The organism is Actinoplanes sp. NPDC051861, assembly GCF_040681145.1.
In the GTDB taxonomy this organism is placed as follows: domain Bacteria; phylum Actinomycetota; class Actinomycetes; order Mycobacteriales; family Micromonosporaceae; genus Actinoplanes.
In genome coordinates, this window is the sequence record NZ_JBFAYE010000003.1 from 1 (window position 1) to 115,343 (window position 115,343).

The following is a 115,343-nucleotide window of genomic DNA, read 5'->3' on the forward strand; positions in this document are numbered from 1 at the left end:
CCGCGGCCGGCGGACACACCGCACGAACCACCCGGCACTCCAACGCTCGACAGAACACTTGCCGAACGCAACGCCACACACCACAGAAAGGTTACTAAGACGACAAACTACCGCTAGATGTCGTTCGGGGAGAGCAGACGTTCGGCCCGCAGGTGGTCCGGCTCGGGCAGGGCGAACACGCTCTTCGGGTTGCGGGGGGCGAGGTCGGAGTCCGGTACGCCGTTCTCCCAGGTGATGTGCCCCCAGAAGTCGACCTCGTCGGAGGCCAGCGCCGCCGCGGCCCGGCCGACGTCGCCGGTGGCGCCGAGCGTGCGCATCGCCTCGGTGATCAGGGCGACCGCCTCCGGGGTGCCGGCCGCCGCGTCACCGAAGGCCGGGGCGAGCAGCAGCAGCGCCCGCGCCCGCCGGACCGGGTCGTCCTGCCGGGCGGCCACGCCGGCCAGCTCGGGCCAGGACAGGCCGGGACCGCTCTGGTGCCCGTCGACCGACGCGATCAGGATCGCCGGCGCGCCGCCGCCGGGCAGGATCAGATAGTCCACGCCGCTGTCCTCGTCGAGGTTGCGGAACACCACCGCGAGCTCGGCGCCGTCGCGCAGCGGCACGCGCAGCACCTCCCAGCGGTCCGGGTCGACGTAGTCGTACAGGTCGTCGTCGGCGGAGGCGTTCCACACCGTGGCCAGCAGGTCGTCCGCGTCCGAGACCATGAGGGTGCGCAGGTAGCAGGCCCAGAAGCCGGGCATGCCGAGGAGCCGGCGGCCGTCGGTGAGCAGCGCCGCGACGTCACGGTCGGGGTCGCCGTCGTCGAAGAGATTCTGATAGCCGCCGAGATCCATGGCGGCAGCCTAGCGCCGTGAAAACCGGGTGGCGCGGGAGCGTGTGCCGCGCCACGATCGAGGGGTGCTGATGATTCTCACGCCGCCGCTCCGGGAGTACCGCCGGCCCGGTCCCGTGCTCTTCCGGGGTGGACCGCCGCCGCGTTACGAGCCGCCCCGGCAGCCCGAGCCGTTGCGGCGCCGCCGCCGGGTCCAGCGCTACCTGCCCGGCCAGTCCCGCTTCACCCGGGCGGCGCACCGCGTCCGCCGGCCGCTGCGCCGCCGCGTCTGAGACCCGCGACCGGAAATTCGGTCGCGGTCAGAACGGTTACGCCCTACCGTGCTGTTCATGTTCTTCGCGCCCGGTCTGCGGCTGCCCCTCGTGGCGGCTCCCGCGTGCGCGGATCTTCTGAAGAACGGCGCTGATACCCGACTCTGACCCTTCCCCACCAGCAGCAGAACCCAGGGGAAGGGTGGCTGCTCCGTGCGCGGTTCTGGCGCGTCCCGGCTGGCATCGGGACTGCGTGACACCCCACGCCTCGCATCCAGTGAGGAAGTCAGAAGAGAAATGGCCAAGAGCCAGTTCATCCGCAACAAGCCGCACGTCAACATCGGCACGATGGGTCACGTCGACCACGGCAAGACGACCCTGACCGCCGCCATCACCAAGGTTCTCGCCGACCGCGACCCGGCCTCCAACCGGTATGTCGCGTTCGAGGGGATCGACAAGGCCCCGGAGGAGGCCGCGCGCGGGATCACCATCACCATCGCCCACGTCGAGTACGAGACGCCGCAGCGCCACTACGCGCACGTCGACATGCCCGGCCACGCCGACTACGTGAAGAACATGATCACGGGGGCGGCGCAGGTGGACGGTGCGATCCTGGTCGTGTCCGCCCAGGACGGGTCGATGCCGCAGACGCGTGAGCACGTGTTGCTGGCGCAGCGGGTCGGCGTGCCGTACCTGGTGGTGGCTCTGAACAAGAGCGACATGGTGGACGACCCGGAGCTGCTCGACCTGGTGGAGCTGGAGGTCCGCGAGCTGCTCAGCGCGTACGGTTTCCCCGGCGACGAGGTGCCGGTCGTGCGCGTCAGCGCGCTCAAGGCGCTCGAGGGCGACCCGGGCTGGACCACGAGCATCGTGGACCTGCTCGACGCGGTCGACGCCTACGTGCCGGTTCCGCCGCGTGAGCTGGGCGAGCCGTTCCTGATGCCGATCGAGAACGTGCTGTCGATCAGCGGGCGCGGCACGGTGGTCACCGGCAAGGTGGAGCGTGGCGAGCTGCGCGCCGGCGAGCCGGTGGAGGTGGTCGGTCTCGGGCCGACCGTCGCCAGCGTCGCGACCGGGCTGGAGATGTTCGGCAAGGTGCTCGAGTCGGCGCAGGCCGGCGACAACGCCGCCGTCCTGCTGCGCGGGATCAAGCGCGAGCAGGTGCAGCGGGGCCAGGTGGTTGCCGCGCCCGGCAGCGTGCGTCCGCACCGGGTCTTCAAGGCGAGGATGTACGCGCTGACGAAGGAGGAGGGCGGACGGCACACGCCGTTCGAGGCGAACTACCGGCCGCAGTTCTACTTCCACACCACCGACGTCCCGGGTGGGATGGACCTCGGCGACCGCGACCTGGTCATGCCGGGTGACACTCTCGAGGAGGTGACCGTGACCCTGGGTAAGGAGATCGCCCTGGAGGTGGGTCTCGGCTTCGCCGTCCGCGAGGGCAACCGCACGGTGGCCGCCGGTACGGTGACCGCACTGCTGGACTGAGACCTCCGAGCTCTGGTCTTCCCGGTCGAGTCTCTCGGCCGGGAAGACATCGGATGTCGGCGCGGTAGCATCGGGAGCGTGGCGCTGACCGACGATGCGATCGGCAAGATCAAGAACATGATCATGTCGGGTGAGCTCGGCCCGGGTGACCGGCTGCCCCGGGAGGCCGACCTCGCCGCGCACCTCGGCCTGTCGCGCAACTCGCTGCGTGAGGCGGTCCGCGCGCTGTCGATGATCCGGGTGCTGGACGTGCGCCAGGGCGACGGGACGTATGTGACGAGCCTCGACCCCGGCGTGCTGCTGGACGCGCTGAGTTTCGTCGTGGACTTCCACCGTGACGACACCGTCCTGCAGTTCCTCGAGGTCCGCCGCATCCTCGAGCCGGCCGCCACCGCCCTCGCGGCGGAGCGGATGAGCGACTCCGACATCGAGAAGCTGCAGGCACTGCTCGACGAGCTCGGCCCGGAGCCGACCGTCGACGCGCTGGTCGCCAACGACCTGGAGTTCCACCGGCTGATCGCGGCCGGGGCCGGCAACGGCGTGCTCTGCTCGCTGATCGAGGGCCTGTCCGCACCGACCACCCGCGCCCGGGTGTGGCGGGGGCTGACCCAGGAGGGCGCGGTGACCCGCACCCGCGAGCAGCACCAGGCCATCCACGACGCGCTGGCGGCCCGGCGGCCGGACCTGGCCCGGTCGTGGGCCACGGTGCACATCGCCGGTGTCGAGGATTGGCTGCGCCAGGCCCTCTGACGGGATTCATCCCATGTCTTGATGCACTGCAGGCGTGAAAACAATGACGCCTGCCGATTGACCGTGCCAAACATCGGATGTTAAATCCTTGTCACGCCTCGATTTCGGAGCGCCTCCTCCGGCGAAGGACTCCCCGATGAAGCTGCGCACCCCCCTCGTCGCCCTGCTTGTCCTAGGCGCCACCCTGGCCGTGCCGACGACGGCACGGGCGTCCACCACCGACCACGCGTTCAACTCCGGCACCGGTGCCCTGAACGTCGACCGCGCCGCCTATCTGTCCCGGCACGACGTCGTCTACAACTCCCCGAACACCGACCCGGTCAAGGGCCTCACCGTCGGCAACGGCCGCACCGGCGCGATGGCGTGGCAGCAGAACGGCCTGACCATGCAGGTCTCCGGCGTCGACCTGGCGCAGCAGTCCACGTACGCGGCCGGCCTCGTGAACCTGGCACTCAACCCCGGCTTCACGACGTACCAGCAGCGGCTGTCGCTCTACGACGGGACCCTGACCACCCGGTACGACAACACCCGCACGGTGACCGTGATGGGCTCGCCGAACTCCGAGGTGATGGGCATCAACGTCCAGGACGCCCAGCCGGGCAGCAGCGTCGCCCTGGACCTGAGCCTGTGGGACCTGAGCACCGTGCAGAACATCGCCGACGTGCCCAACCTGGACACCTGGCGGCAGGCCAGCACGTTCGCCGACTCCACCGGGGTGGGCCTGAGCCGGGGCCAGACCGACGCGAACGGCTTCGGATACACCCTGGCGGCCACCGTCGAGGGCGCCTCCTACAGCTCACAGGTGGTCAACGGCACCCGGGTGCGGCTCAACATCACCCCGGACAGCGACTACACGATCTGGTTCACCGCGGCCAGCCGGATCAACGCGCCCAACCGCAACTCGGTCCAGCAGGCGCGCGACCAGCTGGCCGCGGTCAAACAGACGGGGTACGCCACCACGCTCACCAACTACAAGAACTGGTGGCACGCGTTCTGGGCGAAGTCGTTCGTGCAGTACAACACCGGCGGCTCCGACGGCGACTACCTGGAGAACGTCTACTACCTGGCCACGTACATGATCGCCGCCGGTGGGTACGGCAACTACCCGGTGCACTTCATCAACGGCGTCTTCCGGGCCACCCAGGACAACTCCAAGTGGAGCAACGGGTACTGGTACTGGAACCAGCGCGACGTCTACAACTCGTTCTACAGCTCCAACCACCCGGAGCTGATGCGCACGTTCAACAACCTCTACTCACGCAACTACGGCGCGCTGCGGTCGTACACCCAGACCCGGTACGGCACCGACTCGCTGTGGGTGCCCGAGACGATGGGCTGGGACGGCAACGCCCGCGGGACGATCAACAGTGACTACGTCAACGACCTGTACTCCACCGGGTTCGAGGCCGCGTACAACATGTACCTGTACTACCGGTACACCAATGACGCGGCGTACCTGCGCGACGTCGCGTACCCGTTCATCAAGGAGTCGGCCCGCTTCTACCAGAACCGGCTGTCGCGCAACGGCGCGCAGTACTACATGGCCAGCTCGAACGTGCACGAGACGTACTGGGACCAGCGCAACGCGATCACCGACCTGGGCGCGATCCGCAAGCTGTTCCCGCTCGCGATCGACGTGTCCACGCAGCTCGGACTGGACTCGGGCCTGCGCTCGGGCTGGCAGGACGTGCTCAACAACCTGGCGCCGTACCAGGTCTCCAACGGCGCCTACCTGCCGCACGACCCGCCGATCTCGCAGACCCGCAACAACGAGAACCCGGTCCTGGAGTTGGTCTGGCCGTACGACCTGAGCGGCATCGGATACCCGGACACCCAGACGCTGATCAACTCCTGGAACGTGCGGCCGCACCCGTACGGCAACGTCTGGTCCAACGACCACGTGCACGCCGCGCGGCTCGGCCTGGGTCAGCAGGCGCTGCAGGGCATGCGGACGATGCTGCAGAAGTACCAGAACCACCCGAACGGCATGACCACCAACACCAACGGCGTCCTCGAGTACCTCGGCATCCACCTGGCCGCGATGAACGAGTCGCTGATGCAGTCGTACAACGACAAGATCCGGGTGTTCCCGGCGGTGCCGGGCGACTCCTCGTTCGTCGGCAAGTTCACCCTTGCCGCCAAGGACGGCTTCCTGGTCAGCGCCGAGCGCGAGGGCGGCGAGACCAAGTACGTCGGCCTGCGCAGCCTGCACGGCAAGCAGGCCCGGGTGGTCAACCCGTGGGGCAACCAGGAGATCCGCGTCCGCCGCGCCTCCGACAACGCGATCCTGACCACCAGCACCTCCGGTGAGGTCGCGTTCGCCACCGCCGCCAACACCACGTACGTGGTCGAGCGGACCGCCAAGCCGCTGAGCAACTACTCGGCCACCACGCTGACAGCCTCGGCCAACAACGGCGTCAAAGCGCTCAGCGGCACCGCCTCGACGCTGGGCACCGGCGGCGGGTCACAGCCGTCGCAGGGGCTCGCGCTGCGGGCCGTGGCCAACAACAACTACGTGCGTGCCGGCTCCTCCCCGCTGATCGCGAGCGCGACGTCGATCGGGGCCTCGGAACGCTTCGACGTGATCGACCTCGGCAGCGGCAACGTGGCGCTGCGGTCGCGGGTCAACAACCAGTACGTCGCCGCCGAGAACGCGGGCGCCAACCCGCTGATCGCCAACCGGGCCGCGGTCGGGCCGTGGGAGACGTTCGCCCGGGTCAACAACAGCGACGGCACGATCAGCCTCCGGGCGACGGTCAACAACAAGTACGTGGTGGCCGAGAACGGCGGCGCGGCGGCACTGATCGCCAACCGCGACGCGATCGGCCCCTGGGAGAAGTTCTACCTGGTCAGCGGATGAGAGCGAGGAGCATCATGCGTACACGTCTGATGGCGGGCCTGCTCGGCGCGGCCCTGGCGATCGTGGCGGCACCGCCGGCCGCCGCCGTCGCGGCGCCGGTGACCAAGGTCCTGGTGTTCTCGAAGACGGCCGGGTTCCGGCACTCGGCGATCCCGAACGGCATCGCCGCGATCCGGCAGCTGGGCACGGCCAACGGGTTCTCGGTCACCGCCACCGAGGACGCCGCCCAGTTCACGACGGCGAACCTGGCCCAGTACCAGGCGGTCGTCTGGCTCTCCACGACCGGCGACGTGCTCAACAGCGCCCAGCAGACGGCGTTCCAGTCGTACATCGGCGCGGGCGGCGGTTACGTGGGAGTGCACGCCGCCGCCGACACCGAGTACGACTGGGCCTGGTACGGCGGACTGGTCGGCGCGTACTTCCAGTCGCACCCGGCCACCCAGCAGGCGGCCGTACGGGTCGAGGACACCGGCAACGTCGCCACGGCTCATCTGCCGCAGCGCTGGATCCGCACCGACGAGTGGTACAACTACCGGGCCAACCCGCGGGCCCGGGTCCGGGTGCTGATGAACCTGGACGAGACCAGCTACTCCGGCGGGTCGATGGGCGACCATCCGATCACCTGGTGCCACAACTACGGCGGCGGCCGGTCGTTCTACACCGGACTCGGGCACACCGAGGAGTCGTACACCGACCCGAACTTCACCCGCGTCCTGCTCGGCGGCATCCAGTTCGCCGGCGGCGCGGTGGCGTCCGACTGCACCCCGCGGACCACCCCGGTCCCGGCCGGTACGGCACTGCGCGCCCGCGCCAACAACAGGTTCGTCACCGCCGGCACCACGAACCTGATCGCGAGCGCCACGACCGCGGGCACCGCCGCCGAGCGGTTCGACATCGTCACCCTCTCGCCGGGCACCGTCGCCCTGCGCTCACGTGCCAACAACCTGTACGTCTGCGCCGAGAACAGCGGCACCGCGCCGCTCGTGGCCAACCGCGCGTCGGCCGGGCCGTGGGAGACGTTCAGCCTGATCACCAACGGCGACGGCACCGTGAGCCTGCGTGCCCAGGTCAACGGCCGGTACGTGTCCGCCGAGAACGCCGGCGCCGCGCCCCTGATCGCCAACCGCACCGCCATCGGCACCTGGGAGAAGTTCGATCTCGTCACCGGCTGAAGGGAAATGTCCATGCGTCTTCCCCGGCTTCTCGCCGCCGGTCTGCTGCTCGGTGCCGCCGCCCTGGTGGCGGCACCGGCGGCCGCCGACCCCGTACCGCCCGCCGACTATCAGCAGGTCGCCCTCGCCACCGGCTCGGCCGAGCTCGGCGAGGCCATGTCATTGGCCGTCCTGCCGAACCGCTCGGTCATCCACACCGCCCGCAACGGGACCGTCCGCGTCACCGACGTGGCCGGCAACACCAAGGTGGCCGGCACCATCCCCGTCTACACCCACGACGAGGAGGGCATGCAGGGCGTCGCCGTCGACCCGAACTTCGCCACCAACCGGTGGATCTACCTCTACTACTCGCCGCCGCTGAGCACACCGGCCGGCGACGCGCCCACCACCGGCACCGCGGCGGACTTCAACGCCTGGAAGGGACACCTCAACCTGTCCCGGTTCACGCTCAACGCCGACGACACCATCAATCTTGCCAGCCAGGTGGTCGTGATGACCGTCGACAACGACCGTGGGCAGTGCTGCCACGTCGGCGGCGACCTGGACTTCGACGCCGCCGGCAACCTGTACCTGACCACCGGCGACGACACCAACCCGTTCGAGTCCGACGCGTACACGCCGATCGACGAGCGGACCAACCGCAACCCGCAGTTCGACGCCCAGCGGTCCTCGGCCAACACCAACGACCTGCGCGGCAAGGTGCTGCGGATCAGGCCGCAGGCCAACGGCACGTACACGATCCCGGCGGGCAACATGTTCGCGCCCGGTACGCCGAACACCCGCCCGGAGATCTACGCGATGGGCTTCCGCAACCCGTTCCGGATGAGCGTCGACAAGCCGACCGGCATCGTCTACCTCGGCGACTACGGGCCGGACGCCGGTGCCGCGAACGCGAACCGGGGGCCGGGCGGGCAGGTCGAGTTCAACCGGGTCACGAGTCCCGGCTTCTACGGCTGGCCGTACTGCACCGGCAACAACACGACGGCCGAGACCTACAACGAGTACACGTTCCCGTCCGGGCCGTCGCAGGCGAAGTACAACTGTGCCGGGGGACCGGTGAACAACTCGTTCCGCAACACCGGCCAGCAGACCCTGCCGGCCGCCAGACCGGCCTGGATCCGGTACGGCTTCGACTTCACCCCGCCGGAGTTCGGCGGCGGCTCGGAGTCACCCATGGGCGGGCCGGTCTACCGCTACGACGCCGCGCTGAACTCCTCGATCAAGTTCCCGCAGTCGCTGGACGGCCGGTACTTCGCCGGTGAGTACGGCCGCCGCTGGATCAAGGCGATCACGGTCAACAGCAACGGGACGTACGGCGAGATCTCCGCCTTCCCGTGGACCGGCACCCAGGTGATGGACATGGCGTTCGGGCCGGACGGCGCCCTGTACGTGCTCGACTACGGCACCGGGTCGAACAACCAGGCCCTGTTCCGGATCGAGTACATCGGTGGCGGCAACCGCAGCCCGATCGCCGTGGCCGCCGCGAACCGGACGTCCGGGCCGGCGCCGCTGACCGTCACGTTCTCCTCGGCCGGCAGCTCGGACCCGGAGGGCGGTGCGCTGTCGTACCTCTGGACGTTCGGCGACGGCACCACGTCGACGGCGGCGAACCCGACCAAGACGTACACCACGAACGGCCGGTACACCCCGACGCTGCGGGTGACCGACCCGGCCGGCCTGTCCGCCACCGCCAACGTGGTGATCAACGTCGGGAACTCGGCACCCACGGTCAATCTGACCTCGCCCGCCGACGGCGCGCTGTTCTCCTTCGGCGACACCGTCCCGTTCACGGTGAGCGTCAGCGACCCGGAGGACGGCACGATCGACTGCTCCCGGGTGACGGTGGCGTACTTCCTCGGCCACGACAGCCACCAGCACCAGATCACCTCGAAGACCGGGTGCACCGGGACGCTCACCGTGCCGGCCGACGGCGAGCACGACAACGCGGCCAACATCTACGGGGTCTTCGTCGCCTCCTACACCGACAACGGCGGCCTGACCTCGACGAACCAGAAGATCCTGCAGCCGCGGCACCGCCAGGGTGAGCACTTCGGCACGCAGTCCGGCGGGGTGCAGATCGCCCAGCACGCCGCGGCCGAGGGCGGCGCCACCGCCGGATTCATCGACAACAACGACTGGATCTCGTTCCGGCCGTACCACCTGGCGACGGCGACCCAGTTCGTGGCCCGGGTGGCGTCGGCCGGTGCCGGCGGAACCATCGAGGTGCGCAGCGGCTCGGCCACCGGCCCGCTGCACGGCACGGCGACCGTCGCCAACACCGGCGGCTGGGAGAACTACACGACCGTCACCGCCGCCCTGACCGGGCTCCCGTCCGGCACCACCCAGCTCTACCTGGTCTTCAAGGGTGGCGCCGGCAGCCTGTTCGACCTCGACGCGTTCACCCTCAACAGCGGCCCGGCCGCCGGCGGCTCGACGCTGCGGGCGCTGGCGAACAACCAGTTCGTCAGCGCCGCGAACTCCACGACCGCGCTGATCGCCAACAGGACGACGGCCGGGGCGACCGAGCGCTTCGACGTGGTCGACCTGGGCGGCGGCAACGTGGCGCTGCGGTCGCGGGCCAGCAACCTGTACGTCACCGCGGAGAACGCCGGCGCCAACCCGCTGATCGCCAACCGGGCGGCGGCCGGGCCGTGGGAGACCTTCGCGCTGATCCGCAACGCCGACGGCACCGAGAGCCTGCGGGCCGCGGTCAACTCCCGGTACGTCACCGCGGAGGGCGCCGGCGCCCAGCCGCTCATCGCCAACCGCACCGCCATCGGACCGTGGGAGAAGTTCGATCTCCAACCCTGACCCTGGATAACGTTATCTCAGCTCGGCCGGTGCGATCTCGCCGGAGCCGCGGGCGATCAGGCCCGTCGGCACGGTCACCGTCTGCACCGGCCGGGTGGGGTCGGCGGTTCGCTTGACCAGCAGGTCGATCGCGATCGAGCCGATGCGCCGGCTGTCCTGCGCGACGACGGTCAGAGCCGGGCGGAGGATGTCGGCGAGGGGGAAGTCGTCGAAGGCGACCATCGCCAGCCGCCCGGCACCGGCGCCGAGCTGGCGCAGCACCTCGATGGTCGTCTCGGCGTTCCCGGTGATCAGCGCGGTGGCGCCGGTCCGGTCCAGGCCGTCCAGGACCGCCGCGACGCGGGCCGGCGAGACCGGGCCGGGGTGCACCATGCCGTCCAGCGGGCCGCCGCCGGCCGCCACACACGCCCGGAACGCGGCGGCGCGCTCGCGGCCGGTGAAGATGCGCTCGTCGTCGCCGACGTAGCAGATCCGCCGGTGGCCGTGCGTGGCCAGTTGCCGGTAGGCCATCCCTATCCCGGAGGCGTTGTCGGAGATCACCGCGTCGACCGCCACCCCGCCGGCCGGGCGGTCCACCGCCACCACCGGCATCCCGGCCTCGATCTCGGCCGTCAGATAGTCGTGGCGCGGCCCGATCGGCTCGATGACCAGGCCGTCCACCCGGCGCCGGCACATCGACAGCACGGCCTCGCGCTCGCGGTCCTCGTCGTCGTCGGTGGAGACCGCCAGCAGGGCCAGCTGCTGCTCGCGGGCCGCGTGGTCGACCGCGTCGAGCACCGGATGGGCGTCGGCCAGGTTGCGCACCGCGGCGCCGATCGTGCCGCTGCGCCCGCGCCGCAGCTGCTGCGCGCGCTCGTCGGGGACGTAGTCGAGCTCGGCGATCGCGGCGCGGACCCGGCTGACCAGGTGCGGCCCGACCGTCGGATCGGCGTTGACCACGCGCGACACGGTGCGCAGCCCGACACCGGCCGCCGCCGCGACGTCGAGCATCGTGGGTCGCTTGCGCGGTCCGCGCTGCTCCGAAACCTCGACCATCGGCTCATCCTTCCTGCCGCAACGCCCTTGACACCACTCCGAAACTTCGTAAGCTCCGGGATAACGTTATCTCAAGCGATCTTCCTCTCCCCACCAGCCCTTCTCGGCAGGAGTAGAACCGTGATACGGAAACCGCTGCTCGCCGCGGGTCTGGCCGGTCTCCTCGCCTTCACCGCCGCCTGTGCCGGCGGCGAGGATTCAGGCGACAAAGACGGTCAAACCACGCTGACATACCTTGTCTTCGAGACTCCCAGCCTCACCGCGAAATTCTGGGACGAGTCGATCGCCGCGGCGGTCGCCGAGACCCCGGGCGTCACCATCGAGAAGATCGTCGCGCCGAGCACGGACCGCGACGCGTACGCCAAGCAGCTCCAGCAGTCCGGCCAGTTCCCCGACCTGCTGCAGTCGATCACACCGTCCAACTTCGCCGGCGCCGGGCTGCTCAAGGCGTACGACAAGGCGTGGATCGACGCCAACTTCCTGCTGCCGTCGGCCAACACGCTCAAGGGCGAGGTCTACATCCCGCCGACCAACTCGCAGATCGTGCCGCAGGTCTACTACCGCAAGAGCCTGTTCGCCAAGGCCGGAGTCGCCGCCGCCCCGAAGAACTGGGCCGAGTTCCTGGCCGCCTGTGACCGGCTCAAGGCCGCCGGGATCACCCCGATCGAGCTGGGCGGCGCCGACCCGTTCGCGGCCGGCATGCCGCTGGTCGGCATCGTCAGCGCCGACATCCTCGGCAAGAACCCGAACTGGCTGCAGGACCGGTACGCGGGCAAGGTCAGCTTCAGCGACCCGGACATGGTCACCGCGGTCGGCAAGTACCGCACGCTCGTCGCGGGCGGCTACTTCGACAAGGGCGCGCTCGGTGTGAAGTACGCCGACTCGATCACCCGCTTCACCGGCGGCAAGTCGGCGATGTACCCGATGGGCAGCTGGTTCCTCGGCTCGGTGCCCAAGGAGAACGCCGGCGACTTCGGCTCCTTCCCGTGGCCGACCGACGACGGCTCGGTCGTGGTGCCGTTCGTCGGCGGCGGCTCGATGGCGATCAGCGCCAAGGCCGAGAGCACGAAGCTCGCCGAGGACTTCGGCCGCGCCTGGTCGCTCAACCCGGCCAACCTCAAGGCGCTGATCGAGACCGACGGCGCGTTCCCGATGATCAAGGGCAAGGCGCTCGACGACTACCAGGTCACCGTCAGCCAGGTGTTCAAGGACTCCTACGCCTATGTGACCGAGGAGAACAACAAGGTCTCGGCGATCGCCTGGGCGACCAACGACGACGCGCTGCCCCCGGGCGTCAACGACGCGTTCTACGCCGCCGGGCAGGCCCTGTTCACCGGCGACGACGTGGCCGGGGAGCTGAAGAAGCTCGACGAGGCCTGGACGACCGCCACCCGATGACCGGCCGGCCGGGGACACAACCCCCTTGGTCCCCGGCCGGTCCCTAGGAGTTGTGAATGCGCACGACCCGGCACACCGATCGCGGGCTGACCCTGGCGGCCGGCCTGGCGATCGGCCTCTACCTCGTCTTCCTCGTCCTGCCGCTGCTGCTGAGCCTGCGCAGCAGCCTCACCAATGAGAACCCGCTGCGCGGCACCTCCGACTTCATCGGCCTGCGCAACTACACCGAACTCGCCGGCGACGAGAGGCTGCGCGCCAGTGTGACGTTCACGCTGGTGCTCGCGGCCGGCGTCACCGTCGCGGCCAACGCGCTCGGCGTCGGATTCGCGCTCCTGCTCAACCGCACCAGCCTCAGCTACCGCGTCATGCGTACCCTCGCCTTTCTGCCCCAAGTGCTCAGCGGCGTGATCGTGGCCTTCGTCTGGCAGACCGTCCTGACGCAGAACGGCCTGCTCAACAACGTCCTGGTGAGGGTGGGACTGCTCGACGAGCCGTTCCCGTGGCTGGGCAGCCCGAACGCCGCACTGATCTCGATCGGCGTGGTGGTCACCTGGGTGCTCAGCGGTTTCACCACGGTGGTCTACCTGGCCGCGCTGCAGAACATCCCGCTCGAGCTGCACGACATGGCCTCGATCGACGGGGTACGCGGCACCCAGCGCTTCCGCAAGGTCACCTGGCCGATGATCGCCCCCGGCACCACGATCAGCGTCACCATCTCGCTGATCACCGTCCTCAAGCTGTACGACATCATCGCCGTGCTCACCGGCGGCGGCCCGGCCGAGTCGACCCAGTCGACCGCGCTCTACATCGTCAAGCTCGCCTTCACCAGCGACCGGGTCGGGTACGCCAGCGCCGCCGCGATGATCCTGCTCGCCCTCTCCGCGCTGATCGCGCTGACCGTCACCGGCTTCCTGCGCCGCCGCGAGGTGACGCTGTGACGCTGCTGCAGAACCGGCCGGCCGCCGCCGCACACCCGGACCCGGCACCATCACGGCCACGGCGGCGCGAACCGTTCCGCGTGCTGATCGCCGCCGCGGTCACCCTGCTGTTCGTCGCGCCTATCTACCTGATGCTGGTCAACGCGTTCAAGTCGCAGGAGGAGATCCTGCGCAACCCGGTGTCGCTGCCGCTGCCGCCGACCACCGGGAACCTCGTCCAGGCGCTGACCCGCCCCGACCACCTGATCCTGATCGGCCTGCGCAACTCGCTGATCGTCGTGGTCTGCTCGGTCGCACTGCTCGTCCCGCTCGGCTCCGCGCTCAGCTTCTGGCTCTCCCGGCGCGGCGGGCGGCTCAAGGCGCTGATCCTGTTCGTGCTCGCCGCCGGGCTGATGATCCCGCCGCAGGTCACGCTGCTGCCGACGATCCGCATCCTGACCTGGCTCGGCCTCGACCACAGCTATCCCGGGCTGATCCTGTCCAACCTCGGCGGCGGTTACCTGTCGTTCGCGGTCTTCGTGTACGTCGGCTTCCTGCGCTCGGTGCCCGACGACATCGTCCAGGCCGCCCGCCTCGACGGCGCGAGCGGCCTGCGCATCTGGTGGCAGATCGTGATGCCGCTGGTCCGCCCGGCGACCGCCACCGTGGTCATCTTCCTGTCCCTGTGGATCTGGAACGACTTCCTCAACCCGCTGTTCATCCTCGGCCCGCTGCAGGGCCAGACCATCACCACCGGGCTCTACCTGACGATCGGACAGTACTCAGTGGATTACGGCCAGCTCTTCGGCATCATGTTCCTGGCGGGCGTCCTGCCGGTCATCGGCTACCTGACCGTGCAGAAGCAGTTCGTCGCCGGTCTCACCGCGGGCTCGGCGAAGTGAGCGCGGTTCCGGACCTCGACGAGGTCGCGGGGGAGTGGGTGACGGCCGGCGATCTCGGCCACCTGCCGTCGCTGCGCAACCAGCGCGGCCAGGCACACGTCAACCACGACCTCACCTCGGTCTCCTGGCTGGCCGCCCCGCCCTTCACCGGCGGTTACCACACCGGTGTGCTCAGCGTCGACGATGTGCCGCTCACCGCTCAGCGGTTCCTCTGGAAGCCGTGGGGGGTCAGCCGCGAGCACCGCGACGATCGCATCCTCGTGCGGAGCGACACCGCGATGGCGTTCGAGGCCGACCGCCTGCTGTGGCGGATCACGGTCACCAACACCGGGCCGTCACCCACCAAGATCAAGATCAAGCAGCAACTGTACGGGACGATCGCGCACTCGCCGCAGGGTTGGGGCTGGCTGCACACGGTGCCGTGGAACGCGCACGCCGAGCACGACTACCACGCCCTCGAGCGCATCCGTGCGACCACGTTCGCCGACGTGCCGTACCTTCTCGGCGCCGGTCCTCGGCGGATGCGCCTGGGCCGGCCCCGCCTGCCCGGCATCCAGCGCGACGAGGAGACCGCGCCGATGCTCCTGGAGTACGAGCTGCCCCGGCACGTCAGCGCCGACACCGTCTACCCGCACCGGTCGTCGGTGCGAGGCGCGGTCCGCGGCCTGCCCGGCCAGACCGGCACGGCCGAGCTCACCGACGACACCGAGGTCGTGCTGGACTCCTTCGCCCTCGAACCCGGGCTGCTGATCAGCGGCGAGTTCCGCCTCGACGACCCCGGGCACGACGGGGTGCTGTTCACCCACGGCAACACACCCGACTCGCTGCAGGTCGGCGTCGAGGGTGGCCGTCTCTGGGTGGCGATCAGCGGGGAACGAGAGATCGCCGCCGAGCCGCTCGTACCGGGGCGGTGGCACCGGATCGCGGTCGGCGTGGCGGAGCGGGACGTGACGTGCAAGGTGGACGGCACCGAGGTGGCGCGCACCGGGCACTGGACGCGGGCGGTGCGATGGCGGCCCACCGTGGTGGACGGGATGGTGACCGTCAACGACACACGATCGCCGGCTGTTGCCGCGTACGCTTTCTCCGTACCCCCGGATGATCTTGCGCCGCGGGGAGCCGGCGCCCTGGCGACGTGGCTGCTGGATCTCCCACCCGGTCAGTCGGCGGAGATCGGTTTCGTGTGTGCCTATGGCACCGGCGACGTGACTCACGCGGCGCAAGCGGGCGCGGCAGGTCTTGACGCCGCGTTCGCAGCCACCGAGACCGGATGGCGCGACCTGTGGCGATCGGCCTTCACCCCGGGTAACCAGACCTTCAGCGGGCACCTGCCGGTGCTGAGCACGCCGGACGCCGGGCTGTCCCGGGCCTACTACATGGCCGCGCTGCTCGCGCTCTACCTGCGCAGCACGACAGCCGGCCGGACCACGCCGATGTTCCTGACCGGCGGACCGAGGCTCGGCGCCACCACCACCTACTTCTGGGACCACACCGAGTGGAGCCGGATGTACGCGATGCTCGACCCGGCCGGCCTGCGCGAGTGGCTGACACGCGCGCTGTCCGGCCCCTACGAGGAGTCGTTCGGCTTCGACCTGTGGGGCGGCGGCCCGCTCGGGAACTACTACGTGGCCAACGACTACGCGCTGTTCCGCCTCGTGGAGCACTATGTCGGCGTCACCGGCGACGTCGCGTTCCTCTCCGTGACAGCGGGCAGTCGCACGGTGCGTGAGCATGTCGAGCGGCTCGCCTACGGTTTCGCCGACCGGCGCACCGCGGCCACCGGCGGGGTGCTCGCCGACTTCGGGCCGGACGCGTGGACGGTCCTGGAGTGCGTGCCCGGCTACGTCAACGCGATGGCCTCGTTCAACGCGGCCTACGTGAAGATGCTGCGCTCCTACGCCGCGCTGCTGCGACACCTCGGCGAGGACGCCGACGCGGTCGTGGCCGACGGGCACGCGAACACCATCGCGGCAGCCGTCCTCGACCTGTACGCCGGCGGCGGGCGCTGGCAGATCGCCCACCCGTCCGGCCGCTCGGCCATCGGCCACGTCCTCGACTTCGGGCTGGTAGCCGCCTCGATGCACGACGACCTGCCGGCGGCCTACCGCGACGAGATGGTCTCGTTCGTCCAGGAGTCGCTGCTGGCCGGGCCGTGGATGCGGGCGCTGGCGGCGGACGACCCGATGGCACCGTTCTCCGACCGCCCCGACCACGGCGCGGGCGGCGCGTTCGGCGCCTGGCCCGGCGTCACGGCGTACGGACTGGCCAAGCTCGGCCGGCCCGGTCTCGCGGCCGCCGTGCTCGGCAGAACTCCCCTTGCGGCCTCCGGCGGCCTCTGGGGGCAGGCGATGGAGCTCGTCCCCGGCCCGCCCGCCGGCCCGGCCGCGGTTTTCGGCCCGGCTGCGTCCTCTGGCTTGGCTGCGTCCTCTGGCCCGGCTGCGGTTCGTGCTCGGGTCGCGGGTCGTGGCGTGGCCAACCGGGACTCCATCGCGGGGGCGGCGATCGCGGAGGCGGTCATCGCCGGCCTCTTCGGCGTCGAGCCCGGCTACTCCACCCTCGGTTCCTCCCGACCCGGCACCACCGTCTCCGTCCTCGGTCTCGGCTCGCTGTCGAACCTGAACCTCCGTCCCGCACCGCAGTGGGCCGGCACGAGCTGAGTCCGCCCTCTCGAAAGGGCTCCTCATGTCCAGACGCGTCCTCGCAGCGGCGCTCGCCGCCGCGGTCGTCGTGGCCGGCCCGGCGGTCGCCGCCCGGCCCGCCGCGGCCGCCACACCCACCCCCGACCAGCAGTGGGCGGCGGTCCAGTCGCTGCTCGCACCGATCACCGCTCGATGGACCAGCGAGAACTATCCGGACGCGGTCGTGCAGGGCATGCCCAGCACGGCCCTGCTCGGCAACGGCGACATCGGCGTCACCTCGGCCGGCAGCCCCGGAGTCAAGACGTTCCTCATCGCCAAGGGTGACTTCTGGCGCGGCAACCCCGGGCCGGCGATCGTGCCGGTCGGCGGGGTCAGCCTGGCCGCGGCCTCCGGCGGGCCGTCCGGCGGCAACCTCGCGCTCGGTGCCACCGCGACCGCGACCAGCTCGCATCCCTCGTTCCCGCCGTCGCGCGCGGTCAGCGGCGCGTGGGGTGCGGGCTACGAGGGCTGGGTCTCCGAAGTGGGCAAACCGCAGACGCTCACGATCGACCTCGGCACGGCGAAGACGTTCAGCCGCTATGTCGTGCGGCACGACAGCGCGGCACGGCCGGCCGAGACGGCGAACAACACCCGGAACTTCCAGCTGCAGACCTCCACCGACAACAGCACCTGGACGACGGCCGACACGGTCACGGGGAACACGGTTGGCCAGAACGAACGTTCTTTCTCGCCGCGCACAGCGCGGTGGGTGCGGTTGGTGGTCAGCGAACCGACTCAGGGCACGACACCGGACTCGCAGCAGAATCCACGGGCGCGGATCGGTCAGCTCGAGCTTTACGCCGGCCCCGGGTCCTCGGCTCCCACGACCTTCGCTGAGGAGCAGAACATCCTGCGTGCTGAGGTGGACACGACGATGAGCCTCGGCGGCCAGCCGGTGGTGCTCAAGACGTGGCTGGCGGCCGGCACCAACGTACTGGTCACCCAGATCCGGTCCGCCGGGTCGGCACCGGTGCGCCTGGAAGCGCGGACGTTCGCCGGGGCGGTCAGCCCGGCCGGCGGATACACCCAGACCAGCGGGGTCTCGGGCAGCACCCTGTGGGCGTCGCGGACGACGCCGTCCGGTTCCAGCTTCGTGTCCCGCGCCGCCCTGGCCACCCGAGTGCTCGGCGCGACCGCCGGGACAGCGTCGTCGTCCGGCAGCACCGCGCGGTTCCAGTTCGACCTGGCGGCCGGCCAGGCCGTCCGCCTCGTCACCGCTGTCGCCGGTGGCGGCGTCAACCCGGCGGAGCCGGCCCCGTCCGCGCGCGGGCTGGCCGACGCGCAGACCGCCGCCGGGCTGGACACCGCCTACAACCAGCACCTGGACTGGTGGCGGCAGTACTGGCTGCGCTCCTACGTCGACCTCGGTGACGACGTGCTGGAGCGCTTCTACTACGCGGCTCAGTACTTCCTGGGCTCGGCGAGCCGCAACGGCAGGACGGCGCCGGGGCTCTACGGGTTGTGGATCACCCGGGACGACCCGTTCTTCAGCGGCGACATGCATCTGAACTACAACTTCATGGCGAACTTCTACGGGGCGTACTCGTCGAACCGGGCCGAGTGGGCGCTGCCGCACATGGACCTGATCTCGGCGTACCTCCCGGAGGCCCGCCGCCGCTCCACCCAGGACCTGCAGCGGGTCAACTCCGGCTACGTCACGCCGCGCTTCGGCACCGGCGGCATCCCCGGTGGAGTGCTGTTCCCGGTCGGTATCGGCCCGTTCGGCAGCACCCCGGACAACAACTACTGGCAGCAGGTGAGCAACTCGCTGTTCGCGGTCACGCAGTTCATCGCGTACTGGGACTACACCCGCGACCAGAACTATCTGCGCAACCGGGCGTACCCGTTCATGAAGGAGGTGGCCACGTTCTTCAGCCGATGGATGGAGTACGACCCGGCCACCCGCCGCTACACCACCTGGGGCGGCCCGCACGAGGGCACCTGGGCCCGCAATCCCAGCCCCGACGTCGGCATGCTGCGCTACCTGCTCACCAGCCTGCTGGCCGCCAGCAGTGAGCTGGGCGCCGACGCCGGGTCCCGCCCGCAGTGGCAGCAGATGCTCGACGGCCTGCCGCCGATCCCCACCACCACCTCGGGCGGCCGCACCGTCTACGCCCTGGGCGACCCAGGAACGGTCAGCGACGGCCGCGCGATCCGGCCCGGCGACAACACGGTCAACCTGGAGTTCATCCATCCCGGTGAGGGGCTCGGCCTGAACTCGTCGGCAGCGGACCGGCAGCGGGCGATCGACACGCTCGACGTGATGAACTCGTGGGGCCAGGAGAACAGCTTCCCGAAGGTGTTCACCCAGGCCGCCCGGGTGGGTTATCCCGCGGCGTCGCTGATCGACCGCCTGAAGCAGCAGGTCACCGCGAAGACCGACGCCAACCTGCGGATCCGCGACATCCATCACGGCCTGGAGAAGTCCGGTGCCACCGAGGCGGTCAACAACCTGCTGCTGCAGAGCGACGACGGCGTCATGCGCGTCTTCCCGGTGTGGCCGTCCGGGCGGGACGCGAGCTTCGTGCGGCTCCGCGAGAAGGACGCGTTCCTGGTCTCCAGCCGGGTGGTGTCCGGGCGGGTCGACTACGTGGACGTGACGAGCGAGCAGGGACGGCAGCTCCGGCTGCGCAACCCGTGGCCGGGCCGCACGGTCCGGGTCGCCGAGGCCGGCGGCGGCACGATCACGCCGACGGTCAGCGGCGACGTGATCTCGTTCCCGACGCGGGCCGGGGCGACCTACTCGATCTCGTCGCCCTAGGTGGGCTGTCGCCGGCGGTGGCACTGTCCGGGGTGACCTACTCGATCACCTCGCCCTAGGCGGGCTGTCGCCGGCGGCGGTTCTGTGCCGCCGCCGGCGTCGCTCAGGCGACCGGGGCCTGCTGCAGCGCCTGGGCGAGGGCCTCGGCGTCCTTCTTCTCCGAACGCGGGAAGGTCAGCGCGACGCCGGCGCCCTCGGTGCCGAACGCGATGCGCACCAGGCTCACGAAGCCCATCTTGACCTCGGCCAGCGCCACCATGTCGCGGGAGATCGCGCCGAGGACCGTCTTGCCGGGGCCACCGAGAAGGGTCTGCGGCAGGAAGATGAGCCGGTGGCTGGTGACGACGAGGAACTGCTTCTTCGACTGGGCCAGCTTGTGCGCGGTCACCGAGCCGACGCCCTCCTGCAGGACTGCCTGCGTGGCGACCGCGCCGAACCGTCCGGAGGAGAACGAGCCGACCAGGGCCCGCGCCGCGACGACGGGCGTCTCGCCGGGCTGCAAAATGGGGGCGACCAGCGCAAACGCGCGGTTCTTCAACTTGTCCTGCACGATGTCCCCGCTCCTGATGATCTTGATGTGCAGCGGGGATGTTAGCGCCGTCGAGCCAGCCGAAGATCATCCGAATGGTCGGACAAATGACGGCGGTCCAGTTTGCGGAAGGCCTGGAAGAGGAACCAGGCGGTGGTGGCGGTCAGGGCCATGCGCACCAGGTTGAGCCCGTTCCACGACCATGCCGCGGGGAGCAGGTGCTCCGGGTGGGCGAGTGCCTCCGGGCCGAACAGGCGCGGGATGATCAGGCCGACGATGGCCGCGTTGAGAGCGGTCAGCAGCAGCGAGGCCACGCCGGCCCGGCGGTAGTCGGCGCGCAGGGTGTCGTCGCGGTTGCGCCACCACAGCAGCCAGACGAGGGCGACGGCGAGTGGGGTGAGCGGCACGAAGTACAGCGTGGGGCTGGTGTTGGTGAAGAACTGATTGAGCCGGGTGAGCTGGGCCGGGCTGTCCTCGATCCAGTTCGGGGAGATGACGACGGTCTCGTAGAGGTTGCCGAAGAACCAGTACGCCAGCCCGAGCACTGCCGACAGCGTCAACAGTCGCTGCGTTCGAGTGGTCATGCCGTACCATAAGGCTCCCTGATACTCTAGTGCAAGGGTGCCTTATACTTTGGTCGAGCAGGAGTCCTCCGCCGGCTGGACGATCGTGCGTCTGGCTCACGTGCTGAGCCGGCGGTTTGAGGCGGCGATGCGCCCGCACGGGCTGACGCCCACGCAGTTCGGTGTGCTGACCACGATCGCCGCCGAGCCGGGCATCGGCTCGGGGGAGCTGGCCCGGCGGGTGCTGGTCACCGCGCAGAGTGTCGGCGAGTCGGTCGCGTCGCTGGAGGCCGCCGGGCTGGTGGCGCGTGACCGCAGCGCCGGGCGTGGCCGCCGGGCCGCGATCACCCTCACCGCGCGGGGGCGCTCGGTCCTGGCCGCCGCCACGCTGGCCGCCGCCACGCTGGACGACCCGGAGGTATTCGGCCTGAGCGCGCCCGAGCTGGCGACTCTCAACGCCCTGCTCGGCCGGGCGCTGCGCGCCCAGCACGAGACCCCGCCCGCCTGACCAGCCACGGGGGCGGGTGCTCAGTCCTCGAAGGCGACGAGGTGGCGCTCGCGGGCGCGGATGAGATGGCGGCGCATCGCGGCCTCGGCCCGGTCCGGGTCGTGGGCGCGGATGGCGGCGGCCAGGTCGCGGTGTTCGTCGTTGGTGATGGCGGTCTGCACGTACGGGAAGTAGCGGCGATGCAGGTGCAGGTGTGCATGCAGCCGGTTTATCGACTCCCGGAGCAGCGGGCTCGCCGACAGCTGCGCGACCATGTCGTGCAGGCGGGCGTCGAGCGCCGTGAAAGCCGCGTGCCAGCTGTGCTCGTCACCGCTGTCGACGGTGCGGGCGGCCTCCTCCACGAGGCTGTCGCACTGGGTGTCGGTGGCGCGCTCGGCGGCCCAGCGGGCGGCCGTGCACTCCAGCAGCAGGCGCATGTCGAACATGTCGTTGAACTCCGCGACCGTGAGCAGCGGACTGACCGTGTAGCCGGCGCGCGGCCGTTTGCGCAGCAGGCCCTCGGACTCCAGACGGGCGAGCGCCTCGCGGACCGGGGTGGGTGAGACGTCCAGCTCGCGCGCGAGCGCGTCGATGTTGACCCGGTCGCCGGGCGCGAGGATGTGCTCCAGGACCGCTGACCGCAGGGTCTCGTAGACGTCGTCGCCGAGGGTGGGCCGGTGCAGGCGGACCAGCGGCAGGAGTCTGGTCATGTTCACCATCCTTGTTTCGCCCGGGTTTCCGAATTGCATCTTGACGCCGTTCAGTGTGAGCGAGTACACATCCAGGAAAGATCCTATAGGATCTACGACATGGAAAGGAAGCCGCATGAAGCGGTCCCCGTTCCTCCGCCTCGGCCTGGGTGCGGCTCTGATCGGCCTGGTCACCACGGCCGGGTGCACCAGGAAATCCGACAACGACGAGGCCGCCGCCACCGGCAAGGGCCCCGAACAGGTCAAGGTCGCCCTCATCCCGGGCGGCGCTCATCCCTACTTCCAGCCGTGGAAGACAGCGGCTGCCGACGCCAAGACCGAGTTCAAGCTCGGTGACGCCACCTTCAACGAGACCTCCGGCTGGGACCAGACCAAGCAGAACGACGTGGTCAAGTCCCTCGCGGCGCAGGGATACAACGCCTTCGGCATCTTCGGCGTGGCACCGGAGAACATCAACTCCACGTTCGAGGACCTCAAGCGGCAGGGTTTCCCGGTCGGCTCGCTGGCGTCGTGCCCGGCGGGTGACGTCAACAAGGCCGACTTCTGCCTCTCCACCGACGTCGAGGAGGCCGCGTACAAGGCCACCAAGGCGGCGGTCGAGGCGATCGGCGGCAAGGGCAACCTGGTCCACCTGACCGGCAACAAGGTCGACTCCAACACGCAGCGCCGGATCGCCGGCGTGGAGAAGGCGGTCGGGGAGACCGGCGGCCAGGTCAAGATCCTCCAGGTCGTCACCGACATCGACACCGACCTGCAGACCGCGCAGAAGGCCGTCGCCGACCTGCTGGCGGCCAAGGGCGACCAGATCACCGCGATCGTCACCACCGCCTACAACCCGGCGGTCGCCGCGGCCGAGGGTGTCAAGCAGGCGAAGCTGCCGACCAAGGTGATCGCGATCGACGACGACAAGGCGATCCTCGACGGGATCAAGGACGGCTCGGTGGCCGGCACCGTGCTGCAGAACCCGGTGGGCCAGGCGATGGTCGGGTCGTACGTGCTGATGCGCCTCGCCGGCGGCTGCACCATGAACCAGCCCGGTGTGGTGGTCGACTCCGGATCGTTCGCGGTCACCAAGGCCAACGTCGACAACTACGAGACCGACCGGGAGGCCAAGACGACCGAGTTGCGCCAGGCCTTCGACAGCCAGTACCTCAACTGTCAGTAGGGGAGCACCAGTGCCCGTCGTCACCCACGCCGAGGCGTACCTGATCGATCTGGACGTCGAGACAGTGCGCACCGATGCCCTGCAGACCTTCGTCAAACAGGAGACCGTGTTCGTCGAGATCCGCACGGACGACGGCGGCGCGGGCACCGGGTACAGCTACACGATCGGCACCGGGGGCACCGCGGTGCTCGCGCTGCTCCGCGACAACCTGCTGCCGCTGTTGCCGGGCCGTGACCCGCAACGGGTGGAGGCGGTCTGGCGTGACCTGTTCCTGAGCACCAAGGCGACCACGGTCGGCGCCATCACCTCCCTGGCGCTGGCCGCGATCGACACCGCGCTGTGGGACTGGCGCTGCCGCGCCGCCGGCCTGCCCCTCTGGGTGCTGGCCGGCGGCGCGAAGGACCGGATCCCGCTCTACGACACCGAGGGCGGCTGGCTGCACCTGAGCACCGACGAGCTGATCGCCGGGGCGAAGGCCAGCCAGGCCGCGGGCTGGCCCGGCATCAAGATGAAGCTGGGCCGCTCGCCGGCCGCGGACGCGGAGCGGCTCGGTGCCGTCCGCGCCGCGGTGGGCGACGAGTTCGACGTCATGCTCGACGCCAACCAGTCGCTGACCGCGGCGGACGCGATCCGGCGCGCCCGGCTGCTGGAGCCCTTCGACCCGTTCTGGTTCGAGGAGCCGCTGCCGGCCGAGGACGTGGCCGGTCACGAGTCGCTGGCCGCCGCCACCTCGATCCCGATCGCGGTCGGCGAGTCCCTGTACGCGCCCGGCCAGTTCACCGAGTACCTGCGGCGCGGCGCGGCCGGGGTGGTCCAGGTGGACGTGGCCCGGATCGGCGGCATCACGCCGTGGCTCAAGGTCGCCCACCTGGCCGAGACCGCGAACGTGACCGTCTGCCCGCACTTCCTGATGGAACTGCACGTCAGCCTCTGCTGCGCGGTGCCGAACAGCCGGTACCTCGAGCACATCCCACAACTGCGCGCGATCACCACCGGCGAGATCGGGATCGACGGCGGCAACGCGCTCGCCCCGTCCGCCCCCGGTCTGGGCATCGCCTGGAATCGCGACGCGATCGACGACCGGAGAACCAGTTGACCGCCCAAGTCGAGACACCGGCACCGCCCACCGAGCCGCCACGCAGACCACGCCGGATACCGCTGTGGGCCAACCCCCGGGTCGGCCTCGTGGTGCTCCTGATCCTGCTGGTGACCCTCTTCAGCGTCATCCGCCCGGCCTTCCTGGACACCCGGCTGACCCTGACCCCGCTGCAGTCCGACATCAGCGTCTACCTGGTGATCGGCCTGTCGCAGATGAGCGTGCTCTCGCTCGGCCACATGAACATGGCGGTCGGGCGGATGGCGGCGACCAGCGCGTTCGCGATGGGCCTGGTGCACCACACGCTCGGCGCCGGGCTGCTCGTCAGCCTCGCCGCCGGTCTCGTGGTGGGCGCGCTGCTCGGTGCCCTGGCCGGGCTGATCATCTCGCGGACCGGGGTGAACTCGTTCGTGGTCACCCTGGCCATGGACTTCGCGCTGGTCGGCCTGATCACGATCCTGTACACGGGTGTCGTCGACGGGGTGGCCTTCCCGACCATGCCGGCCGGGATGGAGGCGCTGCGCTTCGACACGTTCGCCGACTACTGCGTTGGCGACGTCTGCGGGCCGCGCATCCCGCTGGTGGTCCCGTTCGCGATCGCCGCGGCGCTGCTGACCGGCCTGCTCTTCCGCTGGTCACGGGTGGGCCGGGAGATCCTGATGACCGGCGCCAACTCCCGAGCGGCCGAGCTCTCCGGCATTCCCACCCGCAGCCGGGTGGTGCAGGCCCACGCGCTCAGCGGCCTGCTCGCCGCGCTGGCCGGCTTCCTGCTGGCCGCCAACAACGGCGCGTTCTCGGCCAGTCTCGGCGACGGGTTCCTGCTGCCGTCGTTCCTCGCGCCGGTGCTCGGCGGCACGCTGCTCGCCGGCGGTGCGGTGAGCGTGCTCGGCACGGTGCTCGGCGCGGCGCTCACCCAGGTCATCTACAAGGGGCTCAACCTGCTGCAGTTCCAGCTGGACCAGCTCCAGCTCTACATCGGGCTGGTGCTGCTGGCGGCGCTCTCCCTGGACCGGGCGCGGCATGTGCTCGCCGAGCGGCGGGGGACCACATCATGACGCTGACCGCGACCTCCCGGGCCACCGCCTCGGGCCGGGTGTGGCGCACGCCCGAGTTCACCCTGGGCGTCATCGTGGCCACCGGCTTCGTGGCGCTGGCGTTCGCCACCGGCGGCAACCTGCTCTCGGCCGGCACCCTGGAAGCCTTCTTCCGGTTCCTGGCCGTGCCGATCGTCATCGGGCTCTCCCAGATGGTGGTGCTCGCCGTCGGGCAGATGAACCTGTCGGTGGGCGCGCTCACCGGATTCTGCGCGATGGCCGCCGCCTGGCTCATGCTCGAGGCCGGTCTGCCGGCTCCGATCGCCGTGCTGGCCGCGCTCGCACTCGGGCTCGCGGTCGGTGTCGCGAACGGCGCTCTCGTGGTGCTGACCCGCATCAACGGCTTCATCGTCACGCTCGCCACGATGACGATCATTCAAGGGCTACGGTACGGAGTGAACGGCCCCGACACCTTCCAGGGCTACTCCGAGGGCCTGCGCGCGTTCGGCCGCGCCTCGATCCTCGGCCTGCCCGCGGTGTTCCTGGTCGCGATCGCCGTCGCCGTCCTGGTCGCGCTCTTCTTCAGCCGCACCGTCACCGGCCGCCAGCTGCTCGCCAGCGGTGGCAGCCCGTTCGCCGCCCGGCTCTCCGGCATCTCCAACGACCGGTCGCTGATCATCGCGCACGCCCTCTCCGGCCTGCTCGCCGGCGTTGCCGCGGTGATCACCGTGTCGGCCTCCGGGTCGGTGAACGCCACCATCGGCGACGACCTGCTGCTGCCCAGTTTCGCCGCACCGATCATCGGCGGGGTGGCGCTGACCGGTGGCATGGTGAGCGTGGTGGGCACGGTGCTGGCCGCGTTCCTGGTACGCCTGGTCGACGTGATGCAGGCGCAGTTCGGCATCAACCCCCGCTGGGTGGATCTGATCATCGGTGCCGTCGTGCTGGGCGCGGTGCTGCTCGGCACCGTCCGGCAGAGGATGCGGGAGAGGGCGACCTGATGCTCGTCGCGGAGAACCTGGTCAAGGTGTTCCCGGGCGTTCGCGCGCTGGACGGCGCCACGCTCACCCTGCGGCCGGGCAGCGTGCACGCCCTGCTCGGCGAGAACGGCGCGGGCAAGAGCACGCTGGTCAAACTGCTCACCGGTGTGTACCGGCCGGACGGCGGCCGGATCACCCTCGACGGCTCCGAGCTGCACCTCGGCGGCCCGCTGGACGCGCAGCGGGCCGGCATCGGCGTGGTGCACCAGGAGCGCAACCTGATCCCGGCGTTCTCGGTGGCCGAGAACGTCGTGCTGCACCACCTGCCCCGCCGGGCCGGGTGGCTGGACCGGTCCCGGATGCGCGCCGAGGCCCGGCGCTGCCTGGAACTGCTCGAGGTGGACCTCGACCCGGACACCCCGGTGGCCCGGCTGTCGGTGGCGCAGGGCCAGCTCGTCGAGATCGCCAAGGCGCTCAGCCTGGACAACAAGGTGCTGCTGCTGGACGAGCCGACCGCGTCGCTGACCGGTGACGAGGCCGACCGGCTCTACACCGTGGTGCGCCGGCTGCGCGACTCCGGGCACGCCGTGGTGCTGGTCAGCCACAAGCTGGAGGAGGTGTTCGCGGTCGCCGACACGGTCACCGTGCTGCGCGACGGGCGCAGCGTGGCCGAGGCCGAGCCGCTCGCCGGCTTCACCCAGGGGCAGATCGTCGACCTGATGGTGGGCCGCGCGTTCGCCTCGATCGAGCTGCCCGAGCGTACGAGCGACACCAAGGCGCCCCCCGCCCTGCGCCTGAACGGGGTGAGCACCGCGCTGGGGCACCGCGACGTCTCGCTCGCGGTCCGGCCCGGCGAGATCCTCGGCCTGTACGGGCTGGTCGGCGCCGGCCGCAGCGAGCTCGCCAAGGCCGTCCTCGGACTGGAGCGGATCACCGCCGGAACGGTCGAGGTGCACGGCGCCACGGCCCGGATCCGCGACGTCGGCGAGGCCCTGCGCCGGTACCGCATCGGCTACGTCACCGAGGACCGCAAGGACGAGGGCCTCTTCCTGGAGCAGCCGGTGACCCGCAACATCGCGGTCACCGTGTGGCGCCGGCTGGCCCGCGCCGGCCTGATCCCCGACCGCCGGGAACGCGCGCTCGCCGAGACGTACGTGGAGCGCCTCGGCATCCGGATCTCCTCGCCGCAGCAGCTCGCCGGGCAGCTGTCCGGTGGCAACCAGCAGAAGGTGAGCCTGGCCAAGTGGCTGGCGGCGGACTGCGACATCCTCATCGTCGACGAGCCGACGGTCGGCATCGACGTGCGTACCAAGGCGGCGTTCCACGAGCTGATCGCGGGGCTGGCCGCGCAGGGCCTGGCGCTGCTGCTGATCTCGTCGGACCTGCCCGAGGTCGTGGTGCTGGCCGACCGGATCGCGGTGATGAGCGACCTGAGCGTCGCCGGCGAGCTGGACAACGACCACGACTACCCGCGGATGAGTCAGCAGATCATCCGGATGATCCACGCCGAGACGCACGCCGAGGGCGAGGTGGCGGCGACATGAACCCTTTCGAGCGCGTCCGGCTCGGCCGCACCGGGGTGCGTGTGACCCGGCTCGGCCTGGGTCTCGCCCCGCTCGGCGGGCTGTTCGCCCCGGTCGGTGCCGGCACCGCCCGGGACACCGTCGAGCACGCCTGGAAGCTCGGCATCCGGTACTTCGACGTCGCGCCCCTGTACGGCAACGGGCTGGCCGAGCGGCGGGCCGGACCGGTGCTCAGCCGCAAGCCGCGCGGCGAGTTCGCGCTCTCCACCAAGGTCGGCCGGCTGCTGCGGCCCGGGGGAGCGGACGTTCAGGACATCTGGGCCGAGCCCTCGGGCGAGACCCCGGTCTTCGACTTCAGTGGAGCCGGCGCGCTCACCTCGTACGATGAAAGCCTTGATCGTCTTGGTCTCGACCGTGCCGAAATCCTGCACCTGCACGATCCGGACCGGCACTTCGACCAGGCGGTGAAGGAAGCGCTCCCGGCGCTGGTGGAGCTGCGCGACCGGGGCCGGATCGACGCGGTGTCGGCGGGCATGAACCAGGCGCCGATGCTCGCCGATCTCGTGCGCACCGGTGAGCTGGACGCGGTGCTGCTGGCCGGCCGGTTCACCCTGCTGGACCAGTCGGGCGCGGACGAGCTGCTCCCGCTCTGCGCGGACCGCGACGTCTCGGTGATCGCCGCCGGGGTGTTCAACTCGGGGCTGCTCGCCGACCCACGGCCGGGCGCGCGCTTCGACTACGCACCCGCCGAGCCGCACCTGGTCGACCGGGCGCTGGCACTGCGGGCGGTGTGCCGGCGGCACGGGGTTCCGCTGCGCGCCGCCGCCATCCAGTTCCCGCTGACCCACCCGGCGGTGACCTGCGTGCTCGTGGGTGCGCGCACGCCCGCCGAGGTGGAGGACGCCGCCATGATGGCGGCGGTGGACATACCCGGCGCGCTCTGGGCCGATCTCCGCTCGGAAGGACTGATCAGATGATCATCGACGCGCATCAGCACCTGTGGACCTCCGACTACCCGTGGCTGCAGGACCCCACGCTGACCCGGATCCGGCGCGACTACACGGTCGCCGACCTGCGCGCGGCGATCGGCGCCGCGGGTGTCGACAAGACCGTGCTGGTCGAGGCGGGCCGCTGCGACGCCGAGGAGACCCGGCTGTTCCTCAAGATCGCGCAGGACACCCCGGAGATCGCCGGTGTGGTCGGCTGGGCCGATCTGACCGATCCGGCGCTGGCCGAGACGATCGCCGGATACCGGGCCGGGCCCGGCGGTCACCTGCTCGCCGGCATCCGCGACCAGGTGCAGGCCGAGCCCGACGACTTCCTCGACCGGCCGCGGGTGCGTGCCGGGCTGGCCGCGGTGGCCGCGGCCGGTCTGGTGAACGAACTGGTGGTCCGCAGCCCGCAACTGCCGTCGGTGGCCCGGGCCGCCGCCGCGCTGCCCGAGTCCACGTTCGTCCTCGACCACCTCGGCAAACCGGAGATCGCGGCCGGTGCGGTCCGGCGCTGGCGTGACCTGATCGCGCCGGTCGCCGCCCGGCCGAACGTGATCGCCAAGCTGTCCGGGCTGGTCGCCGAGGCGGACTGGGCGACCTGGACCCCGGCGGACTTCAAGCCGTACGTCGACACCGCGGTCGACCTCTTCGGCACGAGCCGGCTCATGTTCGGCTCGGACTGGCCCGTGCTCGAGGTGGCGGCCACCTACACCGAGGTGAAGGACGCCATGACCGGGCTGCTCGGCGGCACACCGGCCGACGTCTTCGGCGGCACCGCCATCCGGACCTACCACTTGGAGATCATGTGAGATACCTGCGAGTCGGACCCGCCGGCGCGGAACGGCCGGTTGCCGCGGTGGACGGCCGGTACTACGACCTGTCCTCGGTGACCGGGGACATCACCGGCGCTTTCCTGGCGGCCGGCGGCGTGACGTCGGTGGCGGGACTGCCTGATGTGGACATCGCCGGCGAGCGACTCGGCGCGCCTGTCGCGCGGCCGGGCGTGGTGCTGTGCATCGGGCAGAACTACGCGGCACACGCGGCCGAGTCCGGAGCCGCGCCGCCGGAGGTGCCGATCATGTTCTACAAGGCGCCGAACACTGTGGTCGGCGCGTACGACGACGTGCTGATCCCGCGCGGTGCGGTCCGGGTGGACTGGGAGGTGGAGCTCGGCGTGGTGATCGGGCGTACCGCGCGGTACCTGGACTCCCCGGCCGACGCGGCGGCGCACATCGCCGGATACGTGGTCTCCAACGACGTCTCCGAGCGCGACTTCCAGATCGAGCGGTCCGGCGGCCAGTGGTCGAAGGGCAAGTCCTGCGAGACGTTCAACCCGCTCGGGCCGTGGCTGGTCACTCCGGACGAGGTGGGCGATCCCGGCAAGCTGCGGCTGCGCAGCCGGGTCAACGGCGAGCCGCGGCAGGACTCCAGCACCGCCGACATGATCTTCGGGGTGGACCACCTGATCTGGCACCTGTCGCAGTACACGGTCCTGGAGCCGGGTGACCTGATCAACACGGGTACGCCGGAGGGCGTGGCGCTGTCCGGGCGGTTCCCGTACCTGGCCGACGGCGACGTCGTCGAGGTGGAGATCGACGGGCTGGGCAGCCAGCGCAGCGTGGTCCGGAACGCCGCATGAAGATCACCGGGATCGACACGTACGACGTCCGGTTCCCCACCTCCCGCGAGCTCGACGGCTCCGACGCGATGAACCCCGACCCGGACTACTCGGCGGCGTACGTCGTGCTGTGCACCGACTCCGGTCTGGAGGGGTACGGGTTCACATTCACCATCGGCCGCGGGAACGAGGTATGCCGCGCCGCCGTCGAAGCGCTTGCGCCCCTGGTCATGGGCCAGACCGTGGACGACCTCGGCGAGTTCGCCCGGCGGCTCACGCACGACTCCCAGATCCGCTGGCTCGGCCCGGAGAAGGGCGTCATGCACCTGGCCGCCGCCGCGCTGATCAACGCCGCCTGGGACCTGGCCGCGCGGGCCGCCGGCAAGCCGCTCTGGCGGTTCCTCGCCGACCTCACCCCGGACCAGGTCGTCGGCCTGGTGGACTGGCGCTACCTCACCGACGCGCTCGGCCCGGCCGAGGCGCTCGACCTCCTGGAGGCCGCCCGACCCGGCCGCGAGGAGCGGATCGCGCAGCTGGCCCGCGACGGCTACCCGGCCTACACCACCTCGCCGGGCTGGCTCGGCTACTCCGACGACAAGCTCGTGCGGCTGGCCCGCGAGGCGGTGGCCGGCGGCTACCGCCAGATCAAGCTGAAGGTGGGCCAGAACCTGGACGACGACATACGGCGGATGGCCCTGGCCCGGCGCGCGGTCGGCGACGGCATCCGCATCGCGGTCGACGCCAACCAGCGCTGGGACGTCGCCGAGGCGGTGGAGTGGATGACCGCGCTGGCGCCGTACGACCCGTGGTGGATCGAGGAGCCGACCAGCCCGGACGACGTGCTCGGCCACGCCGCGATCCGGCGCGCGCTGCGGCCCGCGGGCATCCGGGTGGCGACCGGTGAGCACGTGCAGAACCGGATCATCTTCAAACAGCTGCTGCAGGCCGGCGCGGTGGACGTCGTGCAGATCGACGCCTGCCGGGTCGCCGGGGTCAACGAGAACCTGGCGATCCTGCTGCTGGCCGCGAAGTTCGGCCGGCCGGTCTGCCCGCACGCCGGCGGGGTGGGCCTGTGCGAGCTGGTCCAGCACCTGTCGATGTTCGACTTCGTGGCCGTCTCCGGCAGCCTTGCCGACCGGGTCATCGAGTACGTCGACCACCTGCACGAGCACTTCACCGACCCGGTGGTCATCCGCGACGGCGCCTACCAGCTGCCGGCCGCGCCCGGCTTCTCGGCCCGGATGCAGCCCGAGACACTGCACCGGTTCGCCTTCCCGGACGGGCCCGAATGGGCCTGATCACGGTGAGCCTCGACGGCTCTCCGATCGCCCTCCCGCCGGCGGACCCCGGCGACCACGACGGCCCGATCGCGGCACTGCGGCACCTGCTCGCATCCCTGACCGGGCCGGTCGACCCGGTGGACGCGCCGCTGGCGATCGTCGCCGGAACGGTCGCCGGGACAGGGGCGCCGGGCACCGCGCGATGTGCCGCCGTCGGCCTGTCGCCGCTGTCCGGCGCGGTGGCGGAGACCCGGGCCGAGGGGCCGTACGCCGCGGGACTGCGAGGTGCCGGCGTCACCGGGGTGGTCCTGCACGGGCGGGCACCCGAGCCGGTCTGCGTGGTGGTCTCCGGCGGCCGGGCGTGGCTGGAACCGGCCGGTGACGTGTGGGGACTGGAGACCGGCCCGGCAACCGACACGCTGCAGGAGCGGTACGGCACAGCGGCGTCGGTCGCGGTCATCGGGCCGGCGGGCGAGCGCGGGGTCCCGTACGCATCAATCGTCACCTGCCGTCACCACCCACTGCCGCGACTGGGCCTCGGCGCCGTGCTCGGCGGTAAGAACGTCAAAGCGGTGGTCTGCGTGGGTTCGGCACGCGTGCCCGTCGCGGACCCGGCGGCGGTGTCCCGGATCGCGGCGGAGTACACCCGGCTCATCGCCACCGACGGCCTGTCACAGGTGCAGCAGGGCTGGCCCGGCTTCGGCGTCTGGACAGGCGAGCCCGGATACGCGCCGGTCGACGGGTTCACCGACACCACCCGTGGCGGCGGCGTCGGAACCGTCCCGGACGAGATCGCCCGGGACGCGACGGTCGCGGCCTGCCCGGGTTGCCCGACAGACTGCGTCAAGGTGTACGCCGGAGCGGGCCTGCACCAGGAGGCGCTCGCCATGCTCGGCCCGAACCGTGGCGCCGGCGACCCGTGGCCGGCGCTGCGCGAGCACGAGCAGCAGGGCACCGACCCGGTCTCGGCGAGCGGCACCCTGACCGTCCGGAACATCGCGCTCCCGCCGTTCGACCCGCGGGTGCAGCCCAACCTGGGCCTGGCCTACGTCGTCGCGCCGATCGGCCCGCGCTACGACATCGTCGAGCACGACCTCGACTTCGACCCGGTGACCGGTGTCGCGTCCAGCTATCCCGAGCTGGCCCGGCTCGGCGTGCGGGCACCCCGGCCCCGGGGCGAGCTGGACGTGCACCGCACCGCCCAGCTGATGCGGCTCTGGAGCGGCCTGGACGCGCTCGGGGTCTGCCTGTTCGCGGCGACGCCGACCCGGCCGCTCAGCCTGGACCGGGTCGAGTCGCTCGTCGAGGCGATCACCGGGCGGCGGCCGGACGTCCTGGCCATCGGCACCACCCGAATGTTGCTGCAGCACGAGGTCAATCTCCTCCTCGGCCGCGCGGACGAGGAGAACCTGCCCGACCTCTTCTTCACCTCGCCGGTGCGCGCGGGCACCTATGCCGGGGCCGTGCTGGACCGGACCGCGTTCACCACGGCGGCCGCAGCCCTGCGCCGCCGGCTCGGCCTCACCCCTGTCGCGAAAGGTTGATCATGAGTTCTTTCGGCACCCTCGTCGCTGTCGTCACCGGCGGGGGCTCCGGCATCGGCGCCGCGGTCACCGCCGAGTTCCGGGCCCGTGGCGCGCGCGTCGGCGTGCTCGACCTCAACCCCGGCGACCCGGCCGACGGCCTGCTGCCGGTGGTCGCGGACGTGACCGACCGGGCCTCGCTGCGGGCGGCGATGACCGCCGTGGCCGACGCGTTCGGCGGCATCGACGTCCTGGTCAACAGCGCCGGCATCGGCGCGGTCGGCCCGATCGAGGGCAACGACGACGAGGAGTGGCACCGGGTCCTTGACGTCAACGTGGTCGGCATCGCGCGGGCCACCGCGGAGGCGCTGCCGTTCCTGCGGCGCAGCGGCCACGGCGCCATCGTCAACCTGTCGTCCATCGCGGCGACCGCGGGGCTGGTGCAGCGCGCCCTCTACTCGGCGTCGAAGGGAGCGGTGCACTCGCTGACCCTCGCGATGGCGGCCGATCTGGTGGGGGAGGGCATCCGGGTGAACTCCATCGCGCCCGGCACGGTCGACACGCCGTGGGTGGCGCGACTGCTGGCGCGTACCGACGACCCGGCCGCGGAACGTGCCCGGCTGGCGGCGCGCCAGCCCACCGGGCGCCTGGTGACGGCGGAGGAGGTGGCCGCCGCCGCGGCCTATCTGGCCTCGCCGGAAGCCGGTGCGACCACCGGGACGTCGATCGCCGTGGACGGGGGAATGTCGGGCCTGCGACTGCCCCGCAGGTAACGGACAGGCAGTGTGTCAGTGGACACGAATTAGACATTCAGCCGTCATCCTCTGTCTTCCGCCAGTAGCTTTGAGTGCTGCTCGGGCCGCAATGGTGGATGGAGTTCTGTGACAGTCACGACCGACCTGCGACTCATCGACCTTCCCGAGATCACGATCGAGGCGGAAGCGCCCGCGCTGTTCACCTCGTGGTCCGCGCCGATGCGCCGCACGCTGGTGGACATCCTCGACGCGACGGTGCGGGCACACGGCGGTGCCCGTGCGATCGACGCCGGGGACACCACGCTGACCTACCGCGAGCTGGCCGGCGAGGTGGCGGCCCTGCGGGCGGTGCTGCGCGGGCACGGCATCGGCGTGGGCGACCGGGTCGGCGTCCGGGTCTCCTCGGGTACGGCCGAGCTCTACCTGGCAATTCTCGGCGTGCTGACGGCCGGCGCCGCGTACGTGCCGGTCGACGCGGACGACCCCGACGAACGCGCCGAGCTGGTGTTCGCCGAGGCGGGCGTCTCCGCGGTGATCGGCGAAGGGCTGGCGGTGTCGGTCCGGCGCACTCCCGAGGGCCGTCCCGGACGTCCCGGACCGGGCGACGACGCCTGGATCATCTTCACGTCCGGATCCACCGGCACTCCGAAGGGTGTGGCCGTCACACACGCGGCCGCCGCCGCGTTCGTCGACGCCGAGGCGCAGCTGTTCCTGGCCGGCGACGACGCCGAGGCGATCGGGCCGCACGACCGGGTCCTGGCCGGGCTGTCGGTGGCCTTCGACGCGTCCTGCGAGGAGATGTGGCTGGCCTGGCGGCACGGCGCCTGCCTGGTGCCCGCCGAGCGCTCGCTCGTGCGCAGCGGCGTCGACCTGGGCCCGTGGATGGCCGAGCAGGGCATCACGGTCGTATCGACGGTGCCGACGCTCGCCGCGCTGTGGCCGGCCGAGGCGCTCGACGAGGTCCGGCTGCTGATCTTCGGCGGGGAGGCCTGCCCGCCCGAGCTCGCCGAGCGTCTCGCCGTCGAGGGGCGCGAGGTCTGGAACACGTACGGGCCGACCGAGGCGACCGTGGTGGCCTGCGCGGCTCCGCTGGGCGGCGAGGGACCGGTCCGCATCGGGCTGCCGCTCGCCGGCTGGGAGCTCGCCGTGGTCGACGCGACGGGCGAACCGGTCGCGATGGGCGAGACCGGCGAGCTGGTCATCGGCGGGGTCGGCCTGGCCCGCTACCTCGACGAGGCCAAGGACGCCGAGAAGTTCGCGCCGCTGCCGAGCCTCGGCTGGCACCGGGCTTACCGCAGCGGCGACATCGTGCGCGCCGAGCCCGAGGGGCTGCTGTTCCTCGGCCGAGGCGACGAGCAGGTCAAACTCGGCGGCCGGCGGATCGAGCTGGGCGAGGTGGACGCGGCGCTGCAGGCTCTGCCCGGCGTCGCCGGCGCGGCCGCCGCGGTCAAGCGGACCGGCGCGGGCAACCAGCTCCTGGTCGGCTACCTGGTGCCGCACGACGAGGCCGCCTTCGACGTCGAGGCCGCGACCCAGCGGATCCGGGAGCAGCTGCCGGCCGCGCTGGTGCCGCTGCTGGCGGTGGTCGACGCGCTGCCGACCCGTACGTCGGGCAAGGTGGACCGGGCGGCACTGCCCTGGCCGCTGGCGACCGCCGGGCCGGTGGCGGCCGAGCTGACCGCCACCGAACAGTGGCTGGCCGGCGGCTGGGAGGAGATCCTCGGCGTGCGGCCGGCCACGGCGGACGCCGACTTCTTCAACAGCGGCGGCAGCAGTCTGAACGCGGCACAGCTCGTCGCGTGGATCCGGCTGCGGTACCCGCGGATGTCGGTGGCCGACGTCTACCAGCGGCCCCGGCTGTCCCAGATGGCCGCGGCGCTCGACAAGCTCGGCGCGACGGCGACCGTCCGCCGTGACGTGCGGCCCACGCCCCGCCGGGCCGGGCTGATCCAGGGCCTGCTGATGCTGCCGATGCTCACGCTGGTCGGGCTGCGCTGGCTGCTCCTGCTCGCCGCGCTCGGCAACGTCCTCGCGCTGCTCACCCCGGCCTCCTGGGTGCCGTCGGTCTCCTGGTCGTGGATCGCGGCGGGCTGGCTGTTGCTGTGCAGCCCACCCGGGCGGATCGCGGTGGCCACCGCCGGTGCCCGCCTTCTGACTCGTGGTGTACGCGCCGGCGACTACCCCCGCGGCGGCGGCGTCCACCTGCGGCTGTGGGCGGCCGACCGGCTGGCCGAGCTGTCCGGTGCGACCGGCGTCGCCGGTGCGGGCTGGATGATCACGTACGCCAGGGCGCTCGGCGCCCGGATCGGTCGTGACGTCGACCTGCACTCCGCACCCCCGGTCACCGGCCTGCTGAAGCTCGGCCGGGGCGCGGCGATCGAACCCGAGGTCGACCTCTCCGGCTACTGGATCGACGGTGACGTCGTCCGGGTCGGCGCGGTCCGCGTCGGCGCCGGTGCCCGGGTCGGAGCCCGCAGCACGCTGATGCCCGGCGCCCGGATCGGCAAGGGCGCCCGGATCGACGCCGGTTCCACCGTGACCGGTTCGGTGCCCGCGGGACGGCGCTGGGCCGGCGCACCCGCCGTGCCCGCAGCCGGCAAGGAGAAGGCCGACTGGCCGTCCCGCCGGCCGCCGCGCTCCCGGTTCTGGGTCGGCGCGTACAGCCTGACCGCCCAGCTGCTCGGCCTCGTGCCGGTCGTCGCCCTCCTGCCCGCGCTCGCACTGCTCGGCTGGACCCTCGCCGACGGCCCGGACCTCGCCGCGGCCCTGCTCGCCGTCCCGGCGGCGGCGGTCACCTACTTCTTCGGCCACGCCCTGCTCGTCCTCGTGGCCGTCCGGCTGCTCAGCATCGGGATGCGAGCCGGATATCACCCCGTGCACAGCCGGGTCGCGTGGCAGGTGTGGACCACCGAGCGCCTGATGGGCATGGCCCGGGTCGCGCTGTTCCCGATGTACGCCAGCCTGTTCACGCCGGTCTGGCTGCGGCTGCTCGGCGCCACCGTGGGCCGCGGCACCGAGGTCTCCACGGTCCTCGCGCTCCCGGCCATGACGACCGTCGACGACGGGGCGTTCCTGGCCGACGACACGATGGTCGCCACCTACGAGCTCAGCCACGGCTGGCTGCGGGTCGCGCCGGCCCGGATCGGCAAGCAGGCGTTCCTCGGCAACTCCGGCATGGCGGCGCCGGGCCGGTCGGTGCCCAAGCGGGGCCTGGTCGGCGTGCTGTCGTCGGCGCCGCGCAAGGCGAAGAAGGGCTCGTCGTGGCTCGGCGCCCCGCCGATGCCGCTGCGCCGCACCGTGGAGGCGGGCGACGCCGGCCGCACCTACGCCCCCGCGCTGCGGCTGAAGGTGGCCCGCGCCGCGATCGAGCTGTGCCGCATCGTCCCGGTGATCTGCGCCGGCGCCCTGGCGGTCCTGGTGCTGGCCGTGCTCGCGTCGATCTGGCGGGCCGCCGGTGCCAGTGCCGCCGCGCTCGCCGCCGGTCCGGTACTGCTCGGTGCCGCGATCACCGGCGCGCTGGTCGCGACCGCCGCGAAGTGGCTGCTGGTCGGCCGGTTCCGGGCCACCGAGCACGCGCTGTGGACGTCGTTCGTGTGGCGCAACGAGCTGGCCGACACGTTCGTCGAGGTGCTCGCCGCGCCGTGGATGTTCCGCTTCGCCAGCGGCACGCCGCTGCTGAACCTGTGGTTGCGTACTCTGGGTGCGAAAATCGGCCGGGGCGCGTGGCTGGAGACTTTCTGGCTGCCGGAGTACGACCTGGTGCGGCTCGGCCCGGGCGCCACGGTCAACCGGGGGTGCGTGGTGCAGACCCACCTGTTCCATGATCGGATCATGAGCATGGATGAGGTCACCCTGGGCGCGGGCGCCACGCTCGGCCCGCACGGCATCGTGCTGCCCGGCGCGAGCATCGGCGCGCGGACCACTGTCGGGCCCGGCTCGCTTGTCACCCGCGGCGACGCGGTGCCCGAGGACAGCAGGTGGATCGGCAATCCGATCGCGACCTGGTCATGACTCCGGCGGTGGGGCCCGGTGACGCCTCGCCGGGCGCCGACCGTTCGACCGACTCCTACCTGCCCGAGCACGGCAACGGCGGCTACCGGGTACTGCACTACGACCTCGACCTCGACTACCGGGTGGTCTCGAACCGGCTCGCCGGCCGGGCGACCATCACCGCGCGGGCCGGTCAGCCGCTGTCCCGGTTCAGCCTCGACCTCGGGCGTTTCCGGGTCACCGACGTGCGGGTGGACGGGCGCCCGGCCAAGTTCGGCCACCGTCCGGACAAGCTCCGGATCAAACCGGAGAGACCTATCGGGTACGGCGCCACCTTCAAGATCGAGATACGGTACGCGGGGAGCCCGGTCCCGATCTCGGGCCGCTGGGGTGACATCGGCTGGGACGAGCTGACCGACGGTGCCCTCGTCGCCGCCCAGCCGATCGGCGCGCCGTCCTGGTTCCCGTGCAACGACCGGCCCGACGACAAGGCCACCTTCCTGGTGACGGTGACGACCACGTCGCCGTACACCGTGCTGGTCACCGGTGACCTCGTCGCGCGCCGCCGCCGGGCCGGTGCCATCACCTGGATCTACGAGCGCAACGAGCCGACCGCGCCCTACCTGATGAGCGTGCAGATCGGGCGCTACGAGCAGGTCGAGCTGGCTCCCGGGCGGGTGATCCAGCGGGCCGCGATCCCACCCCGGCTGCGGGCACCCTTCCGCCACGACTTCGGCCGGCACGGCGAGATCATGGCGACCCTGCAGCGGCTGTTCGGGCCGTACCCGTTCCGTGAGTACGTCGTCGTGGTCGCCGACGACGACCTGGACGACCCGGTCGAGGCGCAGGGCATGGCTGTCTTCGGGCGCAACCACGTGGACGGGAGGCGTACCCACGAGCGGCTGGTCGTGCACGAGCTCGCCCATCAGTGGTTCGGCAACAGCCTCACGATCGCGGACTGGCGGCACATCTGGCTCAACGAGGGGTTCGCGACGTACGCCGAATGGCTCTGGTCCCAGTTCGCCGGCGGCCCGTCGGCGAACACCCACGCCGCCCGGTGGCACGCCTGGCTGCGGACCCGCCCGGCGAACGTCGCCGTCGCCAACCCGGGCGTCGACCGGATGTTCGACCCGGTGGTCTACAAGCGCGGTGCGCTCGCCCTGCACGCCCTGCGCGCGAAGGCCGGCGAGAAGGCGTTCTTCGCCCTGCTGCGCTCGTGGACCGCGGAGTACCGGCACCGGACCGTGACGACCGCGCAGTTCCGGGAGCACGCCGCGCGCTTCACCCCGGAATCCCTCGACGGCCTGTTCGCCACCTGGCTCGACCGGCCCGCGCTGCCCCCGGCGCCGCGCGTCCCCTAAAGGTCGGGCTGGCACGGCCGATGGAAGGCACATGCATGGTGCCGGGGCAGTCGGGGTGCTCTCGCCGTTCGTCGGCGGGACCTACTACGGCAATCTCGTCCGCAGCGTCGGTGCCGCGGCCGAGTCGTACGACCGGCGGATGATCGCGATACAGACCCTGGACGCGGCCGCCGACATCGTGTTCAACGGCGGCAACCCGGCGTTCGACGCCCCGGTCTCCTGGGACCACGTCGGCGGCTTCGTGGTGTTCGCGGACGCCGCGAGCGAGGACTACCTGGCCCGGCTCGAGCGGGCCGGCAAGCCGGTGGTGCTGGTCGGGCACACCGTGGCCGGGTTTCCGCGGCCGACCGTGCTGGCCGACAACGGCGCCGGCGTGCGGGAGGCGGTCACCCATCTGATCCGCGCGCACGGGTGCCGCCGGATCGCGTTCAGCGGATATCTGCCCGCGACCGACGTGCAGGAGCGCTACGAGGCGTACCGCGAGGTCCTGGCGGCGCACGGGCTGGAACCGGGCCCGTTCCTGCCGGCGGCCAACAACATCGAGAGCGGCATCGACTGGACCGTCGACGACCTGACGCGCGACGGCCTTCCGGACGCGCTGGTCACGGCGACCGACCGGAACGCGCTCGGTGCGCAGCGCATGCTCGCCGCGGCCGGGCTGAACTGCCCGGACGACTACCTGCTGACCGGCTTCGACAACCTCGACCTGGCCACCTTCGTCCGCCCCGAGCTGGCCACCGTCGCCCAGCCGCTGGACGCGATGAGCCGCTTCGCCGTCGATCTGCTGGTCCGGCAGCTGAACGGGGAGGACGTCGCGCCCGAGGTGCACCGGCTGCCCGCCCGCTTCATGGCGCGGACCTCCTGCGGCTGCACCGGGTACGCGAGCGCGCTGCCCGACCTGGAACTCACCGACCCGCTGTGGCGGCTCGAGCACCGCCTGGCCGGCGTGCTCCCGCTCGGCAACGGCGGCGCGGAGATCGCCACGACCGCCGCCGCGACGACGGTACGGGCGCTGACCGCGGCCGCCGGCGGGGACACCTCTGGCCTGCTGCCGGCCCTGACCGAGCTGAACGCGCTGTTGATGGTGGTCCCGTCGCAGGAGACCCTGCGGGTGATCTGCCGGTCGGTGCAGGAGTACGCGAACGGCCTCACGCACGACGACCCGGAGGCTCCCGGCCGGATCGGGCGCGCGGTCCAGGACATGATCATGTTCCTGGGACGCGCGCACAGCCGCAACTACTTCGGCGACCAGCTGCACCTGCGCTCGCTGATCAGCGTGAACTACTCGCTGAGCATGGCGCTGCTGCACCGCCGCGACGCCGATCCGAAGGACCCGGCCTGGCTGGCGATGACCCCGGCGACGGCCGGGTCGATCGCGCTGCGCGGCCCGCGCGGCGACCTGACGCGGACGCCGGGCTGGCGCCGTTTCCCGGGCCCGCCCATCCCGGGCGGGCCGACCCGGGTCGAGTCCTTCCCGCCGGCCGAGGTGCTGGACGCCGCCGGGCCCGGCGACACCGTCTTCGTCGTCCGCGCGAAGGTCGGCGACAGCGATCGCGGCTGGCTGGCCCTGGTGGACCGGGTGGAGCACCTGGTCGACGACGGCCGGGAACTGGTCAACCAGTGCGCCGCCCTGCTCACCGTCGCGCTCGACCTGCGCGACCAGGAGGCGCAGCTGCTCCGGGCCGCCCACTCCGACCGGCTCACCGGCCTGCCCAACCGCACGTCGTTCACCGCCGCCCTCGAAGCGGCGATCGGCCGGGGGCGGTTCACCGTGCTCTTCCTCGACCTCGACGGGTTCAAGCGGATCAACGACACGCTCGGCCACCACGCGGGCGACCAGCTGCTGGTCCGCGTGGCCGACCGGATCCGCGACAGCCTGCGCGCCGGCGACGTCGCCGCCCGCTTCGGCGGCGACGAGTTCCTGGTGCTGCTCGACGGCGTTGCGCCCGGCCCGGAACTCAACGTCCTCGTCGAGCGCCTGGAGACGGCGGTCAGCGCGCCCTATCGGCTCGACGACGAGTTCGCCCGTGTCGGAGTCAGCATCGGCTGGGCGGACGGCGCCGCCGGCTCGACGGTCGAGCAGTTGCTCCAGGAGGCGGACCGCTCCATGTACCGGAAGAAGGCCGCCTCCCGAAACCCCCGCGTCCACAGCGTGTGAAGTTGCGGCGCGCACCGGGGCGCTACTTCACACGCTGGGTGGGTGTTGGCGTTGCGTGTGGAGTTGGGGTGCGCAGCGGGGCGCAACTCCACACGCGTAGGTGGGTGCGGGCGTTGCGTTGCGTGTGGAGTTCGGCCCCGCTGCGCACCCCAACTCCACACGCAAGGGTTTCAGCGGAGGGTGGGGATGTTCAGGACGATCAGTTCGGTGTCGTCGGGGCGGCCGGGGATGCGGCCGTCGTTGCCGGGGAAGTTGTTGTCGTTGGCCACCAGGACGCGGTCGCCGTCCAGGGGCAGCACGGACTCGACCGATTGCAGCGGGAACGAGAAGAGCGGGCCGACGCCGTACTCGCCGGGGCGGGCGGGTGTGGAGACGCCGCGCGGGTCGGCGACGCGCATCAGGTCGGCGACGGTGCGGCGGGGGAGCGCGCCGTCGGCGGCGGCCTCGTCGAGGTCGGTGACGACCAGGCGCTTGACCACGGACTGCTGTCCCATGCCGTTGTCGCGTTCGATCAGCAGCAGCCGCCGGTCGTCGAGCACGGCCGCGTCACCGACCAGCAGCGACGGGTCGGACACCGGGAACGACCAGGTGCGGCCGGTGTACCGGTTTCCGCGGACGTCGAACTCGTAGACGAAGCGGCGCCTCTGGTCGGGGTCGTCGATGCGCGCGCCCTCCAGGATCGGGTACAGCTTCCTGCCGTCCTCACTGACCGCCATGGCCTCGAAACCACGGCTCGCGGGAACGGTCGCGGTCTCGCCCGGCGCCAGGTCCGGCGACTGCGGCGACTTCCCGCCGTCCGGCAGCGGGACCGGCGCCTGCAGGACCTTGCCGGTGCGGTCGGTACGCACCAGGTACGGCCCGAACTCGTCCCCGATCCACAGGTCGCCCCGGTAGTCGCGGGCCAGCGACTCGATATCGAAATCGGCACCGGTCAGCAGCCGGTCGGGGGTGTTCTCGTTGACGATCGGGAACGGCACATTCCGGCCCGGGTCGCGGAAGCTCACCCACCCGTTGATCTTCACCTGGTGGCGGCGGTAGTCGGGCTTGACGTGGTACGCGCGCAGCAGGAAGTCGGCCGAGTTGTTCTTGGCGCCGAATCCGTTGTCGGGCATCGCCAGCAGCCCGTCGCCGTCACGGATCACCGCGGAGAAGCCGGGGATCGGCTGGCCCGGGAAGGGCGCGCTGATCCCGTTGACCGGTGCGGTGCTCAGCTGGGTGCCGGAGACCGGGCCGGGCTGGTACGCGGTGGCCGACAGGATCGCCCGGCTCCTCAGCTCGGGCTGCGGGCGCAGCTTGACCGAGAGCGCGTACACGCGGGTGATCTGGGTGGCGCTGCCGTTGTCGTCGGAGAGCAGGTAGAGCAGGCGGCGCCCGCCCGGGAGAGCCTCACCGAGTGCGGCGGCCTCGATGTTGTCGAGCAGCGGGTTGGGCTGCGGCTGCTTGGCGGAGGCGCCGGACGGCGGGCAGTCGGCGATGTCGACGAGTAGTTCCTTGCCGAGCCAGGCGCGCGGGTCGGTCAGCGTGGACAGCGACGCGACCCCGGCGACGTCGGGCGCGCCGGTGGCCGAGACCCGGTAGACGCGGACGGTGTTGCCGGTGCCGGCCACGAAGCCGCGCTCGACCGCGAGCAGCTGGTCGCCGCCGAGCGCCACGAGTTCGACCAGGCCCAGGTTCGGGTCGGTGCGGTAGGCGTACTGGGCGGCCACGGTGTAGGCGCCGCCGGACCGGCCCTGGTAGCGGACGATCCGGTTGAGGCCGGGAGCGTCGCCGGAGAGGGCGCCCTCCATTCCGGCGTAGAGCACGCGGTGGTCCGGCGTGGCGGTGAGCGCCTCGAACGTCTGGTTCGTGGCGGCCTCACCGGCCGGTGCGACCTGGAACCGGGCCGGCACCGGCAGCGAGCCGATCTCCCGGCCGTCGGAGAGGCGGAACCGGCGGATCGACGGCTCGCGCTCCGAGCTCGCCAGGATCGTGCCGCCGGACTCGGCGATCAGGCCCTCGCCGTCGAAGTCGGCGCCGGTGTACGCGGTGCCGTCCGCCCGAGTCAGCAGCGTGACGTCCTTGACCGCCGCGGAGACGCCGCCGCGGCCGGTGCCCAGGCCCACCTCGTAGACCCGGGCCGGGGTGGTGCCGATGTTGTCGACCAGCGCCAGGCCGTGCGAGCGGCCGGTGAGGGCCAGCGCGGACAGCCCGGACACCGGTGTCCCGGCGAAGGTCGTCTTGTCCAGCGCGTCGGTGAAGCCGAGCAGCGAGGCGTCCGGGGCGCAGACCGCGCCGCCCAGGTGCTCGCCCGCCGCGGCCGGCAGCGGTGCCGCCGCGATCATCAGGACCGCGGCGGCGGTCGCCACCGTCTGGGTACGAATCGTGTTGCCAGCCACGTTTCCTCCACGGCCGAATGGATGCCGCCCGACAGGGTGCCGGGCCGGGCGGAACGGCAGTGAACGCTCCGGCCGATGTGGAGTTAACGAGTTCAGGCGAGCGTCCGGGCCGACCCGGGGTGTGTGGAGTTGGGGTGCGGAGCGGGGCCGAACTTCACACGGAACGGGGTGACGGCGTGGGTGTGTGGAGTTGGGGTGTGGAGCGGGGCTGAACTTCACACGGAACGGGGTGACGGCCCGGGTGTGTGGAGTTGGGGTGTGGAGCGGGGCCGAACTCCACACACGGGTCGTCAACCACCTGGTGTGTGGAGTTGGGGTGTGGAGGGGGGCCGAACTCCACACACGGGTCGTCAACCACCTGGTGTGTGGAGTTGGGGTGTGGAGGGGGGCCGAACTTCACACGGAATGGGGGTGGGGTTGGAAGCGGCGCAGGCGGAGGCTGTTGGCGACTACGAAGACCGACGAGAAGGCCATGGCGGCGCCGGCGACCATCGGGTTGAGCAGGCCGGCGGCGGCCAGGGGGAGCGCGGCCACGTTGTAGGCGAAGGCCCAGAACAGGTTGCTCTTGATGATCCGCAGGGTACGGCGGGACAGGCGGATCGCGTCCACGGCCGCCGTCAGGTCACCGCGGACCAGGGTCAGGTCGGACGCCTCGATCGCCACGTCCGTGCCGGTGCCCATGGCCAGGCCGAGATCCGCCTGGGCGAGGGCGGCCGCGTCGTTGACCCCGTCGCCGGCCATCGCCACGACCCGGCCCTCGGCCTGCAGCCGTTTCACGACGTCCACCTTGTCGGCCGGCAGCACCCCGGCGATCACCTCGTCGATGCCGACCTCGGCGGCCACCGCCCGGGCGACCGTCTCGTTGTCGCCGGTCAGCAGCACCGGGTGCAGGCCCAGCCCGCGCAGGCCGGCGACCGCTTCGGCGCTGGTCGGCTTCACGGTGTCGGCCACCGACAGGACACCGCGGGCGCGGTCGTCCCAGCCGGCCAGGATCGCTGTCCGGCCCGCGCGCTCCTCGTCCTGCGCCGCGCGCGTCACCTCGGAGGGGACGGTCCAGTTCTCGCGCTCGAACAGGGCGGCCCGCCCGACGAGGAGCGTGCGGCCGGCGTGCTCCGCGCGTACCCCCAAGCCTTCGAAGTTGGTGAAATCGCCCAGGGTGACCGGATCGCTGAGCTGGGCCGTGATCGCCTTGGCGATCGGATGTTCGGAGGCTGACTCCGCCGCGGCGGCCAGCCGGAGCACCTCCTCGCGGTCCTCACCAGGCGCCGGAAGCACGTCGACCAGGGCCATCGTGCCGGTCGTGACCGTGCCCGTCTTGTCCAGCACGACCGTGTCCACCCGCCGCGTCGACTCCAGCACCTCCGGCCCCTTGATCAGGATGCCGATCTGCGCGCCCCGGCCGGTGCCGACGAGCAGTGCGGTGGGCGTGGCCAGTCCGAGGGCGCACGGGCACGCGATGATCAACACGGCGACGGCCGCGGTGAAGGCTGCCGTCCAGCCTCCTCCGGTGCCGAACCACCAGCCCAGGGTGGCCGCCGCGAGACCGATCACGATCGGCACGAAGACGCCGGAGATCCGGTCGGCGAGCCGCTGCACGTCCGCCTTGCCGGCCTGGGCCTGCTCGACCATGCGGGCCATCTGCGCGAGCTGGGTGTCCGCGCCGACCCGCGTGGCGCGCACGATCAGCCGGCCGCCCGCGTTGACGGTCGCGCCGGTCACCGCGTCGCCCGGACCGACCTCGACCGGCACGCTCTCGCCGGTGACCATGCTGCGGTCGACCGCCGAGGAGCCCTCCTCGACCACGCCGTCCGTGGCGATCTTCTCGCCGGGCCGGACCACGAACCGGTCGCCGGACGCGAGCCGCTCGATCGGGATCCGCGTCTCGGCGCCGTCGCGCAGGACCGCGACGTCCTTGGCGCCGAGTTCGAGCAGGGCGCGCAGGGCGGCACCGGCCCGGCGCTTGGAGCGAGCCTCGAAGTAGCGGCCGGCCAGCAGGAACGTGGTCACCCCGGCGGCGGCCTCCAGGTAGATGTTGCCGGCGCCGTCGGTACGGGCGATGTCGATGCTGAACGGGTGCGTCATGCCGGGCTCGCCGGCGGTGCCGAGGAAGAGCGCCCACAGCGACCAGCCGAACGCGGCCAGGGTGCCGAGGGAGATGAGCGTGTCCATGGTGGCGGCGCCGTGGCGCAAATTGACGGCGGCGGCGCGGTGGAACGGCCAGCCGCCGTAGACGACGACCGGTGCGGCCAGGGTCAGGGACGCCCACTGCCAGTAGGTGAACTGCCAGGCCGGGACCATGGCGAGGAGAATCACCGGGATCGTGAGGGCGATGGCCACCCAGAGCCGAGGATCCGACTTTTCCGATATTTCGTGATTCTTTTTCTCGACGACGGCGGTGTAGCCCGTCTTCTCCACGGTGGCGATCAGATCGGCCGCGGTGACACCGGGCGAGACTGTCGCGCTCGCCTTCTCGGTGGCGTAGTTGACGGTGGCGGAGACCCCGTCCATCCGGTTCAGCTTCTTCTCGATGCGGGCCGCGCACGAGGCGCAGGTCATGCCGCCGATCTCCAGTTCGATGAACATGCTCGCCTCCTAGTTGTGCGTGTGGCCGTCGGCGCCGTGGCCGGTCGGCGGGGCCTGCACGGGTGCCTCGGCGCCCGCGGTCACAGCGGTGAACTCCGCGGTGTGCACCTTCCCGCCGTGCTTGAAGTCCAGGTAGAGACGGTAGACCCCGGCGGACGGGACCTCGGCCGCGAAAGCCAGGCTCTTCTCGTCGATCGGGTGCACGTGCAGATAGGCCAGATCGCCGTCGCGCAGCGCCACCAGGTGGCCGGAGGCGCCGAGGTACGGCTCCAGGTCGGTCACGGTCTCGCCGTCCTTGGCGACGGTGAATGTGAGCTCCGAGGAGGCGCCGGGCGCGAGGGTGCCGCCGAGCGTGACGAAGTAGCCGTCGACCTCGGTGACCACGGCCGGTGCGGGCAGTGGCCGTGGCTGGTAGTCGCCGGGTGCCGGGACGTCGACGCCGAGCGTCAGCTGGTCGTGGCCGGCGGGCTGGAAGTCGGCGAAGATCCGGTACTGCCCGGCGGTCCGGACGGCGAGCGGGATGCTCCAGGTGCCGTCGGGGCCGAGCGCCGGGTGGACGTGCTGGAACCCCGAGAGGTCGCGGCGGGCCAGGATCAGGTGGAGCTCCTTGTCATGGTTCATCTGATATTTCGTGACAGGTTGCCCGTCCGGGCCGAGGATTTTGAACTCGAACGCCGATGGTTTCCGTGTGCTGAGGCGGGTGGTGACCGGCGTGAGGCGGTAACCGTCCTGCGCGACCTGAAGTCCACCCGGAACCGCGGGGGCCGGAGGGTGGTCGCCGCCGTGCCCCGGCTCCGCGTGGGCCGCCGCCGGCGGCGCGGCCTCGTTGTCCGGCCCGAGCACCCGCCCGGCCCCGGCCGCGGCGCCGAACACCACGACCAGTCCGGCGGCGTACGCGGTCAGCTTCACGGAAGTCCTCATGCGCCCACCTTACACATACCCGGTAGGGGTATCAAAGCGGGGACCCGAATACCCCCCGGGGGTTGTATGATGGCCGGCATGACCAACCCCGCCCCCACCCGCGGATACACCGCCACCAAGGACAACCTGCAGTCGCGGCTGCGCCGCATCGAGGGGCAGGTGCGCGGCATCGAGCGCATGGTCGAGGACGACCGTTACTGCATCGACGTCCTCACCCAGATCTCCGCCATCCAGGCCGCCCTCGACAAGGTGGCACTCGGCCTGCTCGACGGCCACGCCCGGCACTGCATGCACGAGGGCGCCCAGGAGGGCCGCGCCGACGAGATGGCCTCGGAGCTGATGGCCGCGGTCGGCCGCCTCATGAAGAGAGGCTAGGGCCGTGGATCGGGGCGGTCAGGTCGGTCAGCGGCGCGCCCGACCCACCCCATGACAGCGCCACGATCTCGGCGGCCACGGCCACGGCCGTCTCCTCCGGCGTACGCGCTCCGAGGTCCAGCCCGATCGGCGCCCGCAAGCGCGACAGCGCCGCCTCCGACAGGCCCGCCTCCCGGAGCCGGTGCAGGCGGTCCTCGCAGGTGCGGCGGCTGCCCATCGCCCCGATGTACCGGGCGGGGGTATGCAGGGCGACCTGCAGCAGCGGGATGTCGAACTTCGGGTCGTGGGTGAGCACGCACAGCACGGTGCGCTCGTCGACCTCGGTGCGCTCCAGGTAGCGGTGGGGCCATTCGACCACGATCTCGTCGGCCTCGGGGAAGCGCTCCGCGGTGGCGAACACCCCGCGGGCGTCGCAGACCGTCACGCGGTAGCCGAGGAACCTGCCGATCCGGGCCACCGCCGCCGCGAAGTCGATCGCCCCGAACACGATCATGCGGGCGGGTGCGGCCCAGGACTGGACGAACACCTCCTGCTCGCAGGCGGTCACGATGGCGCTGCGCCCGTGTGCCAGCAGCCCGGCCGCCTGCTGCGCGGCCGCCCGGTCCAGCTCGGCGTCGCCGAGGGTGCCCTCGACAGCGGCGGGCCAGACGACCAGTTGAGCGTCCGGTATCGAGACCGTGGCCACCGGCCGGCCCGCGGCGATCGCGGCCAGCACGTCGTCCAGACCGGTCAGTGCGCTGTCCGGCTGGATCAGCACCTCTATCGTGCCGCCGCAGGTCAGGCCCACCTCGAAGGCGTCGCCGTCGCTCACCCCGTACGTATGCTTCTGCGCCTTTGTGGTTTCGATGACCTCCTGTGCGGCGGCGTAGACGGCGCCCTCGACGCACCCCCCGGAGACGCTGCCCAGCACCTCGCCACGCGAGTTGACCGCCATCGCCGCGCCCGGCTGCCGCGGCGCCGACCGCCACGTGTGCACCACCGTCGCCACCGCGAATCGCAGGCCCGCGGCGCGCCAGGCCAGCAGGCCGTCAACGATGTCGCGCATCCTCGCACGATCCGCGATCTCTCCGGCCTCGTCAACGACTGATTAAGCGAACGCTTAGGTCGCTGTTGACATTGGATCGGCGGCGCGCGAGTGTCGGCCCGACTTCGGGAGGTGCATCGTGCAGGTGCCGGCTCCGTTCGAGTACGAGCGTGCTACGAGCGTGGATCAAGCGATTGGACTGCTGGAGCGTCTGGGCAGCTCGGCCCGTCTGGTGGCCGGCGGGCACAGCCTGCTGCCGATGATGAAGCTCCGGCTGGCGAACTTCGAATACCTCATCGACATCAACGACCTGCACAGCGAGCTGGGCTATATCCAGCTCGGGGCGGACGTGGTGCGGATCGGGGCCATGACCCGCCACCGGGAGCTGCTCGAGTCCGACGAGCTGGCGGCGGTGTTCCCGATCTTCCGGGACGCGGAGCGGGTGATCGCCGACCCGATCGTCCGCAACCGGGGCACGCTGGGCGGCTCGCTGTGCCAGGCCGACCCGTCCGAGGACCTCTCCGCGGTCTGCACGACCCTGGACGCCAGCTGCGTGATCCGCGGCCCGGGCGGCGCCGAGCGGATCGTGTCGATGGAGGAGTTCCACGTCGGGCCCTATGAGACCGCCGTGGCGGACAACGAGATCCTGGTTGAAATCCGCATTCCGGTCAAAGACGCACAAAAGACCAGCAGCGCCTACGCCAAGGTCGAGCGGCGCGCCGGCGACTGGGCCGTGGTCTCCGCCGGTGCCGCGGTCTGGCTGGAGGGCGGCCGGTTCGCCGACGCCCGGGTGGGCCTGGCCGCGGTCGGCCCGAACACCACCGGCATCCCGGAGATCTCCGCCGCGCTGCGCGGCCACGAGCCCGGCGAGGACATGTACGAGCTGGCCGGCGCGATCGCGGCCCGCAGCTGCGACCCGGCCACCGACCTGCGTGGCAGCGCCGACTACAAGCGCCACCTGGCGAACGAACTGACCCGGCGCACGCTGCGCACGGCCGTCGAGCGGGCGAGGAGCTGAGCTGATGCAGGTCACGATGACCGTCAACGGGGTCGAGTACACCCGTGAGATCGAGGGCCGGCTGCTGCTCGTGCACTTCCTGCGCGACGTGCTCAGCCTGACCGGCACCCACTGGGGCTGCGACACCAGCAACTGCGGCACCTGCGTGGTGTGGATGGACGGCGAGCCGGTCAAGTCGTGCACCGTGCTCGCGGCGATGGCCGGCGGGCGCGAGGTGCGTACCGTCGAGGGCCTGGCCGACGGCGCCGAGCTGGACCCGATCCAGGAGGGCTTCCGGCAGTGCCACGGCCTGCAGTGCGGCTTCTGCACGCCGGGCATGCTGATGACCTGCCGGGCGCTGCTCGACAGGAACCCCGACCCGACCGAGGCGGAGATCCGCGAGGCCATCTCGGGCCAGATCTGCCGCTGCACCGGTTACGCCACGATTGTTCGATCCGTGCAGTGGGCGGCCGCCCACGAGGCAGAGGCGGTGACGCAGTGACCGCGGTCTTCGAGAACAACGACCTCAAGCCCATCGGGTACGGCCGGATGCTGCGCAAGGAGGACCCACGTCTCCTGCGTGGGCGCGGCCGGTTCACCGACGACGTGCAGCTGCCCGGCATGCTGCACCTGGCGATCCTGCGCTCGCCGTTCGCGCACGCCCGGATCGTCAGCATCGACACCAGCGCCGCCGAGGCCTCGCCCGGCGTCAAGGCGGTGGTGACCGGCGAGACCCTCAAGGGGCTCGGCCTGGCCTGGATGCCGACGCTCTCCAACGACGTGCAGGCCGTGCTGGCCACCGACAAGGTTCGCTTCCAGGGCCAGGAGGTGGCGTTCGTCGTCGCCGAGGACCGCTACCAGGCGCGCGACGCCCTGGAGCTGATCGACGTCGAGTACGACGTGCTCGACCCGGTGATCGACGTCCGCAAGGCCCTCGAGCCGGACGCGCCGATCATCCGCGACGACCTCGACGGCAAGGCGGACAACCACGTCTTCGACTGGGAGACCGGTGACGCCGAGGAGACCGACCGGGTCTTCGCCTCCGCCGACGTGATCGTCAAGGAGGACATCGTCTACCCGCGGGTGCACCCCGCGCCGATGGAGACGTGCGGCTCGGTCGCCGACTTCGACCCGGTCGAGGGCCGGCTGCGGCTCTGGTCGACCACCCAGGCCCCGCACGCCCACCGCACCCTGTACGCGATCGTCGCCGGCCTGCCCGAGCACAAGATCCAGGTGATCGCTCCGGACATCGGTGGCGGGTTCGGCAACAAGGTGCCGATCTACCCCGGTTACGTGCACTCGATCGTCGGCTCCATCGTCACCGGTAAGCCGGTGAAGTGGATGGAGGACCGCTCGGAGAACCTGATCAGCACCGGTTTCGCCCGCGACTACATCATGCGTGCCGAGATCGCGGCCACCCGCGAGGGCAAGATCCTGGCGATCCGCACCAACGTGCTCGCCGACCACGGCGCGTTCAACGGCACCGCGGCGCCGGTGAAGTACCCGGCCGGTTTCTTCGGCGTGTTCACCGGCAGCTACGACCTGCAGGCCGCGCACTGCAAGATGACCGCGGTCTACACCAACAAGGCGCCTGGCGGGGTGGCGTACGCCTGCTCGTTCCGCATCACCGAGGCCGTCTACCTGGTCGAGCGGATCGTCGACTGCCTCGCCCACGAGCTCGACATGGACCCGGCCGAGCTGCGCCTGAAGAACTTCATCCAGCCCGAGCAGTTCCCGTACACCACGAAGACCGGCTGGGTGTACGACTCCGGCGACTACGAGCCCACCATGCGCCTCGCGATGGAGATGGCCGGCTACGAGGAGCTGCGCAAGGAGCAGGCGCTCAAGCGGGCCCGCGGCGAGCTGATGGGCATCGGCATCGCGTTCTTCACCGAGGCGGTCGGCGCCGGCCCGCGCAAGAACATGGACATCCTCGGCCTGGGCATGAACGACGGTTGCGAGCTGCGGATCCACCCGACCGGCAAGGCCGTCGTGCGGCTGTCGGTAAAGACGCAGGGTCAGGGCCACGAGACCACGTTCGCCCAGATCATCGCCGAGGAACTGGGCATCCCGCCGGACGACATCGACGTGATCCACGGTGACACCGACAACACGCCGTTCGGGCTCGGCACGTACGGCAGCCGCTCGACACCGGTCTCCGGCGCGGCGGCCGCCCTGGTGGCTCGCAAGGTCCGCGAGAAGGCGCTGCTGATCGCCTCGGCGATGCTCGAGGTGTCGGTCGCCGACCTGGACTGGGTCAAGGGCGCGTTCCAGGTCAAGGGCGACCCGGGCAAGTCGGTGACCATCCAGGACATCGCGTTCCGGGCACACGGCGCCGGCGACCTGCCCGAGGGCATGGAGGGCGCACTCGAGGCGCAGATCTGCTACAACCCGTCGAACCTGACGTACCCACACGGGGCGTACATCTGCGTCGTCGACATCGACCCGGGCACCGCGGAGGTCAAGGTCCGCCGGTTCATCGCGGTCGACGACTGCGGCACCCGGATCAACCCGATGATCATCGAGGGCCAGGTGCACGGCGGCCTCACCGACGGCGTCGGCATGGCGCTGATGGAGATGATCGCGTTCGACGAGGACGGCAACTGCCTCGGCGCCTCGCTGATGGACTACCTGATCCCCACCTCTCTCGAAGTGCCCGACTGGGAGACCGGCTTCACGGTCACCCCGTCGCCGCACCACCCGATCGGTGCGAAGGGCGTGGGGGAGTCGGCCACGGTCGGCTCGCCGCCGGCGATCGTCAACGCGGTGGTCGACGCGCTCAAGCCGTTCGGCATCCGGCACGCGGACATGCCGCTCACCCCGTCGCGGGTCTGGGACGCGATGCAGGGTCGCGCCACGCCGCCGATTTAAAAGCGCGAGAGGGTACGAGATGAGCACCATCGCCGAGCGGGCCCGCGAACTGGCCGAGGCGCGCAGGCCGTTCGTGCACGCGACCGTGGTCCGGGCGCAGGAGCCCACCTCCGCCCGGGCCGGCGACGACGCGGTGATCCTGCCCGACGGGTCCATCGAGGGCTTCGTCGGCGGGGTCTGCGCCGAGACGTCGGTGCGGGCCGCGGCCATGGACACCCTGCGCGACGGCAACACGGTCCTGCTGCGGGTGCTTCCGGAGGACTCCGCCGAGTTCCCGGAGACGCCCGGCGCGCTGGTCGTCGTCAACACCTGCCACTCCGGCGGTGCGATCGAGATCTTCCTGCGCCCGGTGCTGCCCCGGCCGCTGCTTGCGGTCGCCGGGCACACCCCGATCGGTGCGGCCGTGGCGGACCTGGCCGAGTTCCTCGACTTCGACGTGCTGCCGGCCGGGGACTACACGGGTGCGGTGGCGGCCGTGGTGGCCGGGCTGGGCCGCGACGAGGACCGGGCGATCCGGGCCGCGCTGGACGCCGGAGTCGGGCTGATCGCGCTGATCGCCAGCCACAAGCGGTCCTCGGTGCTGCTCGACGACATGGGCCTGACCCCGGGGGAGCGGGCCCGGATCCGGCCGCATGCCGGCATCGAGATCGGTGCGCGTACCCCCAAAGAGATCTCCCTCGCCGTGCTTGCCGAAATCGTCCGGGAGATGCGGGTCGGCGGCCTGGCCGCCGGATCCGCCGAGCCCGCGCCCTCGGGGGCCGCCCCCCATGCCGAGGCCGCCGCGCTCGCCTCCGCCGGACCGGAGTTCGTGGCCGGCCCGACCCTGCCCGTCGGGCCGGCCGCGTTCCCCGAGCCGGACATCCCCGCCGGCACCGCGATCGACCCGGTCTGCGGGATGACCGTGGTGATCGGCCCGGACACCCCGCACGGCGTGGTGGACGGACAGGACTACTGGTTCTGCTGCCCGGGCTGCCTGAAGAAGTTCACGAAGGCCTGAGGGATGGGCGTCTCCGGTCTGGTGCTGGCGGCCGGCGGCTCGCGCCGGCTCGGCGAGGCCAAGCAGCTGCTGCCGTTCCGCGGCCGGACCCTGCTCGACGCGACCCTGGACACCACCCGCGCCTGCGGTTTCGACGAGTTGCTGGTCACCCTGGGCGGTTCGGCGGCGGCCATCCGGGCCACGGTGGACCTTTCCGGGGTACGCGTGATCGAGAACGTGGCGTTCACCACCGGCTGCGGGTCGTCGATCAGCTCGGTGATCCCCTCGATCGCACCTTCGTCAGATCGCCTCGTGCTGCTGCTCGGCGATCAGCCCGGGGTCCGGCCTGCTGACGTGCGCCGGCTCGCCGCGGTCGAGACGCCGATGGGCGTCTGCCGGTATGCGGACGGCCTCGGCCACCCGTTCCTGTTCCACCGCGACGTGTTCGGCGAACTCGCCCATCTTCACGGTGACAAGGCGGTGTGGAAGCTGGTGCACACCGGCCGCTACGAGGTGACCGAGGTGCACGCCGAGGGTACGGTCCCGATCGACGTCGACACCCGTGAGGACTACGAGCGGCTGTTGGGACAAGAACGAACGTTCTTTCCGGCGCCGGAGCCGCCAGGGCAAGAACGAACGTTCTTTCTCGGCCCCGGGGGGCCGGGGCTAGAACGAACGTTCTTTCCGGGGCCCGAGCGGCAGGTAGGGGGAGAATGAACGTTCTTTCTGACGTCGCCCTCGCTGACGTGGCGGCGCGTCTCGACGCTGTCGACTACCTGGTCGACGACGGCCTGGCCATGGCGATCTTCCTGTCGCTGCGGCTCGGCAAACCGCTGCTGCTCGAGGGCGAACCCGGCGTCGGCAAGACCGCCGCGGCCAAGGCACTGGCGCAGGCGCTGGACACGCCGTTCATCCGGCTGCAGTGCTACGAGGGGCTGACCGCGGGTGAGGCGCTCTACGAGTGGAACTACCAGCGGCAACTCCTGCACATCCGGCTGGCCGAGTCGCGGGGACTGTCCCTCGACGACGCCGACCTGTTCACGGAGTCGTTCCTGCAGGAGCGGCCGATCCTGGCTGCCGTACGCCACACCGGCCCCACCCCACCCGTCCTGCTGATCGACGAGATCGACCGCGCCGACGACGAGTTCGAGGCGCTGCTGTTCGAGTTCCTCGGCGAGGCCGCCGTCACCGTCCCGGAGCTCGGCACGTTCGCCGCCACCCGCCCGCCGGTCGTGGTGCTCACCTCCAACCGCAGCCGCGACCTGCACGACGCGCTGCGGCGGCGCTGCCTGTACCACTGGATCGAGTTCCCCTCGCCGACCCGGGCCGCGGAGATCGTCCGCCGCTCGGTGCCCGGCGCGGCCGCACCGCTGATCCGCGACGCCACCGAGTTCATCGGCCGGGTACGCACCCTCGACCTGGACAAGGCGCCCGGACTCGCCGAGACGATCGACTGGGTGTCCGCGCTCGCCGCCCTCGGCGTCACCGACCTCGCCGGCGCCGACGTCGTGCGCACCATCGGCACCATCGCCAAGACCCCCGACGACCGGACCCTCCTCGGTTCGGTCCTCGAGGCCGCTTCCCAGGAGAGCCGCCCATGAAGATCACGAACGAGTTCACCGTGCACACCCCGATCGACCGGGCCTGGGAGGTTCTGACCGACCTCGAGGGCATCGCGCCGTGCATGCCGGGCGCCCAGCTGACCGGGGTGGAGGGCGAGGTCTACAAGGGCAAGGTGAAGGTCAAGGTGGGCCCGGTGATCTCCGAGTTCACGGGTACGGCGCAGTTCACCGCGAAGGACGCGTCGGCCTACCGGGCCGTGATCGACGCGAAGGGCCGCGACGCCCGGTCGGCCGGCAACGCGGCGGCGGTCGTGAGCGCGGTGCTGACACCGGAGGGCGCGGACAGCACCAGGGTCAGTGTGGACACCGACCTCAAGATCAGCGGGAAGCTCGCCCAGTTCGGCAGCGGCATGATCAAGGAGGTCTCGTCGAAGCTGCTCACCCAGTTCGTCGCGAACCTCGAAGCCAAGCTGGCCACCGATTCCGATTCCGAATCCGATGACTCCGCGCCCGTGGTGCCGGCACCGGTCACCGGCGCCGACCCCGTCGAAGCGGCACCGGCCACCGGCGCCGGCCCCGTCGAAGCGGCGCCGGTTTCCACCGAGCGGAAGATCGAGAGTACGGAGCCCGAGGCCCTCGACCTGCTCGACGTCGCGGGCGGCTCGATCTACAAGCGGGTCATCCCCGTCGTCATCGGCGTCGCAGCGGTCGCCGCCGTGATCGTCTGGGCCGTGACCCGGCCTTGAGTTCGTCCGCCGAGCCCGCGCCGGTGCTGCTGCGCGGGGTGGACCGGGCGGCGTTCGCGGTGGCGCTCGTGGCCCGGTTGCGGCGGGCCGGCCCGGCGGCGGGGATCACCGAGACCGACGACCTGGTCCGGGCACTGGAGGCCAGCCCACCGGTCAGCCGGGACGTTCTCTACTGGACCGCCCGGGTGGCGCTCGTGCGCCGGCAGGGTGACCTCGCCGCGTTCGACCGGGTGTTCGCGGAGGTCTTCGACGACGTCGTATCGCTGCCGCTGAACCGGTCCGCCGGGGCGCCGGGGCGCAAGGACGACGTCAACGTTCCGGTGCCGGGTACCGGCGGGGAGAGCGCGGACGGCGGCGGACTGCCCTGGGCGACCCTGCCGCCCGTGGTGGCGGCCGGTGAGCCGGGTGAGGAGTCCGGTCTCCACCTTCCCGAACCCCGGCCCAGCGCGCTGGCCGCCCTCGCCGAAGTGCCCTTCGAGGACCTCGACGCCGCGCAGACCCGGGCGCTCGGTGACGCCCTGCGCGCGGCGCTCACCCGGTGGCCGCAACGGCGCAGCCGCCGGCACGCTGTCGACCCGGCCGGGCGGCGGGTCGCGTTGCGGCCGACCATCGCGCGGGCCCGGCGCACCGGGTGGGAGGTGGTCACCGTGGTCCGGGAGCGACCTCGGCGGCGACCCCGGCGGGTGGTGCTGCTCTGCGACGTCAGCGAGTCGATGCGGGCTCAGGCGGCGGCGTACCTGCACCTGATGCGGGCGTTCGCGCTGGTAACCGACGCGGAGGTGTTCGCGTTCGCGACCACGTTGACACGGCTCACCGTGGCGCTGCGGCGTTCCGGTGCCGAGGAGGCGATCGACCAGGCGAGCGCGGCGGTGACCGATCGGTTCGGGGGTACGCGGATAGCCACCAACATCGGCGCGCTGCTCGGTTCCCACCACGGTAACGCGGTCCGCGGCGGCATCGTGATCGTCGCTTCGGACGGCTGGGACAGCGACCCGCCCGAGGAGATGGCTGTCGTGATGGCTCGCTTGCGGCGCCGCGCGTACAAAATCTTGTGGTTGAATCCCCGCGCCGGCGCTCCTGGCTTCACCCCGCGCGTGGCGGCCATGGCCGCCGCCCTGCCCTTCTGCGACCGGCTGATGCCCGCCGGCACCTTCGGCGACCTGGCCGGCGTCCTGACGGAGATCAGCTCCGGAGGGTGACGTGAACCGACGGCTTGACGGCGATCAGCTCCAGAGGGTGACGTGAACCGACGGCTTGAAACGGGCAACACCCACGCCGGTCCCGCGCATCATCGCCTGGATCGCCCGGGGCGTGGACGCGAAGCGGGCCAGTTCGCCGGCCGCTGACGGGGTGGCCGGCTCGGCGAGGGTCATCGAGTGCCAGACCTCCTCGATCGCCGCATGGGGGCCGCGGAACTGGACGAGGTGGCCCTTGCGGACCTCCGGCGCGACCGTGAAGGAGAGCGCCGCGGTCACGCCTCGGCCGCGTTTGGCCTCCTCGAGCGCGGCCGCGTGGCTCTGGAAGATCTGCTGGCGGTCGTCGGGGACGCCGAGCCGGCGCAGCAGGGTGCGCAGAGCGCCGCTGCCGGACACCGCGGACGGGCCGAGGAGCCAGGTCTGCTCGCGCAGCTGGCGGGGCGTCGGCTGGGTGCCGGCGAGCGGGTGGTCGGGGGAGGCGACGGTGACCACGCGGTAATACATGACCGGGCGGCACGACACCGCCGGGTCGGGGGAGAGCGGGGGCGGGCCGATCGCGATGTCGATGGCGCGCTCGATCAGGGACTCGACGAACGTGCACGGGTTGCGGACGCTGAGTTCCAGGTCGAGGTCGGCGGCGCGGCCGGCGAACAGCTCGATCAGGCCGGGTGCGGCGTGCTCGGCGAACAGGCTGGACGCGCCGACCCGCAGCAGGCGCCGGCCCTGCCCGGCCGCGCTCACCTCCAGCACCGTGATGTCCTGCAGGCCGAGCAGCTCGGTGGCCCGGCTGGCCAGCCGCAGGCCGCCCGGCGTGAAGGTCAGCCCCCCAGCCGTACGCGAGAACAGCTGATCACCCAGCTCCTTGCGCAGCTGTCCGATGTGCAGGGAGACCGCGGACTCGGAGACCTCCAGCTCGGCGGCGGCCAGCTTGACCGAGCCCCGCCGGACAACGGCGGAGTAGGCACGCAACTGAGTGGGGGTCACCGTCGTCCTTGGCAGTAATCGGAAGCTCACTCGCAATCTATCGCGCTCGACGTCGCGGCGGACACCGGCGATCTCACCGATCCTCGGTCCGTTCCGCCGCACTACGGTTCGACGCATGCCGAAGTTCCGGTCCACCGATGGTGTCGAGATCCATTTCCAGAGCTGGGACGGTGACCCCGATCAGCCGCTCGTCCTGCTGCATCACGGGTTCATCGCGAACGGCACCACGAACTGGGTGCTGCCGGGTGTGGTGGGCGCGCTGCAGGCCGCCGGCCGCCGGGTCGTGGCGATCGACGCCCGCGGTCACGGGGAGTCCGGAAAGCCGCACGACCCCGCGTTCTACGGCGAGAGGCGGATGTCCGAGGACGTCGTCACCCTGCTCGACCTGCTGGGCGCGACCGAGGTGGACCTGGTGGGTTACTCGATGGGCGGGATCGTCTCGCTGATCACCGCGACCCGGGAGAGCCGCGTGCGCCGCCTCGTGGTCGGTGGCATCGGCTCGGCGGTGGTCGAGCTCGGCGGCGTCGACACCCGTGTGATCGGCGCCGAACCGCTGCGCGAGGCACTGCACGCCGACGACCCGGCGACCATCGCGAACCCGGCGGCGGCCGGCTTCCGCAGCTTCATCGACGCGGTCGGCGGCGACCGGGCCGCGCTCGCCGCGCAGGCCGCCCGGATGCACGCCGAGCCGATCGCGCTGGACACCATCTCGGTACCCACCCTGGTGATCGCCGGCCGCGACGACGCCCTGGCCACCCGCCCCGGCCTGCTGGCCGACGCCATCCCGGGTGCGCGGCTGGCGGTCATCGACGGCGATCACCTGGGCGCGGTCCGGGAACCCGCCTTCACCACCGAGCTGATCAAATTCATCGAGTAGGCCGAGGTTCACCGTCGCCTTTATGCTTCCGGTCTGTACTTGGGGGTTCAGATGGCTGCGGAGAACGTCGCCGGTGTGCGCACCGGCCAGTCGGGTGCCCGTGACGCGGTGCGCACGGCGATCCTGAACGGGGAGTTCCTGCCGGGGGAGCGCCTCGTCGAGGCACAGTTGATCGAGCGGTTCGGGGTGAGCCGGTTCAACATCCGGCTGGTGCTGCAGGACCTGGCCGGAGAGGGTCTCGTGGAGATCCACCGGAACCGGGGCGCGCAGGTGCGCAAGGTCTCGCTCGCCGAGACCATCGAGATCACCCAGGTCCGGATGGTCCTGGAGGGGCTGGTGGCGGCGCAGGCGGCCACCCGCGTGACCGAGGAGCAGGCGAGCGAGCTCGACGAGATCGGCCTGCTGATGAGGCGGGCGGTGGAGTCCGGCGAGTTCCGCCGGTACAGCGACCTCAACCAGCGGCTGCACGGCCTGATCCGGGCGATCGCCGGGCATCTGACCGCCGACCGCCTGATCGGCACGCTGCGCGCGCAGTTGGCCCGGCACCAGTTCATGCTGTCGCTGCTGCCGGGCCGCCCGCAGGTGTCGCTGCCGCAGCACGAGCGGATCATCGCCGCCATCCGCGAGCGTGACCCGAAGGAGGCGGAGGCGGCGATGCGCGATCACATCGCCAGCGTCATCGAGGTGCTGCGAACCCTCGACGAGCCGGGATCGGGTTCAGGCCCACTCTGACTCGGCCACCGGCGGGGTGCCGTGGGTGTGGAAGGTCTCGATCGTCTTGAGGCCCCACGCCTGGCCCTTGGCGCGCTCCGCCTCGGTCCAGGTGATCACCTCGTGGTCGGGGGCGAGCAGGAGGCGGGCGCCGGCGTTGCAGAGTTCGATGCGGTTGCCGCCGGGCTCCCAGACGTAGAGGAAGAACGTCTGCTGGATGGCGTGCTTGTGCGGGCCGGTCTCGATGTGGACGCCTGCCTCCAGGAAGACGTCTGCGGCGCGGAGGATGTCCTCGCGGGTGTCGGTGGCGAAGGCGACGTGGTGAAGACGCCCGCTCCTGCCCGTCCAGTCACGGGTGTAAACGACATCATACGATTTATCCGAAAAAGTGTACCAAACTGCGGCTTTGGTGCCGTTGTCCAGGATGATCTGCTCGCTGGCCCGACCGGTCAACGCTTGCCCAACGAAATCCTCATTTATCTGGACATCTGAGGCTAAAAAGTTCACATGGTCCAAGCGTCGCACGTTCGCACCCCGGCCCGGGAATCGCGCGGCCTGATTCTTCAGCGAAGGCCGGGTGGCCTCCGACGCCTGATACCGCTGAGTCTCGTAGTAGATGCCGAACGGATGCCCATCCGGGTCAATGAAGTGATATATCCGCTTATCCGCGTCCCACCCCTCACCGAACCCAGACTCCTCGATGTCCCGGACCCGCCGTGAGAGGGCCTCCGGACTGCGAGCGCGCAACCACGTGCGGCCGATCCCGGACGTGGTTGCGCCGGTGACCTTCACGGTGAAGTGCTCGTAGTCGTCCCACGCGTGCAGATAAGCGCTGTTCCCCCGCCGCTCGACGACCTCCATGGCCATCTGGTCGGTGAAGAACCGGACCGTGTCGTCGAGCACGGGCGTCAACAACTCGACCGCCGAGACGTGTGCGACGTCGCGGATCTTCTCAGCCATTGTTCTCCGTCTTCCTGTGCGGGTGGACCCTGCCCTCGAGGAGCAGACGTGCGGTGCTGACGACGGCCGAGCGCCCGGCGTCCAGATCGATGACCACGTCGGAGAAACCGGTGGGGTGTTCGACGCGGATCGTTTCGCCGGCCGTGGTGTGCGCGACGCTGCCGGGCATGGCCACCGCGGTGCCCACGGTCACCGCTGCCAGCACGCCGATCGACGCGTGGACGCGATGGGGGATGAACATCCGCGTGTTCAGCGTGCCGCCCTTTGCGGGCGGAGAGGTCAGGCACATCTTGGGTACGGTGGACTCGCCCACCTCGCCGAGTCCCATCAGTTTGCCGGCGAGCAGCCGCAGTTCCTCCATCCGGCGCCGCAGTCGCCCGTCCGCCTCGAGTTGTGCCGGTGTCTCGTAACCCGTGACGCCGAGGGACCGGGCGCTCATCAGGACCACCGGCATGCCGTTGTCGATGAGGGTGGCGGGCACGCCGTCCAGGTCGTCCACGACCCGCCCGGTCGGAAGCAGGCTGCCGGCCACCGACCCCGCGGTGTCGCGGAACTCGACCTCGATCCGCGAGGCGGTGCCGGGGACCCCGGAGAGGACGGTGTCGCCGCTGTACTCGACCCGGCCGCCCGGAGTGGGGACGGTGACCGTCGCGAGCGCGCCGGTGTTGACCATGCGGATCCGGACGGCCGTCGTTCCCCGCTGTGCTTCGACCAGACCGCGCTCGATGGCGAAGGGGCCGACACCGGCGAGGATGTTGCCGCAGGGTTGTTCCGCGCTGACCCGGGGTTGATCCACCTGGACCTGGAGGAAGAGGTAGTCGACGTCGGCCTCCGGGTCGTCCGACCTGTTGACCACGGCGACCTTGCTGGTCAACGGGTGTGCGCCGCCGATGCCGTCGATCTGCCGAGGGTCGGGTGATCCCATGATCGAGAGCAGGAGATGGTCCCGCACATCCGATTCATCAGGTAAATCATCTTTTAGGAAATAGGCGCCCTTGGAGGTGCCGCCTCGCAGGATCATGACGGGGATGCTCATTGCTCGTCCACATAGACGACGCCGAGCTGCTCCAGCAGTGGGCGCAGGCCGTACATGTCCAGGCCGAGCTCCCCGGCGGCGAGCCGGTCTCGCTTGGCGTCCTCGGCGACTGTCCGGGCTCGTGCCCTGTCGAGCGCCTCGGCGGCCCGCTCGTGCGGGACCACCACCACACCGTCGTCGTCGGCCACGATCGCGTCGCCAGGGCGGATCACCTGGCCGCCGACCACGATCGGGACGTTGACCGAGCCGGGGCTGGCCTTGACCGTGCCCTGGGTGCTGACCGCCCGCGCCCACACCGGGAAGCCCATCTCGCGCAGCTCGGCCACGTCGCGGACGCCCGCGTCGAGCACGACACCGATCGCGCCGCGGGCCCGCAACGAGGTGGCGAGCAGGTCGCCCAGCATCCCGTCGGTGGAGGGTGAGGTCGTCGTGACCACCACGACGTCGCCGGGGCGTACCTGCTCGACGGCAGCGTGGATCATCAGGTTGTCGCCGGGGTGGCAGGAGACCGTCACCGCCGAGCCGGCGACGCGTGCGCCGGCCTGGATCGGCGTCAGCTCGGGCCCTACGGCTCCGCGGCGCCCGTCGGCCTCGTGCACGGTCGAGGAGCCGGCCTCGGCGAGTCCCTTGAGCACGTCCTCCGGCACCCGTCTCGCGGTGCGGACGATCACGTGACGGCTCATGACAGCTCCCGGGTGACCTGGGGGTAGATCCGCATGTACGCCTCGGCGTACGTCTCGTTGGGCAGGCCGAGGTTGGGGCCGGAGTTGCGGGCCGCCTGCAGTCCGCGGCGGCTGCCCAGCTCGGTGTAGTACGCGTGCAGGTGCTTCTGAGCGGCGAGGATCCGCATGGCCTCGCGTTTGCGCTCCCACACCTCGGTGATGTCCAGCAGCACGTTCGGCACGAACCCGCACTGCTCCGGCTGGTGCGGCTCGAAGCAGAAGACCGGCGGCGCTCCGATCACCTCGCCGGGGCCCTCGACACCGGGCGCCTGTGCCAGGATGCGGGCCTTGAGCGCGAGAGCGTGCGCGAACGCGTGATCGCCGTTGTACGGATCGGCCGCCGCGTGGGTGAGCACCACGTCCGGCTGCACCTCCCGGTACAGGTCGATCAGGCCCTGCAGCAACTCCGGCGTCTCGACCAGGGGGTAGTCGTCCGCGTCGAAGAACCGGATCTCGGCGCCGAGCACCTTCGCCGCCTCCTCGGCCTCGGCGCGGCGGTGCGCCTTCACCTCGTCCAGCGAGTAGCCCTTGCGCCACAGCGAGGCCGACTCGCCCCGCTCGCCGAAGCTCATGCAGCCGATCACCACACGCTGCCCGCGCGCGTTGGCCAGGGCGATCGCGCCGGCTGCCCGCCAGACGAAGTCACCGGGGTGGGCGGTGAGAACCAGCATCGCATCTCCCCTTCGCGATTAACTACGAGATTGTCAACAATCTGCGTCCGCCGGTCACTCTATGCCCGATGGCTGGTCGAAACAATTGTTGACAATCTGCTAGGTTGCCGGAATGACTGTGATCGCCGTGCTCGGGCTCGGAGAGGCGGGCGGTCTTCTCGCCGCCGGGTTGGTGGAGGCGGGTGCGACGGTGCGGGGTTACGACCCTCGTATGCCCGCTCCGCCCGGAGTCGTACCCACCGGCAGCGACGCGGAGGCCTGCGCGGGCGCCTCGGTCGTGCTGAGCGTCAACAGCGCGGCAGACGCGGTGGAGGCGCTGCGGGAGTCACTGCCCGGGTGCGCCACCGGGACGATCTGGGCCGACCTGAACACGGCCACCCCGAGTCTCAAGGAGCGGCTGAGCGCCCTCGGCGCGAACGTGCTGCGAGTGGTCGACGTCGCGCTCATGTCGCCGGTGCCGGGGCGCGGCCTGGCGACGCCGATGACCATGAGCGGTCCGGCGGCGGAGGAGCTCGCGGGTGTGCTGCGCGGGTTCGGCGCGAGCGTCGACGTGCTCGACGGGCCGGTGGGTGCCGCGGCCACCCGGAAGTTGCTGCGCAGCGTCTTCTACAAGGGGATGGCGGCCGCGGTCGTGGAGGCGCTCGAGGGTGCGCGGGCGGCGGGCCTCGAGGAGTGGCTGCGGGACAACATCCGGGAGGAGCTGATCCGCGGCAACGCGGCGACACTGGATCGTCTGGTGGACGGGTCGCGCCGGCATGCCGTGCGGCGGCGTGCGGAGATGGCCGCGGCCGCCGAGCTGCTCGGGGAACTCGGTGTCCCGCCCCGGATCGCTGCGGCCAGCCGGGACTGGCTGGAGGATCTGGCCTGACCTACCGCTGTGCCAGTGCCTCGGCGGCCAGTTCGAGCAGTCCGTCGACGGCCTCGGCGGTGTCCGCCGGCGGTTGCGGGACCGGCGCCGGGTCCAGGCATCGCTCCAGCAGCAGCTCGACGAGCGCGGACCGGTCCACGATCGCCCCGGCCTCGATGCCGCCCGGCAGGATCCGGATCTCGACGGTGTCCCGTACCGGTGGGGTGTCTGTCATCAGCTGCGTGAGATTGACGTCGAAGAACTTCGTCAGGCCGCCGTCCTTGGCCGCCTGGCGCAGTTCCTCGGTGGTCGGCGTACCCGACACGGCCGCCACCAGCTGCTCCGGCAGCGGCGCGAGGCGACGGCAGGCCGGGTTCGTGGCCAGCAGCGCCCGCAGCGGCTCCCGCCAGTACGCGAACAGCCGCACCAGGTTCGCCAGCGCCGCCGGTTCCCGGAACGGCCCGCCGTCCAGGTGCAGGTGCACAGCGGCCTCCTGCGGCACGGTGAAGCCCAGCTCCCGTGCCGGTTCGAGCAGCTCGGCGAGGGCCTTGTGGTGATCGGCCGCCAGCGGCGGGGTGATCACCTCGCAGGGGCGCTCGCGCTCACCGGTCAGCGGCGCCGCCAGCGCGATCGTCGCGCCGCCCGCGTCGTCCAGCCGGTGGATGAGCCCGAAACGCCGGGCCTCGGTGCCCCAGAGCTCGGCCGCCGGGTTCAGCACACCGGCCAGGCTGCCGCCGGGGTCGCAGCGCGCCGCGAGCAGTCGCAGCAGGCGGCGGTCGTCGGTGAGGATCCGGAACCAGCCGGGGAGCGCGGGCGCCGCCGGGTCCAGCCCGGCCAGCAGCGTGACGTCGTCGGCCAGCGTGCAGAGCAGGGCGCCGTCCGGGCGGCGCACCTCGAAAGCCTGCGTGAGATGCAGGAACCGCCCCAGGCCCGGGACCAGGGACGGTTCGCTGTCGTGGTGCCACACCGGCCGGACGGTGCCCCCGCACCGTCCGGCCAGATCGAACGCCAGCGTGCGCCGGTTGACGCCGGGTGGCGCCATCAGCTCGATCTCGAAGCCGATGCGCCGGCGCAAGCGGGCGGTCACGGCTTGATCGGCAGTTCTTCGCCGGCGAGGATTTTCTGACCGGCCATGACCTTGGCCTCGTACGTCCCGTCGAGCTTCCACAGCTCGGCCAGCTTCTGAGCGTCCTCGCCGTCGTACCCGGCGTTCCAGAAGGCGTTGGCCGCGTTGGCCTTCTTGGCCTCCTCGACGTTCGCCGGGTCCGGCTTGACCGGCAGCTTCTTGCCCGCGAGCAGCCGCTTCCCGGCCTCGTACTTGGCGTCCGACGGGTCGTCGAGCTTCCACAGCTTGGCGAGCTTCTCGGCCTCTTCCCAGCCGTAGCCGGCGCCGAAGAACGCGTCGAGCTGCTTCTGCATCTCCTTGGTGATCTCCGGGCTGGTCTCCGGCACCTCGGCCTCGGGAAGCGGCCGGATCGGCAGGGTCTCGCCGGCCAGCAGGCGACGGCCCGCCTCCGCCTTGACCAGGCCGATCTCGTCGTTCATCTGCCAGAGCTTCGCGAGCTCCAGCGCCGTGGTGTAGTTGTAGCCGGCGCCGAAGTAGGCGTCCCAGCGTGCCTGCAGCTCCGCCTCGGTCGGCGCGGTGGCCGAGGCCGACGGCGCGGCGCCGGCCGGGAGCACTGCCACCGGCACGGTCTGCGCCGGGCCGGCCGGGAGGAGAGCGGGCAGGTTGGTCACACCGGCGATCAGGCCCGCGCTGAGAGCCACCCCACCGGCGGCCTGGACACCGCGGCGGCGCCACTTGTTCTTGCGGGCCAGCTCCTCGACCTTGGCGTACACCACGGCGGGGTCCGGCATGTTGTTCTCGTGCGATTCAAAGGCTTCGCGCAGCCGGTCTCCGTGCTCCGTCACGACCTCTCCTTGGCATATTCCTTCAGCTCCCGCTCGGAGGTGAGCCGGAGCGTCTTCAGTGCCCTCGACGCGTGGCTGCGTACCGTCGCCGGACTGCAGCCGAGCAGGTCGGCGATCGCGTCGTCCTCGAGCTGCTCGTAATAGCGCAGCACCAGGACGGCTCGTTGCTTGCGGCCGAGCAGGCTCAGGCGGTTCCACAGCGCGTCGGCTTCGACGACACCGTCGGCGTGGTCGCGTACCCCGCCTCGGGCGTCGTCGATCTCGACGAGCCGCTCACCCGCGGCGTGCACATGGCGCGCCGCCCAGCTCCGCCGCCAGGACAGGTACTCGTTGAGCACCATCCTGCGCACGTACGCCTCCGGTGAGTCGGCGTCGCTGATCCGCCGCCATTTGACCTGGGCCCGGGCCAGCACCTCCTGCACGACATCCTGTGCGAGTTCCCGGTCGCCGGTGAGGACGACCGCGTAACGCAACAGGCTCGGAAGGCGGGCCACTGCGAATTGCTCGAAGGTCACACCCACTTCGATGCCGCCCGATCGTGGTTTGTGCACTCGTACTCCGAAGAATTTTCCGACTCGCCCAGAGTATCCCCCCACTAGGTAGGCGGACTGGTATGCAGTTAGTCTGCCTACATGACTCCACGACCCTGGCTGCACGGGTTCCTCGACCTGTGCCTGCTCGCGATGCTGCGCGACCAGCCCGACTACGGGTACGGGCTGGCGCAGCGCCTGGCCACCGCCGGGGTGGCCGACATACCCGGCGGCACCCTCTATCCGGCGCTGCTCCGCCTGGAACAGCAAGGGCTGGCCGAGCCGAGCTGGGCGCCGTCCGGAGCCGGGCCGCGCCGGAAGTACTACGCGATCACCCCGGCCGGGCGGGACGTTCTGGACACGCAGACCGCCGAGTGGCGCCTGTTCCGCGACGGCGTCGACTCCCTCGTCGGGGAGCACATCCGATGAGCTGGGGCGCCCGTTTCGAGGAGGAACTGGTCCGGCTCGGCCTGCAGCCGTCGCGGGCCCGGCAGCTGCGCGCGGAGACCGACCAGCAGGCCGGCGAGCACGCCGCCGAGCCGGACCGGTTCTTCGGCCCGGCGCACCTCTACGCCCGGCATCTCGTCGCCGAGCTCTCCGCACCCACGTCAGCGGTTCCGCGGTACACCTCCGGTCCGGTGATGCTGCGCCTGAGCGGGGTCGGGAAGCGCTACCGGCGGCGGACCGTCTTCTCCGGCGTCGACCTGACCGTCCGCGGGGGCGAGGTGGCCGCGATCGTCGGCGCCAACGGCTGCGGCAAGTCGACGCTGCTGCGGATCTGCGCGGGGCTGGCCAGGGCCAGCTCCGGCACGGTGCACCGGACACGCCGGGTGGGCTTCGTCCCGCAGGACGGCGGCACGGCCGGCTGGCTGACGGCCGGGGAGCATTTCACCCTCTTCGGGGCCGCCGCCGGCATGGTGCCACGACGGGCACGATCAACGGGTACGCACCTCGCGTCCCGCCTCGCCTGGAAGCCACGCACCGAGCAACTGGTCCAGCACCTGTCCGGCGGCACACGGCAGAAGCTGAACCTCGTCCTCGGCGAGCTGCACGGCCCCGACCTGCTGCTGCTTGACGAGCCGTACCAGGGTTTCGACCAGGGGTCGTACCTGGACTTCTGGCAGCAGGTGCGCACCTGGCGCGAGGCCGGCCGGGCGGTCGTGGTGGTCACCCACCTGCTGCACGAACTCGACAACGTCGATCACGTGCTCGACCTGGGCGCGGCGGGAGGAGAACGATGACGGCGCTCGTGGTGGCCGGCCTGTCGGCCCGGGAGATGAGCCGCCGCTGGACAGCGCTGCTGCTCGTGGTCTCCCTCCCGCTCTGGTTCTACCTGGCCCGGCGGCAGGATCTGAGCGGGCAGTCCACACGGGCGCTGACCCTCGGCATCGGCTGGGCGGTCTCCACCCTCACCCTTTTCGTGGTGAACGCGGCCCGGGGCGTCGACCCGCGTCTGCGCCTGTCCGGCGCGTCGGTGGCGGGCATCATCGGCGGCCGCCTGCTGGCCATGACCGGCGCAGGAGCGCTGCTCGCGCTGGGGTACTGGACGCTGGTCGCCGTCGACCTCGACATGCTGCACCTGTGGGCGGCCGGTCCGATGATGCTGGTCACCGCGCTGGTGGCGGCACCCTTCGGCAGCCTCGTCGGCGCGCTGCTGCCCCGTGAACTGGAGGGCGCCCTCGCCCTGCTCTCCGTCAGCGCGGTGTCGATGCTCGCTGACCCGGCCGGCACGGTGGCCAAGTTCATGCCGTTCTGGTCCGCACGGGAGATCGGCACCTACGCGATCGACGGCGGCCCTCTCGACCTGGTCTGGCGCGGCCTCGCCCACGCCGGCGTGGTCTGGCTGCTCTGCACCACCGGCACCCTGGCAATCTTCGCCTGGCGTCTCCGGGTAGCCCACTACCCCGAACCGTAACCACCGCGTGTGGAGTTCGGCCGCTCTGCGCACCCGAATTCCACACGTCGTGGTGTTGAGCCCGTTGTGTGTGGAGTTCGGCCGCTCTACGCACCCGAATTCCACACGTCGTGGGGTTGAGCGGGTGGTGTGTGGAGTTCGGCCGCTCTGCGCACCCGAATTCCACACGTCGTGGGGTTGAGCCTGTTGTGTGTGGAGTTCGGCCGCTCTGCGCACCCCAACTCCACACGCTGCTCGGTTGAGCCTGTTGTGTGTGGAGTTCGGCCGCTCTGCGCACCCCAACTCCACACGCTGATCGGTTGAGCCTGTTGCGTGTGGAGTTCGGGTGCGGAGGGAGGCCGAACTCCACACGCTGGTTAGCGACGGCGGCGGCGGCGGATTACTGAGCGGGCGACGAGCAGGGCGGTGATGAGGACGAGCTGGCCGCCCATGACGATTTTGTTGACGTCGACGGCGGGTTTCCAGGTGACCTCGCCGTTCCTCAGGACGAAGACGCCAGCCGGGCGGGCGGAGAAGCCGAACCCGCCGCCGGAGCCCTCACCCTCCTGGTCCTTCCCTCCGGCGCCGTCGGCGGAGTCGTCGCCGGTGGCTGCCGCGGCCTTGGCCGCCGCCGTGCCGCTGCCGGAGCCGCCGCCCCCGCCGCCGCTGACGATGGCCACCGGGACCACCACGACGCCGTCCTTCTCCACCGGCGTGCCGAACACGCGGGCCGCGGTGGCGGCGTCGGTGCCCTCCCGGGCCTTTTCGAGGATGGTGTTGCTGTCGAGCTTGAGCGCCATCAGGATCACCCTCCGAGTCGAGGCTTGTCCCTCCCAGCCTCCCCCGAACGGTCAAGCCCTGTCGTCATCCCGGGCGGTCGATACCGGTCCGGTGCTGGCCCGGGTGATCAGGGTAGTGGGAACCAGGTCGGTGCCGGGCGCGGCGGGGCCGTCGTGGATCTGGTCCAGCAACGAGCGCACGCATCGTCGCCCCACCTCGGCGAAGTCCTGGTGGACCGTGGTGAGCGGCGGCAGATAGGAGGACGCGTCCGCGATGTCGTCGAACCCCACCACGCTCACGTCCTCCGGCACGCGCCGTCCCCGCTCGTGCAGGGCACGCAGCACTCCGAGCGCCATCTGGTCGTTCGCCGCGAACACCGCGGTGCAGTCCGGATGATCGGCCAGCCGGAGCCCGGCGCGGTAACCGGAGTCGGCCGACCAGTCGCCGCGTTCGACCGGCGGCACCGGGCGGCCGGCCTCCTCCAGCACCGCCCGCCAGGCGCTCGCGCGGCGCTCGGCGGCGAACGACTCGGCCGGCCCGGCCACGTGCCACACCGTGCGATGGCCCAGTTCGAGCAGGTGGCGGACGGCTTGGCGGGCACCGTCGGCCTGGTCGGTGTCGACGACCGGATAGCGGTCACCGGCGTCGGAGTCGACCACCACCGCGTGCACGCCCGGCGGCAGCGCGACCGCGGTGGCGTCCAGGAGGTGCACCTCGATGATCACGATGACGCCGTCGACCGCGAGCTCGCCCATCCTGGTGAACGCGCCGAGCACGTTGTCCTGGGTGGGTACGCCGACCGGGATGAGCGTTATCGCGTACCCCTCGGCGGCGGCGTGTGTCGCGATGGCCTCCACGGTCCGGCTGTTGCCGGTCGATGAGAGACCGAAAAGGATCACGCCGATCGTGTTGAAGCGGCCGTACCGCAGGGAGCGGGCCGCGCTGTTCGGGCGGTATCCGAGCTCGCGCATCGCGGCCAGGACCTGTTCGCGGGTGGACTCGACGACGCCCGGCTGGCCGTTGGCCACACGGGACACCGTCTGCGACGAGACGCCGGCCAGTTTGGCGACGTCAGCCATGGAAACGCGCTGCTTACGACGCCCGCCGGGAACGTCGGACCCGGCACGCAGACGATGGGTATCGATGGCTGCCCCTCGTGAACCTTGACCACCCTGGTGACGCGTGCCACTATACGGCACACACGTTTACGTAAACATCGTGTCACGTGGCCGAAATTGTTAACGTAAACATCCATCTCCGGAGGGAGCGCGCGTGACTCGGCGTTCCTGGATCGGCTGGCAGTTCACCGGCCCGTTCCTCGTGGTGTTCGCGCTGGTGTTCCTCGCGCCGATCGGGTACTCGGCCTACCTCAGCGTCTACCGCACCCAGCTGGTCGGCGGGACCACCTTCGTCGGCCTGGACAACTACACCAAGGCGCTGAGCGACCCGCAGTTCTGGGAGGCGCTCACCAGGGTCGGGCTCTTCCTGCTCGTGCAGGTGCCGATCATGCTGTTCCTGGCGCTGCTGATCGCCCTGGCCATCGACAGCGGCCGCCTCTACGGCGCCGCGTTCTTCCGCATCTCGGTCTTTCTTCCGTACGCGGTACCCGCCGTCGTAGCCACCCTGATGTGGGGCTTCATGTACGGCTCGAGGATCGGGCTGGTCGGCAACCTCAACGAGTCCTTCGGTTGGGCGATCCCCGACCCGCTCGGCCCGGACCTGATCCTCACCGCCATCGGCAACATCGTGACCTGGGAGTTCGTCGGCTACAACATGATCCTGCTGTACTCCGGGCTGCGGGTGATCGACACCGCGCTCTACGAGGCCGCGGCCATCGACGGCGCCGGCCAGTTCCGGATCATCCGGGCGATCAAACTGCCGGCGCTGCGCGGGCCACTGGCCGTCGCCACGATTTTCTCGATCATCGGAAGTTTCCAGCTCTTCAACGAGCCGCAGATCCTCGACACGATCGCGCCCAACTCGATCACGACCTATTTCACCCCCAATGTGTACGCGTACCAGCTGTCCTTCGCCGGGCAGCAGGTCAACTACTCAGCGACCATCGCCCTCGTCATGGGAGTGGTGACGATGCTCGTCGCGTACCTCTTCCAACGCCGCGTCATGCGCGAGGCCGGCCGATGACCGCCCCGCCGACGATCCGGCCGGCGGCGCGACGCGCCGGAGCGGGCGCCGCCGCACCCAGCCGGCCCCGCCGCAGACGCAGCGTCACGCTCACCGTGATCACCTGCCTGGCGCTGGCCTACAGCCTGCTCCCGCTCGCCTGGCTGGTGATCAGCGCGACCAAGACCCAGGAGGGGCTGTTCAGCTCGTTCGGGCTGGCGTTCTCCTCCGACTTCGCGCTGTTCGACAACATCGCCGACACCTTCGCCTATCAGGACGGCATCTTCGGCCGCTGGCTGCTCAACACGCTGCTCTACGTGGTGGTCGGCGCCGGCGGCGCGACCCTGCTGGCGGCGCTGGCCGGGTACGGGCTGGCCAAGTTCAGGTTCCGCGGCCGGGCGGCGGTCTTCGCCGTCATCCTCGCCGGCGTCGCCGTGCCGCCCACCGCGCTCGCCGTGCCCACCTTCCTGATGTTCGCGAAGCTGGGGCTCACCGACACCCCGGCGGCGATCATCATCCCGGCGCTGGTCTCGCCGTTCGGCCTCTACCTCATGTGGACCTACTCCACCGACGCGGTGCCCGACGAGATCCTGGAGTCGGCACGAGTGGACGGCGCCGGGGAGTTCAAGTCGTTCTTCTCCATCGCGGTGCCGCTGCTCGCGCCCGGCCTCGTGACCGTCCTGCTCTACAACACGGTGATGACCTGGAACAACTTCTTCCTTCCGCTGATCATGCTGAAGGATCCCGACCTGTTCCCGCTCACCCTCGGCCTGTACTCGTGGAACGAGCAGGCCACCACCGTCGGCGGCGACGTGATCTACAACCTCGTGATCACCGGCTCGCTGCTCACGATCGTGCCGCTGATCGCGGCCTTCCTGCTGCTCCAGCGCTACTGGCAGTCCGGTCTCGCCACCGGCGGCCTCAAACAGTAGAAGTCCCCGAAGAAGGGAAGCGCCATGATGATCACCCGCAGGCGCGCGCTCCTCGGCGCCGCCCTCTCCATAACCCTCCTGGCTGCCGGTTGCGGCGGATCCGACGACTCCGACGACGGTGGCGCCGCCACGACGTCGGTCTCCGAGGCCGACGTGCAGGCCGCCCTCGACGCCGGTGGCAACCTCACCGTCTGGGCCTGGGAGCCGACCCTCAAGCAGGTCGTCGCCGACTTCCAGACCAAGTACCCGAAGGTGAAGGTGAACCTGGTCAACTCCGGCACCGGCAACGACGCGTACACCGCCCTGCAGAACGCGATCACCGCCGGGACCGGGGTGCCGGACGTGGCGCAGATCGAGTACTACGCGCTGCCGCAGTTCGCCCTGGCCAAGACGGTGACCGACCTCAACACGTTCGGCGCGGCCTCGCTGGACGGCACCTTCACCCCCGGCACCTGGAACTCGGTGCACGCCGGGCAGGCCATCTACGGCCTGCCGATGGACTCCGGCCCGATGGCGCTCTTCTACAACAAGGAGGTCTTCGACAAGCACCAGATCGCCGTGCCGGCCACCTGGGAGGAGTACGCGGCCGCCGCCGAGAAGCTGCACAAGGCCGACCCGAAGGCGTACATCACCAGTGACAGCGGCGACGCCGGCTTCACCACGAGCATGATCTGGCAGGCCGGGGGCAAGCCGTACACCGTGGACGGCACGAACGTCACGGTCAACTTCGCCGACCCCGGCACCCAGAAGTTCACCGCGCTCTGGCAGCCGCTGATCGACAAGAAGCTGCTCAACCCGGTGCCGGGCTGGAGCGACGGCTGGTATCAGGGCCTTGCCGACGGCACCATCGCCTCGCTGGTGATCGGCGCCTGGATGCCCGCCAACCTGGAGTCCGGCGTGAAGGCCGGCAACGGCAAGTGGCAGGTCGCCCCGATGCCGCAGTGGGAGTCGGGCGGCAAGGCCACCTCGGAGAACGGCGGCAGCTCGATCGCCATCCCGGAGAAGGCCGCCAACAAGGCCCTCGCGTACGCGTTCCTCAAGTACGCGACGGTTGACGAGGGCGCGGCCAGCCGCTCCCAGAACGGCGCCTTCCCGGCCACCACCAAGGAGCTCGCCGCGCCGGAGTTCACGGGCAAGGAGTTCCCGTACTTCGGCGGGCAGAAGGTCAACGAGGTTCTCGCCGCGTCCGCCGGGCAGGTCGTCCCCGGCTGGTCGTACCTGCCCTTCCAGGTCTACGCCAACAGCGTCTACGGCGACACCGTCGGCAAGGCGTACATCGGGCAGGGAACCCTGCAGGACGGGCTGAAGTCCTGGCAGGATGCATCGGTCAAGTACGGCCAGGAACAGGGCTTCACGGTTAAATGACATCTCACGAGCACTCGCCCCGGCGCTGGCTTCGCCACGCCGGGGCGGCGCGTCTGGAGTTCGGCGCCGACTACAACCCCGACCAGTGGCCACGCGAGGTCTGGGACGACGACGTACGTGCCATGCGCGAAGCCGGCGTCACCATCGTCTCGCTGGCCATCTTCTCCTGGGCCAGGCTCGAGCCGCGCGACGGTGAGTACGACTTCGCGTGGCTCGACGAGGTGATGGACCTGCTGCACACCGGCGGCATCTCGGTCGACCTGGCAACCGCCACCGCGTCACCGCCACCGTGGCTGACCGCGAAGCACCCGGAGATCCTGCCGGTCAACCGGGAGGGCGCCACCGTCTGGCCGGGCGCGCGGCAGCACTGGCGGCCCACCTCGCCGGTCTTCCGCGAGCACGCCCTGCGCCTGGTCCGCGCCCTGGCCACCCGGTACGCAGGACACCCGGCCCTGGCCGCCTGGCACGTCAACAACGAGCTGGGCTGCCACAACGTCTACGACTTCTCCGACGACGCCGCTGTCGCGTTCCGGGACTGGCTGCGCGCCCGGTACGGCACCGTCGAAGCGCTCAACCACGCCTGGGGCACCGCGTTCTGGTCGCAGCGGTACGACTCCTTCGCGGAGGTTCTGCCGCCACGGATCGCCGCCTCGCACCCGAACCCGACCCAGCAGCTCGACTTCCGCCGGTTCTCCTCGGACGCGCTCAAGGAGCATCTGCGCGCCGAGCGTACGGTCCTGCGCGAGCTCACCCCTGATGTGCCGGTCACCACCAACTTCATGGTGATGAGCGGGATGAACCCGATGAACTACGCCGACTGGGCCGCCGAGGTCGACTTCGTCGCCAACGACCACTACGTGATCCCCGGCCCGCAGGCCCGCGACGAGCTCTCCTTCTCGGCGAACCTGACCGGCAACCTCGCCGGCGGCCGGCCGTGGTTCCTGATGGAGCACTCGACGAGCGCGGTCAACTGGCAGCCGGTCAACCTGGCCAAGAAGCCCGGCGAGATGGCCCGCGACTCGCTCACCCATGTGGCGCACGGCGCCGACGCGGTCTGCTTCTTCCAGTGGCGGCAGTCGAGGGCGGGCGCGGAGAAGTACCACTCGGCGATGCTGCCGCACGCCGGAACGGGCAGCGCGCTGTTCCGGTCGGTGACCGACCTGGGCAAACGGCTGCGTGACCTCGCACCAGTGGCCGGCTCGGAGCGCACCCCGGCCGACGTGGGGATCGTCTTCGACTGGGAGTCGTGGTGGGTGTCCGAGCACGACTCGCACCCGACCGACCGGCTGCGTTACCACCGGGAGGCCCTCGACTGGTACACCGCGCTGCTCAACAACGGCGTCCGCACCGACGTGGTGCCGACCGGCGGGCCGCTGGAGCGTTACCGGGTGCTGATCGCGCCGATCCTGCACGTGGTGCCGGAGGCCCTCGCGGAGCGGCTTCGGGCGTACGTGGCGGGCGGCGGCCACCTGATCACCACGTACTTCTCCGGGATCGTGGACGAGAACGACCACGTGTGGCTCGGCGGCTACCCGGGTGCGCTGCGTGACCTGCTCGGCATCCGGATCGAGGAGTTCGCGCCGCTGCTGGACGCCGAGAGCGTCGAGCTGGACAACGGCACGACCGGCACACTCTGGACCGACCGGATCGACATCACGGGCGAGGTGGAGGTGCTGGCCCGGTACACGAGCGGTGAGTACACGGACCGGGCGGCGATCACCCGGCGGCCGGTGGGTGCGGGCTCGGCCGCGTACGTCTCGACCCGTCTCGGCCCGGAGGGGCTGACGTCCCTGGTCCCCGCCCTGCTCGGCCCGGCCGGGGTGGTCAGCGAGCTCCCGGAGGCGTTGCGCGGTGCGGTCGAGCTGACGATCCGCGGCGATCACTGGTTCCTGATCAACCGGACCGACGCGCCGGTCGGCCTGGACGGTCTGCCGGGCGCGCCGGCCGTCCTCGACGCCCGCGCGGTGGTGGTCCTGAAACGCGATTGAGGGGGGAGTGGTGCCCGGCTGGAGGGGCCTCGGCCGGGCACCACGTCACAGCGCCGACCGTGGCAGGAACGCGGTGGCGCCCTCCGCCGAGGTCTCGCGGAGGTAGAGGCGGTTACCGTCGGCGACCACATAACGCGACGGATAATTGATGGACCGCAGCGCGAGTGCGGCGCCCTGGCGAATCACGACCGTACAGAAAGTGGCGTCCCGGTCGAACAAATCTGATCGGTCGTATCGATCGAGCCGGATTTCGAAGTTCCGGTGCCGCAGATAATATCCGGGAAAGTTTCCTGATTCGAGCGAGAAGCAGTTCGCATTCGCCCGCCCGGCGCGGACGGTGAACCGCGCGTCGGCCCGGTCCTGGTCGCTGTCGAGCGGCTCGAGCCGCCCGGCGAAGTTGCGGTGCCGGACCCGGGATCCGGGCCGGTCCACCGACTCCAGACCGGACTGGCGGCCGGTCACGAGCGCCGGTGGCGCGGGCTGCGTCGTCCGGGTCGGCTTGGGCGAGGCCTTGCTGGGCGACGGGGAGTAACTGCGTGTGACGGTGGCCGCCGCGTTCGACGTGGGCAGCACGAATGTCGAGGTGACGGTCGGGCTCGGTGGTGGCAGCAGGGAGATGGTCGCCTCTGGCGGAAGCGGTTCGAACGGCTGGGCGGGGCGGGGGATGTCCTCGGTCTGGACGGCGACCGGATCGGGCTTCTGCGCGTCGTTGACGATCGTGGCGACCGTCGCGGTGACGACGGACGCCAGGACCAGCGTCCCGGCGAGGAGCAGCCGGGGGCGCAGGGACGACGGCCCAGTGGTGCCGGGACCGAGCGCGCGGCGTTCGACGCCGCGGGGGAGCGCCGGCCGCGAGTAGGGATACCCCGATGGGTCGTTGCCGGAACCGTCCGTCGATAACGGCGGAACCCAGCGACCGACCCGGAGTCTGTCCCCGGTGTCTTCTTCCGGCATCTATTCGCTCTCTGGAGAATCGGCGGATTGCCACTTAATGGTCCGATAATGATCTACCGGTATCAGTGCCCCGAAGGCAAGAGTTCCGCGAAAACAATTCTCATGGGAGCGATCCCAGTCGAACCGAACGGACTCCTCGTCCGTACCCGTTGTCGGTATCACGTCGAGGAGAGCCTGCCGTGGACAGTCCCGTTGCTCAGACAGACCCCGAACCCGAGATCGACAGCCAGCCCTCAGCACCCGACCTGCCGAACATCTCCGACTACTGGCCCGACCTGCCGCAGCGCCTGGGCCCGGAGGCCGACCACTACGAGCTGCCGGGTGCCGAGCCGGACCGCACCAGCCCGGCGTGGCAGGCCCCGGCGAGCGCGCGGCTGGAGCCCGCCACCAACCGCGTCACCGTGGAGATACCGGCCGGTGTCCGTCCCCGCAGGTCCCGCTGGAAGTCTGTGGCTCTCCTGGCCGCCCTGGTGGGTGTCGGCGGCGGCGCGGCATGGGTGATCATGAAGCCCACCGGCGGCACGCCGGAGCAGCCGACGTTCGCCGACCGCAGCGCCCCGCCGGCCGAGGCGCCGGCCAACCCGCCGGTCTCCATCGGCACCTCACCGCCGGCCGGCCCGGTGCCCGACGCCGCCACGTTCGAGATGGTCGACGGCAGCACCCAGATCTTCGTCACGATCGGCGCGGTCGACGACGGCTGGTTCCGGGTCACGACCCCGCAGGGCAGCGGCGTGACACCGACGGCGGTCGTCGAGGACACCACCCTGCGCCTGCGGATCGAGCCGACCGACACGGAGGGCTCCGCGCGTGTCGACGTCGTGCTCAGCGACGACGTGGACTGGGCGATCCGGATGCGGGGCGGGTTCCGTACCGCGATGTTCGACCTGTCCCGCGGCACGGTCAGCAAGGTCGATCTGGTCGGCGGCGTGAACCAGCTCAACCTGGCGCTGCCGCTGTCCGACGCCACCGTCCCGATCGTGATGAGCGGCGGGATCAAGACCTGGCGGATCACCACGGCCGGTCAGGTGCCGGTCCGCGCGGCCTTCCGGCGCGGTGCCGGCACGGTGACCCTGTACGGCGACGAGGACAGGGGCGTACCCCGCCAGGCCGAGCTGGCCAAGGGCGACGGCGACGGCGGCATCGACCTCGACGCGGAGGCCGGCGTCGGCTCGCTCACGGTGGCGGCGCGCTGACGGTGACGTTGGTGGCGCGCCGGCCGCGGGCGGCGCGCTGACCACCCGGATGACGGCGTCGCCCCCGGGTTCGGCACAATTCCGGCGTGACACGAGCAGAGGGCGACGCCGCACCACCGGAGACCACGGTCTCGCTGGACTACTTCACCGGGCTCTACCTGGCGAAGGACGACCCCTGGGACGTCGCCACCAAGTGGCACAACCAGCGCAAGTACGCGGTCACCCTGGCGAGCCTGCCCCGCGAGCGGTACCGCTCCTGCTACGAGCCGGGCGCCTCGATCGGCCTCTTCACCCGGATGCTGGCGCCCCGCTGCGACGCGATCCTCGCCACCGACAGCGTCGAGGAGGCCGTCCAGCAGGCCCGCGAGAACGTCGCGGACCTGCCGAACGTGACAGTGGAACGAGCCATGGTGCCGGCCGAGATGCCGGACGCCGGCTTCGACCTCGTGGTGATCGGTGACCTGCTGTACTACCTGTCCTCGGACGACCTCGACGCGTTCCTGAGCGGCCTGACCGCACGCTTGGAGCCGGGCGGTGACCTGGTCTGCCTGCACTTCCGTGACCGGGAGAACGGCGGCACGTACGACGGTTTCAACGTCCACGAGATCGTGGCGGCGCGTCCCGAGCTGGAGCGCGTCGTGCGTCACGAGGACGAGTGGTTCCTGCTGGACGTGTTCAGATCACGTGCCGCAGCGCCGTGAGCCCGGGAACACCCTGCTCGCCGGCCACGGTTCCGGAGGCCGTGTCGAACCAGGCGACCCCGTCCGGCACACCGGCGTAGAGGCGCTTGCCGTCAACGGTGAGCCCCAGCCCGCGTACCGGACCTGGCACCTTCCACGACGACGCCGTCGCACCGGTCGTGGTGTCCAGCACGGTGACCCGGTCACCCGCGCCGACCAGGGTGCGCCCGTCCGGTGACAGGGCCAGCGCGGCGGGCGCGTCCCCGGCGGGTATCGCCACGAGCCGCTCCACGGTGAGTGACGGAGCGCTGCAGTACGCCAGTTTGCCGGCGGCCAGGTCCGCCACCGCGATGTAGCGGGCGTTCGCGGCCAGCGCGCACGTGCCCGGCGCGCCCTCGCCGAACGGGTGCGGGAGGTCCAGGCAGAACGCCCACCGCTCGGTCAGGTGCAGCACGTGGACGAAGGCGTGCGCGTTGCCGGGCCGGCCCGACAGCAGATCCCGGGTGTGCGCGTGCCCCGGCTGGTGCGTGTAGAGGGTGAAGAGCATCTGCTTGTCCGCCGACAGCACCGCCTGCCGACCCTCGCCGCGCATCTCCTCCTCGGCGCCGGTCGGCACCGGCGTCTTGTTGCGGGTGAGAAGCGGCTGGATCTGGCCGGTGCCGAGATCGAGCAGCCGCACCCGGTAGTGGTCGGGCGCGGTGGCGGGCAGCCAGTCCAGCACGAACAGCCCGGTGCCGTCGGAGGTGAAGGCGTCCGGCTCGATCACGCCGGGCAGGTTGAACTTGCGCGGGCCGGTGGAGTCCATCACGACGAGCGGGGTCCGGGTGCGCGCCGCCGGCACCGTGGCGCCCGCCGCTTCGCTCAGCGCGCACACCCGGCCGTCCGTGGAGACGACGCGGGGAAGCCATCCGTCCCCGAGCGCGCTGCGCCGGACGGCCTCCCCGGTCGCCGGGTCGATCTGCTCCAGACCGGTGGATCCGGTGGCATAGAGGTGGGCGCCGTCGAACGCGGCCGCCGCGGTGCCGAGCGGTTGCGCACCCGTGGGGGAGAGGCGCACCAGCCCGCTGCCGGTGTCGGCGAGGAGCACGTCGGGCGCGGTGGCCGGGGTGGCGGCCGCGGGTTCCCGGCAACCGGTGGCCGTGAGGGCCAGGCCGGTGCCGGCGAGCAGGAGGAGGGAGCGCCGGGTCGTCATGCACTGGTGACACCGGCCGGTGGGAACCGGTTCCCGGTACGCGGTGTCAATAGGGTGTGTCGGAGGGGGCGACGATCGAAATAGACGAGACTTCCGCGGTGGCGAGAGCCCGAGACGGCGACCTGGACGCGTACGAGGACCTGGTCGTCCGGTTCACGGCGCCCGCCCACCGGGCCGCCGTGCTGCTGGGTGCGGGCGCGGACGCCGACGACGTGGTCCAGGAGGCGTTCGTGAAGGCGTACCGGGGGCTCGGGCGCTATCGGGGCGACTCGGGGTTCAAGGCGTGGCTGCTGGCGATCGTGGCGAACGAGACCCGCAATCTGATCCGGTCGCGGACCCGGCGGACCGGGTTGCTGATGCGGGCGGCGGTGCGCGAGGACCCGCTGCCGCTCGAGCCGGACCCGGCCGAGACGGCGGAGGCGACCGAGCGGCGGACGTTCCTGGTGGCGCAGTTGCGTGCGCTGGACACCCGGGACCGCGAGGTGCTGGTCTGCCGCTACCTGCTGGATCTGTCCGAGGCGGAGACCGCGGTGACGCTCGGGGTGGCCAAGGGGACGGTGAAGTCGCGGACGGCACGGGCGCTGACCCGGTTACGCGACCGGCTGCCGGTGGGGGAGGTGCGCGATGCCTGACCACGACGACCTGATCGACGACCTTCGGGATCTTGGGCGTGCTTTGCGCGTACCCCAGGCTCTTGATCAGAGAAACGCGGTGCGTGCGCGCCTCACCCGGCCTGCGCCGCGACGGCCTCGCGTGCGAATTCTGCTGGCTGCGGCGCTGGCTGCGCTGGTCGCGTCGGTCACGCTGATCGCGCCGGCTCGCGCGGCGGTGGTCGAGGTGGTCGGTGACCTTCTGCGGGTGGCGGGCATTGAGGTACGCCGTGAGCAGCCCGTCGGCACCCTCCCGCTCAACCCGAGCGCGTTGCCCTCGTCGCGTCCCGGGACCCTGGCCGAGGCCGACCGGCTGGCGGCGTTCCCGGTACGCGTGCCGGCCGCCCTCGGCGACCCGGAGAAGGTGCTGCTGTCCGATCCCGATCCGAGCGGCGCCCCGCGTGTGGTGACCCTTCTCTACCGGGACGGCACCGTGCGCCTCGACCAGTTCGACGGCCGCATCGAGCCGGCCTTCTTCAAGATGGCGCCCGACGCGCAGTGGGTCGACCTCGGCAACGGCGCGGTCTGGCTGCCGGAGCCGCATCCGGTGACCTATACCGGTCGTGACGGAGTCCGGCGCACCGAGACCGCGCGCCTGGCCGGGCCGACTCTGATCTGGGCGTCGCAGGACTCGCTCACCTACCGGTTGGAGGGAATCGGGACACTCGAAGAGGCGACGGAGGTGGCTCGCTCTCTGCACTGAACGTACTGTTTGTCCGGATGAGTAAGCTCCCCGCTCTCTGTGCCCTTGTCGGGATCGCCCTGCTCGGCGGTTGCTCCGGCAGCAGTCCACAGCCCGCCCCCGTGCAGTCGGAGTCCGCGGTGACACCCACCGGTGTGTTCTTCGTGGAGCCGGACGCGCCCGCCGTCGAGCAGGTCGTCCGGTGGGAGGGTGAGGGCCGCGCGGGCGACGCGGCGGCGATGCGCAGGATCGCGGAGGCGCCGACCGCGGTGTGGTTCGCCGACGGCGCGGCCCACGTGGAGCGGGCCCAGGCGCTGGTCGCGGCGGCCCGGGCGGCCGGGACCACGCCGGTGCTGGTGGCGTACAACGTGCCGCAGCGCGACTGCGGCGGGCACTCCGGCGGGGGAGCGGCGGACGCCGACGAGTACCGCGCCTGGATCGCCGGGCTGGCCGGTGCGCTGCGCGGGTCGCCGGCCGTGGTGATCCTCGAGCCGGACGCGGTCACCCACGTGCTGCAGGGATGTGTGCCCGGTGCCGAGCGGTTCGCGCTGCTCGACGAGGCGATCCGGGCGTTCAAACAGGAGCCGGGCATCCGCGTCTACCTGGACGGCGGCAACCCGGGCTGGGTACGGGACGTCGACCGGGTCGCCGACGCGCTGCGCCGGGCCGGGGTCGAGCGCGCCGACGGCTTCAGCCTCAACGTCGCGAACTTCGAGACCGTCGAGGCGAACGTCGGGTACGGCGAGGAGATCTCCCGGCGGCTGGGCGGCGCCCACTTCGTGATCGACACGAGCCGCAACGGCAACGGCCCGGCCTCGGTGGACGCGCGCAACGCCGAGGGGCACTGGTGCAACCCGGCGGGCCGCGCCCTCGGCCCGGCACCGACGACCGAGACCGGGCATCCGCTGGTGGACGCCTACCTGTGGGTCAAGCGGCCGGGCGAGTCCGACGGCGCCTGCGGGGAGGGTGCCCCGCCGGCCGGCCAGTGGTGGCCGGAATATGCCCTCGGACTCGCCACCAACTGATCAGTCTTTGAGGACCTGTACCCAGCGGGCTGGGGAGGGCACGCCGCCGCCGTCGATCAGGAAGAGCATGTACCAGCCGGGCGGCACCACGCCGCGGTCCTTCGGCACGGCCAGGCTCAGCCCGCCCGGGATCCGGTGCACGCCGAGCGCCACCGACCGCTGGTCGACGTCGGTGCCGTGGGTGATCGCGCTCGGGCGCAGCAGCCGGGCGGCCCGGATCCGCTCGGGGTCCGGCGTGGCGAACACCGACCGCCGGCCCGGCCGCAGCGTCGCGGATCCGCCGACGATGCGCGGGCGGTCACCCCGGAACAGGTACGGCGGACTGTAGATCTCGATCCGCTGCTCGAACGTGCCCGGGTCGCGCCCGCGCCGGTCGTAGACCGGGTCGCTGCCCATGGTGACCACCCGCCCGTCCGGCAGCAGCAGCGCCTCGGCGTGATAGTTGCGCCCGACGACCGGTGCGGCGGCCGTGGTGAACGCCCTCTCGTCCGGGTGGTAGATCTGCGCGGTCAGCAGGTCGCTGCGCGTCTTCCCGCGGTACGGCCCGCCGCGGTACCCGGAACTGCCGCCGCTGGTGAAGACGGTGTCGTCGGGCAGCACCACGGAGTTCAGGTATCGCGTCGGGTGCGGCAGATCCGGGCCGCGCTCGAACGCGGGCCGCGGCTCGTCAAGGTCCACGACGGCCGTGCGCGCGGTGGAGTTCGGCGAGTCGCCCACCGCGCCGCCGCCGAGGATCATCACCTTCTGGTCCTGCGCCGGTGGCAGCATCACCGAGGAACTGGTCTCGGTCATCTTCGGGTCGAGCAGGCCGGGCACCGGCTGGAAGCGGTTGGTGCGGACGTCCCAGAGGCCGGGGGTGCGCCCCTCGGTGTCCGAGCCGTACCCGGCGTTGGAGCCGGAGAAGAAGAGCCGCTCGTCGCGGGTGAGGAAGAGAGCGGGGTACGTGGGGAACACGCGGCGCAACCCGGGCGCGGGCACCCAGCGCCGCTCGGCCGTCCGGTAACGCTCGTTGACGCCGGGCAGCATCCGGCCGAACTCGTCGAGCCCGGAGACCGCCAGGACGTCACCGCCGGGCAGCGGAGCCAGGGTCGGATACCAGCGGTGCTCCACCAGATCGCCGGTACGCACGTAACGCTCGGTGATCGGGTCGAACTCGTACGACGTCTTGTCGCCGCCGTACTCCTGCTTCTCCCGCGTGATCTTCTCGGCGATCCCGTACAGGTTGCGGGTGTCGTTCCCGGTCAGGCCAGCGATCGCGTACTGGGCCGGTTTCGCCACGGTGGGCCCGTCGCCCGGCTCGACCGCGTCCACCCAGACCTCGGCCTCGCCGGCGTGCACCATCATCCGGTTGCCGTGCCACATCTTCGAGGCCGCGGGCACGGTCACGTCGGCGCGGCTCCGGTAGATCCGTTGTTGTGGTCCCAGGAACTCGGTGCCCTTCGGGAACACCCGCGAGCCCAGGTCAGGCGACTCGTTCTTGATCTTCATGACGCCCGCGGCGTGTTCGATGTCCTTCTCGAGCACCTCGTACGACTTGGTGCCGCCGGCCACCAGGAGTCTGCCGTCGGGCAGGAAGGTGTGCCCGCCGCAGAACAGGTCGGTCGGCGTCGGGACCTGCGAGAACCTGTCGGTGGCCGGGTCCCACACGACGGTCCGGAACGTGCCGGCCTCGAAATCCTGGCGGTTGTTGCCGGACCCCGCGATGATCAGCACCTTTCCGGTGCGCAGCAGCGCCGCGTGGATCGCGTTGACCCGGAAGTCCTCGGGGACCGGCAGCAGCGACCAGTGGCCGTACTTCTCCTTGTAGGACTGCCGGTTGATGCTGAACTCGTGGTACCGGTCCCGCGCGAACACGACGATCGGGCGGTTCACCACGATCACCGTCGCCAGGGTGGGTATCAGCGCCAGGAGGCTGAGAGCTTTCCGGGCGATGGTCGGTTTCCGGGGGGTCATACCTTTTGCACCTTCCAGATCAGCGGCGGCGTGAGGCAGAGGGCAAGGTTCAGGGACGGCCAGAGCCACATGAAGCCGTGTGCGTGGCCGGTCATGGCGGCCACCGCCAGCAGCGCGGCGAAGAACGCGGCCCAGCGCAGATGCGTACGGAAGGTCAGCAGCCGGTCCGGGCTCGCCGAGTCACCCTTCGGCGTCACCACGAAACCGGCCCGGCGGCGCAGCAGTGCCTGCAGGAACGAGGTGACGTAGATCGGCGCGCAGAGCGTGGAGAGCAGCATGCCGGCCAGCCCGGAGGAGCCGGCCTCCTCGTGCGGGCTCACGTTGTGCCGCCGGTTCCACAGGTAGAGGCCGACCTGGAAGAGCGCGGCGTCCACATAGAGCATCAGCCACACCTGCTGCGGCACCTGCACACCCTTGGCGCCGAGGACGATGTGGCAGACGGCGGTGGCCGCGCCGAGCAGCCACGCGATCGCGGTCAGCGGGTAGTAGGCCATCAGCAGGGCGTAGTGAATCGCTCGTCGCGGGCCGAGCCGCAGAACCTGTCGGAGGAATCCGGCGACGCACACCTCGTCGGTGCCCCGGGACCAGCGGTGCTGCTGACTGAAGTAGTCGGTCCAGGACGACGGGCCCTCGCCGACGGCGAGCACGTCCGGGGTGTAGATCGACCGCCACCGCCGCCCGGTTCCCGGGTTCTTTCCGGCATGCATCCGCAGGCTCGTGGCCATGTCCTCGGTGATCGAGTCCTGGAGTCCGCCGATCTCTTTGAGGGCGGCGATGCGTACCGCGTTGTTCGTGCCGACCAGCATCGGGATGCCCAGCTTGTTGCCGGCCCGCTGCAGCAGCGAGTGGAACAGGTACTGCTGCGACTCGGCCCAGCGGGTGATCACGTTGTCGTAGTTGCCGTAGATCTGCGGGCCGATCACGAACGCCACGTCCGGGTCGCGGAAGTAGCCGAGCAGCCGCTCGCAGAAGTTCGGCAGCGGCACGTGGTCCGGGTCGACCGAGACGAACGCGTCGTAGTGGTCGCCGTGCCGGTCGACCCAGGAGTTGTAGTTGCCGTGCTTGGTCTTCGCCTTGAACGCGCCGGCGGCCGTGTTCCACCGCTCGACGCCCTTGCGGCTGAAGTGATGGACGCCCACCCGCGCGCACATCTCCCGTACCTCGGGGTCGTCGCCCTCGTCGAGCAGCCACACGTCGTACCGCCCCGGGTGGCGGATCCGGCAGGCGGCCTCCAGGGTGCGCTCCACCATCTCGATCGGCTCCTTGCCGGGGACGATCGTGGTGAGGAAGGCGACCCGCAGGCCGGCCTGGGGCGGCACCGGCACCGGGTCACGTGCCCGCAGTGTCGCGAGGCAGAGCGTCACGACGTTGACCAGGCGAAACAGTTCGATCAACGCGGTCGCGCCGATCATGAACGCGGTCGTGGCGAAGAGCCAGGTGTGCATCCGGCGGTCGGGCAACGCGATCGAGGCGACCAGCCAGCCGAAGAACGTCGCCTCGAAGCAGAACGCGAACGTGGCGATCAGCAGGGTGCTCACCGGGCGGCGCCGTGACAGTGGTTTCAGCCGGACCCGGTATTCGCCGGGTGGAACCGGTTCGGTCTCACCGGCTAGCCGGCTGAAGCCGTCGTAGTCGTATCGCGTGCCCGGTTCGACCGGCGCGGCGAGGTGCTGGCTTGTCATCGGGACTCCCTGCATCGCGGCTCAGATGCCGGGGGAATAACGGACCAAACACGGCGCAGGGTATTTAGCATCTTTACCGGTCACATAGGAACAATATCGCCAATTGGGACACTCAGGACATCCCTCGTACCCGATCGTGTCGGCCGCCGATTCACGTTTTGATCGCACACAGTGACGCAGAGCGTCGAACCGATACGCCCTGTGATCCGTTTCCCAGGTAGGCGGGGAAGTGAGCCCCGTGAAGACCCTGACAAGGCGGTGGCAATGCTGATCCTGTCCCTGCTCATCCTGGTTCTGGCCGCCGCCTGCGTCCTCGCGGTGCGCGGGGTGCGTGCGGACGCCCGGGCCGAGGAGGAGCAACTGAACGTGCCGGATGCGCTCTTCGCTCCCGAGAGTCTCGAAGGCGTGCTCTGCACCCAGCTGCTGGACGGTGAGATCACTCGCCGTCAGTACCTGCGGTCCATGGCCGGGATCGCTGCGCGTGACGAGGAGCGGCACCCCCTCGTCGTGCCCTTCCACGAAGACTGAGATCCCGGAAGAGCCCGGTCCCGCCTGACGCGGGGCCGGGTTTTTTGCTTCTTGACAGAGTGCCAATAGATGGTCGCTAATGGAAACACTGTTTCGGAGAGTGTTACGGATGACCATCATGGAGGTCCCGTGTCTCTGTCCCCGCGCCGCGTCCTAGCGGCGTTGCTGCTGTCCGCCTCGCTCCTCGTCGCCACGCCCAGCGCCGCCCGCGCGGCCGCCGTGGAGGTCGACGGCGAGATCTCGGTGCCCTGCTGGATCTACACCTACAACCAGGACGCCGACTGGTACTTCCCGGCCACCACCAGCCCGAAGGCCCTGGTCTTCCTGCAGCACGGCTTCTCCCGGTCGAACACCAACGTCGCCGACCTGGCCCGTGAGTACCAGGCCGCCGGCTTCCTCGTCGTCGCACCGCAGCTGCCGTCGATAAACCTCTACGGCTGCACGGTCAACAACACCGGCAACAACACCACGTTCCTCAACAGCGTGGCCGCCTGGCTCGGGCAGGCGACCACGCCGAACAGCGCTCTCGCCCGCAGCTACGCGGCGGCGGCCACCGCGGCCGGCCGTTCCGGCAGCACCCTGCCCGCCAAGTACGTCCTGGCCGGTCACTCGGCCGGCGGTGAGGCCGTCACCTACATCGCCAACCGGCTGCGCACCACGCACCCGAGCGCGTTCGCGGCCCTGCGGTACGTCCAGCTGCTCGACCCGGTGAAGTCGCCGGCCGGCAGCAACATGGCCACCGGGCTGTCCGGGCTCGCGGGCACCAGCCTGCCGATCCTGACGATCTCGTCGCCGCCGTACCTGTCCAACAGCAACGCCAGCGGCACCGTCGAGCTGATCAACCAGCTGGACCGGCCGTTCCTCGGAGTGCGGCTGACCAGCGGCAGCCACTGCGACGCGGAGGGCGCCAGCACCGACGGCCTCTGCACGCTGACCGGCGGCGCCTCCCAGGCCAAGAACGTGACAGCGCTGCAGACCCTCGCGGTGGCGTGGGCCTCGGACGCGGTGGCCGGCACGACGACCGCGACCTACTACCCGGGCGGTGCCTACTACCAGGGCCTGCTGACCGCCGGCACCATCGAGACCCTCAGCTGAACGAGGATCCGCCGCCCGGTTCCCGACGGCGGGAGCCGGGCAGCGGTTCGGTGCCACGGCGCGGCGGGGTCGGATCGATGACGCGCAGGCGCCGGTCACCCGGCGGATAACCGATGCGTTCCACCAGGTCCGTCGTTCCGCCCGGGCCGTCTCCCGGACGGCCGTTCCAAACCACGATCGCGTACGGGGTGGGGTCGTGCCGCCGCGCGAGGTTCAGGATCGACGCGTTGGTCCGCATGTACCGGGTCTCCTCCGGGCCGCGCGGCACGATGTCGACGGCGACCGCCAGCCGCAGCAACCGCCGGAACCTGGCCGCCCAGGTGGTGCCGGGCAGCATCACCGAGGACTCCTCGAAGGCCGCCGGCGCCTGAGCCAGGCACAGGTGCACGGCGGCGCCCCGCTCGTAGGCCTCCTCGGCGATGACGACGTCGGCACCCCGGGCGCCGCCGGTGTAGACGGTCGTGCCGAGCCCGATCTGCCACTCCTCGAGGGTCTCCCGGACGCGCATCGCCACCCAGGGCACCCGGCTCTGCGGGAATCGTGGTGCGGGCCGGCCTGGGGCGTCGACCATGAGGCCACCGGCCACCAGCGCGCGAGTCATGACGTAGGCCCGGGCATAGCGCCTCCATGGCGGCGTCGGGGGGAAACTGCCGCCGACTCGATTGTCGCGCTTGCCAGGCTTGTCCGCTCATCGATCACCCCACCTCCAACCCCGTTGCGTGTGGAGTTCGGCCTCTCTCCAAACCCCAACTCCCCACGCAATGGTGTTGAGCCCGTTGCGTGTGGAGTTCGGCCTCTCTGCGAACCCTTACTTCACACGGAATGGTGTTGAGCTTGTTGCGTGTGGAGTTCGGCCGCTCTGCTAACCCCAACTTCACACGGAGTGGGGTTGAGGGGGGACCCAGCGGTGTAGGAGTACGGCGGCCAGGGCTCCGGCGCCGGCTACCGTGAGGGCGGCGGCGGTGAGTGAGACCGCGGCGGTGATCGCGCCGATCAGGAGGGGGCCGCCGCCGTTGCCGATGTCGGCGCAGAGGCGCCAGGCGCCGAGGAACTGGGCGCGGCCGTGTGCCGGGGAGACGTCGGCGCCTATGGTCAGGATCAGGCCGGCGCTCAGGCCGTTGCCGAGGCCCATCAGCATGGCGACCAGCGCCAGCCCGCGGGCGTCGCCGGCCAGCGGCAGCAGTCCGTGTGCCAGGCCGAGCAGTGCCATCGCGGGAACCGCTGCCCAGCGGCGCCCGTACCGGTCCATCAGCTTGCCGGCCGGATAGAACAGCAGCATGTCGACGGCGCCGGAGCAGCCGTAGATCAGGCCGATGGTGGCCGGGTCGAGCTCGAGCGCGGCGCCCCAGAGCGGGACTATCGTCTGCCGGGACGCGCGCAGGGCGCCGACCAGCAGGATCCCTAGCCCGAGGGTGCGCAGGACGTGCCGGTTCTCCCGGATCACCGTCCAGAGCGACAGCGGCGGCCCGCCGGTCCGGTGCGCCGGGCGGTCGTGCGGGACCGGGGGCAGCAGAGCCAGCATCGCGGTGCCGACCGCCACGCCGGCGATGGCGACGAGGTAGGCGCCGGTCAGCCCGCCCACGTGCATGGCCGCCGCGCCGAGGAACGGGCCCACGAAGGTGCCGATCCGGCCCACGCCGCCGAGCGTGGACATCGCCCGCGCTCGCAGTGCCGGGTCGACGGCCTCGGTCAGGTACGCGTGCCGGGCCACGATCCAGGCCGCGCCGGCCACGCCGAGCAGAGCCACGCCCGCGCCGAGCAGGAGCACGTTCGGCGCCAGTGTGCAGGCGACCAGCGCGGGCAGGGCGAGTCCGGTCGCGGCGACCATGGTGCGCTGCTCGCCGATCCGGGCGATCAGCACACCGGCCGGCAGCGCGCCGGCGATCTGCCCCAGCCCGATCATGGCGGCCACCACGGCGGCGGTGGCGAGGGAGGCGCCGAGCTCGGTCGCGGAGAGCACCACGACGGGCGCGATCGCGCCGAGCGCGGTCGAGTAGACCGCCGACGGCAGGTAGATGCTCGGCCCGAGCTGGCGCAGGGTGAGGCCACCGGCGGTTTCGGTCATTCCGGCACGTTAGCCGCCAGCCACCCGGCCGCGGCCGGACTGTGATCCAGACGGCATCTGCCGGGAGCGGGCGAAGGCCGGGCTAGACGGCATCCGCCGGCAGCGGGCGGCGGCCGGCGAAGCCCAGGTCGGCCCGGTGGTACCAGCTCAGGCCGATGTCGCCCTCCAGCCAGCACAGCAGGACCGGCACGCCGTCCAGATCGGCGGGGAAGTCGACGAGCAGCGGCGCGACGCCCTTGAGCTCCGCGCCGGTGTCCTGCACCGTGGTCATCAGCTCGTTGAGCCGCGCCTCGGCGGCCTTGCGCTCGGGCAGCCCGCCCAGGTCGGTGGGCGTGCCGCCGGGGGTGAGCGCCGCGGAGAGCTCCACCATGTCGGCCCGGACCGTGACGATCTCGTCGAGGACCGGCCGTAGCCTGTCCAACTCGGCCCGGGCCTCCGCCACCGTGAACAACCCCATGGGCGTCAGTCTGGCAGCGGGTGACAGGGGTCAGAAGACCGGGTTCCAGTGGTTCGCCGGATGCGTGTTGCTGCAGGGCTTCGCCCTCAGGCCGGCGCCGTCCCGAACGGTGTTCGGGTCGAGGTAGAGGCAGAGCTGACCGGGCAGTTTCGAGCCGAGCACCAGGTCACCGCTGTCGTTGGCGACCCGCCACTGCCACCGGTACGCGGGGTCGGCGAAGTCGCAGGTGGACTGGTCGACGATCGTCGAGTCCCGCACGTGCAGGCACAGCTGCGGCGAGTGCTTGCTGATCAGTAGGAAGAAGGCGTCCCTCTCGTCGATCGGCGTCCAGCGCTGGTTGTCGCCTCCGTGGCAGGTCCACTGCTGCAGGAACACGCCGCTGGCATGGCTGGCCGACGGCACGTCGACGCACTTCTGGGTCCGGTCGTTGACGATCTTGTAGAAGCCGTCCGCGGCCAGCGACGGAGTAGGCGGTGCGGCGGTTGCGGCGGCGGCCGGGGCGAACCCGGTGGCGGCCAGCAGGAACGCGGCGATGACGGCGAACTTGAACCTCATGATTCCCTCTTTCCGTTGGCGACCGCCACCATGGCGATCGAGACGAGGACGCCCGGCCGGTCGACGCCGAGCGCGCTGACGCAGCGCGGTGGCCGTACGTCCGGGAAGAACTCGTCGAAGACCTCGTTGACCCCGTCCGCGTCCTCGGGACGCCGGAGCAGGGTGTGCACCATGACGGCGCCGTTCAGGTCGCTGCCGGCGGCCCGCAGGATCGCCTGGCAGTTGAGCAGCGACTGTCGGGTCTGTTGCTGGATCGTGTGCCCGGCGAACTCGCCGGTCTTGACGTCGACGCCGATCGTTCCCGCCACGTAGACGGTGTCGCCGGCCCGTACCGCCTGGCTGTACGACGGGAAGGACGGGGCGTCCGGGGTGAAGATGACCTCTCTGTGCATGTTTCGAAGGCTGTCAGCGGGCCGTGTGAGGTTCCGTGTGAGAAACCGCCCTGTCGGATGGGCGGCGGCGCGGCCGGCCGGCGCGGCGAACAATCGAGCAGTGGCCGTGATCATTCAGCTGCTCGGGCGGCCGGGCATCCTCCGCGAGCACGGTCGGGACGACCGCCCCCGTGGGCGCAAGGCGTGGTCGCTGCTCGCCGTGCTGGCGCTCAGCGACCGGCCGGTGTCGCGGCACGCGCTGGGCCGGATGCTGTTCCCGCAGGCCGACGACGCCCCGGCGGCGCTGCGCTGGGTGCTCTCCGAGCTGCGCCGTGGCCTGCGGCCGGACGCCGTGATCGGCGGCGATCCGGTACGCCTGGAGCTGGCACCCGGAACAGTCGTCGACGCGCGGCAGGTGCTGTCCGGACAGGTCGCCACCGGCGGCGAGACCGGCGAACTGCTCGCCGGGCTGACCCTGCCGGACTGCCCGGAGTTCGAGTTGTGGCTGGCGAACCAGCGCGAGCGGGTGGCCCTGGCGACGCAGGCGACAATGCGGGCCGCGGTCGGCACCGAGCTCGGCGCGGGCCGCCCCACCGAAGCCGTCCGGCTGGCCCGCCTCCTGGTCCAGGCCGCGCCGCTGGACGAACGGCACCACGTCCTGCTGGTCAAGGCCCTCGCCGCCGCCGGCGACCGGAGGAGCGCGCGTGCCGCCGCGGTCGCCTGCGCCCGGCTGTTCGCCGAGGAGCTGGGAATACAGCCCTCGCCACGCGTACGCGAAGCCGCCCGCGCCCCGGCCGGAGGCCTGACCCTGCTGCCGGACGGTCGCCGCCTCACCGCCCGGCTGGAGATCGAGACGGGTAAGGCCGTGGCGGCGGCCGGAGCCGTCGCCGACGGGCTGGAGCGGCTGCGGCTCGCCGTGAAGCTCGCCGACGACCTCGGTGACCCGGTGGTCCAGGGCGAGGCGAACGTGGCCCTGGGACTCACGACCGTACACACCGTGGCGCTCACCGACCCGGACGGTGTGGCCGCACTGCGGCTGGCCCGTGACCTCTCCAGGGCCACCGGTGACCGCGCGACCGCCGCCACGGCCTGGCGGGAGCTGGGCTTCGTCGCGACCGGAGCCCGGCGCGGGGCCGGAGCGGTGCTGCGGCAGGCCCGGGAGCTGGCCGACGGCGACGACGCGAAGCTCGCCGCGACGCTGTGCGTGGAGGCGATCGCTCTGCTCGACAGCGGCCGGTTCGACGCGGCCGTACGGCGTCTGAACCGCTCGATCGAGCTGGCCGACAGCGCCGGCGAGCCACGCAAGGCCGCCCTGGCGCTCACCCAGCGCGCCCGCGCGTACCTGGCGGCCGGCGACCCGGCGGAGGCCCGTGCCGACGTGGAGCGGGCCGCCGCCCTCGTCGCCGACCAGCGGTGGAACGCGTTCCTGCCGTTCGTCCTGGCCGTGTCGGCGGAGCTGGACCTGCTGGAGAACCGCTTCGACGCGGCCGGCGAACAGCTCGCCACCGCCTGGACCTCCGCGGTCCAGCTGGCCGACCCCTGCTGGCTCGCGATCACCGGGCGCGGGCTGGGCCTGCTCGCCGCCCGGCAGGGCGACCCGGCCGGTGCGATCCAGTGGCTGGACAGCGCGTACCACCGCACGGACCACCTGCCACCACAGGTCTGCCGGTGGATCGACGCGGCGACCATCGACACGATCTGTGAGGTGGCCACGACGTACCGGCTGCCCCGGGCGGCGGCGAGCGTCGCCGAGCTCGCGGCGCTGGCCGAGCACGCCCGGATGCCGCAGTACGCCGCCCGTGCCCGCGCCTTCCAGCATCGGCTTAACCTGTAGCGATGCTCGAGGCCCTGCAGGCGCTGCTCCGGATTCCGACGATCTCCACACGGGTGCCGGAGGAGTGGGACCACCGGGCGTTCCAGGCGTTCCACGCGGCGCTGCGCGAGCACTTCCCGCTGCTGCACGAGCACCTGGAGCTGACCCGGGTCGGCGAGTACGGCCTGCTCTTCCGCTGGGCGGGCACGCCAACCGAGCGGCCGGCGGGCGCGCCAACCGAGCCGCCAACCAAGCGGCCGCCGGGCACGTCACCCGAGTCGCCGGTCGTGCTGATGGCACACATCGATGTGGTGCCGGTCGAGGGCGGCCAGTGGACCCATCCGCCGTTCGCCGGGGTGGTCGAGGACGGGATCATCTGGGGCCGTGGCGCGCTGGACTGCAAGGCGAGCCTGGTGGCGATCTGCTCCGCGGTCGAGGACCTGCTCGGTGAGGGTTTCGTGCCGGCCCGGGACGTGTGGCTCTCGTTCGGCTGCGACGAGGAGGTGGCCGGGCAGGCGGCCCCGCTCGCCGTCGAGGAGCTGCGCGGGCGCGGGGTCGAGCCGTGGTTCGTGCTGGACGAGGGCGGTGCGGTGGCGTACGACGCGTTCCCCGGGGTGACGTCGCCGATCGCGGTCGTCGGCGTGACCGAGAAGGGGATCACCTCGCTCGAACTGCGGGTCGAGGGGCGCGGCGGGCACGCGTCCACCCCGGCGCGGATGGGGCCGACCGCGCGGCTGGCGCGGGCGATCACCCGGCTGGACCGGTCGGCGACGCGGGCGTCGATCCCGGACGCCACCGTCGAGCTGTTCCGCCGGGCGGCGCCGCTTGCCCAGCAGCCGATGCGGTCGGTGCTGACCGCGGCCGCGAGGTTCCGGCCGCTGCTCACCCGGCTGCTGCTCGCGGCCGGCCCGGAGTCGGCGGCCATGGTACGCAGCACGTTCGCCGTCACCACGCTCAGCGGCTCGCCGTCGCTGAACGTGGTGGCCGCCAGCGCAACGGCCGGGGTCAACATCCGGGTGATGATCGGCGACACCGTGCAGAGCGTGGTCGAGCACGTCCGCCGGACGATCGCCGACGACCAGGTCCGGATCCGGGTCGTCGACGCGGGGGAGCCGTCGCCGGAGTCGCCGGTCGACGAGGCGTTCGCGCTGCTGGGGGCGGCCACCGCCGAGCACTTCCCGGAGGCGGTCACCGCGCCGTACGTGATGATGGCCGCCACCGACGCCCGCCACTTCACCGCGATCTGCCGCCGGGTCTACCGGTTCACCCCGTTCGAGATGACGAAGAAGCAGCGCGAGGCGATCCACAGCTACGACGAGCACCTGAGCGTGGACGCGTACGTCAAGGGTGTGGCGTGGTACCGGACCCTGCTGACAACCGTGTGAGCGACTCGGCCAGGGTGACCACGTCGGCGTACTTGGCGTCGAGGTCGAACAGGTTGGACTCGTGCGGTGCGGCGGCGCGGTCGGCGCAGGCCTCGCGGACGACCATCGGGCGGAACCCGTGCTGGAGCGCGTCCAGGGCCGAGGCGCGGACGCAGCCGCTGGTCGAGTAGCCGCCGACGACCAGCGTGTCGATCGAGTGGGAGGCCAGCCAGGCCGCCAGTGACGTGCCGGCGAAGGCACTCGCGTAGTGCTTGACCACGACGAACTCGCCGGGAGCGGGTTCGAGCGGCGGCGCGAAACCGCCGAGCGGGTTGCCGGCGGCGAAGGCCTTCAGTGCGGGCACCTTGGCGGCGAACAGCGGCGCCTCGGAGCAGGACTCGTCGGCGAACCGGACCGTGGTCCAGACGACCGGGACGCCGGCCGCGCGGGCCGCCGACGCGAGCGCGGCCATGGAAAGCGCCGCGGCCGGGCCGGTCTCGAGGAAGAGCGGCGACGAGGGCGAGGTGTAGGCAAGGGCAGGATCAACCAGGAGTACGGCCGGACGCGATCCCCAGCCGAGCCGCCGCGAGAACCCGGCAGCCGAGTAGTCATCCATAAGACTCATATGACACCTAAATCCGACAAATCTGATAAATCGGTGTCGGCGAGCCCGAGTAGGCCGCGGTACACCTCGTCGTTGTGTGCGCCCAGGGCCGGGCCTGGCCAGGACACACCGCCCGGGGTCGAGGACAGGCGAGGGGCCACGTTCTGCATCGGCACCGGACCCAGCTCCGGATGATCGACGGTGATCACGGCCTGCCGGGCCCGCACGTGCGGATCCGCGAGAATGTCCGCCGCCGTGTAGATGCCACCCGCCGGCACACCGGCCTCGTGCAGCAGACCGAGCAGCTTCGCCGACGGCACGGTCCGGGTCCACTCCGCGATGATCTCGTCGAGCTCGGCCTGGTTCTCGCCGCGCGCGCCGTGCGTGGCGTACCGGGCATCGGCGGGCAGGTCGGCGCGATCCATCACCTCGGCCAGGCGCCGGAACACGGTGTCCTGGTTCGCCGCGATCAGCACGTCCGAGCCGTCGGCCGTGGGGTACACGTTGCTGGGCGCGACGTTCGGCAGGATCGGTCCGGTGCGCTCCCGGCGGTATCCGGCGACGCCCCACTCCGGGATCAGCGACTCCATCATGGCGAGCACGGCCTCGTAGATCGCCGAGTCCACGACCTGGCCACGGCCGGTCCGCTCGCGGGCGTGCAGCGCCGCGAGGGTGCCGAAGGCGGCGTACGTGGCAGCGAGCGAGTCCCCGATCGAGATGCCGGAGCGTGACGGCGCCCGGTCGGCCTCCCCGGTCACGTAGCGCAGGCCGCCCATCGCCTCGCCGATAGAGCCGAAGCCGGCGCGGGGCGAGTAGGGGCCGGTCTGGCCGTACCCGGTGACCCGGACCAGGATCAGCCGCGGGTTGATCGCCGAGAGCTCCTCGTAGGACAGCCCCCAGCGTTCCAGGGTGCCGGGCCGGAAGTTCTCCAGCAGCACGTCGGAGTGCTCCACCAGGCGGCGCACCAGGTTCTGCCCCTCGGCGGTGCGCAGGTTGCAGGTGACCGACTTCTTGTTGCGGGCGACCACCGGCCACCACAGCGACTGTCCGTGCGGTTTCTCCCGGCCCCACTGGCGCATCGGGTCGCCCTTGCCGGGGTCCTCCAGCTTGATCACCTCGGCCCCGAAGTCGCCGAGGAGCTGCCCGCAGAACGGGCCGGCGAGCAGGGTTCCGGTTTCCAGGACGCGAATGTCAGCCAATGGTCCGTTCACGCCGGACAGCCTATTCTAGTGAAACAGCGTTTCGCTAGGAGGAACGACGAGGAGGAGCAGTTGGAGATCGTCGAGGTCGGGCCGCGGGACGGGCTGCAGAACGAGAAGCGCGTACTGCCGACGGTAACGAAGGTGTCCTACGTGCGTCGAGCGATCGACGCGGGGTTGCGGCGGATCGAGGTGACCGCGTTCGCCCGTCCCGATCGAGTGCCACAGATGGCCGACGCGGAAGAGGTGCTGCGGACTGTGCCGCGCTCGCCAGGCGTACGATATGTTGCTCTTGCCCTTAATGTTCGTGGTCTTGAGCGTGCGCTGGCCCTCGGCGAGCACCGGCCCGACGAGATCAACTTCGTGGTGGTGGCCAGCGACGAGTTCTCCCGGCGCAACCAGGGCATGTCGACGGCGGAGTCGGTGGCGGCGTTCCGGAAGGTGGCGGAACAGGCACGAGCTGCCGGACTTTTCGTGACATTGACGGTTGCGGCGGCATTCGGCTGCCCCTTCACCGGGCTCGTGGACGCCTCGGTCGTCAGCGCGATCGTGGCCGATGCCGGGCCGGCCGACGAGATCTGCCTTGCCGACACGATCGGCGTGGGTGTGCCGGTCCAGGTCTCCGACCTGGCCGCGGCGATGCGGGTGGTCGCTCCAGGCGTGCCGCTGCGCGCTCACTTCCACAACACCAGGAGTACGGGGTACGCGAACGCGATCGCCGCTGCCGCCTCGGGTTTCGCAGCTCTCGACGCGAGTCTGGGCGGGATCGGCGGTTGCCCCTTCGCCCCGGCCGCGACCGGCAACATCGCCACCGAGGACCTCGCCTATCTGCTCAACCGGTCCCGCATCGAGACCGGCGTCGACGTGCGCGCGGCGGCCGAGGCCGGCACCTGGATCGGCGGCGAGCTGGGGCTGTCCTCGATCCCCGCACAGCTCGGCCGGGCGGGGGTGTTTCCCGCTGCGTGATCCGCTCTTGCGCTAAGAATGGAAACGGTGTTTCCATTCTGCGTATGCTACGGCCGGGTGGTGCTGATCTGACGATCGCCGGCGGCGTACGCGAGTTCGGCCGGGCCACCCCGGGCGTGATCGCCGTACGCGACGGCGACCGGGAACTGACCTACGGCGCGCTAGACGAGCGGTCCTCACGACTCGCCTGCGCGCTGCTGTCGACGGGGCTGTCCACCGGCGACCGGGTGGCGCTGCTCTGCGGCAACCGCCTGGAGTACCCGGAGATCGCGGCCGGGATCGCCAAGGCCGGGCTGGTCCTGGTGCCGATCAACCCGCGGCTCACCGCGCCCGAGGTGTCGTTCATCCTCGGGCACTCGGGAGCGCGTCTTCTTATCACGGACTCGCCCTCTCGTCCGGACGCGATCCAGCTCGGGCCTTTCTATGAGCGATTCTTGGACTCCGCCCGCGCTGTCGACCCGTGGGTGGCGGTCGACGAGCGTGACCCGTTCTGCATCGCCTACACCGCCGGGACGACCGGCGATCCGAAAGGTGTGCTGATCTCGCACCGGTCGCGGGCGCTGACGTTCTACGCCACCGCCCTCGAATGGGGCATCGGGCCGGGGCGGCGGACCATCGCGGTCGCGCCGATGTATCACGGTGCCGGGTTCGCGTTCGCGTACGCGGCCGTCTACTGCGGCGCGACCGTCAGCATGCTGCGCGCGTTCCAGCCGGACGCGCTGCTCGACATGATCGCGCGGGACGGCGCGCAGTCGGTGTTCCTGGTGCCGACCCACGCCCAGCTCCTGCGCGGCGCGTTCTCCTCGATGCCGGCGCTGCCGACCCTCGACACGCTCTACTTCAACGCCGCCGCCCTGCCCAAGGTGCTCAAGGAGTGGGTGTTCGAGGCGTTCCCGGGCGTCGGCGTCCACGAGCTGTACGGCTCGACCGAGGCGGGCGTGGTCAGCAACCTGCGGCCGGCGGACGCCCGTCGCAAGGCCGGGACGGTCGGGCACCCGTGGTTCGCCACGCAGGTGCGCATCGTCGGGCCGGATGGCCGGCCGGTCGGACCGGGTGAGCCGGGTGAGTTGTACAGCCGGTCGCCGTACCTGATGAACGGCTATCACGAGAACCCGGCGGCGACCGCCGCCTGCACGACCCCGGACGGCTTCCTCACCTCCGGCGACATCGTGATCCGCGACGAGGAGGGCTTCCTCTCCATCGTCGACCGGGTCAAGGACGTGATCATCACGGGCGGCGTCAACGTCTACCCCCGCGACGTCGAGGAGGTGCTGCTCACCCATCCGGCGATCGCCGAGTGCGCGGTGGTCGGCGAACCCGACGAGCACTGGGGCGAGCGGGTCGTCGCCTACCTGGTCGGCCGTGAACCGGTCGACGGCGCGGTCCTCGAGGCGTACCTGCGCGAGCGGCTGGCCGGATTCAAGGTCCCCAAGCAGTACCGGACGGTCGCGGCGCTGCCCCGCAACGCCGCCGGCAAGATTCTGAAACGCGAGCTGAGGAGTACGCCGTGAGGGCGCATGTCGAGCTGATCCACGAGAACGACTACATCTTCCACGCCGGTGAGCTGCCGTACGGCGAGGGCAGGATCCTGGAGCGGCGCCTGTCGACCGACGAGGAGGACGGCTCCTCCTCGCTGTCGCTGCACGCCACCGCGGACTGGGGCCGCAGCGCCGGCATCGTGCACGCCGACACCGAGTTCTACGTCGTCTCGGGCTCTGTGCTCTACGGCGGCCGGGAACTCGGGCCGGGCGGCTACGTCCAGGTCCCCAAGGGCAACGCGATGGACTGGCTCAAGATCCGGGAAGGTGCGCAGGTCCTGCACTGGCGCGAGTACGGGGACTGCGGCTTCGACCCGCTGACCAGCGTCGGCGACTCGCCCAGCGAGGTGACCGTCGTCGACGCGAACACCCTCTCCTGGACCGAGGCGCCGTCGGTGGGGCCGCTCACCCCGCTCTACATCAAGCTGCTGCACCGCGACCCGAAGACCGGCTTCTACACCCGGCTGATCCGGGCGAAGAAGGGCTGGACCGACCACCGTCTCGCGCACCACCCGTGTTACGAGGAGTTCTACACGCTGGGCGGGAAGATGGCGTACAACTTCGGCGACATCGACGAGGGCACGTACTGCTTCCGCCCGGCCGGCGTGAAGCACGGCCACTTCATCGCCGAGACCGACATCGACTGGATCATCCGGTCCGACGGCGAGTTGATCAACTGGTACACGACGGCCGAATGGGTCAAGTGGGGCGGCCACCCGGAGAACTACGACGAGCACAACCACGACCACCAGCCGGTCATCTCGACACTCCCGGTCCGCTCCCGCTCCCGAGGCGACTGGTCCGGCGACGGCATGTAGGCACCCCGCGATTCCTGTGTGTGGAGTTGGGGTGTGGAGTGGGGCGCAACTTCACACGCAAGGGTTGTGCCGTGGTGGCCGAAAAGTCGCGCTGAGCGGCAGGAGGTGCTGTGTGTGGAGTTGGGGTGTGGTGCGGGGCGCAACTTCACACGCAAGGGTTGTGCGGTGGTGGCTGAAAAGTCGCGCTGGGCGGCGTGAGGTGCTGTGTGTGGAGTTGGGGTGCGGAGCGGGGAGCAACTTCACACGGAAGGGTTGGGGGTTGGGGAGGTTACTGGTGGGTAATATGGCGGCATGACCAGCCAGCAGATCCAGCAGGTGCTCGACGGCCGGTGGGCGCACATCCGGCGGGCGGTGCGTGAGCGCCTCGGCTCGGAGTTCGTCACCGTCCCCGGCGAGACCGGCCCCGAGGCGCGCGAGCGGATCAGCCGCCTGATCCGCTCGGTGCCCACCGACGTCGGTGTCGCCGCGGCCTTCCCGTCGCGGTACGGCGGCTCGGACGACCCGGGCGGCTCGACGGTGGCCGCCGAGATGCTGGCTCAGGTGGACCTGTCGCTGATGGTGAAGGCCGGCGTGCAGTGGGGCCTGTTCGGCGGTGCCGTGGTCGCGCTGGGCACGGAACGGCACCACGAGGCGTACCTGCGCGACATCATCTCGGCGGACCTCATGGGCTGCTTCGCGATGACCGAGACCGGACACGGCTCGGACGTGCAGCAGCTGCGGACGACCTGCGTCTACGACCCGGCGACGGAGACGTTCGACCTGCACACGCCGCACCAGGCGGCACGCAAGGACTACATCGGCAACGCGGCGAAGGACGGCCGGATGGCGGTCGTCTTCGCTCAGTTGATCACCGGTGGGCGGAGTTACGGCGTGCACGCCTGGCTGGTCCCGATCCGCGACGAGCGGGGCGATCCGATGCCCGGGGTGACCCTCGGTGACGCGGGTGCCAAGGCCGGCCTGCTCGGCGTCGACAACGGGCGCATCTCGTTCGACCACGTGACGGTGCCGCGCGAGATGCTGCTCGACCGGTACGGCCAGGTCGCGCCGGACGGCACCTACTCCAGCCCGATCGAGAACGACAGCCGCCGCTTCTTCACGATGCTCGGCACGCTCGTCCGCGGCCGCATCACGGTCGGCGGTGCGGCCGCCGCGGCGACCCGGAGCGCCCTGACGATCGCGGTCCGGTACGGCGAGACGCGCCGCCAGTTCACCGGCCCCGGCTTCGAGCGTGAGGTGCTGCTGAACGACTACCTGGCCCACCAGCGGAAACTGTTGCCGGCTCTGGCGACGACCTACGCCTACGCGTTCGCCCAGGAGGAACTGGTCGCGACGCTGGCCGAGGGCCCCGCGGACGAGCACGGGCAGCGGGAACTGGAGTCCCGGGCGGCCGGCCTCAAGGCCATGCAGACGTGGCACGCCACCCGGACCATCCAGCTGTGCCGGGAGTCCTGCGGCGGCGCCGGCTATCTGGCCGAGAACCGGCTGCCCGGACTGAAGGCGGACACCGACGTGTTCACCACGTTCGAGGGCGACAACACGGTGCTGCTGCAGCTGGTTGCGAAGGGCCTGCTCACCGGTTACCGGGACGCGTTCGGGTCGCTGGACGGCTGGGGCCGCGCCACGTTCGTCGCCGAGCAGGTCCGCGAGATGGTCCTGGAGCGCACCGCCGCCCGCTCGGTCATCCAGCGCCTGGTCTCCGCGGTACCCGGCCGCGACGAGGAGGTTGCCGTCACCGACCGCGGCTGGCACCTCTCGGTCTTCGAGGACCGCGAGAAGCACCTCCTCGAGGGCGCGATCCGCCGCCTGCGCAACGGCGCCGCCACCAGGAAGGACCAGCCCTTCGAAATCTTCAACGACGTCCAGGACCACATCCTGAAGGTCGCCACCGCCCACATCGACCGCATCACCCTGGAAGCCTTCGTAGCCGGCATCGAACGCGCCACCGACCCGGACGCGCGGGCGCTGCTGGCCAAACTCTGCGACCTCTACGCCCTGTCGGTCATCGAGGCCGACAAGGGCTGGTTCATGGAACACGGCCGCCTGACCCCGGCCCGTTCCAAGGCCGTGACCGCGGTCGTCAACGACCTGCTGCGCGACCTGCGCCCGCACATGACCACCCTGGTGAACGCCTTCGCCATCCCGGAGGAGTGGCTCAACGCCGCCATCCTCCGCGAGGAACCCGACCGCCAGGAGGCCATGGCCAAGGAGGACGAGGCGTCCCGGTCACTCCTGGTGGCGTGACGGGCCTACGTCAGCAGCACCAGACCGGGGAAATTCTCGAAGTGCCGGCGGTTGAGCGTGAGCAGCGGCGCGTTGTGGTAGATGGCGGTGGCGCAGATCCAGAGGTCATTGGACTGACCGTTCTGGCCCAGGGGATGCGCCGACCGCTGCGCCTGACACTTCAGACGACCCCACAGGCGGGCAAGGTCTTGGTCGTACGGCGCGACGACATATCGGCGGATCGCTTCCTCGAGCCGATCGATCCGCCGCTGGCCCCAACTCGCCTTCGCCGCGCCGAAATGAAGCTCCGCAACAGTGGTGAAGCTGATCACCGGGACGGCGCCTACGAGGTGCCCGGCGAACGAGCTGGCCACCGCGGTGTTCTGCCACAGGTGTGAGAAGGCGTCGGTGTCGACGATGACGTACTTCATCCATCATCCAGGCGTGCGGACTGGATCGCGGCCAGAAACTCGTCGAAATCGTCGACCGGCGACCCGGCGAGTTCGTCGACCGAATCCAGCGGGCGGATACCTTGATCCTGCGCCAGCTGATCCAACGATTTCGGCCGTGCGCTGTCCACCGTCTCCAGGCGGGTGAGGTGCAGGACGTGTACCGATACGCCGTTAGGATCGAACTCGCCTCGCCCCTCGGCCATCACCATCTGATCCATGGCATCGAGCACCGCGTCACGGAGGTCGAGCGCGAAGTCACACAGAACGCTCCCGGCGTAGGTGTCGATGCGGCAGCGAAGACCAGCGGGGGAGAAGTCGCCCATGTGGAGCCGCCCAACGACGGTGACCATCTGCTGCACGGACTCGGGTTGGACCGACCGGACAGCTCGCTGAAGCTCCTCGTCGAGGGTGAAGCGCAGTGTGCCGCCGCGTGAGAACTCGATGCGTGTCACGTTGCCGGGACTGATGCCGCCGGTCAGATCCCGGATCCCGTTGATGACCTGCGGGGTGAAATGTGCCGGGACCGTCGAAGGATCGCGTTGCAGGCTGTTGAGGCCCGCTTCAAGGGCGTCGAGGGCGCTGCCGAGCAGGTCGTCGAGGCTGAGCTGACCGGTACGGGCTACTTTCAACCTGGCCGACCCACCCTCGAAACCGACGACGTCGAGCCGGACCGCGTCGACGATCTCTCTTGGCCGGCGACCGGGCCTGCTGGTGTTGCCGCTGATGCTCAGGGCGATCCGTTCGAGTGAGGCCTGCAGGCCTCCGGCCAGGCGCGCGAGCTCCGACAACGCCAGCCGGCCGCCTTCCGTCGCTGGTCCCACGGCATGGACGACGAGTTCCTCGGTGCCGTTCGAAGGGCTCAGGGAACTCACCTCCGGCCTCTCCCGTCAGCTCACGAATCCATCATGCCGCACCCGGGCGGCCCGAAACGACCCGCGCGCCGGTCAGCGTGCCACGAACTGGCCTGTTGGCGAGCCGACGACCTGGCCGTTCTGGTAGGCGATCCGGCCCCGCAGCACCGTGGCGACCGGCCACCCCCGGACCTTGCGGCCTTCGAACGGGCAGTGGTCCTGGCCCGACAGGAGCAGGTCGGTGGTGACCTCCTGTTCCAGGTCGGGGTCGACGATCGTCAGGTCGGCGTCGTAGCCGACCAAGAGGTTGCCCTTGCGGCCGTCGAGGCCGTACGCGCGGGCCGGGTTCGCGGAGACGAGTTCGGCGACGCGGGTGGGGGAGAGGCCGCGCTTGTGCATGCCCTCGCTGAGCAGGATCGGGTAGAGCAGGGCGGTGCCGCCGAAGCCGGGCAGGGCCGGCCAGAGTTCGTCTCCTTTTTCCGCCTCCAGGCAGCAGGCGTGGTCGGAGGCGACCCAGCCGATCGTGCCGTCGAGGATGCCGTCCCAGAGGGCCTCGGTGTCGGCGTGGCTGCGGATCGGGGGGTTGACCTTGGCGCCCAGGCCGTCGAGTTCGTCATAGGAGAGGCACAGGTGGTGCAGGGTGACCTCGAAGCGCATGTCGACGCCGGGCATGGCGGCGCGGGCCTCGCGCGCGGCGGCCAGGGCCTCGCCGGAGGAGAGGTGGAGCAGGTTGACGGCGCAGCCGGTGGCGCGGGCCAGGGTGGTGGCCTCGCCGATGGCCACCCGCTCGGTGAGCGGCGGGCGGGCGTCGGAGTACGCCTTCAGGGTCTGCGGGTCGCCGTCGGCGCGGACGCGGTCGATGAACAGGCGCATCAGTTCGGCCTGTTCGCAGTGCAGCGAGAGGGAGACCCGGCGGTCGGCGGACCGGCCGGCCTCGGCGACCGCCTCCATGAGCTGGTAGAGGTGGCCGAGGTCGTACTCGTCGCTCATCGTGAACGCCTTGGCGTCGCGGGAGTCGGCGGAGAGGTTGAAGCCCTTGTAGAACATGTAGTACTTGAACGAGGAGACGCCGGACTGCTCGACCAGAGAGGGGACCTCCCGCACCTGGGCGGTGTCCATCGGCGCCAGGTGGAAGCCGTAATCGGTCCAGGCGTGCCCGGCGACAGAGGACAATACTTCCGGAAATATCGTCTCGTAAGGCCCGGTCTTGTTGAGGTAATGCTGGCCGGTGCGGAAGTACGAGAGCACCGTCGTGGCCCCGCCGACCAGTGAGGATCGCGTCTCCTCGGCGGCGTCCACACTCAAAGGCCGGTAGATGCCCAGGTGGAAGTGCGCGTCGACGGCACCCGGGAAGACCAGCTTGCCGGTCGCGTCCAGGACCGTGGCGGCGTCCGAGACGGGGATGTCGAGGCCGATCGCGGCGACCCGGCCGCCGGCCACGGCGAGGTCGGCGCGGATTGTTCCGACGTACGGCACGACCAGGGTGCCGCCGCGGACCAGTAGTTCGAATCGGCTCACAAGGACCTCCCGCAGACTGTTTCGCACACAGTAACGAGGTTTCCCTTAACGGAACAGAGCGGTTATGGTGTGGCATGCCCGCCGCTGACAGTCCTCTCGACGGCGTCCGCGTCGTCGACGCGTCGACCCTGTTCGCCGGACCTCTGGCCGCGACGATTCTCGGCGACTACGGCGCCGATGTCATCAAGATCGAGCATCCGGCCAAGGGTGACCCGGCGCGCGGTCACGGGCCGGCGAAGGACGGCGTCCCGCTCTGGTGGACGATGCTCGGCCGCAACAAGCGCACGATGACGCTCAACCTGAGCACCCAAAAAGGCGCAGAAATCCTGAAAAATCTCCTAAACCGGGCAGACGTGCTCATCGAGAACTTCCGCCCGGGAACATTGGAGCGCTGGGGACTGGCGCCGGAGCAGCTCAACCCGCGACTCATCGTCGCTCGGGTGACCACCTACGGACAAAGTGGACCGTATGCCCACAGGCCAGGATTCGGCACCCTCGCCGAGGCGATGAGCGGCTTCGCGGCCATCACCGGCGAACCCGACGGCCCACCCACCCTGCCACCCTTCGGCCTGGCCGACGGCATAGCCGCCCTGACCTGCGCCCAAGCCGTCATGACCGCCCTCTACCACCGCGACGTGCACGGCAGGGAAGGACAGGTCGTCGACCTGGCCATCGTCGAGCCCATGCTCACCGTCCTGGGCATGCAGGCCATGGTCTACGACCAGCTCGGCGTCATCCAGCGCCGCACCGGCAACCGCTCGGTCAACAACGCACCCCGCAACACCTACCGCACCGCCGACGACCACTGGGTCGCCGTCTCCACCAGCGCCCAGGCCATCGCCGAGCGCGTGATGCGCCTGGTCGGCCGCCCGGATCTCATCGACGAGCCGTGGTTCACCACCGGAGTGGGCCGGGCCGCCCACGCCGACGTCCTGGACGCCGCGCTCAGCGAGTGGATCGGCGCACGCGACCTCGACACCGTCACCGACGCGTTCGAGAAGGCGCAGGCCGCGATCGCCCCGATCTACGACATCGCCGGAGTCTTCGCCGACCCGCAGTTCCAGGCGCGCGACTCGATCACCACCGCGCACGACCCCACCCTGGGCCCGGTGCGCATGCCCGGCCCGCTGTACCGCATGTCCCGCACCCCCGGCCGGATCCGCTGGACGGGCCGGCCACACGGTGCGGACACCGACGACGTGCTCGCCGGCCTCGGCTACGACGAGGACGAACGGGCCGCGCTCAGAGCCGAGGGAGCCATCTAGGTGAAGGTGTTCGATCTGGCGCAGCCGATGCGCCGGGGCATGCCACAGTCGCCGAACCATCCCGCCTACACGCATGCGCTGGTGCGCCGGCACGGCGACATGGTGCGGCCCGGCGGTGGTTCGGCGGCCAACGACATCCTGGTGACGGGCACGCACGTCGGCACGCACGTCGACGCTCTCGCGCACGTCTCGCAGGACGGGCTGCTGCACGGCGGGATCGTCGCCGCCGACGTGCAGTCCGACGCGGGCTTCGCCAGGCTGGGCATCGACGAGTTCCCGCCGTTCGTGGGCCGCGGCGTCTTTCTCGACGTGGCGGCGTTGCACGGGGTCGAGGTCCTGCCGCCGGGTTACGAGGTCACCGCCTCGGACCTCTCGGCCGCCTGCGGCGACCTTGCGATCAACCCCGGAGACGCGGTCCTGGTGGGCACCGGCTGGTCGAGGCGCTTCGGCGACGGAGCACTTTTCTTGGGTACGGAGACAGGCGTCCCGGGCGTCGGCGAGAGTGCCGCACACTGGCTCGCCGAGCGCGGTGTCGCGGTGACCGGAGGCGAGTCGATCGCGTACGAGCGGATCGCACCGGGCGCCGGGCACACGAGTCTGCCCGTGCACCGGATCCTGCTGGTCGAGGCGGGCATCAACATCGTCGAGACGATGCTGCTCAGCGAACTCGCCGATGCCGGAGTGACCGAGTTCCAGTTCATCCTGGCGCCGTTGAGGCTGGTCGGCGCGACGGGTTCGCCGGTGCGCCCGCTGGCGGTCGTGGCATGAGTTTCGCGGGGGCACTGGGTGAGTTCGCGGCGGCCGTCGATCCGCCGGGCGCGGTCCGTGCCGACGTGCCGACCCGGATCCTCGACACTCTCGGGAACGCGCTTTCCGCGTACGCCGAAAAAGACGCCGACGCGGCCCCCGCCGCACTCACCGCGATGCGGCGCTGGGCCGGCGTGCCCGAATCGTCGGTCATCGGGTACGGCGACCGGCTCCCGGCGCCCTCCGCCGCCTTCGTCAACGGCGTCCTGGCGCACTCGCTCGACTACGACGACACCCACCTGCCGTCCGTGCTGCATCCGAGCGCGTCGGTCGTGCCCGCCGCGCTCGCCGCGGCCGAGGCCGGCGCGCCCGGCGACCTGATCGCCGCGATCGCCGCCGGCATCGAGGTGACCAACCGGCTCGGGATGGCCGGATGCGATCCCGAGACCGGTGCGAATCTGTACTTCGAGCGTGGCCAGCACGCCACCTCGATCTGCGGCACGATCGGCGCCGCGGTGGCCGTGGCCCGGCTCTACGAACTCGACGCGCGGCGGATCGCGGACGCCATCGGGATCGCCGCGTCGATGGGCGCCGGGGTCCTCGAGGCGAACCGGACCGGCGGCTCGGTGAAGCGGGCGCACTGCGGCTGGGCGGCGCACGGCGGCGTGGTGGCCGCGACGCTGGCCGCCGAGGGGCTGACCGGCCCGCCGACGGTCCTGGAGGGACGGTTCGGCTTCTTCACCGCGCACACCGGGCGGTTCTCGGCGACGTTCCTGGACGGCCTCGGTGAGCGGTGGGAGCTGCTGCGGACGGTCTTCAAGCCGTACCCGTCGAACCACTTCACCCACGCCGGGATCGACTGCGCCCTCGCCCTGCGCGCGGCCGGCCTCGATCCGGACGACGTGGTCTCCGCCGACCTCGGCGTGGCCGAGCCGGTGCTGCGCACGATCGCCGAGCCGCCCGACGAGAAGGCCCGGCCGCGCAGCGGGTATCACGCGAAGTTCTCCGGGCCGTACACGGTCGCGGTGGCGCTCACCGGCGGCGGCGGTCTCGGTGTGGGCCTGGACGACTTCGCCTCGCTCGACCCGCGCCGCCTGGAGCTGGCGTCCCGCATCCGGGTGCACGCCGACCCGGCCGCCACCGCCGCGTTTCCGCGGGCCTTCGCGGGCGTGCTGCGTGTTCGGACACGTTCGGGCGCGGTCCTCGAACATCGTGTCGGCAGCTCGCGCGGCGGCCCCGGCCATCCGCTCAGCCTGGCCGAGGTGACCGCGAAGTTCACCACCAACGCGACCCGGGCGATCCCGGCCGGCGCCGCCGCCGAGCTGGCCGCAGCGGTCTTCTCCGGCGCGAGCGTTTCCACGCTGTTTCCATCTAGGGAAACGCTGTCTCGCTCTGCGAAATAAGGCTGGTCGGAGGGTTGACATGCCCCGGCGCCGCTTGAGTTCATAGTTTCCACACAAAGGAAAACGCTGTTTCCTCTAGCGAAACAGTCCGGATGTGTACCGCGCGCAAGAGCGCCTCCGGGCGCACCCATCGCCGAAGAGGGGACGCGGCACCACCATGAGACGCAACGTACGAAGAACCCTGGCCGTCATCGCCGGAGCGACGCTGGCCCTGACCGTGGCGGCACCGGCCGCCGCCTACGGGCCCACGGCCGGCTCCCTCGGGTGCCGGATCTACTTCAGCGACGACGGCACCGGTGGTTCCCCGACCACCTGGTCGGACACCTTCACCCTGACCCAGACCCCGGTCACGCCGAGGCCGGGCCAGACCGTGACGGTGTCCTTCAGCGCGGCGGCCGGCTCCACCAACGGGCCGGTCGGGCTTCCGGCCGGGTCGGTGCCGGTGTTCGTGACGGTCGGGATCTCCGGATCACAGACCGGCACGGTCACGCTCCAGCAGCCCAACTACCCGGCCACGGCCGTCGCGGCCACCCAGAAGCTCGGCGGGTTCACCGCAACCGGCACGTTCGTCGCCGGCTCGGCGGGCAACCTCGGCCTCACCGTGAAGCAGATCAAGTTCGCCAACACCACGGCGTCCACGTACTGCTCCGCGGCGGGCGACCGGGACCACAAGGCGGAACCGGCGGACACCTCGATCGTGCAGGCGGTCACGGTGTTCGACGGCGGGGTGACGATCAGCTCGATCACCGGGCAGACGGCGCTCACGGCGGCCCGGGGCGGCAACACGGTCAACTTCTCGGTCACCGGTCTCGCCGCGAACGCCACGCTGTCGGCGACGCTGCGGGACAACACCGGTGGCGGTACGGACGAGGGCACCGGAACGGGCACCACCGGCGCCACGGGTACGGGCACCGGCTCGCTCGTGGTCCCGGCGAACGCCACCAGCGGTAGCCGTACGGTGGTCGTCACCGACGGGACGAACACCGTGTCCGCACCACTCACGATCCTCGGCACTCCGAAGATCAGCATCTCGCCGGCGGGCGGTGGCGCCGGTACGGCGATCACCGTCACCGGCTCCGACTGGAACCCCGGTTCCACCGTCACCATCGGTGGTTACAAGGCGCTGACCGGCGCGCCGCCGCCCCCGCCCAGCTCCGACCCGGCGGTCACCGCCACCGCGTCGGGCACCGGCGGTATCGGCACGCCGTTCACGGTCAACGACGTCACCACGGCCTACATCGGCGCGCAGGCCGGCCAGCTGTTCGCACTGGCCACCTGGACGCCGTCGGCCGACGCCTGCACCGCGCCCGCCGCCGGCCAGTGCGACCTGAAGTACGAGCTGACCCAGACGGTCAACGCGGGCGCGCTGTCGATGTCCCGCGGCAACGGGACCAGCGTCGTCGCGTTCCGCGGCGTCACGGTCAGCACGAGCGAGCAGACCGCGACCGGCACGCTTCCGGCGATCAACGTGACCGACCTCCGCGGCGGCACCTACGGGTGGAGCCTCACGGCGGCGGTCACCGACTTCACCGGTGTGCCGATCGGGTCGATCGGCAAGGACGCCCTCACCTGGAAGCCCGCCTGCACCGCTCACGCCGGCGTCACCAACGCCGTCGTGGCCGCGCCCGGCACCGACGGCTCCAAGGTGGACCAGGCGACCCTGTGCTCGGCGCCGGCGGAGACCGACGGCACCGGCGGCTCGTTCGACGCCTCGGCCGAACTGGCCCTGGCGGTGCCGGCGAACCAGTTCGCCGGTAAGTACACGGCGACGCTCACGATCACGCTGAGCTGAGCCGTTCTGTGGTTGGGGGGCCGTCATGCATCTCGGACTGATCGCTGTGGTCATCGCACTGGCGGTCCCCGCCACCGGCAACGGGGAGTGGTCGGTGGCGCCCACCCCCGCGAAGAACCCGGGGCCGACGCCGCGGGTCTACTTCTTCCTGGACGCGTCACCCGGGCAGACCGTCAAGGAGTCGGTCCGGGTGTCCAACCTGAGCCGGGATCCGCGGTCGTTCACGATCTACGGCGCGGACGCCTACAACACGGCCCGGGACGGCGGCTTCGCGCTGCGCACTCTCGCCGATCGGCAGACCGGCGTCGGATCGTGGGTGAGGTCGCGGGTCGCGAACGTCACGGTGCCGGGCGGCACGAGCGCGGACATCCCGTTCACCGTCACGGTGCCGCGCAACGCGACACCGGGCGACCACGTGGGTGGCATCGTCGCCATGGAATCGGCGCCGGGTGGGATCGTGGAGACCGAGGACGGAGCTACGGTACGCGTCCAGCGCGCGGTAGCCGCCCGGATCTACCTGCGCGTGGCCGGGACCGTCGTGCCCGGCATGGACGTCCCGTCGCTGACCATGCGCGTCGGCTCACCGCTGCTGCCGGTGGCGACCGGCGGCGACCTGGAGTACACCGTCGCCAACATCGGCAACGTGCACCTGATCCCACGGGCGTCCGTCACGGTGACCGGCCTGTTCGGCCACGCCGTGAAGGTCACCGGCGGCACACCGTCGGCCGACATGGTCCCGGGCGCCGCCGGCACGTTCGCGATGCGCGCCGAGGGTGTCTGGCCGTTCGACCTCGTCACCACCTCGGTCACGGTGACCGCGGACGGCGGTGTCTACGCCCGCCGCTCGGACCGCGCCCTGGTCGTCTCCTGGAGCGGGGTGGCCGTGCTCGCCGCCCTGGCCGCCGCTGTCTGGTGGAGCACCCGCCGCCGCGTCCGCAGCCGCCAGGCCCGGCCCCGGGGCCTGGTGACATGACCCGGCTCGCCACGCTGTTCGCCCTGGTCGTCATCTCTCTGATCACGATGGGCACTCCTGCCCGGGCCGACGGACCGGCCGCGTCCCTGTCGGCGGGGTCGGGCAAGGCGGGTGACGTCGTCCGGGTCGCCGGCCAGGGGTGGCCGGCCGCCGAGCTGATCCAGTTCGTCACGTGCGGGGAGGGCGGCGTGACCGGCTCGGCCGGCTGTGACACCCGCGCGGCACTGGCCACGCCGGTGCGCGCCGACGGCACGTTCGTCGTCGACGTGCAGATCGGCTCGCCGCCCCGGCCGTGCCCGTGCGTCGTGCACATCACCTCGGTCCTGGGTGCGCCGGCCGTGGTCGACCTGCCGTTCGCCCTCGCCGACCACGCCGTCGGTGCGGTGCCGAAATCGGCGGATCCGATCCGCGAGCTGGCCGTCCAGGACGCCCGGCTGACCGGTGGCACCGCGGCCGCGTGGTTCGGGGCACCCGACCGGCTCACGCTCACCTACACGATCCGCAACCCGAGCGCGTCCTCGCTGGTCGACGCCACGGTGCAGGTGCGTCTCGGCGGCGGCGGCAACGACAGCGTCGTCTATCAGCACGAGGTCGAGAACGTCGGGCCCGGGCAGAGCCGTACCTTCAGCGTCCCGGTCGAGCTCCCGCTGTTCGCGTTCGGCCGCTACGTGGTCCGCGCCGACGTCAGTGGGCTCGCGCCGGCCAGGCTGAGCCGCGACGCGTACCCATGGGGTCTTTTGATCTTGAATGTCGCCGGCCTGGTCCTGATCGCCTGGGGTGTGCTTCGCCGGCTGCGCAGCCGGCGCGTGCTCGCCCACGCCGACCCCGCGCAGGCCATGCTCCCCGCCGTCGTCCGTCTCGGCAGCCTCGGCGCCTTCCTGGTCTTCGACGACGCACCCGGCGCCGGGCGGCTGCGGCGGCTGGCCGGCGCGCAGCTCAGCCTGGAAGCCCTGCGGGAGCTGGTCGGCGAGCCGTCGGGACCGTCCGGAGGTGACTCGGTGCTGGATCTTGCGGCGCTCACGCACGTGCTGGCGCGGCGGTACCCGAAGAACCTGAGCCTGTTCGAGGAGAAGTCATGAAGTGGCGGCTGGGCACGCTGTTGCTGGTCGTCGTGCTGGCCTACACCAGTTGCGGGACGCTGATGCCGGGGTCGGGAAGCGCTCCCGAGGCCGGTGACTCGGTGAAGGTCGTGTTCATCGGCACCGACTTGACCAAGACGGCCTCCATGACCGGCTTCAAGAACGCCGACGTCGGTAAGCCGGAGGATCAGATGCGCGCGCTCGAGGCGTGGATCAACGCCAACGGCGGGATCGGCGGGCGGAAGCTCGAGGCGGTCTACCGAGAGTACGAGGCGAGCAACGACTCGCCGGCCGCGGAGACCACCCTGTGCAGCCAGATCACCCAGGACGACCGGGCGTTCGCGGTGGTGCTGACCGGTCAGCTGCAGTCGAACGCGCGGCCCTGTTATGCCCAGCGGCAGACGCTGATGCTCGACGCGACACTGATCGCGAACTCCCGGGAGACGTTCGACTCGCTGTCGCCGTACCTCTGGACCGCCTCCTATCCGGAGTACGACGCGTTCGCCACCTCGTTCGTCGCAGTCCTCGGCCGGGAGGGGTTCTTCGAGGGCCGGACCCAGGCGGGGCTGGTCGCGGCGGACAGCCCGGCCAACCGGGCGGTCTACGAGGAGATCGTCACGCCGGCGCTGAGGAAACTCGGCGTCACCGGGACGGTGTCCTGGATCGACACGACCGACCTCGGGACGCTCAACAGCGGGCTCACCCAGGCGGCGATCACCTTCCGGAGCAGGCGGATCGATCGTGTCTTCTTCCTGGGCGGTGCGCGGATCGCGCCGTTCTTCCTGACCAGCGCGGCGGCGCAGAGTTACACGGCGCGGTACGGGATCTCCACGTTCGACAACCCGACGTTCATGGTGGCGAACCCGGGGACCATTCCTCAAGCCGCGCTCGCCGGGATGGTGGGAGTCGGGTTCGCGCCCGGTTACGACGTGCCCGACAGCGAGCTGGCGTTCCCGGACACGGACGCGGAACGGGACTGCCAGAAGATCTACGCGGAGGCGGGGATCACGTTCGCGCGGCGGGAGAACGCGCGGGTGGCGTTCGCCTATTGCGACGCGGCGCTGCTGCTGCGGGCCGCGGCGGCGGATCTCGGCGGGAGCCTGAGCGCGGCGACCTGGGGAGCGGCGGCGCAGAAGGTGGCATTTCGGACGGCGACCGGCTTCGGCGGGGAGATCGGGGCCGATGGGCACGCGGCGGGGAGTGGCTATCGGGTTCTTCGGTACGAGACCGGATGCTCGTGCTTCACCTATGACGGGCCGGTGATCCCCGTTGGACAGTGACGTGGTTCTCGACGTTCGCGGGCTGGCCGGGGGCTACGGGTCGATCCAGGTGTTGTTCGGGATCGACTTGACCGTGCGGGCGGGGGAGACGGTGGCGCTCTGTGGTCCCAACGGGGTGGGAAAGTCCACTCTGGTGCGGATGCTCGCGGGCCTGACCAGGCCTGCTGGCGGCAAGATCATTCTCGCTGGCACTGATATAACCCGATTTAGTGTAACAAAACGGGCGCGGCTGGGGATGTCGACCGTGATCGGGCAGCAGGCCTTCGGGTCGCTCTCGGTCCGGGACAACCTGCGGATGCACGCCTATCCCGTGCCCCGCCACGAGGAGAAGGTGGCGACCGCCGTCGACGGCGCCCTCGCCGTCTTCCCGCGCCTGGCCGCCCGCGCCGACCAGCCGGCCTCCACCCTCTCCGGCGGCGAACGGCAGATGCTCGTCCTCGCCAAGACCCTCATCCAGCGGCCCAGCCTGCTGCTGATCGACGAGTTCTCGCTCGGCCTGGCGCCGGTGGTCGTCGGCGGCCTGCTCGAACTGATCCGCCGCCTCGCCGCGGCCGGTGTGGCGACGCTGCTCATCGAGCAGTCGGTGAACGTCGCCATGTCCGTCGCCGACCGCCTGCTCTTCCTGGAGCACGGCACGATCATCGCCGAGCACACCCCGTCCGAACTGCGCGCCGCCCCCGACCTCGCCCGCCGCCTGGTGCTCGGAGGCCACGCCGCATGATCGCCGTCGGCCTCTTCACCGGCCTCACCTACGGGCTGCTCGCGATCGGGCTCGTGCTCGTCTACCGCTCCAGCCGCTTCGTCAACTTCGCGCACGGCGCCATCGGCGTCTTCGGCGCGGCGGTACTGGCCCGGCTCACCACCGGCCTGTCCTACTGGCTGGCCTTCCCGATCGCCGTCGCGGTGGCGGGCGGGCTCGCCGCGCTGACCGAGGTGGTCGTGGTCCGCCGCCTGTACCGCCGGCCCCGCGTGATCGGCATGATCGCCACCCTCGGGCTGTCGCAGTTCATCCTGGTCCTCGCTCTGCTGGTGTCCCGCGACAGCTTCTCCGGCGCGACGTATCCCAAGCCGCCCGGACTGCCCGCCTTCACCCTGGGCACCACCGCCGTCGGCTCCTCGCTGACCGCGATGCTCCTGCTCACCCCTCTCCTGCTGGCCGCGCTCGCGTTCTTCCTGCGCCGCACCCGGTTCGGCATCGCCATCCGGGCCGCCGCCGACCACCCGGACGCGGCGACGGTCAACGGCGTACCGGCGGCCAGGATGGCGAGCCTCGCCTGGGCTGTCGCGGGCGGGATCGCCGCGTTCTCGGCGATCCTGCTGACACCCACCCAGGGCGTGCAGTCGATCGACTCGCTCGGCCCGGCGCTGCTGCTGCGCGGCCTGGCCGGCGCGGTGATAGCCCGGATGACGTCGCTGCCGATCGCGTTCGCCGCCTCGATCGGGGTCGGCGTCCTGGAACAGGTGCTGCTCACCCGCACGACCGCCGGCTTCGTCGACGTGGTGCTCGGCGTGGCCATCCTGATCGCCCTGCTGAGGCAGCGCCAGGGCGGCCGCCGCGACGACCAGTCCTTCCCCTGGCCACGCCGGACCGCTGCCGTGTCACCCTTCGCCCGCGCCGGGCTCGTACTGCTCGCGCTCGCCGGTGCCGGCCTGGCCTACGTCGTCAGCAACGCCACCGCGTCGGTGCTCACCACGATCTGCGGGTACACGCTCGTGGCGCTCTCCGTGGTCCTGGTGACCGGCATCGCGGGCGAGCTCTCCCTGGGCCAGTTCGGCTTCGCGGGCATCGGAGCGGCGGTCGCGGTCCAGATCGCTGTTCTGACCGGCAACATGTTCCTGGGCGTGGTGGCCGGGTGCGCCGCGGGGGGCGTGGCGGCGGTTCTGGTCGGCATCCCGGCGCTGCGCCTGCGCGGGGTAGCTCTGGGCGTCACCACACTGGCCTTCGCGCTCGCGACCAGCGGATGGTTGCTCCGGCAGCCGTGGTTGATCGGTGACGGGCTGGTCGTTCCGTACCCGGTCTGGGACGGCTACGTGGTCAGCGTGGCCACCGACTACTACCTGTTCGCGCTGCTCCTCCTCGGTCTCGGCTGGTGGGTGACGGCCCGCTTGAGCAGCGGCGGCTTCGGCCGCCTCCTTCTCGCGCTGCGGGACAACGAGGACGCGGGACGGGCACTCACGGTCCGTGCGCCCATGCGCAAACTCCAGGTGTACGCGCTGAGCGGCGCTCTGGCGTCCCTCGGCGGTGTGGTGATCGCCTTCAGCCAGCCACAGCTGAGCGTGAACAGCTTCCCCGCGTCCGCCAGCATCGACGTGGTCGCCATCGCGGTCGTGGGTGGTCTTGCCCGCACGGGCGGCGCCCTCCTGGGTTCAGCGCTGATCGTCGGCCTCCCCGCACTTTTCCCCCTGGGCATCCCCGGCCAGGCCGTCCTGACACTGGGCTGGCTCCTCATAGTCGTCCTCCTTCCTGACGGTCTCGGCGGCGCCCTCACGACTTTCCTTTCGCGCTTCAGGTTGCCACCTGTGCCGTGTTTCTTGAAGCGGACTCCTGCTCCTGGGCTTGCTGCTCCTGGGCCTCCCGCTCCTCGGCTTTGGAACGTCTCGCACCTGCCCGTCGAGCCGCTCACCCCGCTTCCCGGGGCGGAGCAGCTGCTCGAGGTGAGTGGCGTGCGGCGGGCGTTCGGGGGAGTGCGAGCGGTGCAGGACGCGACGTTCACGGTTCGCGCCGGGGAGATCGTGGGGATCATCGGGCCCAACGGAGCCGGCAAGACGACGCTCTTCGAGATCCTGGCCGGATTCACGGCCGCG

At 71.1% G+C, this 115,343-nt stretch carries 99 protein-coding genes and 1 pseudogene (1 of these 100 running past the window's edge); 67 read left to right on the top strand and 33 right to left on the bottom strand.

All coding sequences use genetic code 11. The annotated features are described in order from the left end of the window. Positions 1-113: 113 nt before the first annotated feature. A complete protein-coding gene (locus tag AB0M02_RS10920) occupies positions 114-833 on the bottom strand; it encodes a hypothetical protein (protein WP_364224547.1) in 720 nt (239 codons plus the stop codon). Between the two features lie 64 nt (positions 834-897). Between AB0M02_RS10920 and AB0M02_RS10925 the strand changes: the two genes are divergently transcribed. The 6 genes and pseudogenes from AB0M02_RS10925 (at position 898) to AB0M02_RS10950 (ending at position 10,164) form a co-directional block, all read left to right on the top strand. Then, positions 898-1,104 carry a hypothetical protein gene (locus AB0M02_RS10925; RefSeq protein ID WP_364224549.1) on the top strand — a complete coding sequence of 69 codons (207 nt, stop codon included), beginning with the start codon at positions 898-900 and terminating at the stop codon, positions 1,102-1,104. Between the two features lie 276 nt (positions 1,105-1,380). Beyond that, positions 1,381-2,571: an elongation factor Tu gene (tuf, locus tag AB0M02_RS10930; RefSeq protein WP_364224551.1), complete on the top strand. Its 1,191-nt coding sequence runs from the start codon at positions 1,381-1,383 to the stop codon at positions 2,569-2,571. Between the two features lie 78 nt (positions 2,572-2,649). Continuing rightward, positions 2,650-3,321 carry a FadR/GntR family transcriptional regulator gene (locus tag AB0M02_RS10935; protein ID WP_364224553.1) on the top strand — a complete coding sequence of 224 codons (672 nt, stop codon included), beginning with the start codon at positions 2,650-2,652 and terminating at the stop codon, positions 3,319-3,321. Between the two features lie 136 nt (positions 3,322-3,457). Continuing rightward, positions 3,458-6,181, top strand: coding sequence for a carbohydrate-binding protein (locus AB0M02_RS10940; protein ID WP_364224555.1), 2,724 nt, complete (start codon positions 3,458-3,460; stop codon positions 6,179-6,181). Positions 6,182-6,195: 14 nt separating this feature from the next. Next, positions 6,196-6,948, top strand: a pseudogene (locus AB0M02_RS10945) (ThuA domain-containing protein); the annotation flags it as partial. Positions 6,949-7,359: 411 nt separating this feature from the next. Beyond that, a complete protein-coding gene (locus AB0M02_RS10950; protein ID WP_364224557.1) occupies positions 7,360-10,164 on the top strand; it encodes a PQQ-dependent sugar dehydrogenase in 2,805 nt (934 codons plus the stop codon). A gap of 12 nt (positions 10,165-10,176) precedes the next feature. On the opposite strand, the gene AB0M02_RS10955 is transcribed toward AB0M02_RS10950, so the two are convergent. Beyond that, on the bottom strand, positions 10,177-11,199 hold the full coding sequence (locus tag AB0M02_RS10955) for a LacI family DNA-binding transcriptional regulator (protein WP_364224559.1): 1,023 nt from the start codon (positions 11,197-11,199) through the stop codon (positions 10,177-10,179). 120 nt (positions 11,200-11,319) lie between these two features. Between AB0M02_RS10955 and AB0M02_RS10960 the strand changes: the two genes are divergently transcribed. Genes AB0M02_RS10960 through AB0M02_RS10980 form a run of 5 tightly spaced genes read left to right on the top strand, consistent with a single transcriptional unit; the run spans position 11,320 to position 19,855 of the window. Further along, the gene (locus AB0M02_RS10960; protein ID WP_364224560.1) at positions 11,320-12,597 is read left to right on the top strand and encodes an extracellular solute-binding protein; all 1,278 of its coding nucleotides are present in this window, start codon (positions 11,320-11,322) and stop codon (positions 12,595-12,597) included. 56 nt (positions 12,598-12,653) lie between these two features. After that, positions 12,654-13,535, top strand: coding sequence for a sugar ABC transporter permease (locus AB0M02_RS10965; protein WP_364224562.1), 882 nt, complete (start codon positions 12,654-12,656; stop codon positions 13,533-13,535). Further along, positions 13,532-14,416 carry a carbohydrate ABC transporter permease gene (locus tag AB0M02_RS10970; protein WP_364224564.1) on the top strand — a complete coding sequence of 295 codons (885 nt, stop codon included), beginning with the start codon at positions 13,532-13,534 and terminating at the stop codon, positions 14,414-14,416. The genes AB0M02_RS10965 and AB0M02_RS10970 overlap by 4 nt, the downstream gene beginning before the upstream one ends. Beyond that, positions 14,413-17,073 carry a hypothetical protein gene (locus tag AB0M02_RS10975; protein WP_364224566.1) on the top strand — a complete coding sequence of 887 codons (2,661 nt, stop codon included), beginning with the start codon at positions 14,413-14,415 and terminating at the stop codon, positions 17,071-17,073. The genes AB0M02_RS10970 and AB0M02_RS10975 overlap by 4 nt, the downstream gene beginning before the upstream one ends. Before the next feature lie 25 nt (positions 17,074-17,098). After that, positions 17,099-19,855 (top strand): discoidin domain-containing protein, encoded by a 2,757-nt coding sequence (locus AB0M02_RS10980; RefSeq protein WP_364224568.1) that lies wholly within the window; start codon positions 17,099-17,101, stop codon positions 19,853-19,855. Positions 19,856-19,958: 103 nt separating this feature from the next. Here the strand turns inward: AB0M02_RS10980 and AB0M02_RS10985 are convergent, their stop codons facing one another. After that, entirely contained in the window at positions 19,959-20,405 is a 447-nt protein-coding gene (locus tag AB0M02_RS10985; RefSeq protein ID WP_364224570.1) for a hypothetical protein, read from the bottom strand. Between the two features lie 41 nt (positions 20,406-20,446). Further along, the gene (locus tag AB0M02_RS10990; protein WP_364224572.1) at positions 20,447-20,968 is read right to left on the bottom strand and encodes a hypothetical protein; all 522 of its coding nucleotides are present in this window, start codon (positions 20,966-20,968) and stop codon (positions 20,447-20,449) included. A gap of 37 nt (positions 20,969-21,005) precedes the next feature. On the opposite strand from AB0M02_RS10990, the gene AB0M02_RS10995 reads away from it, so the two are divergent. Then, positions 21,006-21,455 (top strand): MarR family transcriptional regulator, encoded by a 450-nt coding sequence (locus AB0M02_RS10995; RefSeq protein ID WP_364224574.1) that lies wholly within the window; start codon positions 21,006-21,008, stop codon positions 21,453-21,455. A gap of 20 nt (positions 21,456-21,475) precedes the next feature. Here the strand turns inward: AB0M02_RS10995 and AB0M02_RS11000 are convergent, their stop codons facing one another. Next, the gene (locus AB0M02_RS11000; protein WP_364224576.1) at positions 21,476-22,144 is read right to left on the bottom strand and encodes a GntR family transcriptional regulator; all 669 of its coding nucleotides are present in this window, start codon (positions 22,142-22,144) and stop codon (positions 21,476-21,478) included. Between the two features lie 115 nt (positions 22,145-22,259). Here AB0M02_RS11000 and AB0M02_RS11005 point away from each other — a divergent pair, with 115 nt between their 5' ends. The 14 genes from AB0M02_RS11005 (at position 22,260) to AB0M02_RS11070 (ending at position 41,619) form a co-directional block, all read left to right on the top strand. After that, positions 22,260-23,309: a substrate-binding domain-containing protein gene (locus tag AB0M02_RS11005; RefSeq protein WP_364224578.1), complete on the top strand. Its 1,050-nt coding sequence runs from the start codon at positions 22,260-22,262 to the stop codon at positions 23,307-23,309. 10 nt (positions 23,310-23,319) lie between these two features. After that, positions 23,320-24,405 (top strand): mandelate racemase/muconate lactonizing enzyme family protein, encoded by a 1,086-nt coding sequence (locus AB0M02_RS11010; protein WP_364224580.1) that lies wholly within the window; start codon positions 23,320-23,322, stop codon positions 24,403-24,405. Continuing rightward, on the top strand, positions 24,402-25,460 hold the full coding sequence (locus AB0M02_RS11015; RefSeq protein ID WP_364224582.1) for a hypothetical protein: 1,059 nt from the start codon (positions 24,402-24,404) through the stop codon (positions 25,458-25,460). Before AB0M02_RS11010 ends, AB0M02_RS11015 begins: the two co-directional genes overlap by 4 nt. Then, positions 25,457-26,440 carry an ABC transporter permease gene (locus AB0M02_RS11020; protein WP_364224584.1) on the top strand — a complete coding sequence of 328 codons (984 nt, stop codon included), beginning with the start codon at positions 25,457-25,459 and terminating at the stop codon, positions 26,438-26,440. Before AB0M02_RS11015 ends, AB0M02_RS11020 begins: the two co-directional genes overlap by 4 nt. Then, entirely contained in the window at positions 26,440-27,963 is a 1,524-nt protein-coding gene (locus AB0M02_RS11025) for a sugar ABC transporter ATP-binding protein (protein WP_364224586.1), read from the top strand. The genes AB0M02_RS11020 and AB0M02_RS11025 overlap by 1 nt, the downstream gene beginning before the upstream one ends. After that, entirely contained in the window at positions 27,960-28,919 is a 960-nt protein-coding gene (locus AB0M02_RS11030) for an aldo/keto reductase (RefSeq protein ID WP_364224588.1), read from the top strand. The genes AB0M02_RS11025 and AB0M02_RS11030 overlap by 4 nt, the downstream gene beginning before the upstream one ends. Beyond that, complete coding sequence (locus AB0M02_RS11035; RefSeq protein WP_364224590.1) at positions 28,916-29,743, top strand: amidohydrolase family protein; 828 nt, start codon at positions 28,916-28,918, stop codon at positions 29,741-29,743. Before AB0M02_RS11030 ends, AB0M02_RS11035 begins: the two co-directional genes overlap by 4 nt. Then, positions 29,740-30,573, top strand: a complete 834-nt coding sequence (locus AB0M02_RS11040; RefSeq protein WP_364224592.1) for a fumarylacetoacetate hydrolase family protein — start codon at positions 29,740-29,742, stop codon at positions 30,571-30,573. Before AB0M02_RS11035 ends, AB0M02_RS11040 begins: the two co-directional genes overlap by 4 nt. Then, the gene (locus tag AB0M02_RS11045; RefSeq protein ID WP_364224594.1) at positions 30,570-31,850 is read left to right on the top strand and encodes an enolase C-terminal domain-like protein; all 1,281 of its coding nucleotides are present in this window, start codon (positions 30,570-30,572) and stop codon (positions 31,848-31,850) included. The genes AB0M02_RS11040 and AB0M02_RS11045 overlap by 4 nt, the downstream gene beginning before the upstream one ends. After that, positions 31,841-33,376 carry an aldehyde ferredoxin oxidoreductase N-terminal domain-containing protein gene (locus tag AB0M02_RS11050; protein WP_364224596.1) on the top strand — a complete coding sequence of 512 codons (1,536 nt, stop codon included), beginning with the start codon at positions 31,841-31,843 and terminating at the stop codon, positions 33,374-33,376. Before AB0M02_RS11045 ends, AB0M02_RS11050 begins: the two co-directional genes overlap by 10 nt. 2 nt (positions 33,377-33,378) lie before the next feature. Next, a complete protein-coding gene (locus tag AB0M02_RS11055) occupies positions 33,379-34,128 on the top strand; it encodes an SDR family oxidoreductase (protein WP_364224598.1) in 750 nt (249 codons plus the stop codon). Between the two features lie 108 nt (positions 34,129-34,236). Next, the gene (locus AB0M02_RS11060; RefSeq protein WP_364224600.1) at positions 34,237-38,121 is read left to right on the top strand and encodes a Pls/PosA family non-ribosomal peptide synthetase; all 3,885 of its coding nucleotides are present in this window, start codon (positions 34,237-34,239) and stop codon (positions 38,119-38,121) included. Then, entirely contained in the window at positions 38,118-39,461 is a 1,344-nt protein-coding gene (locus AB0M02_RS11065) for a M1 family metallopeptidase (protein ID WP_364226035.1), read from the top strand. Before AB0M02_RS11060 ends, AB0M02_RS11065 begins: the two co-directional genes overlap by 4 nt. 31 nt (positions 39,462-39,492) lie before the next feature. Next, positions 39,493-41,619 carry a GGDEF domain-containing protein gene (locus AB0M02_RS11070; protein WP_364224602.1) on the top strand — a complete coding sequence of 709 codons (2,127 nt, stop codon included), beginning with the start codon at positions 39,493-39,495 and terminating at the stop codon, positions 41,617-41,619. Between the two features lie 170 nt (positions 41,620-41,789). On the opposite strand, the gene AB0M02_RS11075 is transcribed toward AB0M02_RS11070, so the two are convergent. The 3 genes from AB0M02_RS11075 to AB0M02_RS11085 form a co-directional block, all read right to left on the bottom strand. Then, complete coding sequence (locus AB0M02_RS11075; RefSeq protein ID WP_364224604.1) at positions 41,790-43,994, bottom strand: esterase-like activity of phytase family protein; 2,205 nt, start codon at positions 43,992-43,994, stop codon at positions 41,790-41,792. A gap of 396 nt (positions 43,995-44,390) precedes the next feature. Further along, a complete protein-coding gene (locus AB0M02_RS11080; protein WP_364224606.1) occupies positions 44,391-46,577 on the bottom strand; it encodes a heavy metal translocating P-type ATPase in 2,187 nt (728 codons plus the stop codon). A 9-nt stretch (positions 46,578-46,586) separates the two neighbouring features. Continuing rightward, a complete protein-coding gene (locus AB0M02_RS11085; protein WP_364224608.1) occupies positions 46,587-47,498 on the bottom strand; it encodes a hypothetical protein in 912 nt (303 codons plus the stop codon). 78 nt (positions 47,499-47,576) lie between these two features. Here AB0M02_RS11085 and AB0M02_RS11090 point away from each other — a divergent pair, with 78 nt between their 5' ends. After that, entirely contained in the window at positions 47,577-47,873 is a 297-nt protein-coding gene (locus AB0M02_RS11090; RefSeq protein ID WP_364224610.1) for a metal-sensitive transcriptional regulator, read from the top strand. Here the strand turns inward: AB0M02_RS11090 and AB0M02_RS11095 are convergent. Beyond that, on the bottom strand, positions 47,857-48,918 hold the full coding sequence (locus tag AB0M02_RS11095) for an XdhC/CoxI family protein (RefSeq protein WP_364224612.1): 1,062 nt from the start codon (positions 48,916-48,918) through the stop codon (positions 47,857-47,859). The genes AB0M02_RS11090 and AB0M02_RS11095 overlap by 17 nt on opposite strands. A gap of 124 nt (positions 48,919-49,042) precedes the next feature. Here AB0M02_RS11095 and AB0M02_RS11100 point away from each other — a divergent pair, with 124 nt between their 5' ends. From AB0M02_RS11100 to AB0M02_RS11135, 8 genes are read left to right on the top strand one after another with little or no spacing between them, the layout of a single operon-like run. Then, complete coding sequence (locus tag AB0M02_RS11100; protein ID WP_364226038.1) at positions 49,043-49,915, top strand: xanthine dehydrogenase family protein subunit M; 873 nt, start codon at positions 49,043-49,045, stop codon at positions 49,913-49,915. Between the two features lie 4 nt (positions 49,916-49,919). After that, on the top strand, positions 49,920-50,396 hold the full coding sequence (locus AB0M02_RS11105; protein ID WP_364224614.1) for a (2Fe-2S)-binding protein: 477 nt from the start codon (positions 49,920-49,922) through the stop codon (positions 50,394-50,396). After that, positions 50,393-52,765, top strand: a complete 2,373-nt coding sequence (locus AB0M02_RS11110; protein WP_364224616.1) for an aerobic carbon-monoxide dehydrogenase large subunit — start codon at positions 50,393-50,395, stop codon at positions 52,763-52,765. Before AB0M02_RS11105 ends, AB0M02_RS11110 begins: the two co-directional genes overlap by 4 nt. A gap of 19 nt (positions 52,766-52,784) precedes the next feature. Next, positions 52,785-53,762: an XdhC family protein gene (locus AB0M02_RS11115; RefSeq protein WP_364224618.1), complete on the top strand. Its 978-nt coding sequence runs from the start codon at positions 52,785-52,787 to the stop codon at positions 53,760-53,762. A gap of 3 nt (positions 53,763-53,765) precedes the next feature. Then, positions 53,766-54,458 (top strand): nucleotidyltransferase family protein, encoded by a 693-nt coding sequence (locus AB0M02_RS11120; RefSeq protein WP_364224620.1) that lies wholly within the window; start codon positions 53,766-53,768, stop codon positions 54,456-54,458. Next, positions 54,455-55,342: a MoxR family ATPase gene (locus AB0M02_RS11125; protein WP_364224622.1), complete on the top strand. Its 888-nt coding sequence runs from the start codon at positions 54,455-54,457 to the stop codon at positions 55,340-55,342. Before AB0M02_RS11120 ends, AB0M02_RS11125 begins: the two co-directional genes overlap by 4 nt. Then, entirely contained in the window at positions 55,339-56,049 is a 711-nt protein-coding gene (locus AB0M02_RS11130; RefSeq protein WP_364224624.1) for an SRPBCC family protein, read from the top strand. The genes AB0M02_RS11125 and AB0M02_RS11130 overlap by 4 nt, the downstream gene beginning before the upstream one ends. Continuing rightward, positions 56,046-57,248, top strand: a complete 1,203-nt coding sequence (locus AB0M02_RS11135) for a VWA domain-containing protein (RefSeq protein WP_364224626.1) — start codon at positions 56,046-56,048, stop codon at positions 57,246-57,248. Before AB0M02_RS11130 ends, AB0M02_RS11135 begins: the two co-directional genes overlap by 4 nt. A 24-nt stretch (positions 57,249-57,272) precedes the next feature. Here the strand turns inward: AB0M02_RS11135 and AB0M02_RS11140 are convergent, their stop codons facing one another. Then, positions 57,273-58,229, bottom strand: coding sequence for a LysR family transcriptional regulator (locus AB0M02_RS11140; protein WP_364224628.1), 957 nt, complete (start codon positions 58,227-58,229; stop codon positions 57,273-57,275). Positions 58,230-58,344: 115 nt separating this feature from the next. Between AB0M02_RS11140 and AB0M02_RS11145 the strand changes: the two genes are divergently transcribed. Beyond that, on the top strand, positions 58,345-59,106 hold the full coding sequence (locus AB0M02_RS11145) for an alpha/beta fold hydrolase (RefSeq protein WP_364224630.1): 762 nt from the start codon (positions 58,345-58,347) through the stop codon (positions 59,104-59,106). A 51-nt stretch (positions 59,107-59,157) separates the two neighbouring features. After that, complete coding sequence (locus tag AB0M02_RS11150) at positions 59,158-59,838, top strand: GntR family transcriptional regulator (RefSeq protein ID WP_364224632.1); 681 nt, start codon at positions 59,158-59,160, stop codon at positions 59,836-59,838. On the opposite strand, the gene AB0M02_RS11155 is transcribed toward AB0M02_RS11150, so the two are convergent. From AB0M02_RS11155 to AB0M02_RS11170, 4 genes are read right to left on the bottom strand one after another with little or no spacing between them, the layout of a single operon-like run. Continuing rightward, a complete protein-coding gene (locus tag AB0M02_RS11155) occupies positions 59,824-60,777 on the bottom strand; it encodes a VOC family protein (protein WP_364224634.1) in 954 nt (317 codons plus the stop codon). The two genes, AB0M02_RS11150 and AB0M02_RS11155, sit on opposite strands and share 15 nt — an antisense overlap. Then, positions 60,770-61,813 (bottom strand): 4-oxalomesaconate tautomerase, encoded by a 1,044-nt coding sequence (locus tag AB0M02_RS11160; RefSeq protein ID WP_364224636.1) that lies wholly within the window; start codon positions 61,811-61,813, stop codon positions 60,770-60,772. The genes AB0M02_RS11155 and AB0M02_RS11160 overlap by 8 nt, the downstream gene beginning before the upstream one ends. Beyond that, positions 61,810-62,496 (bottom strand): 4-carboxy-4-hydroxy-2-oxoadipate aldolase/oxaloacetate decarboxylase, encoded by a 687-nt coding sequence (locus AB0M02_RS11165; RefSeq protein WP_364224638.1) that lies wholly within the window; start codon positions 62,494-62,496, stop codon positions 61,810-61,812. Before AB0M02_RS11165 ends, AB0M02_RS11160 begins: the two co-directional genes overlap by 4 nt. Continuing rightward, positions 62,493-63,206 carry a PIG-L deacetylase family protein gene (locus AB0M02_RS11170; RefSeq protein WP_364224640.1) on the bottom strand — a complete coding sequence of 238 codons (714 nt, stop codon included), beginning with the start codon at positions 63,204-63,206 and terminating at the stop codon, positions 62,493-62,495. Before AB0M02_RS11170 ends, AB0M02_RS11165 begins: the two co-directional genes overlap by 4 nt. A 112-nt stretch (positions 63,207-63,318) precedes the next feature. Here AB0M02_RS11170 and AB0M02_RS11175 point away from each other — a divergent pair, with 112 nt between their 5' ends. Then, positions 63,319-64,074 (top strand): DUF1932 domain-containing protein, encoded by a 756-nt coding sequence (locus AB0M02_RS11175; RefSeq protein ID WP_364224642.1) that lies wholly within the window; start codon positions 63,319-63,321, stop codon positions 64,072-64,074. A 1-nt stretch (position 64,075) separates the two neighbouring features. Here AB0M02_RS11175 and AB0M02_RS11180 read toward each other — a convergent pair whose 3' ends face one another. Genes AB0M02_RS11180 through AB0M02_RS11190 form a run of 3 tightly spaced genes read right to left on the bottom strand, consistent with a single transcriptional unit; the run spans position 64,076 to position 66,479 of the window. Next, entirely contained in the window at positions 64,076-65,140 is a 1,065-nt protein-coding gene (locus tag AB0M02_RS11180; protein ID WP_364224644.1) for an amidoligase family protein, read from the bottom strand. Next, on the bottom strand, positions 65,137-65,964 hold the full coding sequence (locus AB0M02_RS11185) for a hypothetical protein (protein ID WP_364224646.1): 828 nt from the start codon (positions 65,962-65,964) through the stop codon (positions 65,137-65,139). Before AB0M02_RS11185 ends, AB0M02_RS11180 begins: the two co-directional genes overlap by 4 nt. Then, positions 65,961-66,479: a SigE family RNA polymerase sigma factor gene (locus AB0M02_RS11190; protein ID WP_364224648.1), complete on the bottom strand. Its 519-nt coding sequence runs from the start codon at positions 66,477-66,479 to the stop codon at positions 65,961-65,963. Before AB0M02_RS11190 ends, AB0M02_RS11185 begins: the two co-directional genes overlap by 4 nt. Positions 66,480-66,596: 117 nt before the next feature. Here AB0M02_RS11190 and AB0M02_RS11195 point away from each other — a divergent pair, with 117 nt between their 5' ends. Genes AB0M02_RS11195 through AB0M02_RS11205 form a run of 3 tightly spaced genes read left to right on the top strand, consistent with a single transcriptional unit; the run spans position 66,597 to position 68,409 of the window. Continuing rightward, the gene (locus AB0M02_RS11195; protein WP_364224650.1) at positions 66,597-66,923 is read left to right on the top strand and encodes a PadR family transcriptional regulator; all 327 of its coding nucleotides are present in this window, start codon (positions 66,597-66,599) and stop codon (positions 66,921-66,923) included. After that, positions 66,920-67,735 (top strand): ABC transporter ATP-binding protein, encoded by an 816-nt coding sequence (locus AB0M02_RS11200; RefSeq protein WP_364224652.1) that lies wholly within the window; start codon positions 66,920-66,922, stop codon positions 67,733-67,735. Before AB0M02_RS11195 ends, AB0M02_RS11200 begins: the two co-directional genes overlap by 4 nt. After that, the gene (locus tag AB0M02_RS11205; protein WP_364224654.1) at positions 67,732-68,409 is read left to right on the top strand and encodes a hypothetical protein; all 678 of its coding nucleotides are present in this window, start codon (positions 67,732-67,734) and stop codon (positions 68,407-68,409) included. The genes AB0M02_RS11200 and AB0M02_RS11205 overlap by 4 nt, the downstream gene beginning before the upstream one ends. Before the next feature lie 356 nt (positions 68,410-68,765). On the opposite strand, the gene AB0M02_RS11210 is transcribed toward AB0M02_RS11205, so the two are convergent. Next, a complete protein-coding gene (locus AB0M02_RS11210) occupies positions 68,766-69,188 on the bottom strand; it encodes a spore germination protein GerW family protein (RefSeq protein ID WP_364224656.1) in 423 nt (140 codons plus the stop codon). 51 nt (positions 69,189-69,239) lie between these two features. Further along, entirely contained in the window at positions 69,240-70,247 is a 1,008-nt protein-coding gene (locus tag AB0M02_RS11215) for a LacI family DNA-binding transcriptional regulator (protein ID WP_364224658.1), read from the bottom strand. A gap of 193 nt (positions 70,248-70,440) precedes the next feature. Here AB0M02_RS11215 and AB0M02_RS11220 point away from each other — a divergent pair, with 193 nt between their 5' ends. From AB0M02_RS11220 to AB0M02_RS11235, 4 genes are read left to right on the top strand one after another with little or no spacing between them, the layout of a single operon-like run. Further along, complete coding sequence (locus AB0M02_RS11220; protein WP_364224660.1) at positions 70,441-71,310, top strand: sugar ABC transporter permease; 870 nt, start codon at positions 70,441-70,443, stop codon at positions 71,308-71,310. Next, positions 71,307-72,221: a carbohydrate ABC transporter permease gene (locus tag AB0M02_RS11225; RefSeq protein WP_364224662.1), complete on the top strand. Its 915-nt coding sequence runs from the start codon at positions 71,307-71,309 to the stop codon at positions 72,219-72,221. Before AB0M02_RS11220 ends, AB0M02_RS11225 begins: the two co-directional genes overlap by 4 nt. Before the next feature lie 24 nt (positions 72,222-72,245). Further along, positions 72,246-73,586: a sugar ABC transporter substrate-binding protein gene (locus AB0M02_RS11230; protein WP_364224664.1), complete on the top strand. Its 1,341-nt coding sequence runs from the start codon at positions 72,246-72,248 to the stop codon at positions 73,584-73,586. Beyond that, on the top strand, positions 73,583-75,574 hold the full coding sequence (locus AB0M02_RS11235; protein ID WP_364224666.1) for a beta-galactosidase: 1,992 nt from the start codon (positions 73,583-73,585) through the stop codon (positions 75,572-75,574). Before AB0M02_RS11230 ends, AB0M02_RS11235 begins: the two co-directional genes overlap by 4 nt. Before the next feature lie 45 nt (positions 75,575-75,619). Here AB0M02_RS11235 and AB0M02_RS11240 read toward each other — a convergent pair whose 3' ends face one another. After that, positions 75,620-76,528, bottom strand: a complete 909-nt coding sequence (locus AB0M02_RS11240) for an AbfB domain-containing protein (RefSeq protein WP_364224668.1) — start codon at positions 76,526-76,528, stop codon at positions 75,620-75,622. A gap of 179 nt (positions 76,529-76,707) precedes the next feature. Here AB0M02_RS11240 and AB0M02_RS11245 point away from each other — a divergent pair, with 179 nt between their 5' ends. Further along, positions 76,708-77,721, top strand: a complete 1,014-nt coding sequence (locus AB0M02_RS11245) for a hypothetical protein (protein ID WP_364224670.1) — start codon at positions 76,708-76,710, stop codon at positions 77,719-77,721. A gap of 86 nt (positions 77,722-77,807) precedes the next feature. Then, positions 77,808-78,422 (top strand): SAM-dependent methyltransferase, encoded by a 615-nt coding sequence (locus AB0M02_RS11250; protein ID WP_364224672.1) that lies wholly within the window; start codon positions 77,808-77,810, stop codon positions 78,420-78,422. On the opposite strand, the gene AB0M02_RS11255 is transcribed toward AB0M02_RS11250, so the two are convergent. Beyond that, positions 78,397-79,593, bottom strand: a complete 1,197-nt coding sequence (locus AB0M02_RS11255) for a hypothetical protein (RefSeq protein WP_364224674.1) — start codon at positions 79,591-79,593, stop codon at positions 78,397-78,399. The two genes, AB0M02_RS11250 and AB0M02_RS11255, sit on opposite strands and share 26 nt — an antisense overlap. Before the next feature lie 98 nt (positions 79,594-79,691). On the opposite strand from AB0M02_RS11255, the gene AB0M02_RS11260 reads away from it, so the two are divergent. From AB0M02_RS11260 to AB0M02_RS11270, 3 genes are read left to right on the top strand one after another with little or no spacing between them, the layout of a single operon-like run. Beyond that, on the top strand, positions 79,692-80,225 hold the full coding sequence (locus AB0M02_RS11260) for a sigma-70 family RNA polymerase sigma factor (RefSeq protein WP_364224676.1): 534 nt from the start codon (positions 79,692-79,694) through the stop codon (positions 80,223-80,225). Then, complete coding sequence (locus tag AB0M02_RS11265; RefSeq protein ID WP_364224678.1) at positions 80,218-80,946, top strand: hypothetical protein; 729 nt, start codon at positions 80,218-80,220, stop codon at positions 80,944-80,946. Before AB0M02_RS11260 ends, AB0M02_RS11265 begins: the two co-directional genes overlap by 8 nt. A gap of 17 nt (positions 80,947-80,963) precedes the next feature. Further along, positions 80,964-81,950, top strand: a complete 987-nt coding sequence (locus AB0M02_RS11270; RefSeq protein ID WP_364224680.1) for a glycoside hydrolase family 6 protein — start codon at positions 80,964-80,966, stop codon at positions 81,948-81,950. On the opposite strand, the gene AB0M02_RS11275 is transcribed toward AB0M02_RS11270, so the two are convergent. Further along, the gene (locus AB0M02_RS11275; RefSeq protein ID WP_364224682.1) at positions 81,951-83,903 is read right to left on the bottom strand and encodes a galactose oxidase early set domain-containing protein; all 1,953 of its coding nucleotides are present in this window, start codon (positions 83,901-83,903) and stop codon (positions 81,951-81,953) included. It abuts the gene before it with no gap. Continuing rightward, positions 83,900-85,585 (bottom strand): glycosyltransferase family 2 protein, encoded by a 1,686-nt coding sequence (locus AB0M02_RS11280; protein WP_364224684.1) that lies wholly within the window; start codon positions 85,583-85,585, stop codon positions 83,900-83,902. Before AB0M02_RS11280 ends, AB0M02_RS11275 begins: the two co-directional genes overlap by 4 nt. 264 nt (positions 85,586-85,849) lie before the next feature. Between AB0M02_RS11280 and AB0M02_RS11285 the strand changes: the two genes are divergently transcribed. Both AB0M02_RS11285 and AB0M02_RS11290 read left to right on the top strand, forming a co-directional pair. Beyond that, positions 85,850-86,113 (top strand): hypothetical protein, encoded by a 264-nt coding sequence (locus AB0M02_RS11285; protein ID WP_364224686.1) that lies wholly within the window; start codon positions 85,850-85,852, stop codon positions 86,111-86,113. Positions 86,114-86,242: 129 nt separating this feature from the next. Then, positions 86,243-87,208: an alpha/beta hydrolase gene (locus tag AB0M02_RS11290; protein WP_364224688.1), complete on the top strand. Its 966-nt coding sequence runs from the start codon at positions 86,243-86,245 to the stop codon at positions 87,206-87,208. Here AB0M02_RS11290 and AB0M02_RS11295 read toward each other — a convergent pair. The 5 genes from AB0M02_RS11295 to AB0M02_RS11315 form a co-directional block, all read right to left on the bottom strand. Then, positions 87,201-87,809 carry a hypothetical protein gene (locus AB0M02_RS11295; protein ID WP_364224690.1) on the bottom strand — a complete coding sequence of 203 codons (609 nt, stop codon included), beginning with the start codon at positions 87,807-87,809 and terminating at the stop codon, positions 87,201-87,203. The genes AB0M02_RS11290 and AB0M02_RS11295 overlap by 8 nt on opposite strands. A 273-nt stretch (positions 87,810-88,082) precedes the next feature. Continuing rightward, positions 88,083-89,273, bottom strand: a complete 1,191-nt coding sequence (locus tag AB0M02_RS11300; RefSeq protein WP_364224692.1) for an MFS transporter — start codon at positions 89,271-89,273, stop codon at positions 88,083-88,085. Positions 89,274-89,355: 82 nt separating this feature from the next. Continuing rightward, positions 89,356-89,730: a DUF2203 domain-containing protein gene (locus tag AB0M02_RS11305; protein ID WP_364224694.1), complete on the bottom strand. Its 375-nt coding sequence runs from the start codon at positions 89,728-89,730 to the stop codon at positions 89,356-89,358. A gap of 30 nt (positions 89,731-89,760) precedes the next feature. Further along, positions 89,761-90,285, bottom strand: coding sequence for an RICIN domain-containing protein (locus AB0M02_RS11310; protein ID WP_364224696.1), 525 nt, complete (start codon positions 90,283-90,285; stop codon positions 89,761-89,763). Beyond that, positions 90,282-90,677 carry a RidA family protein gene (locus AB0M02_RS11315; RefSeq protein ID WP_364224698.1) on the bottom strand — a complete coding sequence of 132 codons (396 nt, stop codon included), beginning with the start codon at positions 90,675-90,677 and terminating at the stop codon, positions 90,282-90,284. The genes AB0M02_RS11310 and AB0M02_RS11315 overlap by 4 nt, the downstream gene beginning before the upstream one ends. 100 nt (positions 90,678-90,777) lie before the next feature. Between AB0M02_RS11315 and AB0M02_RS11320 the strand changes: the two genes are divergently transcribed. Both AB0M02_RS11320 and AB0M02_RS11325 read left to right on the top strand, forming a co-directional pair. Beyond that, entirely contained in the window at positions 90,778-92,490 is a 1,713-nt protein-coding gene (locus tag AB0M02_RS11320) for a BTAD domain-containing putative transcriptional regulator (protein ID WP_364224700.1), read from the top strand. Between the two features lie 2 nt (positions 92,491-92,492). After that, positions 92,493-93,854: a M20/M25/M40 family metallo-hydrolase gene (locus AB0M02_RS11325; protein ID WP_364224702.1), complete on the top strand. Its 1,362-nt coding sequence runs from the start codon at positions 92,493-92,495 to the stop codon at positions 93,852-93,854. On the opposite strand, the gene AB0M02_RS11330 is transcribed toward AB0M02_RS11325, so the two are convergent. Together AB0M02_RS11330 and AB0M02_RS11335 are read right to left on the bottom strand one after the other, a co-directional pair. Next, positions 93,811-94,458 carry an isochorismatase family protein gene (locus AB0M02_RS11330; RefSeq protein ID WP_364224704.1) on the bottom strand — a complete coding sequence of 216 codons (648 nt, stop codon included), beginning with the start codon at positions 94,456-94,458 and terminating at the stop codon, positions 93,811-93,813. The two genes, AB0M02_RS11325 and AB0M02_RS11330, sit on opposite strands and share 44 nt — an antisense overlap. Further along, on the bottom strand, positions 94,455-95,648 hold the full coding sequence (locus AB0M02_RS11335) for a CoA transferase (protein WP_364224706.1): 1,194 nt from the start codon (positions 95,646-95,648) through the stop codon (positions 94,455-94,457). Before AB0M02_RS11335 ends, AB0M02_RS11330 begins: the two co-directional genes overlap by 4 nt. 18 nt (positions 95,649-95,666) lie before the next feature. On the opposite strand from AB0M02_RS11335, the gene AB0M02_RS11340 reads away from it, so the two are divergent. From AB0M02_RS11340 to AB0M02_RS11355, 4 genes are all read left to right on the top strand, one after another. Further along, positions 95,667-96,602 (top strand): hydroxymethylglutaryl-CoA lyase, encoded by a 936-nt coding sequence (locus AB0M02_RS11340; RefSeq protein WP_364224708.1) that lies wholly within the window; start codon positions 95,667-95,669, stop codon positions 96,600-96,602. 44 nt (positions 96,603-96,646) lie between these two features. Then, on the top strand, positions 96,647-98,113 hold the full coding sequence (locus tag AB0M02_RS11345) for an AMP-binding protein (RefSeq protein WP_364224710.1): 1,467 nt from the start codon (positions 96,647-96,649) through the stop codon (positions 98,111-98,113). After that, positions 98,110-98,958 (top strand): DUF4437 domain-containing protein, encoded by an 849-nt coding sequence (locus AB0M02_RS11350; RefSeq protein ID WP_364224712.1) that lies wholly within the window; start codon positions 98,110-98,112, stop codon positions 98,956-98,958. The genes AB0M02_RS11345 and AB0M02_RS11350 overlap by 4 nt, the downstream gene beginning before the upstream one ends. A 291-nt stretch (positions 98,959-99,249) precedes the next feature. Further along, positions 99,250-101,199: an acyl-CoA dehydrogenase gene (locus AB0M02_RS11355; RefSeq protein ID WP_364224714.1), complete on the top strand. Its 1,950-nt coding sequence runs from the start codon at positions 99,250-99,252 to the stop codon at positions 101,197-101,199. 5 nt (positions 101,200-101,204) lie between these two features. Here the strand turns inward: AB0M02_RS11355 and AB0M02_RS11360 are convergent, their stop codons facing one another. From AB0M02_RS11360 to AB0M02_RS11370, 3 genes are all read right to left on the bottom strand, one after another. Further along, positions 101,205-101,609, bottom strand: a complete 405-nt coding sequence (locus tag AB0M02_RS11360) for a type II toxin-antitoxin system VapC family toxin (RefSeq protein ID WP_364224716.1) — start codon at positions 101,607-101,609, stop codon at positions 101,205-101,207. Next, positions 101,606-102,502: a hypothetical protein gene (locus tag AB0M02_RS11365; protein ID WP_364224718.1), complete on the bottom strand. Its 897-nt coding sequence runs from the start codon at positions 102,500-102,502 to the stop codon at positions 101,606-101,608. Before AB0M02_RS11365 ends, AB0M02_RS11360 begins: the two co-directional genes overlap by 4 nt. Positions 102,503-102,574: 72 nt before the next feature. Further along, positions 102,575-103,999 (bottom strand): dihydroorotase family protein, encoded by a 1,425-nt coding sequence (locus tag AB0M02_RS11370; protein ID WP_364224720.1) that lies wholly within the window; start codon positions 103,997-103,999, stop codon positions 102,575-102,577. Positions 104,000-104,073: 74 nt separating this feature from the next. On the opposite strand from AB0M02_RS11370, the gene AB0M02_RS11375 reads away from it, so the two are divergent. The 9 genes from AB0M02_RS11375 to AB0M02_RS11415 form a co-directional block, all read left to right on the top strand. Further along, positions 104,074-105,264 (top strand): CoA transferase, encoded by a 1,191-nt coding sequence (locus AB0M02_RS11375; protein ID WP_364224722.1) that lies wholly within the window; start codon positions 104,074-104,076, stop codon positions 105,262-105,264. Beyond that, positions 105,265-106,032: a cyclase family protein gene (locus AB0M02_RS11380; protein ID WP_364224724.1), complete on the top strand. Its 768-nt coding sequence runs from the start codon at positions 105,265-105,267 to the stop codon at positions 106,030-106,032. It abuts the gene before it with no gap. After that, the gene (locus AB0M02_RS11385; RefSeq protein ID WP_364224726.1) at positions 106,029-107,414 is read left to right on the top strand and encodes an MmgE/PrpD family protein; all 1,386 of its coding nucleotides are present in this window, start codon (positions 106,029-106,031) and stop codon (positions 107,412-107,414) included. Before AB0M02_RS11380 ends, AB0M02_RS11385 begins: the two co-directional genes overlap by 4 nt. Before the next feature lie 157 nt (positions 107,415-107,571). Continuing rightward, positions 107,572-109,206, top strand: coding sequence for a hypothetical protein (locus tag AB0M02_RS11390; protein ID WP_364224728.1), 1,635 nt, complete (start codon positions 107,572-107,574; stop codon positions 109,204-109,206). 25 nt (positions 109,207-109,231) lie between these two features. Then, a complete protein-coding gene (locus AB0M02_RS11395; protein ID WP_364224730.1) occupies positions 109,232-110,179 on the top strand; it encodes a DUF916 domain-containing protein in 948 nt (315 codons plus the stop codon). Then, the gene (locus AB0M02_RS11400) at positions 110,176-111,258 is read left to right on the top strand and encodes a hypothetical protein (protein WP_364224732.1); all 1,083 of its coding nucleotides are present in this window, start codon (positions 110,176-110,178) and stop codon (positions 111,256-111,258) included. The genes AB0M02_RS11395 and AB0M02_RS11400 overlap by 4 nt, the downstream gene beginning before the upstream one ends. Continuing rightward, positions 111,255-112,538: an ABC transporter substrate-binding protein gene (locus tag AB0M02_RS11405; protein ID WP_364224734.1), complete on the top strand. Its 1,284-nt coding sequence runs from the start codon at positions 111,255-111,257 to the stop codon at positions 112,536-112,538. Before AB0M02_RS11400 ends, AB0M02_RS11405 begins: the two co-directional genes overlap by 4 nt. A 49-nt stretch (positions 112,539-112,587) precedes the next feature. Next, a complete protein-coding gene (locus AB0M02_RS11410; protein ID WP_364226041.1) occupies positions 112,588-113,259 on the top strand; it encodes an ATP-binding cassette domain-containing protein in 672 nt (223 codons plus the stop codon). After that, positions 113,256-115,343, top strand: the 5' portion of a protein-coding gene (locus AB0M02_RS11415; RefSeq protein ID WP_364224736.1) for an ATP-binding cassette domain-containing protein. The gene runs 609 nt beyond the window's last position; the window shows 2,088 of its 2,697 coding nt (coding positions 1-2,088); its start codon is at positions 113,256-113,258; the stop codon falls past the right edge of the window. The genes AB0M02_RS11410 and AB0M02_RS11415 overlap by 4 nt, the downstream gene beginning before the upstream one ends.

Coding starts and splice junctions, on each gene's coding strand:
- AB0M02_RS10950 (WP_364224557.1), top strand. CDS start 7,360: ATGTCCATGCGTCTTCCCCGGCTTCTCGCCGCCGGTCTGCTGCTCGGT.
- AB0M02_RS10990 (WP_364224572.1), bottom strand. CDS start 20,968: ATGACCACTCGAACGCAGCGACTGTTGACGCTGTCGGCAGTGCTCGGG.
- AB0M02_RS11400 (WP_364224732.1), top strand. CDS start 110,176: ATGACCCGGCTCGCCACGCTGTTCGCCCTGGTCGTCATCTCTCTGATC.
- AB0M02_RS11395 (WP_364224730.1), top strand. CDS start 109,232: ATGCATCTCGGACTGATCGCTGTGGTCATCGCACTGGCGGTCCCCGCC.
- AB0M02_RS11305 (WP_364224694.1), bottom strand. CDS start 89,730: ATGGGGTTGTTCACGGTGGCGGAGGCCCGGGCCGAGTTGGACAGGCTA.
- AB0M02_RS11020 (WP_364224584.1), top strand. CDS start 25,457: ATGACGCTGACCGCGACCTCCCGGGCCACCGCCTCGGGCCGGGTGTGG.
- AB0M02_RS11055 (WP_364224598.1), top strand. CDS start 33,379: ATGAGTTCTTTCGGCACCCTCGTCGCTGTCGTCACCGGCGGGGGCTCC.
- AB0M02_RS11225 (WP_364224662.1), top strand. CDS start 71,307: ATGACCGCCCCGCCGACGATCCGGCCGGCGGCGCGACGCGCCGGAGCG.
- AB0M02_RS11105 (WP_364224614.1), top strand. CDS start 49,920: ATGCAGGTCACGATGACCGTCAACGGGGTCGAGTACACCCGTGAGATC.
- AB0M02_RS11030 (WP_364224588.1), top strand. CDS start 27,960: ATGAACCCTTTCGAGCGCGTCCGGCTCGGCCGCACCGGGGTGCGTGTG.
- AB0M02_RS11045 (WP_364224594.1), top strand. CDS start 30,570: ATGAAGATCACCGGGATCGACACGTACGACGTCCGGTTCCCCACCTCC.
- AB0M02_RS11050 (WP_364224596.1), top strand. CDS start 31,841: ATGGGCCTGATCACGGTGAGCCTCGACGGCTCTCCGATCGCCCTCCCG.
- AB0M02_RS11130 (WP_364224624.1), top strand. CDS start 55,339: ATGAAGATCACGAACGAGTTCACCGTGCACACCCCGATCGACCGGGCC.
- AB0M02_RS11150 (WP_364224632.1), top strand. CDS start 59,158: ATGGCTGCGGAGAACGTCGCCGGTGTGCGCACCGGCCAGTCGGGTGCC.
- AB0M02_RS11315 (WP_364224698.1), bottom strand. CDS start 90,677: ATGCACAGAGAGGTCATCTTCACCCCGGACGCCCCGTCCTTCCCGTCG.
- AB0M02_RS11265 (WP_364224678.1), top strand. CDS start 80,218: ATGCCTGACCACGACGACCTGATCGACGACCTTCGGGATCTTGGGCGT.
- AB0M02_RS11025 (WP_364224586.1), top strand. CDS start 26,440: ATGCTCGTCGCGGAGAACCTGGTCAAGGTGTTCCCGGGCGTTCGCGCG.
- AB0M02_RS11175 (WP_364224642.1), top strand. CDS start 63,319: ATGACTGTGATCGCCGTGCTCGGGCTCGGAGAGGCGGGCGGTCTTCTC.
- AB0M02_RS11295 (WP_364224690.1), bottom strand. CDS start 87,809: ATGACTCGCGCGCTGGTGGCCGGTGGCCTCATGGTCGACGCCCCAGGC.
- AB0M02_RS11355 (WP_364224714.1), top strand. CDS start 99,250: ATGACCAGCCAGCAGATCCAGCAGGTGCTCGACGGCCGGTGGGCGCAC.
- AB0M02_RS11285 (WP_364224686.1), top strand. CDS start 85,850: ATGCTGATCCTGTCCCTGCTCATCCTGGTTCTGGCCGCCGCCTGCGTC.
- AB0M02_RS11065 (WP_364226035.1), top strand. CDS start 38,118: ATGACTCCGGCGGTGGGGCCCGGTGACGCCTCGCCGGGCGCCGACCGT.
- AB0M02_RS11215 (WP_364224658.1), bottom strand. CDS start 70,247: ATGGCTGACGTCGCCAAACTGGCCGGCGTCTCGTCGCAGACGGTGTCC.
- AB0M02_RS11145 (WP_364224630.1), top strand. CDS start 58,345: ATGCCGAAGTTCCGGTCCACCGATGGTGTCGAGATCCATTTCCAGAGC.
- AB0M02_RS11210 (WP_364224656.1), bottom strand. CDS start 69,188: ATGGCGCTCAAGCTCGACAGCAACACCATCCTCGAAAAGGCCCGGGAG.
- AB0M02_RS11155 (WP_364224634.1), bottom strand. CDS start 60,777: ATGGCTGAGAAGATCCGCGACGTCGCACACGTCTCGGCGGTCGAGTTG.
- AB0M02_RS11205 (WP_364224654.1), top strand. CDS start 67,732: ATGACGGCGCTCGTGGTGGCCGGCCTGTCGGCCCGGGAGATGAGCCGC.
- AB0M02_RS11230 (WP_364224664.1), top strand. CDS start 72,246: ATGATGATCACCCGCAGGCGCGCGCTCCTCGGCGCCGCCCTCTCCATA.
- AB0M02_RS11035 (WP_364224590.1), top strand. CDS start 28,916: ATGATCATCGACGCGCATCAGCACCTGTGGACCTCCGACTACCCGTGG.
- AB0M02_RS11390 (WP_364224728.1), top strand. CDS start 107,572: ATGAGACGCAACGTACGAAGAACCCTGGCCGTCATCGCCGGAGCGACG.
- AB0M02_RS11275 (WP_364224682.1), bottom strand. CDS start 83,903: ATGACCCCCCGGAAACCGACCATCGCCCGGAAAGCTCTCAGCCTCCTG.
- AB0M02_RS11095 (WP_364224612.1), bottom strand. CDS start 48,918: ATGCGCGACATCGTTGACGGCCTGCTGGCCTGGCGCGCCGCGGGCCTG.
- AB0M02_RS11195 (WP_364224650.1), top strand. CDS start 66,597: ATGACTCCACGACCCTGGCTGCACGGGTTCCTCGACCTGTGCCTGCTC.
- AB0M02_RS11310 (WP_364224696.1), bottom strand. CDS start 90,285: ATGAGGTTCAAGTTCGCCGTCATCGCCGCGTTCCTGCTGGCCGCCACC.
- AB0M02_RS11090 (WP_364224610.1), top strand. CDS start 47,577: ATGACCAACCCCGCCCCCACCCGCGGATACACCGCCACCAAGGACAAC.
- AB0M02_RS10980 (WP_364224568.1), top strand. CDS start 17,099: ATGTCCAGACGCGTCCTCGCAGCGGCGCTCGCCGCCGCGGTCGTCGTG.
- AB0M02_RS11170 (WP_364224640.1), bottom strand. CDS start 63,206: ATGCTGGTTCTCACCGCCCACCCCGGTGACTTCGTCTGGCGGGCAGCC.
- AB0M02_RS11330 (WP_364224704.1), bottom strand. CDS start 94,458: ATGAGTCTTATGGATGACTACTCGGCTGCCGGGTTCTCGCGGCGGCTC.
- AB0M02_RS11240 (WP_364224668.1), bottom strand. CDS start 76,528: ATGCCGGAAGAAGACACCGGGGACAGACTCCGGGTCGGTCGCTGGGTT.
- AB0M02_RS11360 (WP_364224716.1), bottom strand. CDS start 101,609: ATGAAGTACGTCATCGTCGACACCGACGCCTTCTCACACCTGTGGCAG.
- AB0M02_RS10955 (WP_364224559.1), bottom strand. CDS start 11,199: ATGGTCGAGGTTTCGGAGCAGCGCGGACCGCGCAAGCGACCCACGATG.
- AB0M02_RS11385 (WP_364224726.1), top strand. CDS start 106,029: ATGAGTTTCGCGGGGGCACTGGGTGAGTTCGCGGCGGCCGTCGATCCG.
- AB0M02_RS11120 (WP_364224620.1), top strand. CDS start 53,766: ATGGGCGTCTCCGGTCTGGTGCTGGCGGCCGGCGGCTCGCGCCGGCTC.
- AB0M02_RS11405 (WP_364224734.1), top strand. CDS start 111,255: ATGAAGTGGCGGCTGGGCACGCTGTTGCTGGTCGTCGTGCTGGCCTAC.
- tuf (WP_364224551.1), top strand. CDS start 1,381: ATGGCCAAGAGCCAGTTCATCCGCAACAAGCCGCACGTCAACATCGGC.
- AB0M02_RS11125 (WP_364224622.1), top strand. CDS start 54,455: ATGAACGTTCTTTCTGACGTCGCCCTCGCTGACGTGGCGGCGCGTCTC.
- AB0M02_RS11005 (WP_364224578.1), top strand. CDS start 22,260: ATGAAGCGGTCCCCGTTCCTCCGCCTCGGCCTGGGTGCGGCTCTGATC.
- AB0M02_RS10965 (WP_364224562.1), top strand. CDS start 12,654: ATGCGCACGACCCGGCACACCGATCGCGGGCTGACCCTGGCGGCCGGC.
- AB0M02_RS10920 (WP_364224547.1), bottom strand. CDS start 833: ATGGATCTCGGCGGCTATCAGAATCTCTTCGACGACGGCGACCCCGAC.
- AB0M02_RS11270 (WP_364224680.1), top strand. CDS start 80,964: ATGAGTAAGCTCCCCGCTCTCTGTGCCCTTGTCGGGATCGCCCTGCTC.
- AB0M02_RS11255 (WP_364224674.1), bottom strand. CDS start 79,593: ATGACGACCCGGCGCTCCCTCCTCCTGCTCGCCGGCACCGGCCTGGCC.
- AB0M02_RS11345 (WP_364224710.1), top strand. CDS start 96,647: ATGCTACGGCCGGGTGGTGCTGATCTGACGATCGCCGGCGGCGTACGC.
- AB0M02_RS11115 (WP_364224618.1), top strand. CDS start 52,785: ATGAGCACCATCGCCGAGCGGGCCCGCGAACTGGCCGAGGCGCGCAGG.
- AB0M02_RS11085 (WP_364224608.1), bottom strand. CDS start 47,498: ATGAGGACTTCCGTGAAGCTGACCGCGTACGCCGCCGGACTGGTCGTG.
- AB0M02_RS11000 (WP_364224576.1), bottom strand. CDS start 22,144: ATGACCAGACTCCTGCCGCTGGTCCGCCTGCACCGGCCCACCCTCGGC.
- AB0M02_RS11300 (WP_364224692.1), bottom strand. CDS start 89,273: ATGACCGAAACCGCCGGTGGCCTCACCCTGCGCCAGCTCGGGCCGAGC.
- AB0M02_RS11200 (WP_364224652.1), top strand. CDS start 66,920: ATGAGCTGGGGCGCCCGTTTCGAGGAGGAACTGGTCCGGCTCGGCCTG.
- AB0M02_RS11375 (WP_364224722.1), top strand. CDS start 104,074: ATGCCCGCCGCTGACAGTCCTCTCGACGGCGTCCGCGTCGTCGACGCG.
- AB0M02_RS11070 (WP_364224602.1), top strand. CDS start 39,493: ATGCATGGTGCCGGGGCAGTCGGGGTGCTCTCGCCGTTCGTCGGCGGG.
- AB0M02_RS11280 (WP_364224684.1), bottom strand. CDS start 85,585: ATGACAAGCCAGCACCTCGCCGCGCCGGTCGAACCGGGCACGCGATAC.
- AB0M02_RS11325 (WP_364224702.1), top strand. CDS start 92,493: ATGCTCGAGGCCCTGCAGGCGCTGCTCCGGATTCCGACGATCTCCACA.
- AB0M02_RS10940 (WP_364224555.1), top strand. CDS start 3,458: ATGAAGCTGCGCACCCCCCTCGTCGCCCTGCTTGTCCTAGGCGCCACC.
- AB0M02_RS11160 (WP_364224636.1), bottom strand. CDS start 61,813: ATGAGCATCCCCGTCATGATCCTGCGAGGCGGCACCTCCAAGGGCGCC.
- AB0M02_RS11080 (WP_364224606.1), bottom strand. CDS start 46,577: ATGTTCATCGAACTGGAGATCGGCGGCATGACCTGCGCCTCGTGCGCG.
- AB0M02_RS11235 (WP_364224666.1), top strand. CDS start 73,583: ATGACATCTCACGAGCACTCGCCCCGGCGCTGGCTTCGCCACGCCGGG.
- AB0M02_RS11165 (WP_364224638.1), bottom strand. CDS start 62,496: ATGAGCCGTCACGTGATCGTCCGCACCGCGAGACGGGTGCCGGAGGAC.